Below are 113917 nucleotides of genomic sequence, written 5' to 3'. Positions count from 1 at the left end.
TCCGGTGACGGTGAACGACGACCAGGTCGGGACGCACGTGGTGGACCTGGCGGCGAAGGCGATGGGGCCGTCGTGGAGCGAGCCGATGCACGATCCGTTGATGGGTGCCGAGGACTTCTCCTACGTCTTGCAGAAGGTGCCGGGGGCGTTGGCGTTCCTCGGGGCTTGTCCGCGTGGGATTGATTTGGAGGAGGCCGCGCCCAACCACTCGAACCGGGTGCTGTTCGACGAGGCGGCGATGGAGCACGGGGTGGCGATGTACGCGGCGTTCGCGCTGGACGCCCTCCGCTGAATACCTCTCCTCATCCAGAAACCGATTCCCCTTGGAGGTCCTCCAAATTGGAGGGCCTCCAAGGAGAATCACCCGTTCGAGCGAATAAACGGCGCTGAACTGCGGAGATGGCCGCCCTTAACAGCAAATAATTGCACCGGAAGATCCTTCGCGGTAAAGATGTGCCATACACGCCGATGTGTTCGGCACAATCATCGAATGACGGAGTTGTGCAATGACGCAACCTTTCACGCTGGCGCATGCCTTGGTGGTGGCGATGACCTTCGGCTTCACGGGGTGGCTGATCGAGCGCGGCCAAGAACCGCCCTCAGCACTGCTCATCACCTTCGCTGCTCTCGCGGGCACGGTTGTGGTGACCAGAGTGAGCTGGCAAGGCGCACTGGTCGTTGTACGACGTCTGGCCGGTGGCGCCTGACCAGGCGCGTAGGTCCGCGCACGTGTCGCACGGAATGATGGGCGCGTGCGAGACGTGTGCGTGATCGGACTGGGACTGATCGGCGGCTCCGTGCTGCGGGGCGCCAAGGCTGCCGGCCGCACGGTGTGGGGTGCGACGGCGAGCAAAGAGGACGCGGACAAGGCGCGCGCTGAGGGCTTCGACATCACGACGGTGGACGAGGCCCTCGGCCGGAATCCGGAGGCGCTCGTCGTCCTTGCCGTGCCCATGCCCGCCCTCCCGGATCTGCTGCGCAAGGTGCCCGCGCACACCCGCCTCACGGACGTGACCAGCGTCAAAGGGCCTGTCCACGACGCTGTGCACCGGTACGCCGCCAACACGCGCTTCGTCGGCGGGCATCCGATGGCGGGCACCAGCAAGAGCGGGTGGGACGCGGGCAGCGCGAATCTCTTCGAAGGCGCTGCCTGGGTTGTCACGCCGGAGGAGGCGGACGACCACCTCAACGACGTGATGCGGCTGGCGCTCGACCTGAAGGCGCACGTCGTGCCGACTACGCCGGAGGAGCACGACGAGGCGGTGGCGCGGATCAGTCACCTGCCGCACATCATGGCGGCGATCCTGGCGGCGGTCGGGGCTGACGGCGGGCCGTTGGCGATGGCGCTCGCGGCGGGCAGTTTCGGGGACGGCACGCGGGTTGCGGGCAGCAGGCCGGAGCTCGTCCGCGCGATGTGCGAGGGGAACCGGGACGCGCTGCTGATGGCCGTTGACGACGCTCTTGGCAGGCTCGGGGCGGCGCGAGGATCGCTCGCGTCCACGGGTGGGCTCGCGAAGACGATCGAGGCCGGGCACGAGGGCAGGAACGCGCTGGTCAGCCAGCCGCAGCGGACGAAAATCACGATCGACCTGACCAAGCCAGGGGCGCTGGCGGCGCTGCGGAACCTTGGGTCGCGTGGCGGACGCGTGGTTGGGCTGAACGGAAGCACCGCCGAAGCGGAAACATCGTAGGGTCTCCGGGTGGATCGACGGACGCTCGCCGGTGGGCTCGGTGGACTCGCGCTCGTCATCGCCGCCGTGGTGGCGCTCCGGACAGGCGATGCACCTGACACGTTGAAGCGTGAGATCGACGACGGCGTCGAGGTCGTGCAGCAGCAGGATCCGATGAAGCCGGCCAACCCGCGGGCTCAGGCGTTGGACGTGGACGCGCTGCAGATCGCGTGGAACGGCTCCGCGTCGGCGTACGAGGTGCGGTGGAACGGCAACGAGCAGCTCGTGCCAGGGCCCGAGGTCGAGCTTGTCGGGCTCAACCCCGATCAGCGGACCGAGGTCGAGATCCGCGCGGTCAGCGCGACGGGCAAGCGGTCCGAGCCGCTCACCATCGCCGCGACGCCGAAGGACCTCTACGACGACAAGTGGGACGACCAGCTCGTCGGGCAGACCGACAGGTTCGACGGGCCGGAGTCGCTGGACCCGCGCAAGTGGCGGGTCGAGGCGGAACCGGAGTGCCTCGGGTTGCGGCCGTTCGGGCAGAGCAAGCGCATCGACGTCGACTGCTCGATGGCGGCGTTCCAGTCGAACACGCCGGTCAGGTTCGGGGTGCCGGCGAGTGACGGCGCGGTCGGGCGGGCGATCATCAGCGTGGCCGGTGCCGTCGAGTCGAGTCACGTGCGGCTGACGCTGCTGCCGGACCCGTGGCAGTACCTGAAGGAGACCGACGTCCAGCCGCGTGGCGCGGTCAGCCTCGACATCACGACCCAGGGCACGCGGATCATCGCGGACGCCGATCTGCCCCGCACCGACAAGCAGGTCACGCTCGGCGACTCGCAGATCACCGGGCTCGTGGCGGGTGTGCGGCACCGGTGGGAGATGCGGGTGCTGCCGGACGCGGTGGTCGCGCTGAGGGACGGTGTCGTGGTCGCCTACGAGGCCGTTGCGATCAAGACGCCGCTGGTGCACCCCCGAATCCGGATCGACGGCGGCGGGTTCCTGGACTCGTTCGGTGTCGGCGGCGTGCCGGAACGGGCCGTGCCCACCGAGGTGATCCCACTTCTGCCGGAAACCGAGGTGCCGCAGGACGCGGTCGCGGCGAAGGTCGTCACGGCCGAGCCGGGCAACCAGGTCAGGGTCGTCGACATCCCGGTCAGCGCCAAGAGGATCGCGGTCGCGCCCCCGGCTCAGCTCGTGGTCATCCGCAAGCCCGAAAGCCGCCCCGGCACCCTGCCGAAGCTCGCGGACAGGCCCGCCGGCATCAAGACCGGCGGGCCCAGGCTGCACGTCATGCACGACGACGGCACGAAGCCCCCACAACCGTTGCCGCGCAAGGGACGCATCCTCGTCACGGCCGAGATCAACGCCATCGGGCACCGCGGCATCGAGCTCGAACTGAACGGCAAACGGATCGTCGCGCTGCCCACCAACGAGCAGGGCTCCGCGGTCCCAGGCCGGCACGAGTTCTGGCTCGACGCGAAGGTCCTGGGGCCGGGGGCGAACGCTCGGCTCAAGCTCAGCGTCCTTCCGGCGGACCATGGCGAACCCGTTATCACCGAAACCGTGTTCGAGCTGGGCAAAACGCCTTAGCGTGACCGCTATGAAGCGGGTCGCCTTCGCTGTCGCAGGCATCGCGCTGGTGGTAGGCGTGATCGTGCTGCGCGACACCGGCGGTAGCTCCGACCTGCCCACCGCTCCCCCGCCGCCGACGAAGCTCAAGCCGTTCGTCGCGGAGCAGCTGCTGGTGCCGAGCCCGCAGGGCCGCCCGAGCACGCCGGCCAACGTCGTCGCGCGCGCCGGTCACCACAAGATCCAGCTCAACTGGACCGGCGACGCCCCCGCGTACGAGGTGCGCTGGGGCGAGCGGACCAAGCTCGTGACCAGGCCGGGCACCCAGCTCAACGGCCTGGAGAACGAGCGCGAGCAGCAGATCGACATCCGCGCGGTCGACTCGTTCGGCCAACGCTCCCAGCCCGCCCGCACCAAGGCGACACCGCGCGCCGACAACGCCCCCTACACGTTCGTCGACCGCTTCGACGGCTCGGACGAGCCCGACCTGCAACGGTGGCGGCTCACCAAACGCACCGACTGCGCCCGCGCGACCTCGGGCGACGAGGAAGACCACGACCGGCTCGTGATCAGCAGCAGCTGCGGCACGCGGGCCGTGACGTTGAGGTCCCGCACGCCGTTCGTCCGCGGCGACGACGACAGCAGGCTCGTGGTCGAGACCGACGCCCCCGGCACCGGCGGCAAGCTGCTGTTCGACCTCGTGCCGGGACCCGTCAGCGTCCAGGGCGAGCCGGTGCTGCCCGGCGCCGTCCGCGCCTCGGTCTCCACGGACGTCTCCGGCAACTCGATCGTCGAGCTCGTCCCGGACGGCACGATCACCAAGGCCATCCCGGCCGCGGTGCCAGGCGTGACCGTGCGCTGGGAAGTCGTGCTCACGAAGAACGGCACGCAGCTCGTGCGCGACGGCGATGTCGTCGCCACCTCGCCGTTCGTGCCGCAGTGGCGTGAGGCGACGGCACTGATCGGCGTCGCGGCGCTGGCCGGCGACCGGATCCGCGCGGGCATCGACCTCATCGGCTACCGGACCGCCAAGGCCGACGCACCGCCCGCCGCCCCGACACCGCAGGTCCGCGTGGACGGCCCCGCCAGCACCAGCACCCACCCGATCGCCGACGTCACCGCGGGTCAGCTGCGGATCGCGTTGATCCCGTCGCGAGAGAGCCCGCCCGTCACGGCCGTGAAGATCAACGGCGTCGAGGTGCCCCTGCGCCCGGCCGTCGAGGGCACGCCGTGGAAGCCCGGCGCGGAGTACCCGGCCATCGCCGACCTGCCCAAAGAGGCCTTCACCGACAACCTCAACGTCCAGCTCGTGACCACCGAGCGCATCCAGGTCACCCACACCGACGTCGAGCTGACCGGCCCCAAGAGCCCTCCGCAACGCCAGTCCGGCACGCCTCTGGTCGACGCACGGCCGTTGCTCGCCGACCCGGTCCCCGAAGTCCTGGACGCCGGCGGCCAGCCCATCGAGAACGGCGCCGCCTTCAACCGCGGCCGAGTGGTCCTGGAAGTCCGCATCAACGCCCTCGACGCGGCCGTGGCAGGCCTCGCCGGGTTCGAGGTCAGGCTCGACGGCACCCACGTCGCCACGGTCCCGACCACGGCCGACGGACCAGCAGCGGCAGGCCGGTGGCGGATTTCACTCAACACGGGCTCCCTGTCCGCCGGGGCGCACGCCATCGAGGTGAAGGCGTTCAGCACCGATTCAGAGGTGCACCCCGAAACGGGCTACGTTCCTTTTTTGCTGAAGCCGTAACTGGCGCAAGATGGGGGCATGGCTCGCGCACTGATCATCGACGCCGCCCGCACGCCGTTCGGCAGGTACCGGGGAGGTCTGTCCGGCATCAGGGTGGACGACCTCGCCTCGCTGCCCATCGTCGACCTGCTGCGCCGCTATCCCGGCCTCGACCTGGCCAGGATCGACGACGTGCTGCTGGGCGACGCGAACGGCGCCGGCGAGGACAACCGCAACGTCGCCCGCATGGCCGCGCTGCTGGCCGGTCTGCCGGTCTCCGTGCCGGGCGTGACCCTGAACCGGCTGTGCGCCTCCGGCGGTGAGTCGATCATCCAGGGCGCACGGGCGTTGGCCGCGGGCGATGCGGATCTGATCGTTGCCGGTGGTGTGGAAGGGATGTCGCGGGCGCCGTTCGTGACGGCCCGGCCGGACAAGGCCTTCCCCGACCGCATGGAGACCGTGTCGACGGCTTTGGGCTGGCGGCTGGTGAACCCGCGGATGCCGAAGCACTACACCGTGCCGTTGGGGCTGGCCGCCGAGAACGTGGCTCACGAACTGGGCATCACGCGCGACCAGATGGACACCTTCGCGCTGCGCTCACACCGCCGTGCCGCTGCCGCGTGGGATGCCGGTGTGCACGAGGGTTTCGCGTTTCCGGTGCAGTTGCCGGACGGGACGACGATCCGGCGCGACGAGAACGTCCGTGCGGACACCAGCGTTGAGAAGCTCTCGAAGTTGAAGCCGGCGTTCTCGGAGAACGGATCGGTGACGGCGGGCAACGCGTCGCCGCTGAACGACGGAGCTTTGGCCGCTTTGCTTGGCACGGAAGCGATCGCGGCCGAGTTGGGCGTGGCGCCGTTGGGTGAGGTGCTCGGCAGCGCGACCACGGGTGAGGAGCCGCACCGGTTCACGATCGCGCCGGTGTCCGCGATCCGGAAGTTGTTGAAGCGCCTGCATCTCGAAGCGGCGCAGGTCGACCTGTGGGAGATCAACGAGGCGTTCGCCGCCATGGCGCTGTCGGTGTTGCACCACCTCCCGGAGATCGACCGCGAGAAGGTCAACGTGCACGGCGGCGCGATCGCTTACGGACACCCGTTGGGCGCGTCGATGCCACGCGTGATCATCGATGTGGCGCGGCACCTGCGGGCACGTGGTGGTGGCGTTGGGATCGCGGCCGCGTGTGTGGGTGTCGGGCAGGGCGTGGCGGTCGCGGTTCGCGTCTAACCCTTGGGGTGCAGGATGTCGCGGGCCTGTTCGGCCGCGCGGACGATGCTCTCCGACACGAAGTCGAGGAACCGCGAGATGTTCTCCAGGCGGTCGGCCGCCGGGGTGCCGGAGCCGAGGACGCCGACGCCCTGCCGTGCGGCGTCGGCGAGCTTGGACGTGCCGGCGGCGCTGGCGATCATCGACTGGTACCAGATGTCGCCCTCGTCGACGACGTAGCGCTCACGGCGGCGTTCGTCGCGCTCACGGCCGATCAGGCCCTGGCTTTCGAGGTACGACATCGCCTTGGACACGGACGCCGGACTGACCTGCAGGTGGTTGACCAGTTCTGACGCGGTGAGGCTGCCGGAGTCGGTCGCGTAGAGGCTGGCGAGAGCCCTGGCCGTCATCTTGGGCAACCCCTGCGCGATGAAGATCTCGGAGAACGCCTCCTCGAACTCCCGCACCGCCTCGGGGTCGCGCCCGTCGGCCCGTTCAGGCGTCTGCCGGCCTCGGGGCGCGGCCTGCTTGCGCCGTTGCGCACGGCGTTCGGTGGCGAGGTGGGCGAGATCGGCCTTGTAGCCGGCCGGACCGCCGTTGCGCATCACCTCGCGCGTCACCGTCGAGGTGGGGCGGTCGAGCGCACGGGCGATCTCCGCGTAGGCGAGGCCGTCGGCCAGGCCGATGGCGATCTGCCGGCGCTCCTGCTGGGTCAATCGGCCTCCTGGCATGCCGGGAGCATAGCTTTCACCTTCATCCCATTGCAACAGTCGTTGCGTTAGATCTCATCTCCATTGCAACAGTTTGGATGCTTTGACGTGCAGTTACTCGACTTCAACGCAACAAGCTTGTTGTCGGAATCCGTGAACGCAACGTAGCTTTTCGCTCATCAGAAACAACGAGCCACAGGAGCCAGAGATGCAGACCTTCGCCACCACCGCCCCGATCGCCGCTCTCCTCGACATCCCCGCCGGGCGCGTTCAGTTCATCGCCGCCGACCGCGACGACACCGCCGTCGACATCCGCCCCACGAACCCCTCGAAGAGCCGCGACGTGAAGGCCGCCGAGGACACCGAGGTCGTGTTCACCGACGGCGTCCTGCGGATCAGGACGAGCGTGCGGAACCAGCTCCTCGGCGCCTCCGGTTCCGTGGAGATCACCGTCCAGCTGCCCGCCGGCTCGAACGTCGAGGCCAAGGCCGCCGCCGCCGAGTTCCGCGGCGTCGGACGGCTCGGCGACATCGCCTTCGAGGCCGCCCAGAGCGACATCAAGATCGACGAAGCCGCGAACGTCCAGCTGACCACGCAGGCCGGTGACATCGAGGTCGGCCGCCTCACCGGCTCCGCCGAGCTCAAGACCGAGAAGGGCGACATCACCGTCGGCGTCGCCGCCGGACTGTCCGCCTCGCTCGACGCCGGCACCTCCTACGGCCGCGTCCACAACGCCCTCAAGAACAGCGGTACGCCCGACCTGAACATCCGCGCCACCACCGCTTACGGCGACATCACCGCCCGCAGCCTCTGACCACACCAAGAAACTGGGGAGAAGAAACCACCATGAGCACCGCCGACAACTACCAAGCCGCAGAACAACTCCTCCGCCGCGCCGCCCGTCCAGGAGAGCTCGTCGTCGGAGACAAGGTCCGTCCACAGTGGATCGACGGCGGTGCCCGCTTCTGGTACCAGGTCCGGGACGGCGACGATCGCCAGTTCATCGTCGTCGACCCGGCCGCAGGCACCCGCACGCCGGGCTTCGACCCCATGCCGTTCATCGCACCGCCCGGCAACCCGCTGGAGGTCTCGTCCCCGGACGGCAAGGTGGCCGTTTCCCGCCGCGGCCACGACCTCTGGGCCCGCTCCGGCGAACGCGAGTGGGCGCTCACCACCGACGGCGAGCAGGACCACGGGTACGGCTACGGCCCGGACGCCATGAGCTACAGCACGTTGATGCGCAAGTTCGGCCTGCCGCACATGCCACCTGCCCTGGCCTGGTCCCCCGATTCGACCAAGGTCCTGGCCCACCGCACCGACCAGCGCGAAGTCCGCCAGACCCACCTGATCGAGTCACGCCCCGCCGACGGCAGCGCGCCCCGCGTGCACACCCAGCGCTACGCCTACCCCGGCGACCCGGCCATGCCGCTGGCCGAGCTGGTCGTCTTCAACATCCCCGACAACACCGCGGTTTTCGCGCAGACCGAACCGCTGCTCATGCCGGAGTTCTCCCCGATCATGGCCGGTTGGGCGTGGTGGGCCGCGGACAGCTCGGCTGTCTACTTCCTCAGCCGGCCACGCGACCAGCACACCCTGAACCTGAACCGGATGGACGCCCGCACCGGCGAGGTGCGGGTCGTCGTGAGCGAGACCGGCTCCAACCGCGTCGGCCCCAACCAGTTCATGTACGGCCCGCCGATCGTCCGCGTGCTGGACGACGAGGTGCTGTGGTTCTCGCAGCGCGACGGCTGGGGCCACCTCTACCGCTACGACCTGCACACCGGCGAACTCCTCGGCCAGGTCACCTCCGGCCAGTGGCTGGTGCGCGAGATCCTGCACGTCGACGACGGAATCGTGTACTTCACCGCGTCGGGCCTGGTTCCCGAAGACCCGTACCGCCGCACGGTCTGCCGAATTGCCTTGGACGGCACCGGGTTCGCCCGCCTCACGGACGACTCGCTCGACCACGTCGTCACGGTCTCGGAGAACAAGCAGTACTTCGTGGACTCCGCGTCCACTGTGGACACCCTGCCGGTGACCGTGGTCCGCGACTGGTCCGGCAACGTGCTGGTGTCGTTGGAGACCGCCGACATCACCCGGCTGCTCGCCACCGGCTGGACCGCCCCGGAACGCTTCTGCGTCAAGGCGGCGGACGGCCTCACCGACATCTACGGCGTGCTCTACAAGCCGCGCGGCTTCGACCCGTCGCAGAGCTACGCGATCGTGGACAGCGTCTACCCCGGCCCGCAGGTCACCAGGGTCGACCCGTGCTTCGACCCCGGCGGCATGGGCCTGGACGCGGAACCGTTGGCAGCACTCGGTTTCGTGGTGGTCGCGCTCGACGGACGCGGCACCCCCGGCCGCAGCAGGGCCTTCCTCGACGTCTCGTACGGCCGCCTGTCCGACGCGGGCAGCCTGGAAGACCACGTCGCAGCACTACAGCAGCTCGCGGCCTCACGGCCGTGGATGGACCTCGACCGCGTCGGCGTGATGGGCCACTCCGGCGGTGGGTTCGCCGCGGGACGGGCGATGCTCGCCTTCCCCGAGACGTTCCACGCCGGTGTGGCGCTGTCCGGCTCGCACGACGCCCGGTACATCGGGCTGGGCTGGGCGGAGTCGTGCGACGGCGCCGACAACCCATCGGCGTGGCTGCGCGCCTCGAACGTCGAGATCGCGGACCAGTTGCAGGGCAAGCTGTTGCTGGTCCACGGGGAGTTGGACGACACGGTCCACCCGGACCACGCACTGCGCCTGGCCGACGCGTTGATCGCGGCCGGCAAGGACTTCGAGATGCTGATCGTGCCGGGTGCCGAGCACCTGTTCATCGACCGGCTGGCCTACGTGCGGACGCGCTGCTGGGACTTCCTGGTGCGCTCGCTGATGGGCGTCGAGCCGCCGGCTTACCGGCCCGCGCCGATCATCATCGACCCGGAGGTGCTGGGCGAGATGATGTAAGTGAGGAACGCCGACCACGCCTTGTCCGAGAGGGGCAGGTGCGTGGTCGGCGTTTTTGCGGGATCGATACAGACTAGAGGACCCCCTGGGGGGATACGGGTCCCACTCCAATCATCTCAAGCAGGTCTGACAATTCTGGGCGCCTCATCAGGGCAGCAGCCTGGAGATCAAGACCCTGGACTCTTCGACATCTAGGGCGAGCTCGTCGATCCCCTTCAGCACCTCGTCGCAGTAGGTCAAGCTGCTCTTGTCCTCGAGGAACAGGGCAGTTCTCGCGTTCTCAAGGAAGATCACCGGTTCGAACTTCTCGAACGACAGCTTCGAGAACGATCCCTCCACACCGGCATGTGCGCCGGCAGCGAGAGGCAGGACGCGCACGGTGACGTACGGGCGCATCGACATCGTCAGGATGTGGAGCAACTGCTCCTTCATCAGGTTCGGCTCGACAACCGGTAGCCGAAGCGCGTTTTCGTGAATGTAGAAGACGAACTCACGACTGCGGTGGAAGACGGCTTGCCGCTGAAGCTTCACCCTCATCATCTCGTCGTGATGGTGCTGCGGCTTCCGCGGCATGGCACGGTCGGACACCGCGCGGACGTAGGCAGCGATCTGCAGTAGGCCGGGTACGAGGACCAACGACCACGAGACGATCTTGTTGGCGTGCCGCTCCTGCTCCATCAAGGTGCGCCCAGGCATCGAGATGCCATCCTCGACGAACTGGAGATAGCCCTTCTCACGGGACTCGTTGAACAACGTGAGAAGGCGCCGGACCTCAGCTGCCTCGACTCTGCAAAGGCCGAGCAGCTGAGCCACCTCGGCCTCGGTGACTCCGCCCTTGCCCTGGACCAGGTCCGAGACCTTGGCTTCTTCCCAGCCCAGCAACTCAGCGATCTGGCGTTGGGTCATTCCAGTGGACCGGATGGCGTCGCGGACGCCATCACCGAACGAGCGGCCGACCACGCTCGAAATTCGTTTCGGCATGGTCGGACGCTAGAAGGCCGAAGCCCTTCCTTCCATCGTTTGGACACGACTCGCCACGAAGGAAGTACTTCTTGGAAGGGTTCTAAATTCGCTTCGAGATCAACGGGTACTCGACGACAAGGCCGTTCGGGTCGACCTTGATGTTCTGCTCGAACCCGCCGCTCTTGAACCGCACGACCGAGACGTCGTCCCCCACCGACACCGTCTTGTAGGTCTGCGTCACGGCCTTCACCGTCAGGTCGGGCAGCGACACCCGCACGACGGGCAGCGCGTGCTCGCCCGGTTCGCGGTGCAGACCGAGCCTGCGGATCGGGATGGCGTTGAACAGGACGGCGAACTGGACGTCGACGTCCAACGCGTCGTTGAACGTCTCGCGTTTGCTGCCCTGGCCGTGGTCGACCAGCCAGGCGCCGTCCTCGGTCCTCGACAGCGAGCACTGGCGCTCTTCGAGGACTGTGGCCGTGCGCAGCAGGAGCCTGTTCACCTGGCCGCTTTCGCCGACGGAGACCTCGAACGAGGCGTTGAACTGCTCGTCGGGGCCGGCGGCGACCAGGCGGCCAGAGGCGCGCAGGCGCTGGTCGCTGGAAAGCAGCAACCGGACCTGCTCGAGCCGTGGCTCGTGAATGCCCTGCCAGGTGATCATCTCTGGCCTGCGGGCAGAAGGAGAGCGGGTCTCTCCGGTGGAGGTGACCCGCCCCGCGTCAGTGGCGTTGAAGGAGTTCACTCATCCACCTGGAAGGATGTCCTTGATCTTCTCGGCAACCGAGTCGACCTGCTCGTCGTGACCGAACTTGCCGCTGACGAAATCCGCTGCGGCGTCCACGCCCTTGTCGACCTGCTCGTGGTGCTCCTGAGCCAGGTCCATGGCCTTGTTCTTGATCTCGTCGAAGTTCATGTGGTGCTCCTCCGCTCCTGACGCAGGGTACCCGAGTGGGGCCCGCGTGGTGATAGCCAGCGATCACGCTAACTGCGCCTGGACAAGTCGGCTCGGTGACAACGAGGATGTCCCCTGCCGCCGCCTGGTCGGCCGCCGTCGCGGCCAGAACCAGGAGGACACGCCACATGACACGGCTCCTGCGTGGAGTTATGTCCGCTGTACTGCTGTTGCCGCTCGTCGCGGTCCCTTCGGCCCACGCCACGGCCGACGTTCAGGGGAAAGCGAAGTTCACGGTGACGACCACGGCCACGAGCGTCGCGGCCAGGAGTGACCGGCGCCCGGTCGCGGGTGGGGTCTACGACCGCAAGGTCGGCAAGACGTTCATCTCGTGGGCCGGCCAGTACGAGGACAGCTACGTCCAGACGTACGACCACCGCAAGTCCACCTGGTCCGCGCCCAACCGGGTCGCGGACGGGGACAAGGACGCGCACAACTACCCGACCATGGTGCAGGCCGAGGACGGGCACCTGCTGATCTTCCGCGGCATGCACAACGTCGAGTTGCGCATGTCCCGTTCGCCCCAGGCCAACTCGGCCGACGGCGTCTGGGAGGAGACCCTGATCTCCAAGAACGCGGCCACGTACCCGATGCCGTTCGTCACGCGGGACGGCACGATCTACGTGTTCTACCGCGAGACGACCCGCGACCTCGACCACGTGACGCCCACGGACACGCGTCCGATGCTTTACGTGGTGTCGAAGGACAACGGCAAGACGTGGAAGACCTCCACGGAACTGACCGGCGACCGGTTCGCGATCGGCTCGACGTCCCGCGCGGACAACATGAACGAGATCTACATCGGTCAGTTGCGCCAGGAGGACAACGGCCGCGTGCGGATCGTCTACACGCTCGCGGGTGGTGGCACCGAAGGACATCTGCACGACCGGTACCACCGCAACATCTACTACACCTGGTTCGACCCGAAGAACCGGCACTTCTACTCGGCGTCCGGCAAGGACCTGGGCACCCAGATCGACGACGCCGACCAGGAGACGCACCTGAAGGTCGCGGAGACCCCGCTGACCGTGCCGAACGGCGTCAAGTCGCCCGACTACATCCAGCAGGTGGGCGCGACGCTGGGCAAGCCGTTCCTGCTGTGGTTCATGGGCGACCCGGACAAGGGACCGCTGCGCAACTACCTGTCCACTTGGAACGGTCGCGGCTGGGAGACCAAGGAGGTCGCACGGGGACTGCGCACCCGTGAGATCGAGCCGGTCGACCTGTTCACCTGGCGCGTGTACGCGACCGAGGACGGCAAGCCGAACGTGAACACCTACCTGGTGCGGTTCGGTCGCTTCTGGTCGCCGGAGGCCGTCATCCCGACGGCCAAGCCGGTGCAGCGCGTCGAGGTCGTGGAGAACTTCCGCGACCCGGCACGGGCGATCTTCTCCGGCGCTTCCTCGAACCGGGACGTCTCGATCGCTGACGGCGACATCAGCGTGGCGGGACTCAGCCGCCGCTGATCGTTGCCAGGAAACGGCAAACGCCCCCAGGACCGGCGCGGACCCTGGGGGCGTTCGTCTAGGAGGTGCTGATTACTCAGGCACCGGCCTTCTTGCGGCGCACCACGAACAGCGCACCGACACCGGCGCCGACGAGCACCAGACCGCCGACCAGCGGCCACAGGATCGAGGCACCGGTCGAGGCGAGGTCGTCCTCACCGCCACCCGGCGCCGGGTTGGCCGGCGTCGTGGAGGTGGTGGTCGGCGTCGTCGACGACGGGGCCGTGGTCGTGGTGGTCGTCGTGGTGACAGGCGTGCTCGGCTCGGACGGCTTGACCTCGAGCTTCCAGTCGGCCTTGGCGTCCTTCTCGACCTTGGCCTTCTGCGGCTGCGCGACGACGAGCGACTGCGCCACGTCTTCCTTGTCCTTGTTGTGCGCGACGAACAGGCGGCCGATCGCGAGCTCGGCCTCGGCCGAGAGCTTGAACGCGGCGTTGCCGGTCGGCGCGTTCGCCGGGACGTTCACGAAGAACTCGGAGACCTTGTCACCAGCGGTCGCAACGGCGAGCTTGTCACCCTGCTTCTGCACCGCGAGCGGGTTGCCGGCGGCGTCGGTGATGGTGACGCCCTCGGGAAGGTCCGCGGTCAGCTTGATCTCGGAAGCCGTGGTCGTGACCTTGAACGGGCCGATCTTCTCGCCGGACTTGCCGGACTTCGAGGCGGGCTCGATGTCCAGCGTCGGCTTCGGCTGCTCCTTGATCTCGTTCTCCGTGGCGTCCTTGACCAGGCGCTCGTACAGCTTGATGACGTCGGGGTCGTTCTTGTCGCCGTCGAGCTCAGCCTCGTCGGAGAAGTGCCAGATCGCGGCCTGCGTGGCGGCGATCGTCTCCTTCTTGTTGAACTGCTTGCCGAACTTCTCCTGGACCTTGTCCATGGACTGTCCGGGGTACGAGTTCGTCAGGATCCAGAGGACCTTGCCCGCGTTGACCTTGAATTTGGTGTTGGGGTTCGGGTGCTTGTCCCACGGCACTTCCTTGAGGGCGTCCCTGTCCTCAAGCGGCGTCGGCAGCTCCACGCAGTAGGTGAGGACGTTCGAACGCTCCGCGTCGCCCTCGATGCGCAGCTTGATGACCGCGGTCCCCTGCTGGTGGTGGTGGTCACCGTTGACGAGGTGGACGTTGAGGCCGTCCTCCTGGCCACCACGGTCCGGCTTGATGATGACGTCGGCAGAGGCCGGAAGCGTCGAGATAGCCAGGAGTGCGGTGGCGCCGAGCAGCGCCGCGCCGATCCTCAACCGGGAAGCCATGGGTCTCCTTGCTCGCTGAAGTTAGCCCGAACGCGTAGAAAGTCAGTCGCCCGCCGGGACGGTCGGCACGTCGTCATCGACACTGAACCGACAGGAAGCGAGCGGGACACTATCCGAAGGGGTGACACCCGATGGTGTGAGGTATAACGGCCATCACATACCCTCAGTGACCAGCGGAAATCTACTCAGGGTGTCCACAGTGGATAGGCCCGCGATGCATTCATTTTGTCAGGTGACGTTAAATTCGTTGCCGAACAGTTATCTGTTGCGGCGTCCCGCTACGGATGATCACCGGTAGCGGTTCAAGGCCTAAGCCACCATTTCGGTAACTTCCACCGGCCGAATGTCACCGGGACGCAGTGAAGTGCCGCGCAGGCACATCTCCCTGGGCTCCGGGCGCCTGCCGGTGAGAATCCACCGGGTCAGTCCGGCCAACTGGTAGGCGATCAGCGGCGGAACGGCGTCACCGACGTGCCGGTAGGCGTTCCCGAGAATCGACACGTCGAACCGGAACTGCCGCGGAAACCCTTGCAGGAGTGCCATCTCGCGGACCGTGCACAGCCGGTGCTGCTCGGGGTGGGCATATCGGCCGTTTCCGACGTGGCCGCATTCCCGCTTGATCGTCCTGGCGGGTTCGTCCCACCACAGCCGGCCGTAGACATCGGGGTGCGAACCCCAGTTCTGCTGTTCGACGATCTTGCGTTGTGCCGGATTCAACAACTCCGCGGTCTCCGGTGACCTGAGCAGATCCGCCCACGAACCGCCGTTCGCGGGAATTGCACGCATTCGTTCCAGACTGCGGTCCTGGGAAAAGGTCGGCGACACGTGAATGAGGTCTTCCGGGTGCGCCTCTCCCGCCGCGACGACCGGCATCTTGCCGATCGCGCGCCGGACCGTGATGGCGGACGGGCGGATGACCCTGCCCGCCCAGAGGTCGTCCAGCGTGAGCAACGGCAGACCCGCGTCCACCGCGACCATCAACGTCCGCTCGCGCAGCTGCGGCAGGCCGAACTTGGACAGCATGTGCGTGCCGCCGGCGACCGAGTAGCCGAGGTTCGTCAGGTCCTCCGCCAGGCTGTCGAAGTGGTGGCGCTGCTTGCCTTTGACGAGCTCGCGGGCGTTCTCGACGAGCACGACCTTCGGGCGCAGCTCCTCCGCGTAGACCGCGATCCGGCCGACCAGCGAGTTGCGCGGGTCGTCACGGAGGTGGTTCTGGGCGGTGATGCGGCTGAAGCCCGAGCACGGCGGGCACGCGAGGAGCACGTCCAGCTGGCCGCGCTTGAGGCCCCAGACCTCGCGCAACGCCGACGGCGACACCCTCGCGAGGTCGACCTCCAACGGGTCGACGCCGATGTTCGCGCGGTACGTGTCGTTGCAGCGCAACGAACCCAAGCGCGACGAAGGCTTGCCGATCTGCGCGTCGGCGGCACCCACGACCCGGAAGTCGCGGTGGGCGTGGAAGCCGAAGCTCATGCCGCCCGCACCCGAGAAGATGTCGGCCACCGAGAAGGACACCACGAGATCGTACGGGCGAGGCTCCGAGGAGCCTTCCCTGACATCCCGTACCTTTCCGCCCTATGGAGCTGCCGCGCGCCTGGCAACGGCCTGACCCGTTGCGCGGACTCGACAGGATTTCCTGGGTCGAGGTGTACGACGGCCGGGGTGGCGCCGGTCGCGTGCCCCGCCTGCTGCGCTCGCTCGTCGACCCCAACGCCGACGTCCGCCTGGACGCGCTCGCCTCGCTGGCGGACCGGCTGCTGACCGACGACACCGTCTCCGAGGCCTCGTTCTGCGCCGTGCCGTACCTGGTGGAGCTGGGGGCCTCGTACAAGGTCGCCGCCGACGTGCGGGACCGGGTGATCTTCCTGCTGGCCGCCATGGCATTGGCGGGCAAGGGGTTCACTGAGGACGGTCGGCGCACGCACCGCCGGTGGAACGCCCTCGGGCGTGAGTTGCCACGAACCGCGCCGGACTGGCTCACGCAGACCCGGCACGCCGTCGCCCAGGGCGCGCCGAAGATCTTCGAGGCGCTGGCGTCCGAACGGGTCGCCTGCCTGGTGGCGCTGGCCTGCGCGGTGCCGGAGAACCTGCCGGCGTTCGTCGGCGGGCTGATGACCGACATGATCGACCTGCCGGGCGAGGAGATGCTCGCGGACGCGGCTGAGATCGCCGTGACGCTGCTGAAGCGGTCGCCCGAGTTAGTCGGTGTGGACCGGCCGAAGGTGCTCGGTGAAGGCCTCGTGCGGCCCGCGCACCAGCCACGTGAGGTCGCCGCGGCGTTGATGGGCTACCGGTTCGCCCTCATCTCCGCGTACGGCGACGAGGGCGCCTGGTAACTGTCCTTAGGCGATCACTGCCTCTTCGAAGGACTCCTCGACCGGCGTGGCGTCCTCGACCGCGATGGCGGGCTCCAGGGCACCGAGGCCCGTCCCCCACTCCTGGTCCGCCAGCGCGAACGCCGCCACGGTCAGCGCCGCCACGGGTGCCCCGACGGGCATGTTCTCGCGGTGCAGATCGAGATCGAGGCGTCCGCCGATCGGCGACGGGCTCAGCCGCAGCGTCGCGTGCGCGGGCTCCTCGGGGTGCGCCAGCCGGCAGGCCCAGCCGGTGAAGATCACGCGGCGTTCGTCCACCTGGGTCGGTTGCACGGCACGCACGTTGGCGCCCACGGCACCGGAACGGTGGTTGTCCGCGGCCTGCAGCACGCACTCCTCGAACTCCATCGAGGAGATGCCGAGGTCCCAACCGGCGACCAGGGCGACCTGCACGAGCGCGAGCGGCAGCGTCGGGACGGCGTCCTCGAAGCACACCATCGCGCCGCCGTAGCGGGTGTTGATCTCGGTCGGCAGGAAGCCGTCCTCGGTCGCGATGCCGTCCAGCGTGAACGTGCCGCGGTAGCCGACGGTCTCACGCAGGTGCTCGCCGACGCGGCGGGCCAGGTTGCGCATCTCGTCGCGGATCCACACGGGCGGGTCGTAGTAGGACGCGCAGCCCGCGTAGAGGAACTTGGCCTGGCCCTGGCGGCGCGGCACGACCATCTCGATCGGGCGCAGCACCGCGGTGCCGTCCGGGAACACGATGCCGTGCACGCTCACCGGAATGCCTTCCAGGAACGGCATCACGCGCACCTGGTCGCACTTGGGCGCGAGCACGTCGAAGGCCTCCTTGGCCTCCTCGTACGTGCGCACGCGGCGCACGAAGTTCGCACCGCCGTTGATCGCCGGGCCGTCACCGGACCAGACGACGCCCGCGCCGCGGTCCAGGATCTCCGAGGCGCCCCACAGCCGTTCGAAGTCGAGGTCGAACACCATCGCGGGCGCGCGGCGAGCGTTCAGCTCGTCCCAGAGCGCGTCGATCGTGGTCTTGTTCTCCAGCTCGACCCACTTGTGCTGCCGCGCGTTGAGCACCGGCCGGCCCTCGAACGTCGCGATCTCGTTGTAGGGCGTGCTGATCACCACGGCTTCGGCGTTCGCGTCGAACTCGTTGAGGATCGCGCGGACCTGGGCACCCGGCTTGGTCAGCAGCTTGCTGAGACGGCGCTGCTCGACCGCGACGAAGCCGCCCTTGATGCCCAGTGACACCCAACGGGCGATCACGGAATCATGCAGCGGCGCATGATCGTCGGTATCGAGCACGAGCGTATGGCGTGCACCGAGCGTATGGAGCTCGTGCGCGCGCTTGGCCAGACGCGTGCCACCGGCCAGAACGACAAGCCGGTCACCGAACAACCTGCTGAGGCGCTCGTTGAGCGCTGCGAGGACATGATTCATCGCCGAAAACTCGCTTAAGAGAAGCGGAGGACGTGACCGGCGATCGCCGGGTGACGCGTAGCGTAGAGCCACCCGGTATGTGTGTCGAAGCACGGTCCGGCAACGGCCGGATGAATGTTGCGACGGGCCTGTCGGCACAAGCCCGGCAACGAGTGGATCAGGTGATGATCTTGTCGCTCGCTAGGAGCGCGCCGCGTCCCGAAGGACCTGGTCAACGCGGTTGAGGAAACTGCGCCTGGGGTTGATCGCGGGCAGCGGCGTGGTGAGCTCTGCGGGACCGGGCGCGGGTGCGGCTCCCACGATCTCGGCCACGTTGCGCAGGAACTCCTGCCGCTTGAACTCGTGCACGGCTACGTCGTGCAGGAGTCCGGCGATGCTCGTGTGCACAGCGCGATGGGGGTAACTCACTCGTGTGTTATCGGCGCAACCCTCGTCGACCTTTAGGGTCAACTTGTGCGAGTTCTAGTGACCGGTGCCACTGGGTATGTCGGCCGCGCCGTGGTGCGTGAGCTGCGGGTTCATGGTCATGAACCTGTTTTGTCCCGCCAACGCATGTCAGAGCCGTTCGAGTCGCCCGATGTGGACGCCGTCATCCACCTGGCGGCCGTGGCCCGCGTGCGCGAGTCGTTCGAAGATCCACTTTCGTATTACGAGACGAACGTGGCCGGAACGCTCAACCTGCTGAAAGCCTTGAAGGGCCAACGATTCCTGCTCGCGTCGACTGGCACGGTGTACCGGCCGTCGGACTCTCCGCTGACCGAGGAATCCGTCAGGGAACCTTCTTCCCCGTACTCGGCGAGCAAGGCGGCGGCCGAGGACCTCGTGGCGTGGGCGGCGCGGTCAGGACAGATCGGGGCGACCACTCTCCGTCTCTTCAACGTCGCTGGAGGTGGTGACACGGACACCAGTCGGGTGATCACCCGTGCCGTGGCGTGCGCCGCCGGAACGGTGCCCGGGATGGAGGTCTACGGCGACGGTGGGGCCGTGCGCGACTTCGTGCACGTACGCGACGTTGCAGCTGCTTTCGTCGTGGCGCTGGAAGCTTGTTCCGTGGGCACGTCGTCGGTCTACAACGTCGCGGCGACGCCTGCGTCCGTGCAGGACGTGCTCGCGGCCGTCGCCGAGGTGACCGGGCGGACCGTGGACGTGACGTGGAAGCCCGCGCACCCCGGTGAGGCGCGATCGCTGCGGGCCGACGTTTCGAAACTGCGCGCGCTGGGCTGGGAGCCGCGGTCGTCGGCGCTGACCGAGATCGTCAGGGACCAGTGGCTCTCTTCGGCACCGGAACCCGGTCCAGGTCCTTCGCGATGACGATCTCGCCGTCGAACTCCTGCGCCGCCTCGGCGTGGAACTCGGCGGGGTCGTCGTAGCGCTGCGAGAAGTGCGTGAGGACGAGTTTGCGGACCTTGCAGTCCCGCGCGACGCGGGCGGCCTGCTGGGCGGTGAGGTGGCCGTGGTCGCCGGCGAGCTTCGTGTCGCGGGCGAGGTAGGTCGACTCGATCACCAGCAGGTCGGCCTGGTCGGCGAGCTCGAAGACGTTGTCGCAGAGCCTGGTGTCCATGACGAAGGCGAACTTCTGGCCTTTGCGGGGTTCGCTGACGTCCTGGAGCTTGACGCCGTCGAGCTCGCCCTGGGCCTGGAGGATCCGGATCTGCGGGCCCTGGATGCCGTGCTCCGCGAGCTTCTCGGGGAGCATGCGGTGGCCGTCCGGTTCGACCAGCCGGTAGCCGAAGCTGTCGATGCCGTGGTCCAGCCGATATGCCTCAAGCGTGCCGAACTTGCCTTCGGCGATCTGGCCGTCCTGGTCGACGGGCTCTTCCTTGATGTCCGCGGCGTCGTAGAAGGCGCTGGCGTAGCGGAGGCGTTCGAAGAAGTGCTCGCCTGACTTCGGGAAGTGCGCGTGCACGGTGTGCGGGACCCGGTCGAGGCTGAGTCGCTGGACGATGCCGGGGACGCCCAGGCAGTGGTCGCCGTGGAAGTGGGTGATGCAGATCCTGGTGATGTCGCTCGCAGCGGCGCCGGATCGCAGGAGCTGCCGCTGGCTGCCGTCGCCGGGGTCGAAGAGGAAGCCTTCGCCGTCCCACCTCAGCAGATAGCCGTTGTGGTTGCGCTGGCGCGTGGGAACCTGGCTGGCCGTTCCCAGGACGATCAGTTCCCGGACTGTCACCCCCTGACGTTAACGTCTGTCCCATGCGGAGCTTGGAAGCGGCAGCGTCGTGGCCTGTCGAGAACGTGGCGGTGGCCGTGGTGTCGGGCGGGGCCGTCGCGGGCTCGCTGGGTGATCAGCAGCGCGTGTTCCCGCTGGCGTCGGTGACGAAGCTGCTGACCTCGTACGCCGTGCTGGTGGCGGTCGAGGAGGGCGCGGTCGAGTGGGACCAGCCGGCCGGGCCTTCTGGCGCGACCGTGCGGCACCTGATCTCGCACACCGCCGGTTATGCGTTCGACAAGGCCGAGGTGCAGGCCGCGCCGGGGACGCGCCGGATCTACTCCAACGCGGGCTTCGACGTGCTGGCTTCCTTTGTCGGCACTGCTTGCGAAATGCCGTTCGCCACGTATTTGCACGAGGCTGTTTTCGCGCCGCTCGGGATGAAATCCTCGGCTTTGGTCGGTTCGGCCGGCGCCGGCGCCGAATCCTGCGCCGCCGACCTGGCGTTGTTCGCCGCCGAGCTGCTCGCACCCCAGCTGGTTTCCGCCGAGCTGGTGCGGGAGGCGACGTCGGTCGTGTTTCCCGGGCTCAACGGCGTGCTGCCCGGTTACGGCATGCAGAAGCCGAACGACTGGGGTCTCGGTTTCGAAATCCGGGACGGCAAATCACCGCACTGGACGGGGCTTTCCTTCTCCCCGCGCACGTTCGGGCACTTCGGTCAGTCCGGCACGTTCCTGTGGGTCGATCCGGAGATTTCCGCGGCCTGCGTCGCGTTGACGGACCTGCGTTTCGGCCCGTGGGCGGTCGAGGCGTGGACGCCGTTCTCCGACGGCGTCCGCACGGAACTCACTCAGCGAGCCTGATGGCGATCTGCCGCAGCACCTCTTGCACGTCGGCGTCCTCGTAGTCGTTCTCGTAAGCCTGAGCGACGCCGTGAAAAGCGTAGAGCAGTCCCGCGGTGAACCAGCCGAACTGCGACAACACCTGGTCCATCGCCTGCTTGAGTGCCTGCGCGCCGGCCTCGTTCAACTCGCCGTCGACCTTGACCTCGTAGCTGAACACGCCCTCCTGCAACGACTTGAGGGCCGTGCGCAGGTAGTCGCTCGACTCGGCGCCGTCGTAGCTGAGCGTCAGGACGCCGAGCGCCCGCTGCATGATCTCGCGCTGATCCACGCGGCCACTCTGCCTGGTGCAAGCCCGTGCGTCACGTTTTGACACCCCAACGCACCCACGCCGGGTCCTCCGGTTCGAGCCGCTCCTCGAAGGCCTCGGCGATCTTGTCGACGTCCCACTCCTGGCTCTCGACGACGGGGTGCTTCGGCGACGTCTGCCCCATGACGTGCAATCGGCCGTGCGCGAACCTGATCAGCTGCCCGGTGACCTTCGCCGCGCGGTCGCTCAGCAGGTACGTGACCAGCGGCGCGATCGTCTCCGGCGGCCCGCTCCGAACGCCTTTGGTGTCAGCCGCCGCCATCCGTGTCCAGGCAACGGGACACACGGCGTTGACCCGGATCCCTCTCTCGTGGAGCTCACTCGCCGCACCGGCCGTGATGCTCGCAACGGCACCTTTGGACGCGCTGTACGTGAGCGCCGTCGGCTGGCCGACCATCGCGACCGAGCCGAGGTTGACGATCGACCCCCTGCGCATGCTCTTGACCGCGGCGTTGGTGCAGTAGAGCGTGCCGAGGACGTTGATCTCGATGAGCTCACGCATGTCGTGCGGCTCGTCTTCGCCGATCGCGGCCTGGTACCGGATGCCGGCGTTGTTGACGAGCCCGTCGATCCGGCCGAACGCCGCCGTGCAGGTGTCGACCATGGCCTCGGCCTGCTCGGGATCAGCGACGCTGCCGGCACTGACCACCGCCTTGCCACCTTGGAGCGTGATGAGGTCGGCAACCTGCCTGGCGAGCGGCTCGTCGACGTCGTTGATCACCACAGCGGCCCCGTGCCCGGCGGCGTGGGTGGCGAACGCCCGCCCCAAACCCTGCCCGGCGCCGGTGACGACCACGGCCTTGCCCGCCAGAATCCCCATCCTCCGAGTGTGGCGATCACGGCCGTGCGAGCGGTTGGTCACGTCGGCGAATGGCCGCTGTCCGCGCCGAACGGCGTACGTGGGGCGACGACCGGTTGCCCGCACGGTCAAACCGCTTTCCGCAGATCAACCACTGTGGAATCGATTGCTTCCCGAGCTCGTCAGCAGTAGAAACAGGTGGCCCGACCCCTCAGACGGGCCACCTCGTTCCTAGTCCCGATCCGCCCATGACGAAGCTGATCCTGCGCGGCGAGCCGAGCCGGGAGTTCTGGTCGTCGGCCGTGCGGGTCTCGGTCAGTCCGATCTGTCTGCCGTTCTGGTAGGCCAGAACACGCCCTGCGTCCAGCCGGGGCCGAAGGTGCCGAGCGACTCGCAGCGGCCCGCGCAGTTCGAGAACGGTCCGATGGCGTTCGCTTGAGCCGTGGCGGGCAGGGCGACCACAACAGCGGCGGACGCCAACGTCCCAGCGGCGAGCTTCTTGATGTTCATGACCACACCTCAGCAGCGGACGGCGCGTCCGAGGCCCGGTTCTGGACGAAGCTGGACAACCCTGGACGTTCACAGTTCGGCGAGTGCCGCCCGCAGCCGTTCGGCATCCGGCACACCGATCGCCTCGTACCGCTCCAGGGCCTGCTGCCAATGCCGTTTCGCGCTGACCGCGGCACCGGTGGACCTGGCGATGGTGCCGAGTCCTTCGAGAGCCCGTGCCTCTTCCAGCCGGTAGCCGTGTTCGGTCGCGAGGGCCAGCGCCTCGTGATGGGCCGCGCGCGCCGACGACTGGTCGCCTACCAGGCCGTGGGCGAAGCCGAGGTGATTGAGCACCTCGGCCTGCAGCGAGGGGTCGCCTGCTTCGCGGCAGATCCGCAGCGCGTCCTCGAACTGGACGATCGCGAGGTCGTGCTCGCCTTTCTCCCTGTGCACGGAGCCGCGGAACTTGACCACGAACGCCTCGCCGATCCTGCTGCCCAGCGCGCGGTAGCCGGCCAGTGCCTCGTCGAACATCAGCAGCGCCTCGCCGTGGTCGCCGAGCTGGTTGAGCACGTTGCCCAGGTTGGTCAGAGCGTGTGCTTGGCCGAGTTGGTCGCCCAGCGTGCGGAACGTCTCCAGCGCCGCGCGTTGGTTGGCCAGCGCCCGGTTGAGCTCTCCTTGTTGTTCCAGGGTGACGCCGAGGTTCAGCAAGCCCATCGCGAGCTGCTGCGGCTGGTCGAGGTGCCGGAGCAGTTCGACGGACTTCTCGTGGGCGGCGATCGCCTCGTCGAACCGGCCGAGCGAGTCGAGGGTGATACCGATGCTGCTCAACGTGTTGGCGTGGCGCCGGTGGTTGCCCAGCCGCAGCCAGACCTCCGAGCTCTGCCGCAGCCAGTCGAGCGAGTCGAGCGGCCTGCCCATCACCTCCGCCGCCACGCCGAGGTTGCGCAGCGCCTCGCCTTCCCCGGCCGGATCGCCGTCGGCCCGCGCGGTGTCGAGCGCGATGTGGTGCATGCGCATCGCCTGCGGCCCGCGTGAGGTGGTTTCGAGGTGCCGCTTGGCCACGTGCGCCAGCTGCCGTGCCGCCGCGCCGAGCCCTGTGTCGGCGGCGAGCTTGACTACTTCGACCACGTTGTCCGCCTCAGCCGTGAGCCAGTCCCGCGCGACGTCGGCGTCGGTCAGCCACGGGATCTCCGGCCGTTCCGCGAGGTCGAAGTGGCGGGGATAGGCGAGCGCCAGTGCCGCCGTGTGCGCGTCGATGTAGTGGTCGATCAACCGCGTGGTGGCCGGACCGGTCACCGCCAGTTCCCGGCTGTAGGCGCGGAGCAGGTCGTGCATTTCGTAGCGGCCGTTGCCCTGCAAGAGGTTCGCGCCGATCAACTGCTCGACGCGCAACGCGGCATCGGCCAGGTCGGTGCCGACGAGCGCGGCGGCGAGTGGGACGTCGAAGTCGCGGCCGGGATGAAGACCCAGCAGGCGGAAGAGTTCGGCTGCCTCCGGCCTGAGCTGCCGGTACGACCACGAGAACACCGCACGCACCATGCTGCGCGGATCGCCGCTGCTGTCGAGCAGGTCGAGGCCTTCGGCCCGAAGATGGCGGACGACCTCCTTGAGCGGCTCGTGCCGCGCGAACTCGGCCGCGATCCGGACGGTGAGCGGCAGCCGGGCGCACAGCTCCACGAGCTCGACCGCCGCCTGCCGTTCGTAGTGGACGCGTTGGCCCAGCAAGCTTTCGAGCAGCTCCACGCCCTCCGCCGACGTCAGCACGTCGAGGTCGATCCGGTGCGCGCCGTCGACGACGGCCAGCCCGGTGAGCGCGTCCCGGCTGGTGACCACGGCGAAGCACGAAGCAGACGCCGGCAGCAGCGGCCGCACCTGTTGAGCGCTGCTCGCGTTGTCGAGCACGAGCAACACTCGCCGGCCGGCCAACGCCGACCGCAACAACCCGGTCCGCTCGTCCAAGCTCTGCGGCACCTCGCCGACCCCAAGCCCCCGCAACAGACTCAGCGCCGCATCGGCAGCGGACACGGGCGCGCCGACGTCGTAGCCGCGCAGGTTCAGGTAGAGCTGGCCGTCCGGGAACTTCGCGGCCACCCGCTGCCCCCAGTGCACGGCGAGCGCCGTCTTCCCCACGCCAGGAGTGCCCGTCAGCAACACCGTCCGGTTCGCCTGCACCAGCAACCCGTCGAGCTCCCCGATCTCGGCCGCCCGCCCGGTGAACGCCGCCACGTCCGCCGGCAACTGCCTGGGCCGCACCACCAGCGGCGCCGGCTTGCTCGAATGCTCATGAGCAGCCACGCGATCCCACGCGTCCGCCCACAACCGCTGGTCGTCGGCCGTACCACCCAACGCGATGACGATCCGGTCCAGCACCTCGGCAGGCAGCAACGTCTGCCCCGTCAGGTACGTGTGGACCGTCGACCGCGGCACCTCGATCCGCTTGGCGAGGTCAGCCAGCGACACCCGCGTGCGCCCACTCCCCCGCGCCGCGTTGCCCCTGAGAACCTCGAGCTCGCGAACCAACTCCGCCCGCGTAGCGACCTGCCCCGGATCCGCCCCCACAAGCCCTCCCTCGCGCTACTCCAAACGGTAGCCCCAGGGACTAACGCGACAGGGCGCGCCGCCGTTGCCTTGCGCGGGGATCTGCTGTCAGTCGAAGTCGTAGACGGTGGTGGCGACGTCTTGATCGGTCAGCGCCTCCACGATGAGCGGCTCGATCCGCTCCCACCGCCCGCCGGCCAGCCCACAACCGATGCGCGGCATGTGCACACTCGCTTCCAGCCGCTTGGCGTGCTCTGCCACGGCGCGCAGGCAACGTTCGATCGCCTCGTACCTGACGGGCGGCCCGTTGCTGCCGGTGCGAATGCCGCGCTGGCCCACCATGTTCGCGACCCAGATGTCCGGCTTCACCTGAACCAGTTGGACCGCGCCCAGCCCGAAGTCGTTGCCTGCCCGGTTGCGATGCCATTCGCGGAAGGCCTTTTCCGGTTCTGGCCAGCGCTTCGACACGGCCAGCACGAAGCCCTTGCCCCAGCCGCCGAGGTCGTTGCAGACGTGGGCGACGATCTTCGGCCCCTTGGCCTGGGGGCTCGTCGCGTCCCCTTTGATCACGCGCAACGTCTGCATGAGGCCGATGCTGCCCGTGCCGACGGCGGGCTGTCGACGCGTTTTCAGCGCTCGGCAGGAAGCGAAACCTTTTGCGGACATCCTCCGATAGACGGCGCGTGACCGCTGCCAACGACCGCTGGGCCAAGTACGGCAAGCTCGGCGCTGTCATCGCCTTCGTCGTCGCCGTCGTCGTGGGCGCTGCGAACCTCGACGGCTTCCTGTCCATGATCGAGCGCTTCACCGACTCGTCCGCCTCCAGCACGAAGAACGCTGGTGCGCCACCGACCATCAACTCGGCACCGGGCGCGACCGCAGCACCGAACACGTCAGAGACACCGATCGCACCCGACCGCCAAGACAGCACCCCGACTGTTCAAGCCGCGCCAAGGCAGACCGCAACGCCCCAACGCCCACCCACCACCGCCGCCGCACTCCCGAAGCGCGCCGGTGCCCTGGTGATCACCATCAAGATGGGAAGTGGCGGAAAGGTCGGCCCGTCGGAGTACCGAACGGGAGCCCAGCCTGGCGCGAACGTCGACGTCTACGACGACATCGGGCAGCTGAGCTCGGGCTGCTACCCGTCCTGGGTGCTCACCAGGGCCGGCGCTGAGGTCCAGAAAACACGCAACGGCAGGTGCACCTCGGGCGGCATCACCATGTTCAACTTCGGCGACTCGCTCGACACGCCCGGTACCTACCGGCTGAACGTGGACGTGGTCACAGATTCCGGCCAGACCGGCAGCAACGCCGTGGAATTCGTTGTGCGCTGACGAAACCAGAAAGCCCCTGTTCGCGGTTTCCGCGAACAGGGGCTTCCGATCTTGTGCGCTCGGCAGGATTCGAACCTGCAACCTTCTGATCCGTAGTCAGATGCTCTATCCGTTGAGCTACGAGCGCGTGTATTCAATTATAACCGATCCCCTAGAGGCTCGGCCTTGCGGAGGCTCCGGGATTTGAACCCGGGATGGGGGGTTACCCCAAACCGCATTAGCAGTGCGGCGCCATAGACCAGACTAGGCGAAGCCTCCCGGGACCATCCTCGGCCACGACGCATAGGTTACACAGGTCCCCAACCGAGTTGCAAAACGCCCCCCTCGTACCCCAGAACGTGCTGGTCAAGGCACGTGCGGAGGGGTCGAGAGGGGCGTGGAACGCCTGTTCGCGCAACCTGGAGTGACCTAGATCATCCTGAGGCGAGTTCCAGGAACGGTTGGAGGGACTCGGGATTGCGGAGTGCGCCTCGGCTGACGGCCTTGTCCGGGTCGGCTCCCGCGAGGATCTTCTTGACCGGGACCTCGCACTTCTTGCCGTTCAGGGTTCGCGGGATCTCGGCTACGGCCACGAAGCGGTTCGGGACGTGGCGCGGGGAGAGCGAGGTTCGCAATTCCTGGCGCAGCAACGGTTCCACGTCGGCCAGGGTTACGCCGTCCAGGACCACGAAGCAGAGCAGTTCGCCTTCGGAGACGCCGGAGGTGTCGATCACCAGCGAGTCGACGACGCCGGGGACGGACTCGACGACCCGGTAGAACTCCGAGGTGCCCATGCGGACGCCGCCGCGGTTCAGGGTCGAGTCGGAGCGGCCGTAGATCACGGCCGAGCCGCGTGGGGTGATGCGGATCCAGTCGCCGTGGCGCCAGATTCCCGGGTAGGTGTCGAAGTAGGCGTCGCGCAGCTTTGAACCGTCGGTGTCGCCCCAGAAGAAGACGGGCATGGACGGCATCGGCTTGGTGATCACGAGTTCGCCGACGGCGTCGTCGAGTGCTGCGCCGGCCTCGTCGAACGCGTGGACCGCGGCGCCCAGGGCTCGGCAGGAGAGTTCGCCCAGCCACACCGGGCGGTCCGGGGAGGCGGTCACGAAGGCCGTGCAGAGGTCGGTGCCGCCGGAGACCGAGGCGATCTGGACGTCCTTGCCCACGGCTGAGGCGATCCAGCGGAAGCCTTCCGGGGTGAGGGGTGCGCCGGTGGAGCCGACCACGCGCAGGCCCGTCAGGTCGTAGCGGGCGGACGGCTCGATGCCTTCCTTCAGGCACGACTGGACGTACGGGGCCGAGGTGCCGAAGTAGGTGACGCGGTGTTGTTCGGCCAAGTGCCACAACGTGTTCAGCGACGGATAGGCCGGGCTGCCGTCGTACAGGACGATCGTGGTGCCGACCATGAGGGCGCCGACCAGGTAGTTCCACATCATCCAGCCGGTGGTGGTGAACCAGAAGAAGCGGTCGCCAGGCCCCAGGTCGCTGTGCAGGCCCAGCATCTTCAGGTGTTCCAGCACGATGCCGCCGTGGCCCTGGACGATGCCCTTGGGCAGGCCAGTGGTGCCGGACGAGTAGAGCACCCACAGCGGGTGGTCGAACGGCACCGGGGTGAACTCCAGCGTTGCGCCCGCGTTCGTCTCCAGGAGCTCCGAGAACGAGAGCGTGTCCGGCAGCGACGAGCCGTTGTCCAGGTAGTTGATCAGGACGGTGGCGCGCAGCGAGGGGATCTGCGAGCGGATCTCCTCGACGACCGGGCGGCAGTCGAAGGACCGTCCGTTGTAGACATAACCGGAGACCGCGACGAAGACCGTCGGCGAGATCTGGGTGAAGCGGTCGGCCACGGCTCGGGCGCCGAAGTCCGGGGAGCAGGACGACCACGTGGCGCCCAGCGAGGCGGCCGCCAGGAAGGCGATGAGGGCTTCGGGGGCGTTCGGGACGAGTGCGACCACCCGGTCGCCGGACGAGACGCCCAGAGACGCCAACGCGGCCCGGAAAGCAGCCACTCGGGAGCGCAGGGCCGCGAAGGTCAGCGACGAGGTGACGCCGTCCTCGCGGTGGAAGATCACGGCGAGGTCGTCGTCGCCACCGCGGCGCAGGGCGTGCTCGGCGTAGTTCAGCGTCACGCCGGGGAACCACTGGGCGCCCGGCATCTCCGCCGAACCCAGCACCCGCTCAGGAGGCGTGTGGAACTGGACGTCGAAGTACGAAGCCACGGCGCCCCAGAACCCCTCGAGGTCGGAGACGGACCACTCCCACAGCGACTCGTAGTCGGGGAAGTTCTGATCGCGGCCGGCTAGCCACGACCGAAAGGCGGTCATCCCGTTGTCCCTCGTGGGGTCGGGGCGCCACAGCAGTTCGACGTCGGTGTCGGTCATGCCCCATGTCTAACTCAGGCACAACCGCACGTCCATGTGTGATTGGCGGACTTGCCGTAGCCCACCAGTGTGGAACTATCCCGCCGCGAGCAGCTCGTCGACAGCGCTGGTCAACCGCGACGCGTCGGCGGGGGCCAGCACGAGCCAGCCGTCCTGCTTGCGGAGGAGATAACGGCCTTCACGCGTGTCCAGCCACGACACCGAACGGCCGGTCGGGCGCGGCACGCCGTCGCGGTTGCGGGCGGTGAGGCCCAGTTCGCCGCCGCCGATGCGGGACGTCACGATGCGCATCAGGGCGTGCGCCTCGGGTTCGCGGATACCGGCGTCGCGCAGCACGTCCAGGAACGCCTGCTTGCCGTCCTGCTCACCCGCCTTGCCCGCGCGCACGTAGTCGTCCCAGCGCACGTTCACGGCACGGCCGGTGCCCGGTGAGAGGCCTGGCAACGATGACACCGTGGCCGAGGCCAGCGACGTCGGGCGGAACGCGTACAGGTGCACGTCGTTGTTCACGCGCGCGGCGAAGGCACCGCTCCAGCCCGCGCAGGCGATGCCGCGAGCCAGCTCGGTGCCCTTGAAGTACGCGATCTCCAGTGCGCGGTCGAACTCGCCGAGGCCGGCGATCAGCGCGCGCAGGTCCGGGTCCGGCCGGTGCACGGTGCCTAATCGACGAGCGTGGAGCGTTTGCGAACTGGCTTCGACGAGACGCTGCCGCGCCGCTCGGGTGGCCCCCACGTGGGGAGTCCCGAGCGGCACGACGCGGTCCTCGCCGTGCACGGCTTGCCAGAGCAGGAAGAACTCCTGCGAGCTCACCGTGAACTGGCGTTCGCTCACTGACCGATCACCGGCGGGGCCGCCTTGCGGTCCAGACCGAAGACGTTGTCGTCCTCTTCCAGATAGCTCGCGCTCTTGTGCTCACGCTCGTCGTTGTTGCCCTGACCCGCGGCGGGCGCACCGGCCATCGGCGCACCACCCATCGCAAGCGGGTTCTGGAACGCCTTGGTCTGGCCACCGGTCGCCGACGAGGCAGCGGCCGCGGCGGCACCCGCACCACCACGCGACACCTCGTTCACACCGGCCGCGCCACCCGCGGAACCGGCGCCACCTCCAGCGCCACCGCCTCCGCCCTGGTTGCCGGAGTTGGACGTGAAGGGGCGTGCCATGCCCATGCCGCCACCGAGACCGCCGCCACCACCACGGCCACCGCCGAAACCGCTGCCACCACGCGAAGACGCGTTGGTGGTGCCGCAGTTCTGGCCCGTCGCGCCGGTCCCGACCGGAGCTCCGGCACCGCCACCGGCGTTGGTGGTGTCAGGTGCGGTCGTCGGGGGACGGCTGCCGATGTCGGTGCCGATCGGCGTCGGGTTGACCGGGTTCACCGGCGGGGTGAACTGCGAGGGCACGGTCTGGTCGACCGCGGCCGAGTTGCGCTGGAACGCCGCCATCACGTCCGCCGCGCGGCGGTGCGAGGCGTCGTTGGCCGCGAGGGTCTCGACTGGGCTGGTGCCGATGGTCTCGAAGCCGCCGAACTCGTTCGGCGACGTCTGCACCAGGCGTGGCTCCTGCCTGATGCCGGCCAGGCCGAACGTTCCCGCGTCGTCGACCATCGACAGCCGGTCCTGCGGTCGCAGCACAGTCCTGGGCAGCGGCGTTTCCGCGGGCACCGGCGCATCGGGAGCCTGCGGAGGCGGCGGCATCGCGGTACGGGCGGCCTCGACGTTGTTGGTCTCGGTCGTGATGGCCGCCGAGACCTTGTGCGCGTAGCTCGCGGTGTCGTCGACCCAGTTGGTGACCTCGGTCAGACCGTTGCGCGCCAGCCTGGCCGACTCGCTGTCCCAGCCGACGGTCGAGTCCTCGACGGCCTTGAGCAGGTTCGACCGCACGCCGGCGATGTCGTCGCCGATCTTCTGCCAGTTCGTCGCCGCGGCCTGGGCGCCGTCGAGGTTCACGCCCGTGTGCACCATCTTGTAGAGCTCTTCGTGCGTGTACGTCATCCAGTCGTACGGCTCGTGCAGGTCGTTGCGGTCGTACTTGTTGTCGTCGTGGTGCGACGACTGGTTGCCCTTGTCGCCGTTTCCCTTGTTGTCGTGCGACCCGTGACTCACCAGGACCCCCCGGCGTTCTTCATGGACTTCTCTGCCTCTTCGTCGGCGTCGCGGATGCTGTCGCGGTTGCGGCTCAACGCGTTGCTGATGTCGTCGAGGACCTTGAAGAGGTCCAGCAGTGCCTTCGCGGCGCCGGAGTCCTCACCGACCGCGAGGTCGGCGAACCGAGCGCTGATCGCCTTGGCGACGGGGTTCTCGCCCAGCTGCAGCGGTGTCGCCAGCTGGTCGGTCGCCCGCTTCCACAGGTCCATCACCTGGTCCCGGGCGGCATCGACCGCCTTGATCAACGCGTCGGCGGCGTCGACGTCGAGCGTGAGTTTCCCGCTGTCCGCCGCCTGGTCGAGCTTGGCCGCGGCATGGCTCGCCTCCGCCTTGTCCACCAGCATCTGTTGCTGGAGAACGGGTTTCACCGCCGCTAGCTGCTCAGCCGTGATCGGCGTGGTGGTCGCCGATGTCACCGCCGGCGCCTCCGCGGGTGGTGTGTCCGTGCCAGTCGTCCCCGTGCCTTCAGCCATCCTTCACAACCCCCTGCACTGCTAACTCGTCACCGCAGTACTGAGTGTTACTCACAGCTACACCCAGTCAGCCGTCCGAAGCACCCCTTAGATGTACCTGGACGACGGTTCGGTTCCAATCCGCCGTAAAGACTCTTACCTCATGTGAGCGTCGAACCAGTTCAACGCACGAGACCATGCTTCGTCACTCGAAACGTCGAAACGGACCACATCCGACGCGGTTTCGGAGCTGATCACAGCATCACGAAGCTTGCTCACTTCCTCGGACTCGTCGTCCCGGTAGATGCCGAGCCAAGGGCAGGTCAGGTCGCCTGCGACGTCCACCAGCGCGGGCAACCCGTCCGAGAGCGGCTCGAGGATTCCGGGCCCCTGCACCGTGACCGCGGCCCCGATCGTCCTGCTCGCGGCTACCACCATCGCGACGGTGCCACCGGTGTCGAAGCCGACGACGCCCATTCGGTCAGCGCTGACGCCCTGCTGCCCCAGCCAGACGAACGCGACATCGGTGTCAGCCAGAAGACGGTCACCCGAAAGCTTGCTGACCTGATCCTGGATGTCGTCGCCGTGCACGCGGTCCTCGTCGTAGAGGTGCGGTGCGATGGCGAGCCAGCCCTCGTCGGCCAGGCTGCTGACGAGCGTCCGCGTGCCCGAGGTCATGCCACGAGCCTCGTGCAGCACCACGAGCCCGCCCCGGACGGCGGAGTCGGGTTCGGCGATCGTCACCCGCAGCTCACGGCCGTCGGTGAGGGAAAGCGTCTCGATGCGGGTACTGGTCATGTCTAACCCTCGCACGCCAGGGTGAACTCCAGTCAACGTGACCAATCGGACGGAGCAATGCGAGGATCGGGTGCATGACCGTGCGAACCCGTGCTGACCTGGCGTCACTGCCGTCCTACGTGCCCGGCAGGACCATCCCCGGCGCCATCAAGCTCGCGAGCAACGAGGTGTCGGCCGGCCCGCTGCCGAGCGTCGTCAAGGCGATCGCCGACGCGGCCACCGCCATCAACCGGTACCCGGACTCCGGCTGCACCGAGCTCACCGCGAGGCTCGCCGACAAACTCGGCGTCCCCGCTGACCACCTGGCCCTCGGCTGCGGCTCGGTGACCCTGTGCCAGCAGCTCGTCCAGGCGACCTGCACCGAGAACGACGAGGTGCTGTTCGCGTGGCGGTCGTTCGAGGCCTACCCGATCGTCGTGCACGTGGCGGGCGCCAAGCAGATCCGCGTGCCGCTGACCGCCGAGCACGTGCACGACCTGGACGCGATGGCCGCGGCGATCACGCCGAACACGCGGATGGTCTTCGTCTGCAACCCGAACAACCCGACCGGCACCGCGCTGCGCACCGAGGAGATCGAGGCGTTCATCGCGAAGGTGCCGCGCGACGTGCTCGTGGTGATCGACGAGGCCTACAAGGAGTTCGTCGACGACGCGCACATCCCGGACGGCGTCGAACTGGCGAAGCAGCAGTGGGCCGCCGGCCGCGACAACGTGGCGGTGCTGCGGACGTTCTCCAAGGCGTACGGCCTGGCCGGCCTGCGGATCGGCTACGCCGTCGCACAACCGCACGTCGCCGAGGCACTGCGGAAGGTCTACGTGCCGTTCAGCGTCAACGCGCTCGCACAGGTGGCCGCGATGGCCTCGCTGGACGCCGAGGACGAGCTGATGGTCCGCTGCCGCGCGATCGTGGCCGAGCGGATCCGGGTGCGCGGCGAACTGCTCTCGCTGGGCTTCGAGGTGCCGGAGACCCAGGCGAACTTCGTGTGGCTGCCGCTCGGTGAGCGCACCGCCGCGTTCAACGAGCACTGCCTGGCGCACAAGGTCGTCGTGCGCGCGTTCGTGGGCGAGGGTGCCCGTGTGACGATCGGTGAGCCGGAGGAGAACGACGCGTTCCTGGCCGCCGCACGGGCTTTCACCGCTTAGGACCTACTTCGTGAGCAGCTGAACGATCGCCGCGACTCCCACCACCACGATGACGCCGCGCAACACGGCGGGTGGGAGTTTGCGGCCGATCTTCGCCCCGATCTGGCCGCCGACCACGGACCCGGCGGCCAGCAGCAGCACGGCCAGCCACGCCACGTCGGCGATGAAGATGAACAGCACGCCCGCGACCAGGTTCACGAACGCGGTCAGCAGGTTCTTCAGCGCGTTCATCCGCTGCAGGTGGTCGTTGACGAGCACGCCCATGATCCCCATGACCAGCACGCCCTGCGCGGCCCCGAAGTAGCCGCCGTAGATGCCCGCGGCGAAGACCCCGAGCCACAGCAGCACGCCACCGTCGTTGTTGCTGCGCTTGTGTGAGAGCTTGCGGTTGAGCCATGGCTGGATGACGACGAGCACCAGCGCGATGACGATCAGCACCGGCACGATCGCCTTGAACGCCTTGTCCGGCAACGTCACCAGCAGGATCGCGCCGACGACGGCGCCGAGGATCGACGCGGGCAACAGCCGGGTGATGCGGTCCTTCTGCCCTTTGAGTTCCTCGCGGTAGCCCCACGCGCCGGAAAGCGAGCCGGGCACGAGGCCGAGGCTGTTGGACACGTTCGCGACCACGGGCGGATAACCGACGGCCAGCAACACGGGGAACGTCACGAGCGTGCCGCTGCCGACGACGGTGTTGATGCCGCCTGCGAACACACCCGCGATCACCACCGCGATTGCTTCCCAGACCGTCATGTCCACCCCCGTACCCACTGGTTAGCGACGCTAACACTCCACTCGGGACGGCGAAGTGTGTCGCTGACTACAACAGGGCCGGCACTCAGCGTGAGTGCCGGCCCTGCATGTAGATCTTCAGTTATGCGGTCTGACGACGCCGTCCGACCACGCTGGCACCGAGGCCGAAGGCCACGAGCAGCGCGCCGAGCACGCCCAGGCCCAGCACGCTGGCACCGGTCTTGGCCAGCGCGTCACCCGAACCGGAACCACCGGCCGAGCCCGCGACGGGCGGGACGTTGGTGCCAGGGGTCTGGTCCTCTGGCAGCGGGTAGCCGGGGTCCTCGACCTCGGGACCCGGCACCAGCCAGAGCGGCTGCAGCCAGGTCTCGCCGCCGACGCGCACGTGGAAGTACGGGTTCATCCGCCGGTACTCGACCTGCCACGGACCGGGGACGACCACGTCGTACCGGCCGACCGGCAGGTTGAACACCTTGAACTCGCCGTCCTCACCGGTGACGGTGCGGGTGACGACCTTCTTCGAGATGGTGTCGACCAGGACCAGCACCTGGCCGGCCACCGGAAGGTCCTCCTGACCACCGTTCGGGTCGTCCTTCACGAGCCTGCCAATGGCGTCGGCGTGCTGACCGGGGACCCGGAACACGTCGTGCGCCATCGCCGCACCAGGGTCGGAGGGGTCGGGCGCGATGCTGCAGGCGACCGTCGCGTAACCGATGCGCGCCGCTTCCTGCGGCTGTGCGCCGGAGACGTGGAAGACCTTCGTCTGGCCGTTCGGCACGGACACGCCCGCGCCGTCCCACGCCAGCGGGCCCCAGCTCGCTTCCGAGTTGTAGATCTCGCCGGCTTCACCGGGGCCGCTGCAGAACGCCTTCACCGCGGGCAGGTCCGCGCCCGTGTTGTTGGTGATGCTGATGGCGGCCTCGTAGCGCTCGCCCGGTGCGTACTCGCGCTTCGCGAACCGCAGCGTCGCGGGCAGCTTGTCGGACAGCGGCCGCACCGCGCCGACTTCCAGCACCGACTCGGCGCCGGCGCTGACGGTCAGCTCCGCGGTCTCGTGCCGGACCCAGCCGTCCTTGTAGTACGGCCACACCTTGAGCACGCCGATCGGCAGGTCGCGGAACTGGGCACGGCCAGACGCATCGGTCCTGCCGTCCTTCCAGATGTTCGGGTTGCTGCCGCCGGACACCGTCACCTGGGTGTCGGTGAGCTCCTCACCGGCGTCCCTCTGGCCGTTGGCGTTGCGGTCGCCGTACAGCACGATCACCGCGTCACCCTTGAGGAAGGTGACCGTGGCGACCGCGGCCGAAGTGTCGTTCGCCGCGTTCTGGTCCTGCCAGGACTGGGTCTTGAGCTTGAGCGTCACCTTGTTGTCGCGCAGGTAGAACGGCGCGCGGCCGACCAGGGTCAGCTCGCGGCTCTCGCCCGGCCACAGACGCACGGTCTTCGAGTCGGCGAACTCGCCCAGCTGCGACTTGTCGTACTCGAACTCGTTCATGTCGCTGGACCACTCGGTGGTGAGGCCGACCTCGGCGTCGTAGCCCGTGCCGACGTTCTTCACCGTGACGTGCATGCTCATCGGCTCGCCGATGTCGTACGAGTCCTTGTCGAACTTCGCGGTGACCGTGAAGTCCGGCTTGTGCGCCGCGGGTGCGGGCACGTCGACGTCGCTCGGCACGACCTGGAGCTCAGGGTTGACGTCGGTGTCGGCGACGATGTCGGCGGTGAACTCCTTGCCGTCCTTGGGCGCCCACTTGCCGGCCACCACGAAGACGACCTTGCCGACCGGCACGTCGTACACCGAGAGGCTGCCGTCTTCCCAGGTCCGCACGTCCTTCAGCGGCTTGCGGGTGACGGCGTCGAGCACGCTGACAGGCGTGTTGCGCACCGGCTCGTTGTTCGTGGCGTTCACGACCTTGCCGAACACACGGCCGAAGATGCCGTGCACCCGTGCGTATGCGGTGCCCGCGTAGGCGTAGCCGCGGTCGTTGGCACCGGCGTTGCCGAACGAGCAGGAGGCGTAGAACGTGGTGAAGTTCAGGCCCTTCGGCACGCTGTCGGTGACGCGGACCTTCGTCTCACCACCGGCGGGCACCGTGACACCGGCACCGTCCGGCGCCAGGGCGCCCCAGCCGGCGCTGGTGAGGTACTGGTTGCCGTAGCTCTGGCACACCGCGACCACACCGGTGATCGGCGCGGTGCCGCTGTTCTTCAGCGTGATGTTCAGCCCGACCTCGTCGGCCGGCGCGTAGGACTCCTTGTCGAACGCCGCGGTGGCGCTCAGCGTCGACTTCACCGGCGCCACGACCGGAACCATGATCTTGGTTTCCTTGCCGTGCTCCACCACGAAGTCGGCGAAGCCCGGCTGCACGACCTGCTGGCCCAGCCAGTCGACGGACCAGACCTTGTGCGCCCCAGCGGGCACGGTCCACATCTTGAACGCGCCGTTCGCGTCGGTGTAGGCCGTCCTCGACTCGGACGGCGTGCCACCTCGCGTGTCGATCCAGGTGTTCGCCAGGCCCTCGCCGGCGTCGAACGCGCCGTTGCCGTTCTTGTCCGAGTAGACGACGCCGCTCACGTCACCGCGCAGCTGACGCACGTTGAAGGACGTGTCCGTGCCGTTGTCGCCCGGCGTCGGGTCGGCGATGCCGTCCACGGTCGCGCGGAACTGGAACGGCACCGAGTAGTTGGACGGGGACGACGGCTTCAGCACCAGGCGGATGACCTTCGGCTGGCCCTTCACGATCGACGGCCGCGAGCTCAGCTCGTCGGCGCCCTTGATCAACCAGGCGCTCTGGATCACGTGGCCGAAGCGGACGTTCGCCGCGACGGTCTCGCTCTTGTTGGTCACCGTGACGGTGACGCCGATGTCCTCGCCCGGCAGGAACTCCGCCTTGTCCGCCTGCACCTGAACGGCGAGGTCGGGCACTGGCGCGTTCGCCGGGAGCTGCACGGCCTTCTCGTCCTGCTCCGGCTTGGCGTCCGGGGTGGACGGCGTCGTCGGCGTCGAGGGCGCGGTCGGCGTGGACGGTTCCGCCGGAGTCGACGGCTCCGTGCTCGGCGGGGTGGTCGGCTCCGTCGTGGACGGCGGGACCGGGTCGGTCGTCGACGGCGGCACGGGATCCGTTGTGGACGGAGGCGTGCTCGGTTCGTTGGTCTGCGTCGGCTCAACGGCCGACGTCGGCGTTTCCGGCTCCTGCGCGAGCGCACCGGTGGTGGCCGCGCCGAAAGCGAGCACGGCAGCGGTGGTCAAGGCCCCGACTCTGAGCAGGGCACGGCTGACCGATCTCTTGGACAATGGATCCCCCAAAGACCCTTCGTAGATGGGTCCGCCGACGTCAAGCCCCCGCACGCGTCCGCAGAACACCGGTCAAGCTACATCAGCAAAACCGCTTGTGGAAGGCACAATTCAACCTCACACGATCCACTGTGGAGGACCGTGTGAGGTTGAACTCAAGGTGTAACGCGCCAGAGGTCACCTGAGCGCCGAGCTTGACCGTCTCGGTCGACGTCGGCGTGGGCTCGGTGCTCGTCGGGTCGTCTTGGGCAAGCGCGCCGGCCGTGCCGCTGAACGCGATCAGGGCGGCGGTGGCCAGCGCGCTGAATCTGAGCAGGCCCCTTCTGGCAGGTCTCTCCGACATCGTGAATCCCCAGTGGTAGTGCGGATGGATCAAGAAGTTCTGCGGCGGCCGGCGATGCGAGCGCCGAAGCCGAACGCCACGAGCAGCACGGCGACCACCCCGAGTCCGAGCACGCTGGCGCCGGTCTTGGCGAGCGCGCCTCTCGTGCCACCGCCGTCGTGCTGGTCAGGTGACGGTGCGGCACGCGGATTCGGTACGACGAAGAAGTCACGGGACACCACACGATCCGCTGAGACGTCCACGTGGTTGTCCGACTCGCCGGTGAGCTTCCACGGCCCATCGATTTCCGCCCAGTAGGCACCTGGCGGAACCTGATCGAAGCGCACGTTCCCCGCGGAGTCCGAGACCGTGTCAGCGACGATGGCGCCGTACTCGCGGTCGGTCATCAGCAGGATCCGTGCCGCGGGGAGCGTCTCGCCGGGGTCGGCCTCGTGGTTGCCGTTCTTGTCGTGCGCGAGCCGGCCCTTCAGCGAACCGAACCCACCCGGAACGCTGGCCCAGTCCTCACCGGACACGAAGTCGACCTCGTCGGCGACGTTCGGCGCGAAGTCGCAGTACACCCTCACCCGGCTCGTCCAGCGTGCGCCCGCGGGCACCTTCTCGGTGGCGACGACCGTCTTCACCTCACCGGGGTTGAGCGTCACGCCCGAGGTCTCCCGGCGCAGATCGCCCCAGCCGGCGGACATGGGCTCGCCCAGCTGATCGGTGTCGGCGACCCGGTTGCAGGCCGCCTGGATCCCGCTGACCACGTAGTCGCTCTTGTTCCTGAGCTTGATGGTGATCTTGGCGTCGTCGCCGATCGCGTACACCGCCTGGTCGAGCGTCAGCGTCGCCTCGATCGCCTCGTAGTACGGCCGATCCGCACGCGCGGTGACCTGAGCAGGAGGCCCCGGCGCCACCTGGATCTGCCGAGGGGCGCCGTCGCTGTGCACCATCCACCCGTCGGCCAACGTGTAGTCGATCCAGTAGCGACCGGAAGGGACGTCCTTGAACGAATACCGGCCCTCTGCGTCCGTCGTGGTCTTGAGGTAGCTGTACGGCACACCGCCGTTGCCCTCCACCACGGCGTCCGCAGCGCCCTCGCCCGGATCCTGCTGCTTGTTGTGGTTCCTGTCGACGTAGATGACACCGGTGATGTCACCAGTGGTCTGCACGACCTCGACCTCACCGTTGTACTCGATCAGATCTGAGATCGGCCTGCCGATGTGGTCGATGGCCCCCTGAACGGTCAGCTTGCCGTCGGCGAACTCGTGGATCCTGCCTGAGAGGCTGAACGTACGAGACTCTCCGGCGGGAATCCGCACACCGGGACCCTCCATTCTGACGTCGCCCAACTGCTCGTCAGAGATCTCCAGCGAGTCGAACGAGCCGGTCAGCCTCACGCTCTCAGCAGTCTGACCACCGCTGTTCGTGATGATCAGGTCCAAGCGCACCGTCTCGTGCGACTCGTAGCGCGGCTTGTCGAACTTCACCGCGCCGTGAAGTTCCACGGGCTTCGCGTACTTGAGGAACCGGTATTCGGAGCCACCCTGCGGGGTGATGCGCACCTGCTGCTGGCCGGGGTCGGTGAACGCCCACGACCCGAGGACCACCGCCCGGTACTCACCCGCCTCAAGACCGTTGAACTCGATCTTGCCGTCCGCGCCGCTCGTACCGTTGGCGACCTTGCCTCCTATCTTCGGATCCAGCAGCACGACCTGCACGTCTTTGACGGCCTCGTCACCGTCGATGCGGGAGTCGGCGTTCCGGTCCTCGCCGAGCACCATCGCGTAGCCGCCGGTGGATCCGGTCACCGTCGCGTGCTCGCGCACGGTGGGCCCGTCGGTGTTCCAACTGGCGCTCGGCGCGAAGTCGCAGTCGAGCGTGACCACACCTTTGCCGTACGCGGCAGCCTGCGGGATCTCCTCGACGATCCTCATGGTGCGTTGCTCACCGGCCTCGAGCGTGACGCCGTTGGCCCTCAGCGCGTTCCAACCCGGACCCCGACCCAGCGCCTCCGGAGACTCCTTCCGGTCACAGCGCGCCTGAACTCCGTTGATCCTGCGATTCGTGGTGTTGGTGAGAGTCAGCGTGATCGTGGCGGACGCCGGGAGCCGGTAGCTGTCGTGGTCGAGCGTCGCCGTCACCTTCAGCTGCTCCGAGTAGGGCCGCTCAGCGCGTGCCGTCAGCGCGGTGGTCGCGTTCGCGGTGACCGTGATCAGATCACCGGTGGTCTTGGTGTGATGAACGATCCAGCCGTCGGGCAGGACGTAGGCCGGGTGGTAGACGCCCGGCGCGAGGCCGCGGAAGACGAACTTGCCGTCCGCATCGCTCGTCACGTAGTGCGAGGAGCTGTTCTCGCCACCGAAGAGGGTCACCTCCGCATCGAAGATCGCCTCGCCGGGGTCTTGCTGCCTGTTGGCGTTCTTGTCGGCGTACAAGATGCCGACCACGCTGTCCTGCTGCTGTGCCTGAGCCGGCAACGGCGCGGGAACGTTGGTCGGGGGCGGTGCGGATTCCGAGGTAGGCGGTTGCGATGTCGACGTCTCGGTCGGTGCCGACGGCGTGCTCGTCGGATCGTCCTGCGCGAAAGCCGCAGCGGACGTCGTGCCGAATGCCAGTACCGCGGCCATCGTCATAGCCCCGAACCTGAGCAGAGCGCGGCTGACCGATCTCCCGGACAATGGATCCCCCAAAAGCCCCGTGACAATGTGTCTACCGACGTCAACGCCCCCGCACGCGCCTGCAAGACGCCCGAAAAGTACCGCAGCGCACACGGTTCGCGGAAGCGTCAAGTGGCCACGAAAATGCGTTCAAGATTTTCTTCATTCAAGGGCAACCAACGGCATCGGAAAAGCGTGAGCACAGCGGGGACGGTTGTGTCTGTTGGTGGCATGCTGGTCGCCGTGACGCCGGAGGACCTAGCGCACCTGCGCCGGGCACGTGACCTGATGGACCGCGAGTACGCGAGCCCACTGGACGTGCCCGCGATGGCCCGCGCCGCCCTGATGTCGCCGTCGCACTTCTCGCGCCAGTTCCGCGCGGCCTACGGCGAGACCCCGTACGGCTACCTGATGACCAGGCGCATCGAGCGCGCCAAAGCGTTGCTGCGCCTGGGAAAGCTCTCGGTCACCGAAGTCTGCGTGGAGGTCGGCTGCACCTCGCTCGGCTCGTTCTCCGCCCGCTTCACCGAACTGGTGGGCGAAACGCCGTCCGCCTACCGCGCGCGAACTCACGACTCACTCGCGGTCGTGCCGGGGTGTCACTTGAAGGGCCTGACGCGACCGAGCAGGTTTCGAGAAGCGGCGCCGCGCCCGTCTTCCTAGGCTTCGCCGCATGAAGCTCTCGCACACGTTCCTCTTCGTCCACGACCAGGACGCCGCCATGAAGTTCTACCGCGACGTCGTGGGCCTCGAGGTCCGCACCGACGAGTCGGTGGAGGACTACCGCTGGCTCACCGTCGGCCCCGCGGACCAGCCGGACATCGAGATCGGCCTGTCCCTGGTCGGCCCACCCGTCCCGCCGACCGACCACGAGGCGCTGAACGCGTTGCTGGCCAAGGGATCCCTGCAGGGCATCATCTTCGAGCTGGACGACGTGGACGCGAAGTTCGAACAGGTCCGCGCAGCCGGCGCCGAGGTCCTCCAAGAGCCGATCGACCAGTTCTACGGCGTCCGCGACTGCGCGTTCCGCGACCCGTCCGGCAACATGATCCGCTTCTCCACCCCGCGTTCCACAACGCCGTAAATCCGCTTCTGGTTTGTGCGTTGGCGTGCTTTAGTGATGCCTTCTAGCGCACTTACGAGACAAGGTCGATGCCATGGGCAGCCCCGGACACACCGGGTGCCTCTGCTGTACCCGGTGATACCTCGCATCCTTTCGTTGCGATCACCAGGAGCTTCACCTTGACGTGGTACACCTCTTTCTTCACCGACCTGGCCAATTCCTTCTGGCGCGGCGCCGTCCAGCCCGCGCAGACCGTTGCCGAGGTCGACTTCATCACCGGCTTCACCTCCGCCGGCGCCCGCGTGCTCGACGCGCCGTGCGGCAGCGGCAGGCACAGCATCGAACTGGCCGGCCGCGGCTATCCAGTCGTCGGCCTCGACATCTCCGCAGAAGCCATCGCTTTCGCCCGCACGTTGAGTTCGGACGTCGACTGGCGCCTGGACGACGTTCGCAACCTCGCCGCACACGGCGTCTCGGCGGACATCGCCATCTGCATGGGCAACAGCTTCGGCTATCTCACCCACCTCGAAAGCCAGCAGTTCCTCGCCGACCTGGCCGCAGTGGCACCCGTCGCGGTGCTCGACTACGGGTGCGCGGCGGAGGTGTTGCTGCCTTCGCTGCCGGGCGAGATCCGGATGTCGGCGGGTGGCGTCGACATGACCGCCGCCAACACGTACGACGTGGCTTCCGGGCGGCTGCTGATCGACTTCACCTTCACCGACGGTGAGCGGGTGCAGCGGTCTGGCTGCGTTCAGCACGTCTACACGGCTGGGGAGCTCAGCCGGATGCTGATTGCCGCCGGGTTCTCGTCGGTTGAGCTGTTCGGTGATACCGACGGTGGTGCGTTCGGAATTGGCAGCCATCGGTTGCTGGCGGTGGCGCGGCGCTGAAATGCAGAAGGCCGGGGCATTGCCCCGGCCTTCGTCCGTTGCGGAAGCGGAGGGATTTGAACCCCCGGACGGTTGCCCGTCTCCCGCTTTCAAGGCGGGTGCATTCGGCCGCTCTGCCACGCTTCCCCGACACCAGGCGGTGTCAGCCGAGAAGCCTAGCTGTTCGACTCCCGCAGGTGTGTCATGACCCGGTCGAACACCTTGGCCAGGACTTCGCCTTCCTCCGGGGTGATCAGGTCGACGATGTGGGCTCGGACGCCTGCCAGGTGGGTCGGGGCGGCGTTGACCAGTTGGGCCATGCCCTTCTGGGTCAGTTCGGCCAGGACGCCCCTGCCGTCTTCTGTGCACTCGCGGCGCAGGACCAGGCCCGCCTTTTCCATTCGGGCCACCTGGTGGGAGACGCGGGACTTCGAGGAGGCCACGTCTTCGGCCAGTTGGGTCATGCGCATGCGCTGGTTGGGTTGCTCGGACAGGCGGACCAGGATTTCGTAGTCCGCCAGTGACACTCCGTGGGTGTCTTGAAGCTCTCGGTGCAGACGGTCCATGAGCATGGAGGAACCGTTCACGTAGGTGCGCCACGCACGCATCTCGCCGTCGTCGAGCCAGCGCGGCTCCTGCTCACTAGACGTCACGCGAACAAGGCTAAACCCGCGCATGACGATCGAGTCATTCCTCTGGAAAACGGGGCGTCGGGGAGGCAGACTCCTCCGCCGTACACGCGCGTTAACCACGCCTTGGAGAGGGCTTCTAACCCATGAGTTCGTTCAGACGGCTTTCCGTTCTGGCGATCACCGCCGCCGCGGCCACTGTCATCAGCGCTACGGGACCTGCGCAGGCAGATGTTCAGTCCCTGCGTGGGCGGGGCACGGTTGACGTGCGGCTGATCGGGATCAACGACCTGCACGGCAACATCGAGCCGCCTTCCGGGTCGTCCGGGCGCGTCATCCTCCCGGACGGTACGACCGTCGACGCTGGTGGCGCCGCGTTCAACGCCACGCACATCAAGAACCTCCAGAAGGAGGTCAAGAACTCCGTCGTCGTCGGGCAGGGTGACCTGATCGGCGCTTCGCCGATCGTGTCGGCGCTGTTCCACGACGAGCCGACGGTCGAGGTGCTCAACAAGGTCGGCATGGACGCGACCGCGGCGGGCAACCACGAGTTCGACGAGGGCTACCAGGAGCTCCTGCGCATGCAGCGCGGTGGCTGCCACCCGACGGACGGTTGCCAGTTCCGCGACAGCTACCCCGGCGCGAAGTTCCCGTTCCTCGGGGCGAACGTCACGCTCGCCAAGTCCGGGCTGCCCGCGCTGCCGCCGTTCTGGGTGGAGATCCGCGACGGGATGCCGATCGGTTTCATCGGCATGCCGCTCAAGGACGTGCCGATCCTGGTCGACCCGAACGGCATCAAGGAGCTCAAGTTCGGCGACGAGGTCAAGGCGGCCAACAAGTACGCCAACTTCCTCGACGCGATCGGCGTCAAGTCGATCGTCCTGCTCGTGCACCAGGGCGACCAGGTCACCTCCCCCGGCGGCGGGCCCAACGCGTGCAACGTGGCGGCCAACAACCCCGGCAGCGTCATCGCCACGCAGGTCAGCCCGAAGATCGACGCGGTCTTCTCCGGCCACAGCCACCAGCACTACAACTGCGTGGTCAAGGACCCGGCCGGCAACCCGCGGCCGTTCATCGAGGGCCTGGCGTTCGGGCGTGAGCTCAGCGTCGTCGACCTCAAGATCGACCGCCGGACGCGCGACGTCATCCGCGGCGAGACGAAGGCCGACAACAAGATCGTCACCCGCACGGTCACGCCGGACCCGGAGATCCAGGCCATCGTCGACGTCGCCAAGACGAAGGTGCGCCCGATCGCCAACCGGCCCGTCGGCACCATCGCCTCGGACATCCTGCGGGCGCAGAACGCCGCCGGCGAGTCGCCGCTGGGCAACCTGATCGCCGACTCCCAGCTCGCGGCCACCACGGGCAACGGCGCGGTGCTCGCGCTGATGAACCCCGGTGGCGTGCGCGCGGACCTCACCTACACCAGCTCGCCCGAGGGTGAAGGCAACGGTGTGGCCACCTACGGCGAGACGTTCACCGTGCAGCCGTTCGGCAACATCCTGCAGACGATCACGCTGACCGGCACGAACATCAAGGCGGCGCTGGAGCAGCAGTTCAGCGCGGCCAGGACGTTCGTGCTGCAGCCTTCCGCAGGCCTGAGCTACAGCTGGTCGGTGTCCGCGCCGTTCGGTTCGAAGGTTTCCAACGTCGTGCTCAACGGCGCTCCCCTCGACCCGAACGCGAGCTACCGCGTGACGATCAACAGCTTCCTGCAGGGCGGCGGTGACGGCTTCAGCGAGTTCACCAAGGGCACGAACATCACTGGTGGCGGCATCGACCTGGACGCGTTCTCCGCGTACCTCTCGGCGCATCCGAACCAGGCGCCTCCCGCGCTCGGCCGCATCACGCAGCTGCCGTAACCGCGGAAAGCAGCACCAAGGCCATCTCGGCGACGAAATGTCGCCGAGATGGCCTTTTCACTGTGTCCGGTTGCTCCATTTGATCTAGGGTGAGGGCCGATGTCCTGGTTGCGTCGGCTCCTGCTGCTCGCCGGTCTGCTGACCGGCGCCTGGCTGCTGGGCAGCGCAGGTGAGGCGAACGCCGACGTCAAGGTCGCGATCGACCAGCTCGAGGTCGAGGTCAGGCTGCCCGTCGTCGACATCGGGGTGAAGGTCGAGACCGGGCTCGTGCCGCATCAGCCGGACGCGCCCGTCCCGTCGAAGCCGGACCCGCGCGTCGAGACTCCCCCGCCACTTCCGGTGGCACCGCAGCCGCCTCAACCCGATGTCAAAGCACCCGTCCAGGCAGAGGTGCCGCAGCAACACCCGGCGCAGCCGGCGTTGACGACGCGGCCGACGAACCCCGTGCCCGTCCCGCAGCAGCCACAACCGCAGGCCGAGCAGCCGATCACCGGCACGCTTCCGCAGAGTGGCGCCGGGGCGAGCTCGAGCGGTGGCCAGATTCCGGTGGGCACGCTGCCGCACGTGATGCGGCCGCCCACCACCACGACGTCTCTCATCAGCACAGAGCAGCAAGACGTGCCGCGCATCGTGCGCGCGGAGGAGCCGACGTTCTCGCCTGACTGATCCCGTGCGTGCCTCCACAGCCACGCACAGGTCATTCACTCCAGGGAGAACAGTCATGCGCAAGAACCTCAACCGGACCATGTCCGCCGCACTGCTGACCGGCGGCCTGCTGGTCGCGACCGCCGGGTGGGCCCAGGCCATCCCGGTGCCGATCAACATCGACGACGAGGTCCGCGTCGGCAACCTGGTGAGCGTCCCGGTCAAGGTCTGCGGCAACGCGATCAACGTGCTGGGCAACAGCGACGCCACCTGCGAGGAGAAGCCCGCCGAGCGGCTGCAGGCCGACAAGGCCCTCGTCTCCGCGCCGGTCACGGTGTGCGGCAACTCGGTCGGCGTCGCCGGCGGTGGCGACGGCAGCTGCGGCACGACCAAGCCGGAAGAGCCCAACGGCACCGTCGAGGCCCCGGTGACGGTCTGCGGCACCAGCGCGGCCGTGCTCGGCACCGCGACCGGTGACTGCGGCAAGACCGACGTGCCCGAGGAGCCGCAGCCGGAAGACCCCAAGCCGGAGGACCCGAAGCCCGAGGACCCCAAGCCGGAGCAGCCGGGCGAGAACCCCGGCAACGGCAACCCCGGTGGTGGCAACAACGGCGACAACTCCGGCGGCGGCAACACCGGCGACGACTCGGGCGCGGGCACCCCGCAGACCGGCGACAAGGCGTCGCAGTCGCAGCAGCAGGCCTCGCCGATCCCGAACCTGTCGAGGACCGGTGCCGACCCGCTGGAGTTCCTGCTGGTGGGTCTGGGCCTGATGACCGCGGGCGTGATGGCCCGCCGCGGCGCTCGTCGCGTCACGAAAGCCTGACCACCAGGGCCTTTTCTTCGAGGCCTGATCGTTTCCTGATCGTTTTACGACAATCGCCCGGCGAGTGCCCACTCGCCGGGCGATTGCTGTCTGCACAGTCGATCTCCGCAGGTCACCCGTCTGACTTCACCAATTCAGGTTTCGGGTGAGGTGTTGAGAAATGTGACGATCAAGCGCATGCTCGATAACGAGCTGGCAACCGGTAGGTGAATGAACTAGACCATCCGGAGGCCACGCCCAGAAGGGGTAGGTGGTGCTGTGCAGGTATCTCCTCGCTGTGGCGAAACGCGGTCTGTTGCATCCCCGCGAGTGGATCGGACGTGAACGGTCCGGTCGCGACTGTGTAGCAACGGACACGAGGTTTCGGGTGCCCAGGCGCCATCGGCGTCGCTCGGCGCACTTCGACGCTGTTGAGCTCGGCATCGGTTTCGTCTCATGGCGTCACCGGTTGAGCGCCACGCCAACTCTCGTGGGCCGTAGTCGTCACTACCAAATGGGAAGTCCTCGGTGCGGTGCCCCGACGTCGGGCTCCGCACCGAGGCATGTTTCGTGCTTTATCGTTTGCGGCACCCATGGGGTCCTTGGCAGGAGGATTGCGGTGCAGTTCAACGAAGGCGCGGAACTCGATCTTTCCCAGGTCTCGGACCAGCGGGGCGTAGGCGGCCGGGTGGCGGGCGTCGGCGGCGGCCTCGGCGTGGTCGGCCTCATCATCTACTTCCTGGTGCAGCAGTTCACCGGCATCCAGCTGCCCGCGGGCGGCCTGGAGGGGCTGGGCCAGAACACCCAGGTCGAATCCAGTCAGCTGGCCGAGAAGTGCAAGACTGGCGCCGACGCGAACCGCGACAGCGACTGCCGGGTCGTGGCCACGATCAACTCGATCCAGGCGTTCTGGACCGACCAGTTCGCCCGCTCGGGCAACACCTACCAGGTCACCAAGACCAACTTCTTCCGCACCAGCGTGAACACCCGCTGCGGCAACGCCACCTCCGCGGTCGGCCCGTTCTACTGCCCGGCCGACTCCCAGGTGTACATCGACCTGGACTTCTTCAACGAGCTGCGCACCAAGTTCGGCGCGACCGGCGGCCCGTTCGTGGAGGCGTACGTGCTGGCCCACGAGTACGGCCACCACGTGCAGAACCTGCTCGGCACCTCCGACCGGGTCACCTCGCGCACCGGCCCGACCTCGGACTCGGTGCGGCTGGAACTGCAGGCGGACTGCTACGCGGGTGCCTGGGCCAAGGCGGCGACGACCGTGCCGAGCTCCAACGGCCAGCCCCTCATCTCCAACATCACCCAGGAGGACGTGAACGCGGCCCTCGACGCGGCGGCACGCATCGGTGACGACTTCATCCAGCGCGAGCTCGGTGGCGGGCGGGTCGACACGACCAAGTTCAGCCACGGCAGCTCGGCGCAGCGGCAGAAGTGGTTCAACACCGGGCTGTCGACGGGCGACCCGGCGCGCTGCAACACGTTCGACACGAACAACCTGGGCTGAGCACAGCGACGCGAAAGGCCGGGCCTCCTGAGGGAGACCCGGCCTTCGTCATTTCAGGAACCGACTAGGACGCGGCCGCGTGCGAGTGGTCGTGCGCGGCGGACTTCATGAGCGCCGCGGACTTGCGGGCGTCGGCCCGCTTCGAGCGCGGCGGCACGCCGTTGACGTCCTCGGTCGAGACGCCGTAGGCAGCGGTCACGAACGCGATGGCGCCTGCGTTGCGGCCGAGGGCCGTGCGGTCGATGTTGCCGAGGTTGTCGCACTTCGAGTGGTAGCAGGGGTCGTAGGCGACTCCCGCGGTGCCGCCCCACTTGGCTGCCTGGGCCGCGGTCTTGACGCCTTCGGCGCCGGTGAAGAGGCCGCCGGCCGGGATGCCCTGTGCGATGAACTCGCCGTAGTCCGAACGGCCCGAGAAGTCGGTGCCCTCGGTCGGGACGCCCTTGGCCACGAAGTAGTCGGCGAAGGCCTTCTCGATCTGCGCCGAGCCGTACGGGCCGGGGCCCGCGCCGACGTTGTCGGAGTTGTCGCCGTCGTAGATGAAGTACGCGGCGTTCGGGGAGCCGACCATGTCGAAGTTCAGGTACAGCGCGATGTCCAGCTGCTGTTCGAACGTCAGCGAGCGGACATAGTACTCGGAGCCGATCAGGCCGCGCTCTTCCGCACCCCACCAGGCGAACCGGATGGCGTTGTCGACCTTCGGGCGCGAGCCGAGCTGCAGGGCGGTCTCGAGCAGCGCCGCGGAGCCGGTGCCGTTGTCGTTGATGCCGGGGCCGACCTCGACGCTGTCGAGGTGTGAGCCGGCCATGACGACGTTGTTGGTGCGGCCGGTCTTGGTCTGCGCGATGACGTTGCGCTCGGTGCGGGACTCGGTGTGGGAACGCATGTCCACGGTGACCGTGGAACCGGCCTTGCCCGCCAGCGTGGTGCCGTCGGCCTGGGAGATGCCGCCGGTCGGGATCACGCCGGGGTTGGTCAGCGTCACGTTGGAGAGCGGGCCCGCGACGTTGTTCGAGACCAGCACGGCCACGGCGCCAGCGGCGGCCGCGTTGAGGTGCTTCTGCTCGAACGTGCACCCGCCGCGGCGGATCAGGGCCACCGAGCCGGTGAAGTTCTGGCCGGCGAAGTCGCTGGCCTCACAGCCCGTGGTGGTGTCTTCGGGGACGACGCGCAGCGGACCGGTCACGCCGCCGACGGGGGTCTGCGGTGACTGGACCAGGATCAGCGCCTGGTAGTTCACGCCGTCGACGCGGGCGGACTCGGCGTCGTTGACGTCGATGTCGTAGGTGAACGTCGGCGTCGAGACGATGAAGCCCTCGTCGCGGAGCTTGCCCGCCACGTAGTCGACGCTCGCGTCGTAGCCGGGGGTCAGCGCGGCACGGCTGCCGCCGTTGCGGTCCGCGATGCGCTGGAAGGCGATCAGGTGCCGGTTGACGCCCTCGACGGTCACCTTCTTCGCGAGCTTCTTGGCGAGTGCGGGGCCTTCTGGTTCAGCTGCGGCGGACGCGGTGGCGGTGGGGGCTGCGACTAATGCCGAGATGGCAAGCACGGTCGCCAGCTTGGATCTGCCGGACATATGAACGTTCCCCTTCGTTCGAGATGGCTGAACCCTCACAAAGGGGAGACCTGGACCACAATCCGTCGGTCGGTGGGTGTTCAGCTGGTGATCAGCCGAACACAGTCAGCTAACCCCTCGACGGTGACCTTCCACTCCGGGCGCACGAAGTTCGCCGCGTCCAGGCGCAATCGCACGTGCTCAAGACGTTCTCCGCGCGGTGCGGCAGCGATCGTGCCGTCGTGGACGTAGCCGAGCTTCTCGCTGACACGGTTGGACGCGATGTTGCCCATCCATGCAGCTGATCTCGCAATGTGGGCACCGAGGTGATCGAACGCGAACTGCAGCACGGCAATCCGCATCTCGGTGCCGAAACCGCGGCCGTGGTGCTTGAGGCCGAGCCACGACCCCGTGTTCACCTCACGCAGCACGCCGAAGTCACGCGCACCGATCTCCTGGACGCCGATGACCTCGCCCTCACACCGCACCAGGAAGGTGATCGCCCAGTCCTTCGCGGCGAACTTCGCTCGGTTGCTCCAGAAGAACTGGACCATGCCGAGCCCGTCGTCCTCGGCCAGGCTGTCGGTCCACGGCACGTTGAACGGCATCTCGGCCGGGTCGTGCACGCCGTTCTTCGCCACCTCGACGAGCTCGTACAGCCCCTCGTCGTCGTCCGGGCGCAGCTCCAGGCGCGGTGTGCGGAGAACGAGGTGTCGCAGCGGCCAGGCGTCCATGTTCCGATGGTGCCGGGCCTGTCGAGCGGTATTACGGTCGACCGCATGCGTGCCATCTCTGTTCGCGAACCCGGCGGCCCGGACGTGCTCGAGTGGACCGAGGTCCCCGACCCCGTGCCCGGCCCCGGCGAGGTGCTGATCGATGTCGCCGCGAGTGCGGTCAACCGGGCGGATCTGTTGCAGCGGCAGGGTTTCTACCCGCCACCCCCTGACGCCTCCGACATCATCGGGCTGGAGTGCTCCGGCACGATCGCCGCGCTCGGCGAGGGTGTGACCGGCTGGAACGTCGGCGACGAGGTGTGCGCGCTGCTCGCCGGCGGCGGCTACGCGGAGAAGGTCGCGGTCCCGGCGCCGCAGGTCCTCCCGCTGCCCAAGGGCGTCGACCTGGTCACCGCTGCCGCACTGCCCGAGGTCGCGTGCACGGTGTGGTCGAACGTCGTGATCGACGGCCGGTTGAAGCTCGGTGAGACGTTCCTCGTGCACGGCGGTGCGGGCGGCATCGGCACGCACGCGATCCAGGTCGGCAAGGCACTCGGCGCGACCGTCGCGGTCACGGCCGGCTCCGACGAACGGCTCGCGAAGTGCGCGGAACTCGGCGCGGACATCACCGTCAACTACAAGACCCAGGACTTCGTGGCCGAGGTCAAGCAGGCGGACGTCGTCCTCGACAACATGGGCGCCTCCTACCTCCCCCGCAACATCGACGTGCTGGCACCGGACGGCCGATTGATGATCATCGGCATGCAGGGCGGGGTGAAGGGCGAGCTGCCGATCGGGAAGCTCCTCAGCAAGCGGGCCTCGGTGATGGCGACCGGACTGCGTGGACGGTCGATCGACAGCAAGGGCGCGATCGTGGCGCAGGTCCGCGAGCACCTGTGGCCGTTGGTCGAGAGCGGTGCGGTGCAACCGATCGTCGGCCAGGTCGTGCCGATGTCGAACGCCGCGGAGGCGCACCGGTTGCTGGAGGCGAGCGACGTCTTCGGGAAGGTGCTGCTCAAGCGAGAGCGGTAGCAGCGGCCAGCGAGGTCCGGGGAGCCGTGCGGAACTCCAGCCCGAACTCCTCGGACCACCGCGTCAGCACCGCGGCCTCGTCCGGCCGGTCGACGTCGTCCGCCAGCACGGTCGCCCCCGGCGCCAGCACGGCGCGCAGCACGGGCAACGCCGGATAGCGCGAGTCGCCGAACCCCGGTCCGTCCACCAGGAGCAGGTCAACGAGGCCGAACCGCTCGACGTACCCCAGCACTTCGTCGTGCACCTGCTGCGGCGCGTACCACTGGCCGTGCCGCGACAACGCTGCCGGATGCCGTGACAACGGCGCGTGCACTACGCGTGCGACCGAGCCCAGACCTTCGCGCCTCAGCTGTGAGGCAACGAAAGCAGCCGTGCGTTCGTCGTGCTCGATCGCCAACAGGTGCCCGAATCCGCGCTGCTGCAACAAACGCGCCAGCAGCACAGACGAAGAGCCGCAGCCCAGTTCGACCAGGACGGTCCGGGCGCCGAGCACGATCTCGTCCATCACCGCGATGAGAGCGGCGGGGCGCAGGTCGCCGGCGAGCGACGGCAGGTACTCCGTGTTCAACGAGCCGATGCGCTGCAGGGCCGAGAGATCGGCGAGCTCGCGAGCAAGCGAGTCGTCCAAGAATGATCTCCCAAGCCTCAGCCCAGTTCGGCCACCGCCCGCACCAGGTCGTCCATCTCGACGGCGTTCGTGTAGTGCGCGAGCCCGATGCGGATGGCGCCACCGATCTCGCCGACGCCCAGCACCGAGAACACCCCGTGCTGGCCGCGGTCGGCGAACGCGCAGACGCCCCGCGAAGCGAGGTGTTCGACGCCGTCCTCCGCCTTGACCCCGGCGATCGAGAACGCCAGCGCGGGCACCCGCCGCATGGCGTCGCCGATCACCATCACGTGTCGCAGCGAACGCAGTTCGTTGATGAGATTAGCGAGCAGCCCGGCCTGGTAGGCCTTCACGGACCCCAAAGACGTGACCAGCCGCTCACGGCGCGTGCCCGACGCCGCGTCGTCGAGGTCCGCCAGGTAGTCCACGGACGCGACCAGACCGGCGAGCATCGGGTAGGCGTGCGGACCGAGTTCCAGCCGTTCGGGGCCGCGGGCGGCGGGGTCGAACGAGACCGACGGCAGCCGCTCCAGCACCGACGGGTCGCGGAACACCAGCGCGCCGACCGGCGGGCCACCCCACTGACCAGCGGAAAGAGCCACCACGTCGGCGCCCATGCCGATGATGTCCAACGGCACGAAAGGCGCGGCCGACGACGCGTCCACGACCATCAACGAGCCGTGCGCACGGGCCACCGCCGAGATCTTGCCCAGGTCCGGGCGGGTGCCGACGACACCGGACGCCGCGGTGATGGCGATCAGCTTGGTGCGGTCGGTGACCAGTTCGTCGTACTGCCAGCTCGGCAGCTCGCAGGTCTCGATGTCGATCTCTGCCCACTTGACCGCGCTGCCGGTGCGCTGGGTGGCGCGCAGCCACGGCGCGATGTTCGCCGGGTGGTCCAGCCGGGACACGAGGACCTCGTCGCCCATGAACCAGTCGTCGGTCATCGCCTCGGCGAGGCGTTGCAGCAACACGGCGGAGGACGGACCGAGCACGACACCGGCCGGATCGCCACCGACGAGGTCCGCCACGGCCCTGCGGGCGGCGTCGACGATGGCCTCGGCGCGTTGTGAGGCTGGGAAGATGCCGCCGGGCCCGGAGACGGGGGCGCGCAGTGCGGTGGAGACGGCGGTCGCGACCTGTTCGGGCACCTGCATGCCGGCGGGTGCGTCCAGGTGGACCCAGCCGTCGCCGAGCGCGGGGAAGAGCCCCCGTACCCGTGCGACGTCGAACGCCATGCCTCACACCGTACGTATGAACGCAAACACAGTGTCGGCCAGCCCCCACCCGGCTAACCGGTGAAACACGAAAGAGACGAGGATGGAGACATGAACCAGGAGCAGCCCGTTGTGATCGTCGGCGGCCAGGACGGCGACATCACCGACATGGTCGAGCAGCCCGCGAAGGTCATGCGGATCGGCACGATGATCAAGCAGCTGCTCGAGGAGGTGCGGGCGGCACCTCTGGACGAGGCGAGCCGCAACCGCCTCAAGGAGATTCACAAGCGCTCCATCGAGGAGCTCGAGGACGGCCTGGCGCCGGAGCTGCGCGAGGAGCTGGAGCGGCTCTCGCTGCCGTTCACCGAGGAGGGCACTCCGTCGGACGCCGAACTGCGGATCGCCCAGGCGCAGCTCGTGGGCTGGCTGGAAGGCCTGTTCCACGGGATCCAGACGGCGTTGTTCGCCCAGCAGATGGCCGCGCGGTCGCAGCTGGAGCACATGCGCGGCCGCGCGCTGCCCGCCGGCAGCAGCGGCGAAGGTCACGACGGTGGCACCACTGGGAAAGGCACCGGCCAGTACCTCTAGCCGGGACACCGGGTGGTGGCCCTACGATGCGCGCTGAACTTCCCTGAGAGGAGCCATCGTGCTCGAGCAGGTGCGCCGCGGTCTGTCCGCAAAGCAGTTGCGCCACAAGTTGCGCGTCAAGGCGATCGAAATCGTCACGGACGCCGTGGCCCCGATCCGCGCCCAGATCGACGACCTGCAGAAACAGGTGGACGAGCTGCGCGTCGAGATCCGCCACCAGGGCGACCGCGCCGTGGACCAGACGCGTCAACTCGAGGTGCGCACGCGCCGCGACCTCGTGTTCGCGGGCGAGCAGGAGGCCGCGCTGCAGAGTGCGAACTTCGTGCGCGACGAGATGCCTCACACGCCGCAGTTCGGTCACCCGCACGAGACACTCGAGTACGCGCTGTCGCTGGCCCCCGAGGGCGGCCTCGCGCTGGAGTTCGGCGTCTACACGGGCACCACGCTCAAGATCATCGCGACCGCCCGGGAAGGCGCCGACGTCTACGGCTTCGACTCCTTCGAGGGTCTGCCGGAGAACTGGCGCAACAGCTTCCCCGCGGGCACGTTCAACGTCGACGGCCTGCCGGAGGTGCCGGGTGCCGAGCTCGTCGTGGGCTGGTTCGACGACACCCTGCCGGGCTTCCTGGAGGCCCACCAGGGTCCCGTGACGTTCCTGCACGTCGACTGCGACCTGTACTCCTCCACGAAGACCGTGCTGGAGCTCGTCGGGCCCCGCCTGGTCGAGGGCAGCGTCATCCTGTTCGACGAGTACTTCAACTTCCCCGGCTGGCGCGACCACGAGCACAAGGCGTGGACCGAGTACCTCGAGCAGACCGGCATCGAGTTCACCTATGAGGCGTTCACCTACGACAACGAGCAGGTGGCCATGAAGGTGATCAAGATCCCGACCCGGTGACCACTCCGTGACGTACCGGCGTCCAGGTCGTTCTCAGGACGCCGGTACGCTCAGTCCTCGTGCAAGCCACCAGTACCCTCGACCAGCCCGAGGCGCCGCCTGCCGTCAAGTCGCGCAGCTTCAAGCGCGCGTTCGCAGACGTCCGCGAGGCATGGGACCACCGCGAACTGTGGGGTCACCTCGGCTGGCAGGACATCAAGCAGCGCTACCGCCGATCGGTCATCGGTCCGTTGTGGATCACGATCTCGATGGGCACGACAGCCCTCGCGCTCGGCTTGCTGTACTCGGTGCTGTTCAAAACGGAAGTCGCGACGTTCCTGCCGTACGTGACGGTCGGCTTCATCGTCTGGAACTTCATCGTCGGCTGCGTCACCGAGGGCACCGACGTCTTCATCGCCAACGAGGGGCTCATCAAGCACCTGCCCGCGCCGATCACGGTCCACGTGATGCGCATGGTGTGGCGCCAGGTGCTGTTCCTCGTGCACAACCTCGTGGTCTACGTGGTCGTGCTCGCCATCTTCTTCACCTCGCTCAACCACGAGTACCGGATCGCCGCGGACAGCCCGCTGCAGCCCGGCCTGAGCTGGACCATGGTGCTCGCGATCCCCGGCTTCGTGCTGCTCGCGGTGAACGCGGTGTGGATCGCGCTGCTGTTCGGCGTCATCAGCACCCGCTTCCGGGACATCCCGCCGGTGGTCAACAGCTTCATCAACCTGGTGTTCTTCATGACGCCGATCGTCTGGGACGCCGGCGTGCTGAACCGGGTCACCGGTGGCGGCGACGGCGACTGGCGCATGCTGATCGCCGAGCTCAACCCCGTGTACCACTTCGTCGAGATCGTCCGCGCCCCGCTGCTCGGCCACACGGTCGACTGGCACCACTGGGCGATCGCCGGCGGCTTCACCCTGTTCGGCTGGTTCGCCGCGCTGGTGATCCTGCGCAACTACCGCGCCCGCGTTTCCTACTGGGTCTAGAGGAGGTCGACACCCATGGTCAGCATCGACGTTTGGAACGCATCGGTCGACTTCCCGATCTTCGACGCGAAGTCGAGGTCGCTGAAGAAGCTCGCGCTCGGCAAGGTCGGCGGCAAGATCGGCTCTGAGGGCCGTGTCCCGATCATCGAGGCGCTGCACGACATCACGCTGTCGCTCAACGACGGTGACCGGGTCGGCCTGGTCGGCCACAACGGTGCCGGCAAGTCCACGCTGCTGCGCCTGCTGGCGGGCATCTACGAGCCGACCCGCGGCCAGTCGCGCATCGTCGGCAAGGTGGCTCCGGTCTTCGACCTCGGCGTCGGCATGGACCCGGAGATCTCCGGCCACGAGAACATCATGATCCGGGGCCTGTTCCTGGGCATGACCCGCAAGCAGATGGAAAAGCGCGTCGACGACATCGCGGAGTTCACCGAGCTCGGTGACTACCTGCAGATGCCGCTGCGCACGTACTCGACCGGCATGCGCGTCCGGCTGGCGCTGGGCGTGGTCACGTCGATCAACCCCGAGATCCTCCTGCTCGACGAGGGCATCGGCGCGGTCGACGCGGCGTTCATGGCGAAGGCCCGTGACCGGCTCAAGGACCTGGTGGCCCGCTCCGGTCTGCTGGTGTTCGCGAACCACTCCGACGAGTTCCTGGCGGAGTTCTGCGACACCGCGATCTGGATGGACGAGGGCCACGTGAAGATGCACGGCGGTCTGCGCGAGGTGCTGACCGCGTACAAGGGCTTCGACCCGTTCGAGCGGATGCACGAGCACGACCCGACCCCCGTGCTCAGCGGAAATGGTGGCGACTAAGTGAACCTCGAGGCGCTGCCCAAGGGCTCCGTCGTGGCGGTGGTGGTCACCCGCCACCGCAGGGAGCTGCTGTCCGAGTCGCTCAAGGCACTGGCGACGCAGACCCGCGTCCCCGACCACCTCGTCGTGGTCGACAACGGCCCTGACCAGCCGGTGAACGACCTGGTCGAGCAGTCCCCGCTGCCCACGACGTACCTCGCGTCGCACCGCAACCTCGGTGGCGCCGGCGGGTTCGCCCTGGGCATCCTGCACGCGCTGTCACTGGGCGCGGACTGGGTGTGGCTGGCCGACGACGACGGCCGTCCCGCCGACGAGAACGTGCTGGCCGTCCTCCTGGAGGAGGCCGAGCGCCGCAACCTGGCCGAGATCTCCCCGGTCGTCACGAACATCGAGAACCCGGACAAGCTCGCGTTCCCGCTGCGCAGGGGCCTGACCTGGAAGCGGTCGGCCGCCGAGCTGGGCACCGACTTCCTGCCGGGGATCGCGTCGCTGTTCAACGGAGCGCTGTTCCGCGCCTCGACGCTCGACGTCGTCGGCGTGCCGGACTACCGGCTGTTCTTCCGCGGTGACGAGGTCGAGGTCCACCGCCGCATGGTCCGCAGCGGACTGCCGTTCGGCACCTCGCTGAAGGTCGCCTACGTGCACCCGGACGGCTCGGACGAGTTCAAGCCGATGCTCGGCGGCCGGTTCCACGCGCAGGACCCGGAGAACCCGGTCAAGCGCTACTACACCTACCGCAACCGCGGTTACCTGCTGTCCCAGCCGGGCATGCGCAAGCTGGGGCTGTTGGAGGTATTCCGGTTCGGCCTGTACTTTCTCGGGGTCCGCAGGGACCCGAAGGCTTTCGTCGAGTGGTTGCGCCTGGTCCGGCTGGGGCGGCGTGAGCAATTCTTCCGCAAGTGAGCGCTTCGATACCGATTGCTTGAGATGACTGCAACTCTGAGCCCGGCAGTGGCGTCGGGCAGACCCGGATTCCGGGAACGCGTCACACCACCGCTCACCATGGTGGTCCTGGTACTGCTCGGTGCGGTCATCCCGCTGTACCGCAATCACATCTTCTACTACTGGGACGACACGGCGGCAGCCGCCGTTCCGGTGTGGCAGCGGATGGGCGAGGCCTTCAGCGAAGGCCGGATCCCGCTGCTCGAACTCGACATGTGGCGCGGCGGCAACTTCGCTGCCGAGGCGGCCACCGGCATGTGGAACCCGATCGAGGTCCTCCTCGCGGTGGCCACCGGCTGGATCGACAACGTCGCGCTCGGCATCACGATCGTCAAGCTCGCGTTCCTCGTGGCCTTCGCCGTCGGCACGTACCTGCTGGCCCGCGAGTACGGCAGCAAGCCGTGGATCGCGGCGGCCGTCGGTACCGCGCTGCCGCTGTCCGGCTACATCCTGTTCATGGACGGCACGTCCTGGATCAACGCGCTCACCGTCTACGGGTTCCTCCCGTACGTGTGGTGGACGGCCAGGCGCACGGCCAGGCTGGGCAAGTCGACCGTGTGGGTCGTGGTCGCCGGCTTCCTCGCCGCCACGACCGGCAACCCGTACGTGCTGGTGTCGATCTTCCTGATCGTGCTCGCCGTCGCCGTCGAGGCGTGGCTCGCGTTCGACCGGCGCAAGATCTTCAACCTGTTCGCGGCCGGGTTCGCGGTGCTGCTGCTGAACATCGTCGTGTACCTGCCGTTCTCGCTGACCTCGTCGGTCAGCTACCGCAAGGACAGCAGGACGTTCAACGACGGGTTCCTGTCGCCGCAGCTGCAGGACTTCTTCGGGATGAGCAACCCGGCGGCGCAGCCGTTGATGAACATCTGGAGCGGTCTCAACCCGACGTTCCCGGCGCTCTACCTGGCGTGGTTCTTCCTGCCGCTGCTCCCGTGGTTCCGCTGGGGCGTGCTGTGGGAGAAGCGCAAGGAGTACCTCGGCCTCTACCTGTACACGCTGGCCTACCTGTTCCTGGTGCTCGGCCCGTCGAACCTGAACATGTTTCGCTGGCCGGCGCGACTGGTGCCGTTCTTCTTCATCCCGCTGGTCGTCATCTGGGCGGTCGTCGCCAGCCAGGGCATGCAGAAGACCAACACGAAGGCGCGCACGCTCGGTTCGCTGGGAATCGTGCTGGTCGGGGCCTACTTCGGCTGGGCGGCACTGCCGCAGACCAACGTGCGCCAGGCGTACACGATGGTCCTCGTGATGATCGCGGTCTTCGTGCTGCTGAAGGTCGGCATCGGCCGCTTCAAGGGCTACGCGGTGATGGCGGTCGGCACGATCGGCTTCCTCGCGCTGCAGTCCGCGTGGTTCCCCGGCAACTACAGCGTCGCCGACTACAAGTTCCCGACCAGCGAGCACCTGCTGGAGCAGCGGTTCGACCAGCGCTACGAGGGCGTGACGGTCCAGCTCAGCGACCTCGGCAGGATCGCGGGGAACGACAAGTACCCCGGCGGGGCGTACCAGGACTTCACCTTCGGCACGAACTACAGCATCGCCGGCGTCGAGGCGCTGACCGCGTACAGCGGCGTCGGCTTCAACGCCATGGACGCTGAGCTCTGCACCACCTACAACGGTGCGGTCTACTGCCCCGAGGCGTGGAAGAGGCTCTGGACGGCACCGAAGGGTGCGGACAAGCCGCTCGCCGACCTGCTCCGCGCGGAAACGGTCGTCGTGCAGAACAACCTCATCGACACCCGGAACGTCCCTGCACCGGAGGGCTGGCGCAAGGCCGAGTCCACCGATCGCGTGGTCGTCTGGAAGCGCATCGCCAAGCCGGCGTTCCCCGACGGCAGGCTGTCCTCGGTCCCGAACGGTGTCAAGATCGACTCCGACCGGATGACCGGCAGGGTCAGCGAAGAGGTGAAGTTCAGCGGCGGAGGAGGCGGCAAGCTGGTCTTCTCCCGCCTCGCGTGGCCGGGCTACGTGGCCACCGTCAACGGCCAAGAGGTGCCCGCGAAGCTCGGACCTGCAGGTCTGCTGGAGGTCGAGTTGCCGAAGGACGTCCGTGAGGGAACGCTTCAGATCGACTGGGTCATGCCCGGCATGACCATCGGCCTCATCGCCGGCGCGGTGGGCATCGCGCTGACTCTGGGGCTGGCCTTCATCGACCGCTCGCAGCGGCGCAGGCGCCGTGACGAGCCGCAACCCAACGCTGACCCGGAGAACGTGGACGACGACGTCCTGGTGACCGTCGGAACAGGAGAACGAAAGTGACCGACCAGACGCGTCGACCTTTGGTGTCGATCGTGGTGCCGGCTTACGACGAGGCCCCCAACGTGGCGGGAACGGTCGAGCTCTTCCGCCAGATCAAGCAGTCCCAGCCGGACGTCGACTTCGAGCTCGTGCTCATCGACGACGGCTCGTCGGACGGCACGGCGGACCTGTTCGTCGCGGCGCTGGGTGAGAACGACGTCGCCCGTGTCGCGTCGTTCTCCCGCAACTTCGGCTCGCACGCGGGCGTCAGCGCCGGCTTCGCGATCTGCCGCGGCGACTGCGCCATCACGCTCAGCGCCGACCTGCAGGAGCCGGTCGAGGTCATCGACCGCTTCCTGAACGAGTGGCGCGCGGGCAGCGACATCGTCTGGGCCATCCGGTCCGTTCGCTCGGTCCCGAAGGGCCTCGCCAACAAGCTGGCGATGAAGTTCAACGACTTCTTCGCCAAGCACGCCGACCTGCCTGACAGCTACCCGAAGGCCGGCCCGTCGCAGATGCTGGTGAGCCGTCCCGTGCTGGACGTCATCAACCAGATGCCGGAGCTCAACCGCAACCTGCTCGGCCTCGTCGCGTGGACCGGCTTCAAGCAGACCACGGTGGCGTTCGAGCAGAAGCCGCGTGCCGCGAACGACAGCAAGTGGACGACCAGCAAGAAGATCAAGCTGGTCTTCGACTCGTTCATCGCGTTCTCGATCATGCCGATCTTCCTGATGCTGTTCGCGGGCGTCATCTTCACCGGCATCGGCCTGTTGACCGTCTTCGGTTTCCTGCTCGGCGCCCTGATCACGCTGTCCGCGCCGAACGCGATCGGGATCATCGTCGGCGTCGTGCTCTTCTGCACCGGCGCGAACCTGGGCTGCACCGGCATGCTCGGCCAGTACCTGTACCGGGCCGGTGACGACGCGCGCCGTCGTCCGCTCTACATCATCCGGCAGCTGCGTGACATCAACAGCCTCGCGGGCCAGTCGCCGCAGGGCGTCGTCAACGTCAACCCGCTCGACGTTCCTGGCCTCTCCGGCGTCAACGGGCTGGGCCGCCGCTGACCCGCTCCGCTTCACCGGCAGCCACCCTCGGTCTCCGAGGGTGGCTGCTTTTTTGTTCAGCTGCCGGGACACTCGGGTAATCACTCGCACACGCCGCGTGATCGGAGTAAGACGGGATGAGTGATTTCCCGACGCAGACTTCTCACGGCAGCCGGTGCGACAGCCCTGCTCACCGCGTGTGGTTCGAACACCGGGCGCGGCGGCGACGGTCAAGCTCTCCGGCAGTGGTACCACGCGTACGGCGAACCCGGCGTGCAGCAAGCGGTGGAGCGGTACGCCAAGTCGTACGGCAAGGTCCCCGTCGACGTGCAGTGGAACCCCGGCGACTACGACTCGAAGCTCGCGACGAGCCTGCTGTCCGGCAGCGGGCCGGACGTCTTCGAGTCCACGACCCAGGTCAGCGCCGTACGGGCCGGCCAGATGGTGCCGCTGGACGACGTGATCGCGTCCGCCAAGGACGACTTCACCGCGTCGATCCTCGCCGGGCACACGGTCGACGGGCAGATCTACGGCATCCCGCAGGCCGTGGACATGCAGATGTTGTTCTACCGCAAGAGCATGTTCGCCTCGGCGGGAGTGACTCCTCCGTCCACTGTGGATGAGCTGGTCAGCGCGGCGCGCCGGTTGACCACGGGCGGCGTGAAGGGGTTGTTCGCGGGCAACGACGGTGGCGTGGCGGTGCTCGGAGGACCGGCGCTGTGGTCCGCGGGGCTCGACTACGTGACGCCGCAGCACCAGGTCGGGTTCGACGATCCCCTTGCCGCGCAAGCGATCGGCAAGCTCCGGGAGCTGAACACGAGCGGGGCGCTGCTGCTGGGAGCGGTGAAGGACTGGGCGGAGCCGGACGCGTTCACCCAGGGGCTCGTGGCGATGCAGTGGACGGGACTCTGGACTGTTCCCGCCGTGCAGAAGGCGTTGGGTGACGACTTCGGGGTGCTGCCGTGGCCCCGGCTGAACGACTCCGGCCGCCCTTCCGTGCCGGTCGGCGCGTTCGGCGCGATGGTGAACGCGAAGTCGGCGAAAGTGGCCGAGGCCAAGGAGTTCGTGCGCTGGCTGTGGGTCGAGCGGACCGACTACCAGGCGGACTTCAACCAGTCGTACGGCTTCCACATCCCGCCGCGCCAGTCGCTCGCGGCATCGGCGGAGAAGCTGAAGACCGGTGCCGCCGCGGACGCCGTGAAGTTCGTGCGGGACAACGCGAAGGCGTCGAACCCACCCGACTGGACGTCGGCGATGAGGACCGCGTTCGGCGACGCCGTGTCCCAGGTGGTCCGCGACGGTGCCGATGCCTCGACGGAACTACGGGGTGCGGTGGCGAAGGTGCGTGACGAACTGAAGCGCCTCTACGGATGACGCGCTCGTTCTGGCTGTTCGTGGGGCCGTTCTTCCTCGGGCTGCTGGTGTTCGTGTACGTGCCGATCGGGTGGAGCGTGCTGCTCTCGTTCTTCGACGCGCGCAACACCGTGACGCCGACGACGTTCGTGGGCTTCGACAACTACGCGGACATGCTGACGGACGGGCCGTTCCTGCAGTCGCTCGGCACCTTCAGTCTCTTCGCGTTGTTCGTGGTGCCGCTGACGTTCGTGCTCGCGTTGGCGTTGGCCTTGCTGGTCAACGGAATCCAGTTCATGCAGACGTTCTTCCGGTCGGTGTTCTTCCTGCCGTTCGCCTGCTCGTACGTCGTCGCGTCGCTGGTGTGGAAGCTGTCGATCTTCAACGGTGTGCGGTTCGGGCTGGCGAACACCCTGCTCGGGTGGTTCGGCGAGGAGCCGATCCCGTGGACCGTCACGCCTCCCTGGTACTGGCTCGTGCTCGTGACGCTGCGGCTCTGGTTGCAGCTCGGGTTCTACATGATCCTGTTCATCGCCGGGTTGCAGCGGATTCCCCAGCACCTCTACGAAGCCGCGTGGATCGACGGCGCTTCCCGTGGCTGGCAGACGTTGCGGTACATCACGATGCCGCAGCTGCGCACCACGTCGGTGGCCGTGCTGCTGTTGCTGCTCGTCGCGGCGTACCAAGCGTTTGACGAGTTCTACAACGTGCTGGGCACCGATCGCGGGTACCCGCCGTTCGCGCGGCCGCCGTTGATCTACCTCTACTACACGGCGCTGGGGTCCGGCGGACAGGACTTCGGCCACGGCAGCGCGGGCGCGGTGATCCTGACGTTGCTGATCGCGGGCGTGACGTTGTTGCAGGGCAAGGTGATCACGCGATGAAGGTGGTCCGGTACCTGGCGCTGTCGGTCGCCGCGGTGTTGTTCCTGATCCCGTTCTACCTGGTGCTGCGCAACGGCCTGGCGAGCGAGCAGGAGATCACCTCGCCGAACTGGACGTTCTGGCCGAGCGAGATCCGCTGGGAGAACTTCGCCGAGCTGTTCGCCAACCCCGCGGTGCCGTTGGTGCGCAGCCTGATCAACTCGGTGCTCGTGGCCGTGCTGCAAACGGCGGGACAGCTGCTGTTGTGCGGGCTGGCGGGCTACGGGCTCGCGCGCATTCCCTACCGGTACGCGAACGTGGTGCTGTACCTGGTGATCGCGACGCTGATGATCCCGGCGGCCGTCACGTTCGTGCCGACCTTCGTGGTCGTCTCCACCCTCGGCTGGATCTCCGACCTGCGCGGACTGGTGATCCCCGGCCTGTTCAGCGGGTTCACCACGTTCCTGTTCCGGCAGTACTTCCTCAACTTCCCCAGGGAGATCGAGGAGGCCGCGCGGATGGACGGGCTCGGCCACTGGGGCACGTACTGGCGGGTCGTGGTGCCGAACTCCAAGGGGTTCTTCGCCGCGCTCGGTGTGATCGCCTTCGTGACCAGCTGGAACCAGTTCCTCTGGCCGTTGGTGATCGCGCAGGACCAGGACTCGTGGACGGTGCAGGTGGCACTGTCCACGTTCCTCACCGCTCAGTCGATCGAGGTCGAGCAGCTGTTCCTGGCCGCCGCCGTGTCCATCACGCCGCTGGTGATCGTGTTCGTCGCGCTGCAGCGGTTCCTGGTGCGTGGCGTGACGGAGACGGGGATCAAGGGCTAGTCGTCCTGCTCACCAGCAGGAAGATGCTCGGACCGAACCGGCAGCGGGCGAGTGCGGGTTGTGCCGCCCGCTCCACGCGCAGCAGCACGCGGTGCGGCACGACCCGCTTCAGCGCGCCCGACCGCAGGTTCGACACCGACAGACTGCGCACGACGTGCAGTCCGGCGTCGGAGAGTTGCCTGGTCACGGTGTCGAGGTTGTGGTTGACGAACGGGATCTCGTCGTCGTGGCGGTTCTCCGGCGACCGGATGTCCACCGGCTCGGCCGGAACACCCCGGCCCAGCCTGCGCAAACGGTTGCGGGCGTGGCCGAGGTTGGCGACCTCGACGACGGCGAGGCCGGCCGGGTCCAAGATCCTGGCGATCTCGGCCAGTTCGGCGGTCGGATCGGGCAGGTGGTGCATGACGCGGATCATCGTCACCAGGTCGATCGAACCCGTCGCGAACGGCAGTGCGGCCGCCTGCGCCTGGACCCGTTCGATGCCCTCGCCGAGGAACTTCGCCGCCATGTCGAGCTGGCGGCTGCTCGGTTCGGCCAGCGTCACGTGGTCGGCGTACTTCGGCAGCAGCGCGGTGATCCGGCCGTAGCCGCCTCCCACGTCCACCGCGTGCTCGAAGTGCTGACCGCTGAGCAGACGGTCGATCGCGATGCGCTCGGCGTCGTGCTCGTACTCGCGGCCCTTCCAGTAGCCCAGGTAGTCGTGGGCGGGTCCGTCGTAGAAATCTGCTCGCCTGATGTCCCCCATGCAGCCAGGACGCACCGGCACGGGGTGCGGTTGCCACGAAAAGGCCCCCAGATCGCTTGGGGGCCTTTCACGTTGATCAGGAGACTCAGCTGTTGGCCTCGAAGACCTTCCGCCACGACTCGACCGAGGTCAGCTCGGGCAGCGCGTCGCGGTACACCTTCTGCATCCGCGGCCACTCCGAGGACAGCCTGCGGTAGTTGCGGACCGCCCGCTTCATCAGCTGGCGGAACTCCTTCGGGTCGCGCTTGCGGAACGCGACACCGCTGCCGTCCGCGTTGGACACCGTCGCGCTGTCCAGGTTGCCCAGCAGGAACCAGCGGGCGTTGGACGCCGGCACGTTGATCTGCGGGCGCTGGGTCGTCGCCGCCTGCGGCTCACGCAGGTTGTGCATGAGCGCCTTGGCGGCCTCGGACGCGATGGTCACCGGGTTGGTCGGCGGGGTCAGCATCTGCTCCGCGCGCACCATGTCGAAGGTGGGCGGCGGGAACTCGCGCGCCGACGGGAGCACCTGGGCGTCCGCGTAGTGCTTGCGCAGCTCGCGGATCTCCGGCAGCGCCGTGCGCAGCGAGTCGAACAGCTTCGACGGGCCGGCCAGGAAGTCCTCGATCGCCTTCTGCTGCACGACGACCGTCGAGTACTCCATCGACAGCAGGTGCCGCAGCGACAGCTTCAGACCCTGCTTGAGCAGCGTCGAGCGCACGTCGTACGGGCTGTGCAGCGCGGCGAGGATCAGCCGGTTGCGGGTGTGGAAGTACGCCTGCCAGTCGGTGGCGTCGTTCTTGTCCGTCCACGGCATGTGCCACACGGCCGAACCCGGCAGCGAGACCGTCGGGTAGCCCTTCTCCAGCGCGCGCAGCGAGTATTCCGCGTCGTCCCACTTGATGAACAGCGGCAGCGGGTAGCCGGTGCGCTGCACGACCTCACGCGGGAACAGGCACATCCACCAGCCGTTGTAGGTGGCGTCGATGCGGGCGTGCAGTTCCTCGGTCTCGCGCAGCGACTCGGTGCCGAAGTCGTGATCGGTGAGAGCGCCCGGCGCGGCACGCCAGTAGCAGGTGCCCAGGTCGACGACCTCGCCCATGCTGTGCAGGCGGGCACGTGCCTGGAGGTTCAGCATGTGCGAACCGACGATGACCGGCTGGGCAGCGGCGCGCGCGAACGCGTTCGAACGGAGGACGGCGTCCGGCTCGAGGCGGATGTCGTCGTCCATCAGCATGATCTGGTCGGCGTCGGTGTGCTCGATCGCCTCGTACAGACCGCGGGTGAAGCCGCCGGAGCCACCCAGGTTGTCCTGCTCGATGATCTCCAGCTTGTCGCCGAGGGCCTTGACGGCCTCCTCGTAGCCAGGGGTGTTGCGGACCTTGACCGAACCCTGGTCGGCGACGAAGACCTTCTTCAGCACGGAGAAGACCGCCGGGTCCTCACCGAGGGCGCGCAGTGCGATGACCGCGTCGACCGGGCGCATGGTGGTCATGCCGATGGCGACCGTCTGCGCGGGCAGGGTCTGGTCCGTGGTCCAGGCCGCCTCGTCGATCTCCATGGTCGTGTCGTCGGTGAAGACGTCGAACCAGATCCAGCCACCGTCCTCGAACGGCGTGAGCGAGACCGGCACCGCGACCTCGGTCCACGCCTTCGGGCTGCGGATGACCTGGCCGTCGAGGTGGACCGTGTCGCCGTTCGCCTTGGAGCGGTAGACGTCGATGCGACCGGCACCGCGCACGGTCATGCGCAGGACGACGTCCTCGACGATCGTCCAGCGCTTCCAGTAGCTCGCGGGGAAGGCGTTGAAGTAGGACGCGAAGGACACCTTGGCCGAGGTCGGAACCGTCACCGCGCGCCGGGAGGAGACGTGGCTGTGCACGTTCTCCGGCTCGTCGAGGTAGAGAGGCCGCACGTCCAGCGGGTCCTCGTCGCGCGGCATGATCACCCGCTGCAGGATCTGGGTCGGGTCGATCTTGGTGGCGCTTGGCTTGGCCTGCTCGGTCACGTGCTTCCTCCGGCGAACCGAACTCACTCGGTTCGGGTCAGCTTCATGGATGTGGCTACCGCCACAGAAGATGTCGTGGCGCGGCGCGTCAGGCGCCCATTCTACTCACTGTCCAAAGACGATCGCCCGGCCGTACAGGTTGTACGGCCGGGCGAAATACGTTTCAGAACGTCATCAGTCGAGGTCGCCGTTGATCGGCGTGCCCTCGGTCAGATGCGGCGCGATCTTGTTGTCGAACGCGCTCAGCGCGGCACCGATCGCCATGTGCATGTCGAGGTACTTGTAGGTGCCCAGACGGCCGCCGAACAGGACGTTCTTGTCCGCGGCCTCCTTCTTCGCCAGCTCGCGGTACCGCTCCAGCTTCTCGCGGTCCTCCGCGGTGTTGATCGGGTAGTACGGCTCGTCGTCCTTCTCCGCGGCACGGGAGAACTCGCGGACGATGACCGTCTTGTCCTTCGGGTAGTCCCGCTCCGGGTGGAAGTGGCGGAACTCGTGGATGCGGGTGAAGGGGAACTCCGCGTCGTTGTAGTTCATGACCGGGGTGCCCTGGAAGTCACCGGTGGCCACGACCTCCTGCTCGAAGTCGAGCGTGCGCCAGCCCAGCCAGCCCTCGGAGTAGTCGAAGTAGCGGTCGACCGGCCCCGTGTAGACGATCGGCGTACCCGCCGGGATCTCGTCCTTCACGTCGAAGAAGTCCGTGTCGAGGCGAACCTCGATGTTCTCGTGCTCCGCCATCTTCTCGAGCCACGCGGTGTAGCCGTTGACCGGCAGACCCTCGTAGGTGTCGTTGAAGTAGCGGTTGTCGAAGTTGTAGCGGACCGGGAGGCGGCTGATGACCGCGGCCGGCAGCTCCTTCGGGTCGGTCTGCCACTGCTTGGCGGTGTAGTCGCGGATGAACGCCTCGTAGAGGGGGCGGCCGACCAGCGAGATCGCCTTCTCCTCGAGGTTGGACGCGTCCTTGGTGTCGATCTCCGAGGCGTGCTCGGCGACCCATGCGCGGGCCTCGTCCGGGCTCAGGTACTTGCCGACGAACTGGGTGATGAGGCCCAGGCCCATCGGGAACTGGTACGCCGTGCCCTTGTGCATCGCGAACACGCGGTGCTGGTAGCCGGTGAACTCGGTGAACTGGTTGCAGTAGTCCCAGACCCTCTTGTTCGAGGTGTGGAAGAGGTGCGCACCGTAGCGGTGCACCTCGATTCCTGTCTCGGGCTCTGCCTCCGAGTACGCGTTGCCACCGATGTGCGAACGACGTTCCAGCACCAGCACCCGCTTGTTCAGCTGGGAGGCGGCGCGCTCGGCAACTGTCAGCCCGAAGAACCCGGAACCGACGACGATGAGGTCAAAACCAGCGAAGCTCACGCTGCGCGAGACTACCTGAGCCATTAGGGCACGCCGAAGCCGCCCCTGTCTTGCTCCACCCATGGTGATCAGCGGAAACGCCGATCAACGTCGTTAACCCATCCGAGCCAGCACGCCTCGGTCCAACTGGTAGACCCGCACCTTGCCGCTGCGGAACCGCTCGGTCATCCCGGGCAGACCGTCCAGGTTCGCAAGCCCTGGAGCGACGGAGAACAGTCCGCCACCGGCCCAGTTCTCCGGCGATCCGGCGGCACCGATGAGCGGCGCGTCCCCGTCCACCAGCACCCAGGTGATGTCGAGGTCCAGGATCTCCCTGCGGATCTCCGCATCGGTCTCATAACGGTTGAAACCCTGCAAAAGCCGGTACGTGTACGGCACCTGGTGGAAGCCCATCGCGATGGTGTTGACCACCGGGATGCCCTTTTCCACGTACAGGTACGTCGAGCCGTCGTTCGCCGAGTTCATGACCCGCTCGCCGGGCCCGACCTTCCCCTCCAGGAAGTCGAACGCGGCCAGGTCGTCCGGCCCGACCCGGTCCAGAGTGGAGTCGCTGTACCTGCTCGCGAGGTAGTGGGCGTTGATGTTCATGTAGCCGCGCGCCGGCACCAGTGCGTACGAGGCGGCGAACACCACGACGAGTGCGGCGGCGACGCCGGCCGGGGACATCCGCAACGACGTCCGCCTGCGCAGGAACGCGGCGGCGCACGTGGCGAACACGACCGCGCCGACCGCGATGATCACCGGGACGAACAGGTAGATGTGCGAGCGGACGCGCAGCATCGAGTTGTAGAAGAACCCGGTGACGGCCGCCTCGAAGCCGGCGCCGGGGCTCACCCACATGGCCACGGTGATCGCGATCCAGAGCAGGGACGCCAGCAGCAGCCCGTAGGCGCGGCGGGTCACCAGCAGCACGCCACCCGCGAGCACGGCCAGCACGAACGCGGCGGCCTGCACGTACGGGCCGTATTCGGGCAGGTAGCCGGTGAAGCCGAGCCCGGCGGCCCGTTCCAGCGCGGTCAGGAACGGCACGGCGGCGACGTCCGGCGGGAACGCCGAGGTCTTCCCCGCCTGCCCCACGAGCTTGATCAGCATCGGCGAGGCGACGACGATCCCGGCAACCCCGGCCAGGACCAGCGGCAGGAACTGACCGCGCAGCCTGGTCCACCCGCCGCGGGTCAGCAGGTCGCCGATCCACCACGCCACCGTCGACACGCCCACGGTCATCACGGCGCTGGGATGCAACGCGACCAGCCCTGCCACGCCCACGGCGATCACCGGTACGGCCGACCACTGCCGCGGCCGCACGCTCAGCACCACGGCGAGAAAACCGGGGGCGAGCGCCAGCGCCGCCGCGTTGGGCAGCACACCGCCCTGCGCGGCCATCGTGATGGTCGGCGCGTTCATGCCCACCGCCACCAGCGCACCGACCCCGCCCGCCACGACGGCGAGCGGTCCGCCGATCCGCGCCCGGCGGGCCGTCACGTGGGCGAGCGCGGCCGTCGACAACACGAGTCCGATCACGAGCAGCGCGATCGTGACGCCGTTCAGACCCCGGATCGGGTCGCCCACGAGCTGACCGGTCGCCGCGGCGAGCAGGTGCATGCCCGCCGGGTAGAAGCTCACCGGCTGACCGGACACGAAGTCGACCGGAAGCAGCTGCCACGTCGCCCCGTGGCCGGTGCGCATGACGTACGAGACGAGCTCGCTGTGCACGATGGTGTCGTGCTCCTGGGGCACCGTGGCCAGGGTTCCCCCCAGGCCGGACAGCCAGGTCCGCAGGCCGATCGCGGTACCGCCGAGCAGCACGAGCACCCCGGCGACCGTGGTGATCACGCCCCACCGCGGACGACGGCGTGGCTCCTCCTTGCGCGCGCGCCACCACCGGAACGTACCGACCAGCAGCAACAGCGCCGTGACGGCACCGAGCGAGACCGCGTTGTAGGCGACGCCGAGCAGCGCGCACGCCACGCCGACGAGAGTGGCGACACCTGCGGAGGCGACAGCGGCGAAGCCCGCGAACCACACGGGTCTGCGAACACCGAACGCGGCGAGCAGTCCTGCACCGGGCAGCAGGACCACGGCCAGCGCAGCGGCCAGTGAGACTCCTTCAACCAACATGAACGCTCTCGATCACGGTGTCGGAGAGAGACTGCGGGCCGGAAATTTTTGCAGACGGGCCACCATCAGGCGGAGGCGAGGTCGGGAAGCACTTCCGCCGCGACCTGCTCCAGGACGACTTCGCGGCCCCCGTACACCCCGTGGCTGCGCGGCCAGTGCACGACGACGTCGGTGAACCCGAGCTCGCGCGCCCGGAACGCGGCGTCGCGGAACCGCTCGACGCTGCTCAGCGAGTAGACGGGGTTCGAGTCCAGGTTGAGGTAGTGGTCGACGCTCTGCGGCCGGCGTCCGCGCTGGTCCAGCACCTTGTGGAACGTCTCGACGTTCTCGGCCACGCCCGCCCACCACGCCCCGTCGTCCTCGGTCGCGGGTCCGGTGGTGACCCAGCCGGAGCCGAAGCGGGCGGCGACGTCCATCGCCTTGGGACCGTTCGCGGCGACCAGGAACGGCAGCCGCGGCCGCTGGACGCAGCCCGGTGCGGAGCGCGCCTCGTCGGCCGCGAAGTAGTCGCCACGCCAGGTGGTGCGCTCCTGGATCAGCAACCGGTCGAGCAGCTCGACGAACTCGCCGAACCGCGCGGTCCGCGCGCCGGGGGTCAGCGGGGGCGAGCCGAGCACCGTGGTGTCGTAGCCCGCACCGCCCGCGCCCAGCCCGAGCAGGAAGCGGCCGTCGGAGACGTCGTCGAGGGTGAGCAGCTCGCGGGCGAACGGCACCGGATGCCGGAAGTTCGGGCTCGCGACGAACGTGCCGAGCCGGATCTTCGAGGTGACCATCGCGGCGGCGGTCAGCACCGGTACCGCGGAGAACCACGGCCCGTCGACCAGGTCGCGCCAGCCGAGGTGGTCGTACGTCCACGCGTGCGCGAAGCCGTACTCCTCGGCGGCACGCCACTTCGGTTCGGCGGCCCACCAACGGTCTTCGGGAAGGATGACGATGCCAACACGCACACCGCAGAGTAACCAGGCCCACGTCACAAGTTCACATCGGACCGAATCTGAACCAGGCAGTATTGGCTGGTGGAGACACCTCGGCTGGTCGCATCGGACGTGGACGGAACCCTGCTCGGCGTGGACGAACGGGTGAGTGAGCGCACGGCGGCCGCCGTCGCGCGGGTGCTGGCATCCGAGACACCGTTCGTGCTGGTCACCGGCAGGCCGCCGCGCTGGGTGCCGATGATCGCGCGGGACGCGGGCGTCGACGGTTACGCCATCTGTGCGAACGGCGCCGTCCTCTACGACATCGGCAAGGACGAGGTGTTGTGGCAGCGCGGGCTCGAATCAGTGCTCATGAACGACATCGCCGACGCCCTGGACGCGGCCGTGCCCGGTGTGGCGTACGCCACTGAACGTGTCGGCTCGCGCGCCAATGACCCGGACGTGCCGCCGTTCGTGGCCGAGCACGAGTTCACCAACGTGTGGCCGGAGTCGGCAGGCCGGGTGCCGCGGGCAGAGATGTTCGGCCATCGCGCGGTGAAGATGCTGGTCAGGCACACGGGCATGACGAGCGCCGAGATGGCGATGGCGGCCCGTGAGGTGCTCGGCGACGACGTCACCGTGACCTACTCGTCGAACTCGGGCCTCATCGAGATCGCCGCGGCGGGCGTCACCAAGGCGACCGGCCTCGAGGACGTGACCGAGCGGTACGGCATCCCCCGCGCCGCCGTGGTGGCGTTCGGGGACATGCCCAACGACGTGCCGATGCTGAGCTGGGCAGGCCACGGCGTCGCGATGGGCAACGCGCACCCCGAGGCCGTGGAGGTGGCGGACGAGATCACCGCGTCCCACGCCGAGGACGGCGTCGCGGTGATCCTGGAACGCTGGTTCTAGAGGCATGACCCGCTAGGACGCTCAAAAACAGATCGCCGCGCCCCACGTCTCGAAGACGGGGTCGCGGCGATCCGGCGGAGCTGGTTCTAGATCTCGTCGACGACCGGGCGGCGCTTCGACGTGAAGTGCACGGCGCCGGCCGCGGCACCCGCGGTCACCAGGTCCGCGACGATGAACATGACCCGCGAGGCGGCCGCGAACGCGCCTGCCTGGATCGGGTCGAGGCCGCCTGCCACCAGCACGGCGACCAGGACGATCTCGCGTGCGCCCGCGCCCGCCGGCAGGATGAAGAAGAACATGCCGATGGTCATCGCCAGCGCCATCGCGCCGATGCTCTGGCCGAGGCCGGACCAGCCGGGCGAGCCGATCGAGTTCGAGAGCAGCCACAGGTGCAGGCCCTGGAAGCTGAACGCCAGCACCGAGTAGCCGAGCGACTTGCCGACCGTGGACCACTTGATCCGCTCGGCCAGCGGCGGGCGGCGCAGCGTCTTGAGCACCAGCGAGGTGCCCCAGGTGAGGATCCGCGGGTGCAGCGCGATCAGGCCGATCGGCAGCAGCGCGAACAGCCAGGCCGCCTCGGGGGTCTCGTCCAGGATCACCGGCAGGGCGAGTGCGCCCAGCAGCAGTGACGCCACGATCGAGATGCCGATCTGCACCAGCGCGGAGGTGAAGACGCGGGCACGGGCCAGACCCGCCTTGCGCCCGAGCTCCATCTGCAGCACGTACGCCCACACCGAACCCGGCACGTACTTGCCCAGCATGCCGACGAGGTTGATCTGCGCGCCGAGGACCACGCCGATCGGCTTGCCCAGGCTGTCGACCACCGTCTGCCAGGCCATCACACCGAAGAACATCGACACGATGACCGAGACCATGCTCAGCACCGCCGACTCCCAGGCGATGCCGGACAGCGTCCGCCACACCTCGGACCAGTTGGTGACGAGCTGGTAGATCGCGAAAGCCAGCACGGCCACGACGAGCAGGCGCCGGCCCCAGGTGATGGCCTGTGCCTTGAGGCTCTTCGGCTGCGGCTCTGGCGCCTGCGCGTGTTCCGCGTCGGCTTCCACTGTCGTCATTGGTTCTCCGCTACGAGCACTGGGCGAGTTGGTGGACATCGGCTCAGACCGTGACGGTGGTCAGCCTGCTGAACTCAGCCAGCAGGTCGTAGCCGTCCCACACCGCGGCGAAGCTGAGTGCGGAGCCGAACGGCACAACGCGGTCGATCCCGCGTCCGGCGAGCGCGTGCACGAACTCGACCACCTCGGGGCGGTCGAACCCGAAGACGCTCAGCGTCTGGTCCTTCCGTTGCACGACGTCCACGAGCGCGGTGAGGTTGCTCACGGTCGTCTGCGGAAAGGTACCGACCCCCAGCCACTCGCGTGGCACCGCGGTCGGTTCGGCCAGCTCCAGGGTGGCCACGGCGTTGCCGGAGAAGCGGATCTCGGTCACGTGGCCCTCGGCCGCGACACCGTACGCGGAGACCCTCTTCTGCACGGCCATCGCCGGTTCGACCACGAACTGCTTGCTCGCGACGACCTCGGAGAGCAGCGTGAGGAACTCCTCGCGCCCCCGCTTCGCGCCCTCGTCCGCGCCGACCCAGAACAGGGTGCGCGGCGAGGAGCAGGCGGCCTGGTCGAACCAGTACGAGTCGTTGTAGAACCCGATCGCGGCGTCACGGCGCTGCTCGGGCGTCGCGGCCTCCCAGCCGGCGACCGAGATCGCGGCGAAGGACGCGCGGTCGGGGAACGTCAGATCGCGTGCCTGCGGACCGATCGGGCTCTTGCGCACCTCGGTGACCGAGCGGTCGCCGCCCCAGATCACGCGCAGCTCGCAGGCGGCGGAGAACGCGGACGTCACCACCTCGTCGCGGCCGTACGTGACCATCCGCTGGGTCTGCGCGACGGCGGGGTGCGCGTCGGCGAGCGCCTCGTTCAGTGCTTCGAGGACGGCCTCCGCGGCACCGGCGGAACGCTGGGAGATCCGCACGACGTTCGGGTTGCCCGCCAGCGCCGACAACGCCCACGAGTACACGAAGATCGTGTCCACGTTGGCGGGCGGCACGTGGAAGACGAGGCCGCGCGGAAAGCGCATCGCGTCGCCGGACGTCTCCAGACCGGCGATCGCCTTGGCGATCTCGCCCTTGCGCAGGAAGAAGCCCAGCGAGGCGAGCTCGGGGTAGCGCCGGGCGACGGCGGGCGCGAGCAGCTTGCGGGCGAACTTCACCAGGAACTGCACGATCCGCTCGTCGCCGACCTTCAGCCGGCCGCCTTCCGGCTCCTGCGCCAGGTCCGCGAGCAGCGCGCCGACCTCGACGTCCGGGCCCGCGGGGAAACGTTGCTGGATGCTCACGCCGGGCTCCCGCTGAAGGTGTCGGAACAACCACGGGCCTCGGCGCGCGGCAGCCTGCCGAGCACGGAGAACCGCTTGCCCGGCCAGTCGCCGTCGTCGATGCCGTGCACGACGCCGAGGTCCTCGGTCAGCAGCACGTGCCCGGGGTACGACCTCGGCACCGTGCTGACGACCTCGATGACGCCGGGCTTGCCGACCGGCTGCTCGGCCCAGGTCTCCGGGTCGCGGATCACGACGTCGGCGAAGTCGGGGCAGTAGAGCGCGTCGCCCGACGGTCCCTCCAGGAACACGGTGCCGAGCTGCTCGACCATGCCGTAGTAGTTGTGGATCCGGGTGAGACCGGTGTCCTCGGCGAACCGGCGGCGGAACTCGGCGTTGTCGACCGCGCGGTCGATCAGCTTCTTCCAGCCGCCGGAGTGGATCAGGATGCCGTTGGACAGGTCGAGCCGGTGCTCGCGGGCGACCTCGTAGAGGTACTGCCACACCATGAAGGTGAAGCCGAAGATGAGGAACGGCTGGTCGCCGTGGTTCGCGAGGAAGCCCTTGATCGCCTCGACGTCCGGGCGGTCGTTCTCGTCCAGCGCGTAGACGTGCTTGCGGCCGAAGTTCGCCATGCCGAGCACACCCGCACCGCGCGCCGAGAAGGACCGGCGGTTCTTGATGATGCCGATGGTGTCGACCATCAGCATCGGCAGGCGCTGGTCGCCGAGCACCGTGCGCAGCGTGTTGCCGAGGTAGCGCGGCTGGTCGGCCGCGGCCTCCTTGTCCAGGTAGATCCGGGAGACCTCGGCGCCGGTGGTGCCGGACGAGGTGAGCACCTTGAAGACCTGGTCGTCCGGCACGCTCTTGAGCACGTGGTGCTTGAACATCCGCACCGGCAGCCAGGGCAGCTGCTCGACGGTGTCGTACACCGTGCCGCGCGGGGTGCCGAGCGCGCCGAGAATCCGGTCGTAGGGCTCGCAGTTGGCCCGGTGGTGCTCGGTGAGCTCGCTGAGCTTCGGCAGCAGTGCCGCCTCGCGCTCAGCCTGGCTCAGCCCGAACACGCCTTCCGCTGTGACAGTCACGCCCGTCCCTCCAGGGAGCGGTAGTCGATCTTGCCGCTGGGCAGCAGCGGCAGGGCGTCGATGTCCCGCACGTCGAATCCGGTCACGTGCAGGTGCAGCTTCTCGGCGAGGGCCTTCGCTGCTGCCTTGCGCGTGTCGGCGGCGCAGTTCTCCAGCCAGATGACGACCTTGTCACCGGCGGGCATGGCGGCCGCCGCACCGATGTCCAACCCCGCGCCCCGCAGCATTTGTTCCAGGTCGTCGAGGTTGACGCGGTTGCCGAAGATCTTGCCGATCCGCTTGAGCCTGCCGGTGATGTGCAGGTACCCGTCCGCGTCGAGCCGGCCGAGGTCGCCCGTCGCCAGCACGCCGCCGGTCACGTCGCCTTCCGCGAGCTCTGCCTCGGTCTCCGCGTAGCCCATCATCACGTTCGGGCCGCGGTAGAGCACCTCGCCGACCACCTCGGGTTCGCTCGTCTCCGAGCCGTCCTCCAGGCGGATCGAGAACGTGCCGCCGGGCAGCGAGGGACCGGCCGAGCCGATCTTCTCGGCGAGCTTTTCCGCAGGCACGGTGGCCATCCGCGGTGCGGCCTCGGTCTGTCCGTACATGACGAACATCCGGCCGCCGACCGCGGTCATCTTGTCGTTGAACGCGGTGACGAGGTCCTCGCGCAGCTTGCCGCCCGCCTGCGTGATCGTGCGCAGGGTCGGGTACTTGGCCGGGTCGAACTTGAGCCGCTTGAGCATCTCGTAGTGGTAAGGGACGCCGGCCAGCGAGGTGATCTTGTGCTCCTCGACCGCCTGCCAGAACGTCCGGCCCATCACGCCGCCGGGCTCGACGACCACCGTGGCGCCGCGCACCATGTGGCTGTTCAGCACCGACATGCCGTAGCTGTAGTGCAGCGGCAGGCTGGTCGGGGCGACCTCGGCGGAGTCGATGCCGAGCACCTCTGCGATGGCGTCGGCGTTGGCCAGCACGGCGGCACGGGACAACCGCACGAACTTCGGGTTGCCGGTGGAACCGCTGGTCGGCAGCAGCACCGCGAGATCAGGGTGCGGCTCGACGCCGTCGGCGCTCTCCCGCACCCAGGCGGGCCCGCCCGCGTCCGCGCCGCGGTAGCCCTCCGGCGCCTCGCCGTCGGCACCGAGCACGGCGGCCGGGCGGAACCGGGCGACCAGCTCCAGCAGGACGTCGCGCTCCTGGCCCGCGTCGAGCAGTGCGACGGCACGGCCGGCCTCGAAGGCACCCAGGTAGCGCAGCACGCTCGGCACGTCGATGGAGGTGCGGGCGAACAGCACACCCGCGGGCAGTCCGGCGAGCACGCCTGCGACAGCGGCGACCTCGGTGCGCAGACCTTCGCCCTGCCACGACTCACCGCTGGTCGCGTCGACCAGCCTGGCGTCGCCGCGAATCAGCGCGGTCACAGCACGAGTCCGCCGTCGACGCCGAGCACCTGACCCGTGACGAACGAGGCCTCGTCGCTCACCAGGAAGCGGATGGCCTTCGCCACCTCCTCGGGCTTGCCGAGACGGCGGAGCGACGTGTCCTCGACGCGCCCGGCGATGACGTCCTCGCCCAGGTGCGCGGTCATGGCGGTCTCGATCACACCGGGGGCGACGCCGTTGACCCGGATGCCGGACCGGCCGAGCTCCTTGGAGGCGGACCTGGCGATGTTGCCGACCGCGGCCTTGGAGGCGGCGTAGGCGGTCTGGCCCGCGCTGCCGTTCTCACCGACGATCGACGCGAGCACGACGATGGCACCGGTCTTGTGGCGCTGCATCACGCGCGCGGCGGCCTGGACCGTGTAGATCGTGCCGGCCACGTTCGTCGTGAGCATCCGCTCGACGAGGTCGTCGCGGATCATGCCGATCAGCGCGTCCTCCAGCACACCGGCGTTCGCGACGACGATGTCGAGCCTGCCGCGCTCCTTGCCGATGCCGCGGATGACCGAGGTGACCGCCTTGGAGTCGGCGACGTCGAGCGCCACCCCCGTCACGTCGGCGTCGAACTCGGCAGCGACCTCGGCGGCACGCTCCTTGGCCGACGCCTCGTCCCGGCCGGTGAGCACGACGGCTGCCCCGGCCTCGGCGAGCGCGCGGACCGTCTGGAACCCGATGCCACGGGTACCGCCGGTCACCACTGCAACCTTGCTGGTCAGGTCAATCACTACGACATCAGTCCCGTACGAAGTCGATTCCGCGAGTCCGGACGAGCGTACCCGGCGGGCATCCTTGATCATCTCGCGCGCCCGGGCGGGCAGGCGATTGGCAACGAATGCATCAAGCATTTCGGCAGAGCGAAACAGTTCGACGCCCCCACCGACTACCGGTACACCGGAAAGTGCTGGTCGAAGGGGGTATTTATGCCGATCGACCTGGAACAGTCGCAACTGCGGATGGTCGCTGGAGGCGACGGTCACATCTTCAGCGTGCAGGCGGACGGCCGCCTGCTGCACTACCGCCACCTCGGCTGGCAGACGGGCACGGTCAGCTGGGCGAACGGGGGCGTCGGCCGGCTGATCAACTCGGGCTGGCACGTCTTCACCACGGTGCTCGGCGCCGCGGACGGCCAGCTGTTCGGTTTCGCGGGTGACGGAACCGTCCGCTGGTACAAGTACCTCGCCGCGACGGACACGTGGGCACCCGACGGCGCCACGGTCATCGGCACCGGATTCGACCAGTACGTGCAGGTCTTCGGCGGCTGGAACGGCGAGATCTACGCGGTGGACGGCGACGGCAAGCTCTTCTGGTTCCGCTACGTCGCGGGCAACGGCACGACCGGGCCGGGCGCGTGGGCCAACGGCGGCGTGGGCCTGCTGGTCAAGACGGGTCTCAAGTACTACCAGCAGTACGTCGCCGACCAGGGCGGTGTGATCTACGCGGTCAAACAGGGTGAGGAACTCCACTGGTTCAAGCACACCGGTGGCGGCACCTGGGCCAACAGCGGTGAGCCCGTCGCGATCGGCACCGGCTGGACGGCCGAGTACCAGCGCGAGTTCATCGCCATGGGCGGCTCGCTCTACACGGTGTTCATCAACCGCTCGTCCCCGCCGGCCCGCGACCACGAGCTCAACTGGTTCCGCCTGAACAACTGGCAGGGCATCCCCCTCAACGGCGCCCCGTCGTGGGCGAACAACGTCGGCACGCTGGTCGGCACCGGCTGGACCACCTGCCGCACCGCCAACCTGCAGGGTTATGCCGCTTCGTGGTCGGCCTCGACGGGCTCGTCGCTCGGCGTGAAGGTGTCGTCGACGGTCGGCTCGTTCAGCGCGAGCGTGCAGCGGCTGACCGGTCCGCTGCCGTCGGGCGGCACCACGGTGTGGGGTCCGGTCACCGTCCCCGGAGCGCTCCAGCTCGTGCAGAGCGGCTACCGGCGCAGCGGCTGCGGATGGGCCGACACCTTCACCGTGCCCGTCGGCGCGAACTGGCCGAGCGGGCTGTACGCGGCGACGCTGTCAGGTCCGCTCGGCATGAAGCGGCACCTGCCGTTCGTGGTGAAGCCCACGGCACCCGTCAACCAGCTCGCGGTGCTGCTGCCCACCTTCACGCACAACGCCTACAACGCGTGGGGCGGCCACAGCCAGTACACCTGGGACATCGTGCCGACGAACCGGTACGTCACCATGCGGCGCCCCGCCGAGAACGCGGTCCTGAGCGCACCGGGGCGGTTGGACGCACGCTGGTACAGCGACCTGCTGCTGCTCCGCTGGCTGACCGCCAACGGGTTCGCCTACGACTGCTACCAGGACCTCGACCTGCACCAGTCCGCGAGCTGGATCGGCCAGTACAAGGCGGTGGTGCTGGGCACGCACCCCGAGTACTGGACGGTCACGATGCGCACCCGGCTCCTCGCCTACCTCAACGCGGGCGGCAAGGTGATCGCGCCGAGCGGCAACGCGATCTACGAACCGCTCGACCTCGCCGACGGCGACACGACGGCGGTGCACCGGGATCCGAACGGCAACCGGATCCCGTACGAGAACCACGGCATGCCGCCCTCCGACGTGCTCGGGGTGTCCTACACCGGCGCGTACCTCACGTTCGAGCCGTACGAGGTGATCGTCGACCACCCGTTCCTCGCCGGCACGGGCCTGACGGTGGGCAGCCAGTTCGGCCTGACCGGCTACAACGGAGCCGCGAGCGGGTGGGAGATGGACGCCACCCCGCTGGGCGGCCTGTCCGGCGTGCAGATCATCGCCGAGGGCGGGCAGTCCGGCGGGGCGAACATCGTCCAGGCCGCGAAGGCCAACGGCGGCTGGGCCTTCAGCACGGGCTCGCTCACGTTCAACGGCGCGCTCGACCACGATCCGGCCATGTCGAAGCTGTTCAAGAACGCCGTGACGGCCGCGCTCGCCTGACTGAGGAACGCGCAAAGGGCCGGCCTCCCCAGGAGACCGGCCCTCGCCAGAACCGATGAGATCAGTCCTCGACGCCGAGGCCCTTCAGCATGTCGACGGCGACCTTGAAGCTGCTCATGTCGATGACCTGCTCGGTGTCGAGCTCGACGTCGAACTCGTCCTCGATCGCGGCCACCAGCGCCATGTGGCCCACGGAGTCCCACTGCTCGATGTCGCGGTACTTCAGGTTCTCCACGTCGACGTCCTCGTCGAGGCCGAGGGACTCCACGAAGACGGTGCGAAGCCGGTCGTTCAGCGCCATTTGGTTCTCGATCTTTCTGTGCTCGGGTCTCGGGACTCGGGTCTGGATGTCAGTGCGCGGGCGCGCGGTCGGCCCATGCCTTCAGCAGGGAGGCGATCTCCTCCGGAAGTCCTGAGGAGGGCAGTTCGCCCTTGCCCTTCAGGAACGGCTCCAGAGCGGTGATCGTCTCCTCGTCGCAGCCGCGGCGGCTCAGGCCGACGACGTTGATGCCGGTCACCCTGGCCGGGTTGCCGACGCTGATCGTGAACGGGTCGGCCGTCTTGCGGACGGCGGAACCCATGCCGACCATCGCGCCGGGACCGATCTCGCAGCTCTGGTGCACGACGGTGCTCATGCCGACGTTGGCGTGCGACCAGACGACCGTGTGACCGCCGAGCTGCACGGTGCAGGCGAGGGTGATGGCGTCGTGCAGCACCACGTCGTGGCCGACGTGGCTGCGCACGAGCAGGTAGTTGCCGTCGCCGATGGTCGTCTCGCGGTGCGTGCCCTGGTGGACCGTCACGTATTCGCGGATGCGGTTGTTGTCGCCGATGTTGACGCCGTGACCGTCCAGCTCGCCCTCCCAGGCGACAGGATGCGGACCGTTGCGGTCCTCGGCCGGCGTGCCGATCGTGACGTGCGGGCCGATCCAGTTGCCGTTGCCGATCCGGCAGGGACCGACGACGACCGAGTAAGGCCCGATGACGTTGTCGTCACCCAGCTCGACACCGTCGCCGATGATGGCGGTGGGATGAATACGGTTAGTCACAAGACCCGTTCCTGCGTAAGCCCGGAGTTACCTGCGTTACCTCACGCAGGCCCACGGCAACATGGCCGCGATCGGGAGGTAACGTGTCTTCCCGCGTCAAGGGGCGGGACGAACAGTCACTGTACCGGACGCGGCCCACCGTCTCCGGAGCGAAAGACTGCTGCATGATCCCCATCACTGTCGTGGACGTTCAGGACGCCGAGCCGCTCGTTCTCGAGGTGCTCAGGTCCGGCGTCATCGCCCAGGGCCCCATGGTGAAGCGGTTCGAAGACGCCTTCGCCTCGGTCGCCGGTGTGCCACACGCGATCGCCGTCAACAACGGCACGACCGCACTCGTGGCGTCGATCCAAGCGCTCGACCTGAAGCCGGGTGACGAGGTCATCACGACCCCGTTCACCTTCGTGGCGACGCTCAACGCCATTCTGGAGGCAGGTGCGACCGCGCGGTTCGCGGACATCAGCACCGACGACTTCAACATCGACCCGGAGAAGGTCGCGGCGCAGATCACCGACCGCACCAAGGTCCTCATGCCGGTGCACCTCTACGGCCAGATGGCGGACATGGGCCGTCTCGTCCCGCTGGCCCAGGAGCACGGCCTGACCATCGTCGAGGACTCGGCGCAGGCGGTCGGCGCGACGTACGAGGGCAAGCCGGCCGGCAGCTTCGGCATCGGCTGCTTCTCGCTCTACGCGACGAAGAACATCACCACGGCGGAGGGCGGCGTCATCACGACGTCCGACGACGCGCTGGCGGACAAGCTGCGGGTCATGCGCAACCAGGGCATGCGCGCTCGCTACCAGTACGAGATGGCGGGCCACAACTACCGCCTCACGGACCTGCACGCCGCCGTCGGCATCCCTCAGCTGGAGAAGCTGCCGCAGCTCACCAAGGCTCGCCAGCGCAACGCGGAGGCGCTGTCGAAGGGCCTCGCGGACGTGCCCGGTCTCACGGTTCCCGCCGTGCTGTCCGGCCGTGAGCACGTGTGGCACCAGTACACGGTCCTGGTCGGCGACGACGCCCCGGTGACCCGCGACGAGCTCGCCGCGAAGCTGTCCGAGAAGGGCATCGGCAACGGGATCTACTACCCGAAGCTGGTGTTCGACTACGACTGCTACCGCGACCGCGCGGACGTCATCACCTCCGACGTCCCGGTGGCGAAGAAGGTCGCCGAGCAGGCGCTGTCGCTGCCGGTCCACCCGAAGCTCACCGACGCCGAGCTGGACACGATCGTCACGTCCGTGCGGGAGGTGTTCGGCGCATGAGCAAGCCGCACCGCATCGCCCTCATCGGCACCGGTTCGATGGGCTCGCTGCACGCCCGTGTGACGTCGCAGAACGAGCGCGCCAAGCTGGTTCGCGTCGTCGACCCCCGCGAGGAGGCCGGCAAGGCCGTCGCGGACCGCTTCGACGCCGCGTGGTCCCCCGAGATCGGTTCGCTGGAGGACGTCGACGCCGTCATCCTGGCCGCCGCCACCGAGGTGCACCACAAGCTGGCGCTCGAGGTTCTCAACCAGGGCAAGCCGCTGCTGGTGGAGAAGCCGGTGTGCGACGACCTGCACAAGTCGGAGGAGGTCGTCGGGCTGTCCGAGAAGCTCGGCGTCCCGATGATGTGCGGTCTGCTGGAGCGCTACAACCCGGCCGTGCTGACCGCGCTGCACCTCATCAACGAGCCGGTGCACGTGATGGCGCGCAGGCACAGCCCGTACGCGCCGCGGATCAAGACCGGCGTCTCGTGGGACCTCCTGGTCCACGACGTCGACCTCGCGATCCAGTGCTTCGGCGGTGTCGAGCCCGCACGCGTCACCGCGGGCGTGGGCAACTTCCACCCGGACTCGCTGCCGGGCGCGGAGGACAACGTCGAGACCGTGCTGACGTTCCCGACCGGTCTCGCGACCGTGTCGGCCAGCCGCATCGGCCAGCGCAAGGTTCGTTCGCTGGTCGTGTCCGAACTGGACCGTCTCATCGAGATCGACCTGCTGCGCCGCGACGTCACGATCTACCGGCACGTCTCGCACGACGCGGCCACCGCGGACGGTCTCGGTTACCGCCAGCAGGCCGTGATCGAGATTCCGGAGCTGCTGTCGGCGCGCGAGCCGCTCGCCACCCAGCTCGACCGCTTCCTCGACCTGATCGAGGGCAAGGTCGACGCGGACGACGAGCGCCGGTCGATCCTGCCCGCGCACCGCGTGGTGGCCAGCGTGCTGGAGAGCTCACGCACGGCGGTCTGATCACGAAAACCCTTGCGACACAGGAAGGGCCGGCCCGATCGGGCCGGCCCTTCCTGTTGTGTCAGGCGCGATCTACTAGCTGATCACGTTGTTGGTGTTCCAGCCCCAGCCCAGGGACTCGGGGGCCAGGAACGTGTTGAACGCGGTGTACTCACCGGTCGGCGAGAACGTGCCGGTGTGGCGGTAGGCCTGCAGGACGCCGCCCTGCGTACGGCCGAGGATGTCGGTGCTGCCGTCGAAGTTCACGTCGGCGAGGCTGACCGCGTTCATGGTCTCCCAGCCGTACGACAGCCACCAGACGTGACCACCGTTGGTCGGGGAGAACGCGCCGAGCCAGCCGTCGTTCGCCAGGAACAGCAGGTCCGGCACACCGTCCTTGGTGACGTCGGCCATGTTCAGCTCGACGTCGTCCTTCACGCCCGTCACCAGCACCTGCGGGGCACCGAAGGTGCTGGTCCCGTTGATGACGCCGGTGTGCGGGTAGATGTAGAGCGTGTCGGTGCCGGTGCGGCGGGCCATGATGTCGCCGAAGCCGTCGCCGGTCACGTCGTGGATGAACACCAGGTCGTTGATGTACCAACCGGTGCCGACCGTGGTGACGGTGCCGAGCGTGCTCGTGCCGTTGAACGAGCCCGAGTGCTCGTAGACGCGCATGACACCGCCGTGGTCGATGGCCACCACGTCGGACAGGGCGTCCGCGTTGATGCGGCCGGAGCCGATCCAACGCATGCCGTTCCAGCCGTAGTTGATGTCCACAGCGGGCTCGTACGTGCCGGTGCCAGCGTACGTGCCGTGGTGCTGGTAGACCTTCAGCGCACCGTTGTCCGCCTGGCGGGCAAGGATGTCGTGCTTGGTGTCACCGTTCCAGTCGCCGGCGTTCCCACCGCTGGACGCCGACGCGGTGCCGAACTCACCGGTCTTCTTGGCCGGCATCATGTGCATCTTGATCTCGGCGTGCTTCGGCGGCTTCGGAGCCGCCGCCGCGGACGCGCCACCCGGAACGAGCGACACCGCGACGAGCGCCGCCGCGAAAGCCGCGAGAACACGTGCGACGTTGCGGGAACCCCCACCACGCAACTTCTGCTGCATATGTATTTCTCTCCTGCTTCTCCGTGGAGAAGGGTGTGCCGAAGAAGCCCCCCACTTGCGCGGACGACGGCACAGTCAGCAGGCCCCCAGGCCCCCAAAGCGACGCGAGACGATCTCGCCCCCCTGTCCCTTTATCGGAGAGAAGATCGGATCGTTTCACCCAGAAGAGTGACATAGGTCACTCCTGTCCGACTATGCGCGAACCGGGTCAGCCGCGTTGGGAGGCTAGGCCCGCCAATACCTCAAGATGCTTGCGCAGCACGACTTCCATCGTGAAGTACGTGTCCACGAGCGCGACGCCGGCCTCGGAGATGTGCTTCGACTCCGCCGGGTCCTTGATCGCCTCGATCAGCCGGTCGGCGAGTTTCGCGGTGTCGCCGAGCGGGACCAGGTGCACGTTCTCCCGGTCGACCAGCCGGACGTCGAAGAAGTTGTCCTCGCGCACGGCCGCGACGACGGGCACACCGGCCGCCATGGACTCGATGCTCGCGATGCCGAAGCCGTAGCCCTGCATCTCGTGGCACTCCACCTGCGCGGAGGCGAGGTAGTGCGGGATGTCCGACTTGGGCACGCCACCGGTGGTGATGATGGACTTCTCCACGCCCAGTTCGGTGGCACGCTTGAGGAACGGGTCGAAGTAGATACCTCCGACCACCACCAGCTTGGCGTCCGGCACCTCGCGGAGCACCGCTGGCATCGCCTCGACGAGCGCGAGCCGGTCGCGCAGCGGGATGACGTGGCCGGTGGACAGGATGATCGGGTCGTCACCGAGGTCGTGCCGCGCGCGGATGATCGTGCCGTCGCCGCCGCGGACCCACTCCGGCTCGACGCCGACCGGGATCGGCACCATGCCGCCGATGCTGCCCTTGTACTTCCGCCTGATGTACTCGTCCATCTGGACGTCCATGACGACGTAGGTCGGCCGGTAGTGCCGCATGAACGGCGCCACGACGAACCTGTCCAGCTGGTTGAAGACGAACTGGTAGAACCACGTCGGGCTCTCCAGCCGGGTGTGCACCGACAACAGCGTGGGCACGTTGTTCCTGCGCGCCCACACACCGCTGAACCACGTCAGGTCGAAGAACTGACCGTGCTGGTGGATGACGTCCGGGCCGAACTCGTCCAGCACCTTGTTCAGCCGCCGCGGCAGCGACGGCCGCACGGTGAAGGCGATGTCGAAGTTGATCGCGAGCCGGGTCTCCGGCAGCCGGAACGCGGGAAACCGCAGGACGCGGACACCGTTGTGCACCGTGTCCATCGGCTGCTCGGCGTGCTCCGCCGTGATCACGAGGACCTCGTGCCCAGCGCGGACGTAACCCTCCGCCAACGCCTCCGCGAGGTGGGCGCTACCGCCCACCCGCGGAGGGTAGAAGTTGTTGACGACGGCGATCTTCACGGGCGTCAGCCGGAAACGGGTCCGATTTTTACTTCCGACCCGCTGAGCTCGACCGTGCCGATCGGGCGCGCCGGCACACCGCCGACGACGGTGCGCGCGGGCACGTCCTTGGTGACCACGGCTCCCGCCCCGACCACCGCCTCGTCCCCGATCGTCACACCCATGTTGACCACGGCGTTCGCGCCGAGGAAGACACGGTCCCCGATGGTGACCGGTGCACGGTCGACCACCGGGTACTCACGCCCCGACACGCAGCGCTTCATCGAGCTGTGGGTGTAGATCTGCACGCCACTGCTGATGTCGCAGCCCGCGCCGATCTTCAGCCCGCCAGACCCGTCGAGCACGGTGAACGCCCCGATCCAGGTGCCGGGGCCGATCTCCGGGTCGCCGGTGATCCACGAGTGCCGGTTGTACGGGTTCGGCGGCAGGCCGTGGAGCTCGTCGAAGTTCTGCTGCTCGGTCACTGCTGCCCTACTCGGCCGGAGCCGAGGCGCGCACCAGCTCGGACATGCCCTGCTCGACCGTGATGGTCGGCTCCCAGCCGAGGATCTCCTTGGCACGGGTGATGTCCGCGGCACGACGGGACACGAGCACGTCGCGCGGGTTGAACTGCGGCTCCACGTCGACGCCGACGGCCTGGATCAGGATCTTGGCCAGCTGCGCGATGGAGGTGTCCACGCCGGTGCCGATGTTGATCGGCAGGTTGCCCTGCTCGCTCTCCATCGCCATCACCACGGAACGCGCGAGGTCGTGGACGTGGATGAAGTCCATCGACTGCTCACCCTTGCCGTCGATGACCGGCGGCTGGCCGGCACGGAGGCGCTGGATGAAGTGGTTGATGACCGAGGTGTAGTACGCCTCGATCTTCTGGCCGGGGCCGTACACGTTGAAGAAGCGCAGGGCGTTCCAGGAGAGGCCCTTCTGGCGCTGGTAGAAGCCCAGCAGGTCCTCACCGGCGCGCTTGGTGATGCAGTACGGCGTGAGCGGGCGAAGCTCGTCGTCCTCGTGCATCGGCAGGCGCTTCGGGTCGCCGTAGACCGAGGCGGTCGAGGCGAAGACCAGGCGCTTGACGCCCTCGTCCGCGGCGGCGGCGAACACGTTGTGGTTGCCGGTCATGTTGATGTCGACCGACTCGTGCGGGTCCGCGATGCTCTTGTTGATCGAGACCGTCGCGAAGTGGATCGCGTGGGTGCAGCCGCGCATGGCCTCCCGCACCGCACCGCCGTAGCGGACGTCCTTCTCGATCAGCTCGACGTTGCCGCCCGCGACCAGCTCGTTGACCTTGGCGCGGTCACCGCGGGACATGTTGTCGAACAGGCGCACCTTGTAACCGCGCTCCAGCAGGAGCGGGATGACGTGCATACCGATGAACCCGGCGCCACCGGTGAAGAACACGGTGCGGTCGGACATGACGGTCAACTCCTTGTATTCGGGGTGCGACCTGGCGGTCAGGAAAGCTCGGCGACGACCTCGCGAACCGCTTCCGCGGCGCGCTCGACCTCTTCGTCGGTGAGATTCGCGTGCATCGGGATCGCCAGGTGCCGGCGGAACAGGTCCGCGGACACCGGGCACGGCTCGGTGGCGCCGTAGATCGGCTGGACGTGCGAGGCGTACGTGCCGAAGTTGCACTGCACGCCGCGCTCACGCAGCTTCAGCGCGACCTGGTCGCGGCTGATCGACGGGTCGATCGTGATGATGTAGGCCTGCCACGGGTGCGTGCGGTCCGGCGCCGTGACGGGCAGCTCGATGCCCTCGACACCCTTGAGCAGCTCGCCGTAGCGCTCCGCGACGTGGGTGCGGGCGGCCAGCAGGCTCGGCAGCCGGTCGAGCTGCACGTTCATGATCGCGGCCTGGACGTCCGAGAGGCGGTAGTTCCAGCCCAGCTCGTGGAACGTCGGGATGGGCAGCGTGTCACTGCTCGCGCGGCCGAGCGCGGGCTCGATGCCGTAGGTGTGCAGCTTGCGCACCCTGGCGTCCCACTCGGCGTTGTTCGTGGTGAGCGCGCCACCTTCACCGGAGGTGATGCCCTTGCGGCCGTGGAAGCTGAACGCGGCGATGTCCGCGAGGCTGCCGGCCGGGCGGCCCTTGTAGGTCGCGCCCGCGGCACAGGCGGCGTCCTCGATGAGGAACAGGCCGTGCTTGTCCGCGATCGCGCGGAGCTCGTCGTAGTCGGCGGGCTGGCCGGCGAGGTCGACGGCCACGATGCCGGTGGTGCGCGGCGTGATGGCGGCCTCGACGGCGGCCGGGTCCACGGTCCAGATGTCCGGGCGGATGTCGGCGAACACGGGCTTCGCGCCGGTGTACATCACGGCGTGGCCGGTCGCGGGGAAGGTGTAGTCGGCGACGACGACCTCGTCACCGGCCTTGGCACCGAGGACGTGCAGCGCCAGGTGCAGTGCGGCGCCGCAGTTGCTCGTGGTCAGCGCGTGCGAGGTGCCCGCCGTGACGGCGAAGCGCTCCTCGAACTTGCGGCAGGTCGGTCCGGCACCGGCGAGCCACCCCGACTTGAAGACCTCGGCGATCGCGGCGAGCTCTTCGTCACCGACGGTGGGCTGGCCGAGAATGATGGGCTCAGACATACCTCTCCCCTGCGTGGATGGCGCCGAGTGTATAGGTGCGAGAGACGATCACCGGCGGGTGGGCCGTACTGTCCTCAGTGCCGCGACCGGCGGCCTTGGCCCCGTATTCGGTGTCCAGACGGGTGCATCGCGGTGCCGGCCCCACGTCGGCATCCTGGTTGGCTGTGGGCGTGGGGCCGGTGCCGTGAGGCGCCCTGCTGGGCGCCGAAGACGCGGCCGCTGGTCGCGGCACTGGCAACACGAACGGACCCGGAAGACGAGGATTTGACGTGCGACACATCGCGGTGATCGGCGGTGGCATCGTCGGTTTGGCGGTCGCCAACGAGCTGGCGGGACGCGGTCACCAGGTGACCGTGCTGGAGAAGGAATCCCACTGGGCGGCGCACCAGACGGGCCACAACAGCAACGTCGTGCACGCCGGTCTGTACTACAAGCCGGGTTCGTTCAAGGCGCGGATGTCCGTGGCGGGCAACGCTTCCATTGTGGACTTCGCCAAGGAGCACGGCGTTCCCTTCGAGGTCTGCGGCAAGCTCGTCGTGGCCACTTCGGAGGACGAGATCCCGCGGCTGAACGCGCTCGCCGAGCGCGCGGAGGCGAACGGCGTGCCGGCCCGCATGATCTCCGCCGCCGAGGCGCGCGAGTACGAGCCGGAGGTCGCCACCGTCGCCGCGCTGCGCGTCGAGTCGACCGGCATCATCGACTTCCCGGCCGTGTGCTCCGCGCTGGTTCGGTTGCTCCACGCCCACGGCGCTGACCTGCGGCTGAACAGCCCGGTGCTCGGCATCCGCCAGTCGCAGACCGGTTCCGGTGTGGAATTGGCCACTCCGCAGGGGATCGTCCGCGCCGACGCGCTGGTGAACTGTGCCGGACTCCACAGCGACCGCATCGCACGGATGGCGGGCCTGGACCCGTCCGCGACGATCGTGCCGTTCCGCGGCGAGTACTTCGAGCTGACGCCGGAGCGCCGCGGTCTGGTGCGCGGCCTCATCTACCCGGTGCCGGACCCCACGCTGCCGTTCCTCGGCGTCCACCTGACCCGGATGCTCGACGGCAGTGTCCACGCAGGACCGAACGCGGTGCTCGCCCTGCGCCGTGAGGGCTACAAGTGGTCGCAGTTCTCGGCCACCGACCTGTTCGAGGTCGCGAAGTTCCCCGGCACCTGGCGACTTGCCAAGAAGTTCGCGCGCACCGGTCTCGAGGAAGTGCTGCGTTCGTTCTCCCGCAAGCGTTTCGCCGCTTCGCTCGCCCGCCTCGTGCCGGCCGTGCAGGAGCAGGACCTGGTGCGCGCGGAGGCCGGCGTGCGAGCGCAGGCGATGCTGCCCGACGGTTCCCTGGTCGACGACTTCCTGTTCGAGACCGCCGCACGTCAGGTGCACGTGCTGAACACGCCGTCGCCCGCGGCCACGTCGTCGCTGGAGATCGCGAAGCACGTGGCCGATCAGGCCGAGGCGTCGCTCGCCTGAGCCGCCCGTTCCAGGTCCCGGTCGAGCTGCTGGAGTTCGACCGGGACCTTCGGCTCGATCAGGTACTTCACCCGCGGTCGCAGGAACGGCTCGTGAGGAGCTGCACGCCTGGTGATCGAGGTGGGCCTGGTAGGACTTCGTCAGGTTGGTACTAGCGGGGCTTGAGCACGTCCGTGCCCATGTACGGCCGCATGGCCTCGGGGACCGTGATCGAGCCGTCGGCGTTCTGGTGGTTCTCCAGGATCGCGACGATCCACCGGGTCGTGGCGAGCGTGCCGTTGAGCGTGGCCGCGATCTGCGACTTGCCGTTCTCGTCCCGATAGCGCACGTTCAGCCGGCGCGCCTGGAACGTGGTGCAGTTCGACGTCGAGGTCAGCTCGCGGTACTTCTGCTGGGTCGGCACCCACGCCTCGCAGTCGAACTTGCGGTGCGCCGACATGCCGAGGTCGCCGGTCGCCGTGTCGATGACGCGGTAGGGCACCTCGATCTTGGCGAGCATCTCCTCTTCCCACCCGAGCAGCCGGGCGTGCTCCGCCTCGGCGTCCTCGGGCTTCACGTAGGAGAACATCTCGACCTTGTTGAACTGGTGCACGCGGATGATGCCGCGGGTGTCCTTGCCGTACGAGCCGGCCTCCCGGCGGTAGCACGACGACCAGCCCGCGTACCGCTTCTCGCCGTCGAGGATCTCGTCGGCGTGGTAACCCGCGAGCGGCACCTCCGACGTGCCGACGAGGTACAGGTCGTCGTCGGGCAGGTGGTAGATCTCGCTCGAGTGCGCGCCCAGGAACCCGGTGCCCGCCATGATCTCCGGCCGCACCAGCGTGGGCGTGATCATGAGGTCGAAGCCGTTGGCCGTGGCCTGCGCCGCCGCCATGTTGAGCAGCGCGAGCTCCAGCTGCGCGCCGACACCCTTGAGGAAGTAGAACCGGCTGCCGCCGACCTTGGCGCCGCGCTCCATGTCGATCGCGCCGAGGCGAGTGCCCAGGTCGAGGTGGTCGAGCGGCTCGAAGTCGAACTCGCGCGGCTCACCGACCGTCTTGACGACCACGAAGTCGTCCTCGCCACCGATCGGCGCGTCCGGGTGCACCAGGTTCGGGATCTTGCCCAGGAGCTCGTTGACCAGTTCGCTGGTGGAGTTCTGCTCGGCCTCGGCGGCCTTGACCTCGGCGGCCAGGTCCTTCGCCTTCACCAGCAACGCCGTGCGCTCGTCACCCTTGGCCTTGCCGACCTCCTTGCCGAGCACCTTCTGCTCGGCGCGCAGGGTGTCCGCGCGGGAGATGGCGGAACGCCGGCGCTCGTCCGCGGACAGCAGGGCGTCGACGACGCCTTCGTCCTCGCCACGGGCGCGCTGCGACGCACGCACAGTCTCCGGGAACTCGCGCAACACCTTGAGGTCAATCACCCTGAAAAGGGTAGACCCCACCTGTTCCGCGACTCACGCGGATATCCAGGTGGGGCCGGACGAGCTGGGGCGAGCGCGGACTAGATGATCGCGACGCCCACCACGAGGCCGAGCGCGACGTGCGCCGCGGCCACGACGACCGAAGCGGGTGCGAAGCGGTCGGACTCGATCAGCGCGCCGATGTCCAGCCGGGTCACCCACTCCAGCAGCCGGACGGCCGCCACCTGCACGATGATGCCGACGATGCCGTAGATCAGCGCCGACAGCAGGCCTTCGCTGAGCTTGCCCTGCGCGCTCCAGATCGCCACCACGATGATCAGGGCCATCGAGACCAGGCCCGACGCGGTGACGATGACCGCGTTCGGCGCACCGTTGCGGACCAGGGCGGACAGCTTGCCCGGCGTCGTCCAGTCGATCGCGTAGAAGCCGAAGACCATCAGAATCAGGCCGACGACTGCGTACAGCGCGATCGCACCGATGTTCCCGACGATGACTCCACCGAAGCCGGGGTCCAACGCGAGCTGCTGCTGGGTCATTGTGCTGTTCCCTTTCGGAGTCTTACTCAACAATTCGATGCGGCACGAACGCCGCGCCATCGTCGGTCACGAGACCGACCGTTTCCCGGATGCCGAGGCCGGCCGACGTGTCGCCGACGACCCAGGCGCCCAACGCGGGGCGGTAGCCGTCGAAGTCCGGAAGCGGATCGAACAGCTGGTACACGAAACCTTCTTTGCCGTACACGCCACCGGTCTGCGTTTCGTAGCCCGGAGCGACGATCTGGATGTTCGACCCCTCACGGCCGAGCAGCGGCTTGCGCACGTACTCGGTCAGCATGCCGGGGTCGTTCAGGTAGGCCGGGAGCAGGTTGGGGTGGCCCGGGTACATCTCCCACAGGATCGCGAGCAGCGCCTTGTTGGAGAGCAGCATCTTCCACAGCGGCTCGACCCACAGGGTGCCGGGCAGCGACTCGACGGCGTGGCGGCCGAACTGCTCCTCGACCACCCACTCCCACGGGTAGAGCTTGATCACCGTGTTCATCGGCGACTCTTCGAGGTCGACGAACCGGTTGAGCAGCGTGTCCCAGCCGATGTCCTCGATCGCGAGACCCACGGTGTTCAGGCCCGCCTCGGCGGCCGTCTCCTGCAGGTAGGCGACCGTCAGGTGGTCCTCGCCGGACGGGTCGGCGCCGGACCAGCTGAAGTGCACCTCGCTGGACGGCAGCTTGGCGCCGACCTCGGTCCACCGGGCGACCAGCTGCTCGTGCAGCGAGTTCCACTGGTCGTCGTCCGGGAACACGTCGGTCTTCCAGTGCCACTGGATGATCGCGGCTTCCAGCAGTGACGTCGGCGTGTCGGCGTTGTACTCGAGCATCTTCGCCGGGCCGGAACCGTCGTAGCGCAGGTCGAAGCGCCCGTAGACGTGCGGGTCGCGGCGCCGCCAGGACTCGGCGATGTGCGGCCACACCCACTCGGCGATGCCGAAGTCGCGGTACCGCTCGGTGAGCACCACGTTGTCCACCGCGTCGAGGCACATGGAGTGGAGCAGCTCGACGTCGGCTTCGAGCGACAGGATGTCGCTCATCTCGAACACGTAGTGCACCGACTCGTCCCAGTAAGGGCGGTCGGCGCCGTTCGCGTACTTCGCGGGCAGCCCGAAGACCATCCCCTGGTCCGCGACCGTGCGTTGCCAGTTCGGCCGCGGCTGCGAGGTTTCACGACGCAACTGGGTCAGCCTCCGCTGCTGGACGAGCCGCTGCTGACGCCGAACCCGCCGCGCTGGACGGACGTGCCCGACTTCGTCGTGACGTTCGCGCCCTTCGGGATCGTGTAGCTGCCGCCGACCGCCTTCTGGCCCACGTTGCCGGAGCTGCCGTAGTTGTACCGGTACGAGCTGCCGCCGATGTAGATGAAGCCGCCGCTCGAGTACCCGCCGTGGCTGCGGTAGTACGACTCGTCGCAGTAGTCGTCGTCGACGATCACGTTGTTCGCGTCGGTGCACTGCGCCGTGACGTTCTTCGGGCTGGCCGCCGCGTACCAGATCGCCACCAGCGCGACCACGCCCACGGTGACACCGCCACCGATGAGCCAGCGCTTGCGCGTCTTGCGGCGCTTCTCGAAGGCGGCCGACTCGGCGGCGAACCGCTCCTGCTGCGCCTTCAACGCGGCGGCACGAGCGCGTTGCTCGGCGACCGTCGCCTGGCGCGGCTTCGTCAGGCCGGCCTGTTGCTCTCGCATGCTGCCCTTGCCCTTGGTGGGCGCGTCCGGCTGCGGAGCCGGCTGGTACGCCGGCGGCTGTTGCGGTTGGCCGGGCGGCCCCGACTGCTGCCCTGGCTGGGGCGTCGGCTGGCCGGGTCCTGGCAAGTTGTTGTCAGTCATCACCACTCCCGCGGGCAAGGTACCTAGCGACTCGGCTGAAACGCGGCTGATTGGGTGACGAGTGTCCTAATAGCAACACTCCACCCAACCCGGCGCACAGCCGTCTCACACGGCACGGGCATCATGGATGAGATGTCTCCGAGCGCCGGTTGGTTGAGTCGATCTGGTCACATCCGCGACACGCGGCTTGTGATGGTCGGCGCTTTCGTGGGCGCGTTCGGCTTGTTGATGTTGTCCGCGTTCACCTCCGTGCTGGCCGGCGGACCGCTCTCGGTCAAGCGCGAACAGGTCAACGCGGCCTACCAGGCGGCCTCCGGCGAGTGCCTGAACTGGGAAAAGGCCGATCTGTCCGACGCGCAGAAGGTCGACTGCTCGGCGGCCCACAAGTTCGAGGTCACCGGCACGGCGGACATCGCGGGCGCCTATCCGAAGGAAGCGCCGTTCCCGACACCGGAGGCCTGGGAAAAAATTTCTCAGGAGAACTGCGCCCAGGCCGTCACCACCTACATGTCCGGCAAGCTCGACCCGGAGGGCAAGTACGGCGTCAGCACGCTGAACCCCGACGAGAAGCGCTGGTCCGACGGCTACCGCCAGATCCGCTGCGGCCTGCAGGTCACCGCGCCGTCCGGAGCCCCCCTGCCGTCGTTCGGCAGCGCCAAGACCCAGGACCAGTCGAACGTGTACGACCCCGGCGTGTGCGTCGCGCTCGGTGAGAAGAACACGGTGGGTGACCCGATCGAGTGCGCCAAGCCGCACGCGTTCGAGATCGTCGGCGTCGTGCAGCACCCCGAGGGCGAGTTCCTCCCGATCGAGAAGCAGGACGCCGTGATGCTGGAGAAGTGCGCGGCGGTCGCGGCCGAGTACACCGGCGGCGCGGACCTGAGGGCCAAGGGCCTGCTCATCACCTGGGACACCCGCTCGGACAAGAGCTGGGCCGTCGGCTCCCGCAAGGCCAACTGCAAGGTCGGCGCCGTCCCCCAGGGCGAGAACCTGGTGGCGTGGGAAGGCACCGTCCGCAACCCCAACGGCGCCCCGCTGACCACCTCGAACCCGCCGCAGACCACCTCGGTCAAGCCCCAGGCGGAGCCGACCGGCGCCCCGCTGCACTCCGAGTCCGGCCAGCCGCCCTCGGAGTCCGGCAAGCCCTCGAACTCCGGCAAGCCCGACAAGCCCTCGTCCAGCGCGCCCACCACCACGACGGAGAACAGATGACCGTCGAGATGACCAGGGCCCGCTTCGACGAACTGGTCGAGGAGGCGCTGGACATGGTCCCGCCCGACTTCATGCACGCGATGAACAACGTGGTGGTGCTGGTCGAGGACCGCAACCCCGACGAGCCGTCCCTGCTGGGCCTGTACCAGGGCATCGCGCTGACCGAGCGCAACACCGACTACGGCGGCACGCTGCCCGACCACATCTTCATCTACCGCGAGGCGATCCTCGACATGTGCGACACCGAGGACGACGTCGTGGAGGAAGTGATCATCACCGTGGTGCACGAGATCGCGCACCACTTCGGGGTGGACGACGCCAAGCTGCACGAACTGGGCTGGGGCTAGGCCGTGTGGGACTAGACGTCGACGCCCGCCCACGACCGGCACACCCAGCCGTCGCCCTCGGTCTCCAGCACCACGACCCCGGTGTTCGGCAGCAGGTTCTCCGCCAGCTCCACCGGCACGTTCGACGCCAGCGCCAACGCGCCCATCCGGCCGGCGCCGCCGTGGGTCACGACCATGACCGTGCCGTCCTGGTGGATCGACCTGATGGCGCCGAGGAACCGGTCCAGCACCTGCTGCCCGGACTCACCGCCACCGGGAAACGCCACGTCCAGCTCGCCCTCGGCCCACTTGATCACGGTTTCCAGGTAGGTCTTGTAGGCCTCGGTGTCGTTGCGGCCTTCGAGCGAGCCGACCTGGATCTCGTGGACGCCGTCCAGGATCCGCACTGGCAGGCCGAAGCGTTCGGCGGTGGGGGCGGCGGTCTGCTGGGCGCGCAGGCCGATGCTGGCGTAGACGGCGGTGACGTCTTCCGCGGCCAGCGTGTCAGCCAGCTCGCGGGCCTGCTTGTGGCCCAGCTCGGTGAGCGGGGGACCCGGCATGGCCGTGTCCAGCTTGCGTTCGATGTTCGACGCCGTCTCACCGTGCCTGACCAGCAGCAACCTCACCCGCGCTCGCCCTTTCTGACAGCATCGACCCAAGCGGCTGCTGCGGCGAACTCGTCGTTGTGAGCCTCAACGGGCTCCCGGTCGGCCTTCGGGAAGGACCCGAGGAACCTGACTTCGCGCGAGTGTCGGTGCAGCGCGGCCAGCGCGTCACCGATCCTCGGCTCTGCGATGTGCCCCTCGACGTCGATGTAGAAGCGGTACGTCCCCAGTTTGCCCTTCTGGGGTCGTGATTCGAGGCCGGTGAGATTGATGCCACGCAACGCCAGCTCGGTGAGCAGCTCGGACAGCACTCCCACGCGGTCAGGGGTGGTCACGACGACGCTGGTGCGGTCTGCTCCGGTCGGCGCAGGCAGCTGACCCGGCCGGCGCAGCAGCAGGAACCGGGTGCGCGCGTCGGCCACGTCCAGCACGTCGGTCGCGAACTCTTCCAACTTGTAGTGGTTGATCGCGACCGGAGCGGTCACGGCGGCGTCGAACTCGCCTCGTTCCACCGCGGCCGCGGCAGCCGCGGTGGAGGAGGTCGCGATCGAGGTGACGCCGGGCAGCTCGGCCGCGATCCACTCGCGGACCTGCGCCAGGGCGTGCGGATGCGAGGCGATGCTGCGGATCTCGGTGGTGCCCGGCCGGACCAGGACGCTGAACCGGACGTCCAGCACGGTCTCGGCCACCGCGACGACCGGCTCGTCGCGCACGAGGGCGTCCAGGGTCGCGGGGACGGCGCCCTCGACGGAGTTCTCGATCGGCACGCACGCGAACTCGGTCTCACCTTTGCGCAGCGCGGCGATCGCGAGCGGGATGGTCTCGGCCGGGACGAGTTCACCCTCGAAGCGCGAAGCTGCCTGCTCGGTGAAGGTGCCCTGTGGTCCGAAGTACGCAATGCGCGGCATCAGGTCAGCGTAGTGCGGCGATCAGAGGCGGAAATCACGCCTGTGTCCACCGCCAAACCTGGGTTCCGCCAGGGCCGTTCGAACTGGAATGCTTGGGGTGTGCCCGTTCTAGCGCCTGAACTCGTGTTGTGCGCGGTCGACGAACCGATGGCGAACGCCTGGCTCGCCGTCGCGGACGGACGCACCGGGGTGAGGGTGCATCGCGGGTCCGTGCTGGACATCCACGCGCAGGCCATCGTCAGCCCGGCCAACTCGCAGGGCTGGATGCGCGGTGGCATCGACGCCGTCTACGCCACGGCGTTCCCCCTGGTCGAGAACAACGTCCGCAGTGCGGTCCTCGCGCTGCACGGCGGTGAGCTGCCCGTGGGCGAGGCGCAGATCGTGGCGACCGGCGAGACCGAGCCGGCGTGGCTCATCAGCGCGCCGACCATGCGCAGGCCCGGCGAACGACTGCCCGGCGACACCGTCCACCCGTACCTGGCGGCGCGAGCGGTCCTCCGGCTCTGGCTCGAAGGACGTCTGGAGGACGGCACGCCGGTGCGCGACGCCGTCCGCACCATCGCGATGCCGGGACTCGGCACCGGGGTGGGAGGCGTCGCGCCGTCCACCTGCGCCCATCAGGTCGCCGCCGCGTGGGACGAGGCGTTCAACCCGCTCCACGTGTGACAGTTGTGCACAGAACTTGTGCACAACCCTGTGGACAGAGCTGTGGATGCTTGTGGACTACTGCCGTGGCGCGACCCATCGTTCGAGGTCGAGCTCATCTGTGATGGGGATGCCGAAGTCACCGACCGCGGGGATCTCCGGCTTGAGCTTGCGGGCTTCCCGCACGGCGTCCGGTCTCAACGCCGACAGCTTGAACCCGCGCCGCTGGTAGAAGCGGATCGCGTCGAGGTTGTCGTTGGTCGTCGTCAGACGCACCCGGTTGCAGCCGAGTGTGCGCGCCTGGCGAACCGCGGCGTCGACCAGCGCGGTGCCGACGCCGCGGCCCCGCCGAAGTGCGTCGATGGTGACGATCTCCAGCTGGTGGTTCGCCACCGCGTAGGTCAGCAGACCCAGCACCTGGCCCTGCTTCTCCACGAGGAAGCCCGGCAGACTCGCCGGGAAGAACACTTCGCCGTGCGCGACGGCGGTGTGCGCTCCCCATAGCTCGAGAACCAGTCGGGCGACAACTATGCGATCTGCTTCCTCGACCGGTCGTACCGAGCCTTCTGCCATGACAAGAACTGTGCCAATTTGAGTCACCCTCAGGAACAGCCATTCGACGTACGGTGGATTCGTGCCAGTGCGCGTTTTGTTGGTTGACGATCACGAAGTAGTGCGCAGAGGACTGCGCGAGATGCTCGACGACGAGACGGACATCTCGGTCATAGCCGAGGCCGGATCCGTCGACGAGGCGGTGACACGGGCCCAAAAGACATCGCTCGACGTGGCGGTTGTGGACGTTCAGCTTCCGGACGGCAGCGGCGTCGACCTGTGCCGGTCGTTGCGGGACCTTGGCATCCGTTGCCTCGTTTTGACCGCATTCGACGATGAAGAAGCTCTGGTGGGGGCCATCATGGCCGGTGCGTCGGGCTATCTGCTCAAGCAGGTTCGCGGCCAGGACGTCGTCACGGCCGTGCGGGAGGTCGCGGCTGGACGGTCCCTTCTGGACCCCGCGACCACAAGCCGAGTACTCGAACGGATGCGCAATCCTGCCCCGGTCGGCCTCACCGACCAGGAACAGCGCGTGCTGGAACTGATCGGCGAGGGCCTGACGAACCGCCAAATCGGTGAACGGCTCTTCCTCGCGGAGAAGACCGTGAAGAACTACGTGACGTCCGTGCTCTCGAAACTCGGCATGGAACGGCGGACGCAAGCCGCCGCATGGGTGGCTAAACGGGGACGGACCAGGTGAGCGTCGTCCCGTTCGGCGAACTCACGACCCGGAAATCGCCACTGGCGGCCTTCGCCCGTTCGGCGAGATGCCGCAATCCGCGCTGAGTCACGCCGGACGGGATGCCGCACCCGTTGTCCGCGACGCGCAGCAGCAGATGCTTCTCGTCGCGCCGTACGTCGATCTGGACGTGTGTCGCTCCTGAGTGCCGCACGACGTTCGACAACGCCTCACGCAACGCCGCCCGCGCGTCGTCGGCGTGGTTGCGCGGCACGTTCGCCAGGTCACCGGACACGTGCAGGCGCGGCGGGAAGCCGAGCAGCTCACCGGCCGTGCGGACCTCGGCCTTGATCGAGTCGTGCAGGTCGGCGGAGTCCGCGGGATCGGTTTTGCGCAGCTTGCGGACGGTCGCGCGGACCTCGGCGATCGTCTCGTCGACGAGGTCCACGGCCTCGTTGATCCGGGCGCGCTGACCAGCGTCGAGCTTCTTGCCCAGCCGCCGTTCCAGCAGGCTGAGCTGCACGCCGGCGCCGTAGAGCCGCTGGATGATCACGTCGTGCAGGTCGCGCGCGATCCGTTCGCGCTCCTCGTAGACCGCGACGCGCTGCCGTGCCGTGAAGCCCTCGGCCAGCACGACGGCGAGGCCTGCCTGGGCCGCGAACGCCGTCAGCACGTCCACCGTCTCCTGCGTGAACGGCGGTTTGTCGCGCCTGCGGTACACGGCCAATGCACCGATCTTGCGGTCCGACGTGCCGAACGGCGCCACCGCGAACGGCCCGTAACCGCGCAACGCCTGTGGCACGTACGGGGCCGTGCGCGGGTCGTTCGTGACGTCGTCGGCCATCACCGGGACCCCGGTACGTGCGGCCTTCGCGGCGGCACTGCGCGGGCTGAGCGTGGCGACGACCGGTTCGCCGCTGGACGCCTCGACGGTGAGCGTGCCGTCGTCGTCACCCGTGGCGAGCATGGCCAGCCCGAGGTCGGCGTCCGCGATCTCCGCGGCCGCCTCCACCACGAGCCGCAACACGTTCTCCGGGTCTTCCAGCGCCGCCGACGTGATCTCGGTCGACGCGACGAGCACGCGCCGCGCCAGGGAGGGGTCCATGGTCCTCAACGGTATGCGGGCGTGCCGAGGTCCAGCACCAGGTCCGCCCTCGCCGCCTCGTCCGGGCGGTGCGTGATGTGCAAGATCGTCCTGCCGTCGCGCCTGAGCTGGTCCAGCAGCGTGCGGGCGGTCGGCTCGTCCAGGTGCGCGGTGGGTTCGTCGAGCAGCACCACGTCGGCGTCGTGCAGCAACGCCCTGGCGAGCGCGAGCCGTTGCGCCTCACCTCCCGACACCTGATCAGGCCGGATCACCGTGTCGAGCCGGTCCACCCACTCCGGCAGACAAGCGTTTCGCAACGCCTCCCGCAGCTGTTCGTCGTCGTGCGCACCCGACATCCGCAGGTTCTCCCTCACGGTCGTGCTGACCAGCATCGGCTCCTGCGGGCACCAGGTGGCCCGCGGCAGTTCGACGATCCCCCGCTCCGGCTGGAGAAAGCCCAGGAGCAGCGCGAACAGCGTCGACTTGCCGCTGCCGGACGGTCCGACGATCGCCACATGCGTGCCGGGCTCGATGTTGAGGTGGAGGTCTCGCAGCGTCGGCTCGGTCGCGCCGGGCCAGCGCACGTCCACGTTCTCCAGCCGGATCCGCTTGCCGCGCGGCTGCTCCGGGCGTTCCGGAGCGTCGAACTGGAGCCGCGCGCTGGCCTCCCGGAGTGCCCTGCGCTGCTGAGCCGCGAGCGGCAACGCGGCCAGCGGTTCGGCCAGCGCGAGCGGGACCAGGCCGAGCACCGGATTGCCGGTCGTGGCGCAGACGAGGGCCGCCACACCGGTCGCGAGCAGGACGATCGCCGTGGCCGCGCCCGTGCCAAACGCTTGCTTGCGGGTCTCCCCGGCAAGTTCGACGTCTTCGGCGTGCAGCTGGGCCAGCAGGCGGTGGTGGGCGTCGTGCGCGAGAAGATCCGGTGCCGCGACGAGTGCGTTGATCGTGTCGCCGGCGACCTTGCGACGGCCCCTGGCGAGCTTCGTGCTGGCCCGGCGCTCGGTCCAGACCGCGACGGCCGGTGCGGCGAGGCCCGCCGCTAGGAGCAGGCCGCCGAGCGTGAGAGCGGCGGCAGGGTCGATGAACGCGAACAGGATCGTGGTCGCGATGCCCGCCCCGATCGCCACGACCGGCGGCACCAGCACGCGCGGCACCAGATCGCGAACAGTGTCGGTGTCCTCGACGAGCCGTTGGAGTCCGTCACGGCGTTGGGTCCGCACAAGCCGCAACCACAGCTCGACGCGGAGGTTGGTCGCGAGCTTGAACGCCTCGTGATGCGTCACCAGCCGTTCGACGTACCGCAGCACGCCCTTGCTCAGCGCGAACGTCCGCACGCCCACGACCAGCACCGACAGCGTCAGGATCGGCGGCATCTCGGCGGCGCGGGCGATCAGGTGGGCGGCCAGCGCGGTGAGCGCGATGCCCGCCACGGCCGCCAGCACGCCCAGCCCCGCACCCTTCCACGGGATCGGCAGACGCTTCGGACGTTCCTGCTGCGTCTCGTCGGTGACGACCCTGGCGAAGGTCTCCTCCTCCGTCGCCTCCTTCTCGCGGTGCGAGGCGAGGACGACAGCAGCCGTAGCGCTAGCTCTCTTGATCGCTTTGTCGACTTTGCGACTTGTCACCGGGTCGAGGTGCGCGGTCGGTTCGTCGAGCAACAGCACCGTCGCGCCGTGGCGAACCCTCAGCAGGGCGCGCGCGACTGCGACGCGTTGGCGTTCGCCGGTCGAGAGGTCGGTGATCTGGCGATCGAGGAGGTGCGAGGCCACGACCTCGTGCGCGACCTGCTCGATGTCGTCCGCGCCCGGCACCGTGAGCTCCAGTTCGGCACGCGGGGTGGCGGCGGCGAACGCGGGCTTCTGCGGCACGTAGGCGATGTCGCCCTCAACCTCGACCGTTCCGTCCGTCGCCTCCAGGAACCCGAGCAACACCTGGAAGGTCGTCGACTTCCCCGCCCCGCTGGCCCCCTCCAGCCGGTAGATCTCGCCGGGCCTCACCTCAAAGCTGACCCCGTCCGGCGCAAACCCACCCCGCCGCAACACCCTCAAATCCGCAACACGAACCCGCCCGCTGAGTGCACGCGGGGAGCTTTCGTGCGATTGGAGCGCACGCGGGGGCCCCGCGTGCGACCCGGCAACGACGTCGGCTACTCGGCGGACGGACTCCAGGCCGTCCTCGCTGGCGTGGTGAGCGGCTCCGGCGGCGCGCAGCGGCAGGTAGCACTCGGGCGCCAGGATCAGCACGACCAGCGCGGTCATCAACGTCATGTCGCCGTGCACGAGCCGGACACCGACGCCGACCGCGATCAACGCGACCGACAGCGACGCCGCGATCTCCAGCACCAGCGCCGACAGGAATGCGATCTTGAGCGTGCCCATCGTGGCCTTGCGGTGCTGCTCACCGATCTGTTTCACCGCCGTGGCCTGCTGCTTGGCGCGTCCGAAGACGGTCAGCACCGGAAGCGCCCGGAGGAGTTCGAGGAGCTGGGCCGACAGGAGTTCGGTGACGTCGGCGGCCTTCTGCACGCGCTTCTCGGTGTACCAGCCGATCAACGCCGCGAAGACCGGGATCAGCGGCACCGTGATCGCGATCAGGACCGCCGACGGCCAGTCCGTGAAGAGGATCCACGCACCGGCCAGCGGCGGCACGATCACCGCGGTGACCAGCGCGGGCAGGTAGCGGGTGAAGTAGGCGTCGAGCGCGTCGAGGCCCTTGGTCGCGAGCACCGACAGCTCGGCGGTGCCGCGGTCGGCGATCCAGCCGGGACCGCGTTCGAACGACTTGGCCAGCAGCTGGGTGCGCAGCTCCTCCTTGGCACCGGCGGCGGCACGGGCGGCAGCGCTTTCCGTCGCCCACGAGAGACCTGCGCGCGCCAGGATCGCCACGGCGAGCAGCGGAAGGCCTTCGCGGGTCGTGATCACCGACGCCAGTGCGACGGCCTGGGCGACGAGCGCCAGTGCGTTGAGGAACGCCAGCGCGCCCACCCCGACGAGGGCGCGCCTGGCGTTCTTCGAGAGCTGGGGCAGTGCTCCCAGCGGACCTCTCATGTCAGTGCACCGGGATGTGCCGCACGCCGATGCGCTTGCGGAACACCCAGTAGGTCCAGCCTTGATAGACGAGCACCGCGGGCGTGCCGAACCCGGCGACCCAGGTGATCACCTGCAGCGTGTACGGGCTCGACGCGGTGTTGGCGACCGTGAGCGACCACGCGTCGTTCAGCGTCGACGGCAGGACGTTCGGGTAGAGCGAGCCGAACAGGATCGCGACGCTGGCCGCGATCGCGAGGCCCATCAGCGCGAACGACTGACCGTCGCGGTTCGCGAGCAGCCGCCACATCGCGGCGGCGAGCACCAGCACGACGACGCCCGCCCAGAGCCCGGCGACGATCGCGAGCAACGCGACCAGCGGCAGAAGTGCCACCGGCGCCAGCATGAGCGCGACGCGACGGGCCCGTTCGCGGATCTCGCCCTCGGTCTTCAACGCGGTGAACACCGCGCCGTGCACCAGCGCGTAGCCCGCGAAGGCAAGCGCGCCGACGATCGTGTCGAGCCGGATCGCCGCGAAGGCCGAGCCCACGCGGTCACCGTTCGCGTCGATCGGCAGCCCCAGCACCGTCGTCGAGATCAGCAGGCCGACGCAGAGCGTGGCGATCCACGAGCCGGCGACGATCGTGAAGTCCCACGCCCTGCGCCAGCGCGGGTTGTCGACCTTGCCGCGGTAGTCGAACGCGACCCCGCGCCCGATCAAGGCGATGAGGAACAGAGTCAGCGGCAGGTACGCGGCGCTCAACAGCGCCGCATACCAGCCGGGGAAGGCCGCGAACGTGGCACCGATCGCGACGATGAGCCACACCTCGTTGCCGTCCCAGACCGGCCCGATGGTGTTGATCATGACCCGGCGTTCGGCGTTGTCGCGGCCCAGAACGGGCAGCAGCATGCCGACGCCGAAGTCGAAACCTTCGAGGAACAGGTAGCCGAGCCACAGCACGGCGATCAGTACGAACCAGAGCGTTTCCACGTCGCCTCTCCCCTAGTACGCGAACGCCAGGGCGCCGTCGTCGGTCTTCTGGGGCAGTACGCCGGGTATCCCGCCTCTGACGTACTTGCGGATCAGGTAGAACTCCACGACCGCCAGCACGCTGTAGACCGCGGTGAGCGCGATGAGCGAGGTCAGGATCTCGCCTGGAGTGCTGTTCGAGACCGCCTGCGCGGTGAACATCCAGACACCGTCCACACCGGACGGGTTCGGCACGACCACGAACGGCTGCCGCCCCATCTCGGTGAAGATCCAGCCGAAGCTGTTGGCCAGGAAGGGAGTCGCGATGCCGGCGAGGCCGAGAACCGGGAACCACCATCCGGTGGGCGTCCGGTTCCTGCGGGTCAGCCAGAGCATGAAGACACCGAGGCCGGCCGAGATGCCACCGAACCCGATCATCAACCGGAAGCCCCAGTAGGTCACGGGAAGCGCGGGCACGTAGTCGATCGGCTTGCCGCTGAGCTCGCCGAGCCGTTCGTCGACCGGGTAGAACTCCCCGTACTTCTCCTGGTACATCGGGACCAGGTCCTGGATGCCCTTGACCTCGCTGCTGAAGTCGTTGTGCGCCAAGAAGCTCAGCAGCGCGGGCACCGTGATGCTCTTGACGTTCTCGCAGTCGGGCCTGGTGACGTCGCCGACCGCGAAGATGCTGAAGCTCGCGGGCTGTTCGGTGTGGCACAAGGCTTCCGCGGCGGCCATCTTCATCGGCTGCTGCTCGAACATCAGCTTGCCCTGCCAGTCACCGGTGATCGCCAGCGCGCTGAACGCGACCACACCGACCCAGGTGCCGAGCTTGAGCGAGCTGCGCCAGACGCGTTCCTCCTCCGACTTGCGGTAGAGGTGCCAGGCGGCGATGCCCACGAGGAACGCACCGGCCACCGCGAACGCACCGGCGATGGTGTGCGGGAAGGCGGCGAGCACCGTGTTGTTGCTCAGCACGGCCCAGATCGAGGTGAGGCGCGGACGGCCCTCGTGCAACTCGATGCCAACCGGGTGCTGCATCCACGAGTTGGCGGCGAGGATGAAGTACGCGCTGGCCATCGTCGCGAGGCTGAACGCCCAGGCGCAGGCGAGGTGGACCTTCTTCGGCAGCTTGTCCCAGCCGAAGATCCACAGTCCGAGGAACGTCGACTCGACGAAGAACGCGACGATCCCCTCCATCGCGAGCGGCGCGCCGAACACGTCACCGACGAACCGCGAGTAGGCGCTCCAGGCCATGCCGAACTGGAACTCCTGCACGATGCCCGTCACGACACCCATGGCGAAGTTGATCAGGAGGAGCTTCCCCCAGAACTTCGTCATCTTGTAGTAGCGCTCGTTGCCGGTGCGCACCCACGCGGTCTGCATCGCCGCGACGAGCAGCGAAAGGCCGATCGTCAGCGGCACCATCAGGAAGTGATAGACGGTGGTGATGCCGAACTGCCACCGCGCGAGTTCGAGTACGTCCACGTCTCCGAGACTAGGTCTGGATCATGGCGCCCATCAGGTACGACGGTCCCGTCCCTGGCCGGGACCAAGGTCCCGTGCGCGAAGTCACGCCTTTCGGGTGACATGCGTCGGTTACGATGGATTCGCCAGAGGGGAGTAGTTCCCACCGGAGTTGTCAGCCGGTGGCGTGGAGATCGACATACTGATCCGCCTTCGAGTGGATCCGGTCCCACACCCGATGAGTCTGTCGGGCGAACGAGACCTCCGGCCGGGTTGCAGCACGCCCGGTCGGGGTCTGTTGCGCCTCCGTCCGGGTTCGTATTCGGACGTGGAGGACCTCGTGGCCACTTCAATGCTCGCGTTCATCACCGCCTTCGCGGTGGTGTTCCTCGTCGAGCTCCCCGACAAGACCATGGTCGCGACCCTGGTGCTGACCACGCGCTACCGCGCCTGGCCGGTGTTCACGGGCGTCGTGCTGGCCTTTGCCGTGCAGAGCGTGGTGGCTGCCGCGTTCGGGTCGGCCATCACCCTGCTCCCGGACCGTGTGGTGGCAGGCGTCGTCGCACTGCTTTTCGGCGTGGGTGCGTTCATGCTCTTGAAGGAGGGGTTCTCGCGGGACGAGGACTCCGCCGACGAGGGCGGGACACGCGCTGCCGTGCCGTTCTGGCGGGCGGCTTTGACGTCGTTCGGCGTGCTGTTCGCGGCCGAGTGGGGTGACGCCTCGCAGCTCGCGACCGCCGGGATCACCGCTCGGTACGGGGCGCCGATCGCGGTCGGGCTCGGGGCCTGGCTCGCGTTGGTCGTGGTGGCCGGGCTGGCGGTGCTGGTGGGGCGGAAGCTCGCCGGGCGGTTGCCGACGCACTGGATTCAGCGGGTGGCCGGGGTGATCTTCGCCGGACTCGCGCTGGTGGCGTTGTGGCAGGTGTTCTAGCGGCTACCAGACCGGGCGCAGACCCGGCTGGTCCTCGCCGTGGACGTGCTGCAGGTACGCGGCGAGGCCGGTCTTGATGGTGGCGAGCGTGTCCTCCCCGATCGCCTCGGCCATCTCCTGTTCCAGGTCCGACCACAGGTTGTCCGCGAACTTCAGGTAGTCGCGGCCCTTCGTGGTCAGCGTGACGTACTGCGCCCGCTTGTCCGTCGGGTGCGGTTCGCGCAACACGTAGCCCCACTCGTCGAGCTCGTTGACGATCTTCGCCGCCGCCTGCTTGGTGACGCCCAGGTGCTGTCCGATGTCGACGGTCGTGGCGCGCCTGGCCTTGAGGAACCGGAAGACGTAGCCGTGGGCCGGCCGCAGCGGTTCCAGGCCGATCTGCCTGAGGCGGTCGTGGAACTGGTCGCCCATGGCGCGGTACGTCATCGCCAGCAGCATCGGCACCGGTTCCATTGCACAACTCCTAGTAGACAACCTGGTTGACCTTATTCTATGGTTGGACAACTTGGTTGACTACCTTGGAGGTTGTTTTGCTGGTCACGGGGGATTCCGCGGAACTGTTCGAGTTCGGTGGGTTCGAGTTCCGGCCGCTGGCCGTGCCGTCGCGCGGCAGCACCGAGGTCCTGCTGTGGACCGTCGACGTGCCGGAAGGAGGCGATGGGACGCCGCACTCCGCTTCGAAGGAGGAGGTGTTCTACGTGCTGTCAGGGTCGGTGACGATCCAGGGGCAGACGGCCGGGGTGGGTGACGCGATCGTGGTGCCGCCGAACACCGAGCTGTCGCTGACGGGCGGGCCCGCGCGGGTCCTCGTCGCTACGTCGGTGGGGATCAAGGGCACGCTGGCAGACGGGCAGACGATCACGCCGCCCTGGTCGGTCTAGTGGTGTGGCGGGTCGCACCACTAGTTCGACGGCGAGCCCTCTTCCGGAGGTTCCGGCGCGGTGTCCGGAACCTCTTCGCGCAGGTCGTGGGCGAACTTCTTGGCCTCGTCGATGAGTTCCTGGGACTCGTCGAGGCGGCTTTCGTCGGGCGCGGTGAGGTGTGTTTCGTCCGGTGCGGTCACGGCTCTGGGATTGGCGGATTCGATGATCGCCAAACTCAGGCCAGCAGGCTCCGGACGTGGGCGGCGAGACGTTCCGCGATCTCCAGGTCCCACTCGTCGTCGGAGGTAGGTTGAGGGGTCTCGCCCGCGACGACGCGTTCGCCGAGCAGGCGCCGCTCGGCGGGCGTGAAGTCGGTGATGGCGCGGCGGAGCAGGGGCAGGGCGTCGTCGAACGCGGCGCCGCGCAGACCCGACAGCCACTCGTCGATGAGGCCGAACAGCCTCGGGTCGGCGGCCAGGAGGGTGGCAGAGCCTCTGAGGAAGCCGGCCACGAACGCCGTGGCGACGGAGCGGTGCAGCCGGGCGGCCACGTCGTCGCTGGTCAGCTCCCCCGCTTCCCAGAGCAGGCGGGTGGCTCTGCCGGTGGGGAGGCCGTGGGCTTCCGCTTTGACGAGCGCGTGCAGGGCTCGCCACCAGGTCTTCTGGTGGTCCTCGTCGGCGGCCAGGCGAGTGGCCTCGTGGGCACCGTCGACCACGCTCATCGCGTGTTCGGCGGTCTCGTCGTCGACGTTGCGGCAGGCGAGCGGGAGGCCGACGGCGCCTCGGGTGAGGAGGCCGTGCAGGGCCACGCGCAGCAGTTCCGGGTCGGTGCCGCGGACCGAGCCGTAGCGGACCGTTCTGGCCAGGTCCGGCAGGGCGGCCAGCAGTTCGAGGGCGTCGGTGGCCATCGCCGCGCACCGGTCGAGTGCGTTGCGGGCCTCGTTCACGGCCGCCGGGAGTTCGCAGCCGACGGACTTGCTCAGGGTGGCCGCGGCGTCGGCGACTCGGGTGGCGTCCTGGGCGGCTTGCGTGAGGACGTTCTCGGCGGCCGTGTGGACGGTGGTGCCGTGGCGGGCCGCGACCGCCACGGACACCGCGAAGATCGGGTCCCAGCGCAGTTGCCAGACCTCGGCGAAGGTGCCGAGGGAGTTGGAACGGTCCGGCTTGCCCCACGGGACGCCGAGAACTTCCAGTCGTTGCAGGAGTTTCGAGCGTTCGCGGTCGGTGTCCTTGCGGAGGTCCAGCTTCAGCTGCTTGGGCTGGACGTCCGCGGCGAGACGGAGTTTTCGTTGCAGGCGTTGGAGATCCGCGGCCAGCGGGGAGCGCGGCACGGCTTCGCCGACCTCGCCGAGGCGTTCGCCCACGACGAGTTTGCGGTGCACGAGCTGGAGCGGCACCTCGTCGCCGCCGCAGAGAACGGCCAGCGCTGCTTCGCTGACCTCGCTCAGGCCTGCTGACGGGCGTTCCCTCAGTGCGGCAAGGGTTTCCGCGAGCCGGACGGCTTCCACCGCGCTGGCCGTCGAGGCGGGGAGGTCTTCCGCGCGCAGGACGGCGGCGGCTTTCGCGAACCAGCGCGGGACCACGTCGTCCTGGTGCTGCCAGAGGTGCGCGTACCAGCCAGGGGAATCGACACCGGCGCCGTAGCCCGATTCGGCGGCGAGCTGGCCGTGGCTCCACGGCACCCACGTGCCGGAGATCCTGCGGCGGCGCATGCCTTTCAGCAGTGCGGTGTCCGAAGTGACCGTTGGTTTGGTGAGCAGTGCCGGGACGTGCCACGCACCGCAGACGACGACGATCGGGCCGTCGGTTTCCTTGCGCGCCTTGCGGATCGTCTGACGCATGAACGCTTCTCGCCTGAGCGTGCGTTCGCCTACTTCGTCCTCGAACTCCTTGCGGACGGCGACCATGGCCTCGGCGATGGCGTTCGCGAGGTCGATCGGATCGCTCGCGCTGTGTTCGACGACGTCTTCCCACCAGCGTTCGGGATCGTCGAAGCCCGCGGCCTCGGCGAGCAGGCCGATGGGGTCGACGTTGCCGCTCGGGCCGTCGTCGCCGATCGACGCGGCCGCCGGCAGGTCGAAGAAACGCGCCTGGACGCCGTTCTCGTCGGCGTAGCGAAGTGCTTGCCACTCCGGGGAGAACTCCGCGAACGGCCAGAACGCGGCGTTCTCAGGATCTGCTTCGTCGTGCAGCAGGATCGCGACCGGCGGCGTGAGGGCGTGGACGTGTTCGAGGAGCGCATCGGCTTCCGGTGGTCCCTCGATCAGGATGAGCGCCGGCCGGGTTTGCTCGAGCGCCCGCTTGACCATCCGGGCCGAGCCGGGGCCGTGGTGCCGGATGCCGAGGAGGACCGGCCCGGCGTCGGGCTCAGTCACCGCTGACGTCCAGGCAGGCGCGGTAGAGGTCGCGCCACTCGGCACGCTCCTTCAGCACCGTCTCCACGTACTCCTGCCACACGGTCGCGTCCGACACCCGGTCCTTGATGACGGACCCGATGAGCCCGCTCGCCAGCTCGTCCGCACCGAGCGTGCCGTCGCCGAAGTGGCCAGCCAGTGCCATGCCGTTCGCGATGACCGAGATCGCCTCGGCCGTGGACAGGCTGCCGCTCGGCTTCTTCAGCTGCGTGCGACCGTCCACGGTGGAACCGTTGCGCAGCTCCCGGAAGATCCGCACGACCCGGCGCACCTCGTCCAGCGCGGGCGGTTCGGCGGGCAGCTGGAGCGCCTTGCCGAGCTGCTGGGCTCGGGTGATGACGATCTCGACCTCGGCGTCCTCGGTCGCGGGCGGCGGCAGCACCACGGTGTTGAAGCGCCGCGCGAGTGCCGACGACATCTGGTTCACGCCGCGGTCGCGGTCGTTGGCCGTGGCGATGACCGTGAAGCCCGGCACGGCCTGGACCTGCGTGTTCAGCTCCGGGATCGGCAGCGACTTCTCGCTCAGGATCGTGATGAACGAGTCCTGCACCTCGGACGGCATGCGGGTCAGCTCCTCGACCCGGACGACGGCGCCGCTCTGCATGCCCTTCATGACCGGGCTGGGCACGACCGCGTTCTCGCTCGGACCCTCGGCGATGAGCCTGGCGTAGTTCCAGCCGTACCGGACCTGGTCCTCGCTCGTGCCCGCGGTGCCCTGGACCACGAGCGTCGAATCGCCGCTGATCGCCGCCGCGAGGTGCTCGGACAGCCACGACTTGGCGGTACCCGGCACACCCACGAGCAACAACGCCCGGTCGGTGACCAGCGTGCCGACCGCGACCTCGACCAGACGCCGCGCGCCCACGTACTTCGGGCTGATCACGGTGCCGTCCGGAAGAGTCCCGCCCAGCACGTAGGTGACCACGGCCCGCGGAGACAGCCGCCAGTTGGGCGGCCGCTGCCGGTCGTCCTGGGCCGCGACGGCCTCCAGCTCGGCGGCGTACTGCTGTTCGGCCGTCGGCCTGAGCACGGCGGTCACAGTGGGCCTCCTGGGTTCGGGTACCTCGAAGTGTGGTGGGTCACTGAGAGTCGTCGGCCGGTGGGGAGTCGTCGGCCGGCGGGGAGTCGTCGGCCGGTGGGGAGTCGTCGGCCGGTGGGGCGAAGGACTCGCGCAGGCGGATGCGGAGCCGCAGGACTTCGAGTTCGAGGGAGTTCTCCGGCCACCGCCGGGTCAGCCCCTCCCAGTTGGCCCCGAGCAGATCCGCGTCACCACGCGCCAGCAACACCGCCGGCGGACGCCCCGCACGCCAGCGCGGGTCGGGCAGGGCGGCGTAGCGGTGCAGCAAGGCGCGGGTGGTCTCCGGCGACCACGGTGCCGGGAGCTGCGCGCACGCGTGGTCGAGGAGGTCGTAGTGCCAGTTGACCGAGACGGCGACGACCGCCTGCTCCGCCACGCTCGCCGGCAACGCCGCCAGCATCTCGAGCTGCTCCATGCCGGTCAGCGTCTCGGCGGCGGCCGCGGCCCAGGGACGTGGATCGGTGGCGGCGGCCAGCTGGTCGGCGATGCCCCTCAGAAGCGCCCCGGCCCACGGCCCTCGCCGCAGGACGTCGGCGGCCTTGGCGTCGGTGGTCTCCAGACGAGCGATCCAGTACCCCGGCGACACGCTGGCGGCCGCGGCCCGGATGCGACCGGCCACGCCCTTCTCGGACCCGTCACGCATGAGGTCGCGCTGCTCGGCGAGGTCGGGCTGCGCGGTCCACAGCTCGTCGGTCTGGACGTCGAACCCGTCGTCCGTCAGCCACAACCCCTGACCGAGGCGGTCGGCCGCCCTCGTCGCCAGGGCTGAGGCCGGCAGCTTGCGGAGGAGGCGAAGGGCCTCGTCGTGAACGGCGGCGGCGCGGTCGTCGAGGGCTTCTTCCAGCAGCTCTTCGTCTGCCGGGCCCAGGCCGGTCTCGAGCGCGCTGATCAGGACCTGGCGGTCGGCGGACCGGCGGGAGGCCTCGAACTCCGCCTTGATGAAGGCGCCGACGGCTTCGGGGTCGGCCTTGCGCTTGCGGCGGAGTGCGCGGACCCGTTGGGCGCTGGGGAGGTCGAGGATCTCGTCGAGGGGAACTTCCTCGGTGAGCGGACTGGCACCGCTCGCCCACGCCCAGCCGGGGCGCGTGCCGGCGAGCCAGCGGCCTCTCGTGCCGAGGACCTCGACGACGGCTGCCCGGAGACCTGGCCGGGCGGTACCCATGGCCAGCAGGGCCGGAAGCATGCGGTGCTCGGCCACGACGCCGTTGGCCTTGGCCAGGGCACACCACTCGGTGAGCAGGACCTCGTCGTCGACGCTCATGATCGCTTCGAGGACGGCTCTGGCCGCGGGGCGGGGCAGGTGTGCGGGTTCCGGCGGGGCCGGGGGCAGCGGGTCGGCGGCGACCTCCTGCGGGAGCGTGGCGCCGAACGCGGCCACGCCCAGGGCGGCGCAGTCGGAGAGCAGCTCGGTCGGGGAGCCACCGCCTCGGGTGGTGCCGATGAGGAGGTCTTGGACGGTCTTGGACCACTCGGCCTTCACGCCACCACCTCCAGGGTGCCGTCCAGCGCGATGGCGCCGACGCGGAGTGCGTGCCCGTCCCACAGCCCCCAGGCGTCGAAGGGTTCGCCGCCGCTCAGCGCCAGAGCCATGTCCAGGCCGCTGTCGTCGCGGACGGGCAGGCCGTGCCCGGACGCGTCCACCAGGGAGGTGCCGCACAGGCGGACCGAGGCGCAGCCCAGTGGGAACAGGCGTTGCCACGGGTCGGCCATCAGCATCGGTTCCAGCGACGCCAGCGACGTGCGCCAGGACGACGGGGCCGGGACCGGGTCCGGTGCGCGGGAGCCGGCCAGGTCGCCCAGGGCCACGCGGTCCGAGCCCGGATAGGGGTGGACCTCGGCCGAGGACTCCAGACCGTGGGGCAGCAGCGGTACGGGGGCGCCTACGGCCGAGTGGCGGATGGCCACGACCCAGCGGCTGGTTTGGCGGCCCCAGCACCACTGGCGGACGGTGCGGACCCGGCCGTCGTCGGTTTCCAGGCGCAGCAGGGCCACCCAGCGGTCGGAGACGCCCGGGGTGGCGCGGACGGTCTCTTCCGGGACCGTCACGCCCAGGCGGGAGCGTGGTTGCACGAAGCACAGCAGGTGCAGGCCGCCCAGGCGGTCGGCCACGTCGGAGGTCCAGCGCGGGCCGGAGCGGGCGACGATCTCCTGGATCTCGGCCACCGCGGCGGCCACACCGGGGACCTGGGCGTCGATCATGCGGGCGATGAAGGCCTGCCACCAGGAGGCGGGACGGCCCGGCAGGGACGCCACGCCTGCCGACGCCACGTCGAGCAGCCAGTCGCGCAGGCCCTCGATGCCGGAGGACATGGCGGCGGCGCGGTTGGCGGCCGTTTTCTCGCGCGCTCGGACGCGGCGGGCCACGGCTTCTGGTGAGGAGTCCAGCTCACGAGCCGCGCGGCGCTGAGTCCACTCCTCGACCCAGTCGGGCGGGAGGGCGTCCGGGATGTCGAGTTCCTGCAGGCTCACGGCGTGCTTGCAGGGGAACTTGCGGGACGGGCACGTGCACTTGGCGGAGCCTGCGGCCAGGTCGACGCACACGCGGTACGGCATGCTGCCCGAACCCGTGTAGAGGCCCCACAGCACCGGCAGGGCCTTGCCCAGGCCCTGCCAGCGCATCGGAACGGCTCGTGTCCTCACGGAACCAAACTAGCGAGGACCCCCGACAGAAAATCAGGCCGGACCGCGACGGGCCCACGTCCACGCGTATGCCGGGTCTTCACAGGCCTCCGCCGCCTCGCCCATCTCCAGCGGGCGGAAGGTGTCGACCATGACCGCGGTCTCGTCGAAGTAGTCCACGCCCAGCGAAGCCTCGACGGCACCGGGCTGCGGGCCGTGCGTGCAGCCGGAGGGGTGCAGCGACATCGAGCCGATGCCGATGCCGGAGCCCTTGCGCGCCTCGTAGTTGCCGCCCACGTAGAACATCAGCTCGTCCGAGTCGACGTTCGCGTGGTTGTACGGCACCGGCACGGCCAGCGGGTGGTAGTCCACCTTGCGCGGGCAGAACGAGCACACGACGAAGTTCGGGCCCTCGAACGTCTGGTGCACGGGCGGCGGCTGGTGCACTCGGCCGGTGATCGGCTCGAAGTCGCGGATGTTGAACGCCCACGGGTACAGGTGCCCGTCCCAGCCGACGACGTCGAACGGGTGGTTCGCGTAGGTGAACCGGGTCAGCCCCGCACGGTGCCGGACCAGAACGTCGACATCGGTCCCGTCGACGAGCAACGGCTCCTCGGGACCCCGGATGTCGCGCTCGCAGTACGGCGAGTGCTCCAGGAACTGGCCGGCCTTCGACAGGTACCGCTTGGGCGGCCCGATGTGCCCCGTCGCCTCCAGCACCAGCAACGACATCGGGGACGACGGCACGACCCGGTAGGTGCACGAGGTCGGAATCACGACGTAGTCGCCATCGCCGACCGTCAACGCTCCGTAGATCGTCTCGATCACACCGGAGCCGTGCTGCACGTACAGCAGCTCGTCGCCGAAAGCGTTGCGGTACAACGGCGACGGCACCGAGGCGACGACAAAACCGATGGTCACGTCCGGATTCCCGAACAGCTTGCGGCGTCCGGTGACCGCGTCGACCTCGTCAGAAGCCCAGGTCAGGTCCTGCGTCTTGAAGTGCCGCGGCTTCAACGGGAGGTTCGGCGCGACCGTCCCGCGCTCGTCCTTCACCGTCTCCGCGTTCACGATCGCCGTCGGCAGGTGGCGGTGGTAGAGCAGGGCCGAATCGGCCGAGAACCCCTCGACTCCCATCAGCTCTTCCGCGTAGAGGCCACCGTCCGGTTTGCGGAACTGGGTGTGGCGCTTTCGGGGGATCTCCCCCACCTGGCGGTAGTAGGCCATGACGTCTCCGAGGCGTTCGACTATCGGACATCTTTGTTCAGTTGCCGGTACACGGCTAGCGTGTCAGCCGTGTCAAGCGCTGTCGAACTCCGTGCGCCCGGTCCGCGCGGTACTCCGCCCCTGCTCGCGAGGCTTGTGGACGATGCCGCGCTGTTCCCTCCGGGGAACGCG

At 68.5% G+C, this 113917-nt stretch carries 107 protein-coding genes and 3 tRNA genes (2 of these 110 only partly in view); 45 read left to right on the top strand and 65 right to left on the bottom strand.

Features of this window, described 5'->3' with window-relative positions; translation table 11 throughout:
• From SK803_RS19030 to SK803_RS19005, 6 genes are all read left to right on the top strand, one after another.
• On the top strand, window positions 1–292 hold the 3' portion of the coding sequence (locus SK803_RS19030; RefSeq protein WP_319967355.1) for a M20 metallopeptidase family protein. The gene continues 914 nt to the left of window position 1, outside the view; only the last 292 of its 1206 coding nucleotides appear in the window; its start codon lies off the left edge, out of view; its stop codon occupies window positions 290–292.
• A 214-nt stretch (window positions 293–506) separates the two neighbouring features.
• A complete protein-coding gene (locus tag SK803_RS19025) occupies window positions 507–707 on the top strand; it encodes a hypothetical protein (RefSeq protein ID WP_319967354.1) in 201 nt (66 codons plus the stop codon).
• Between the two features lie 45 nt (window positions 708–752).
• On the top strand, window positions 753–1691 hold the full coding sequence (locus SK803_RS19020) for a prephenate dehydrogenase (protein ID WP_319967353.1): 939 nt from the start codon (window positions 753–755) through the stop codon (window positions 1689–1691).
• Window positions 1692–1700: 9 nt separating this feature from the next.
• Window positions 1701–3260 (top strand): fibronectin type III domain-containing protein, encoded by a 1560-nt coding sequence (locus SK803_RS19015; protein WP_319967352.1) that lies wholly within the window; start codon window positions 1701–1703, stop codon window positions 3258–3260.
• Window positions 3261–3270: 10 nt separating this feature from the next.
• Complete coding sequence (locus tag SK803_RS19010) at window positions 3271–4992, top strand: hypothetical protein (protein ID WP_319967351.1); 1722 nt, start codon at window positions 3271–3273, stop codon at window positions 4990–4992.
• 18 nt (window positions 4993–5010) lie between these two features.
• Window positions 5011–6195, top strand: a complete 1185-nt coding sequence (locus SK803_RS19005) for a thiolase family protein (RefSeq protein WP_319967350.1) — start codon at window positions 5011–5013, stop codon at window positions 6193–6195.
• Here the strand turns inward: SK803_RS19005 and SK803_RS19000 are convergent.
• Window positions 6192–6905, bottom strand: a complete 714-nt coding sequence (locus SK803_RS19000; RefSeq protein ID WP_319967349.1) for a GbsR/MarR family transcriptional regulator — start codon at window positions 6903–6905, stop codon at window positions 6192–6194. The genes SK803_RS19005 and SK803_RS19000 overlap by 4 nt on opposite strands.
• Window positions 6906–7092: 187 nt before the next feature.
• Here SK803_RS19000 and SK803_RS18995 point away from each other — a divergent pair, with 187 nt between their 5' ends.
• Window positions 7093–7698 carry a DUF4097 family beta strand repeat-containing protein gene (locus SK803_RS18995; protein ID WP_319967348.1) on the top strand — a complete coding sequence of 202 codons (606 nt, stop codon included), beginning with the start codon at window positions 7093–7095 and terminating at the stop codon, window positions 7696–7698.
• Between the two features lie 32 nt (window positions 7699–7730).
• Entirely contained in the window at window positions 7731–9839 is a 2109-nt protein-coding gene (locus SK803_RS18990) for a S9 family peptidase (protein WP_319967347.1), read from the top strand.
• 147 nt (window positions 9840–9986) lie between these two features.
• On the opposite strand, the gene SK803_RS18985 is transcribed toward SK803_RS18990, so the two are convergent.
• From SK803_RS18985 to SK803_RS18975, 3 genes are all read right to left on the bottom strand, one after another.
• The gene (locus SK803_RS18985; protein ID WP_319967346.1) at window positions 9987–10820 is read right to left on the bottom strand and encodes a helix-turn-helix domain-containing protein; all 834 of its coding nucleotides are present in this window, start codon (window positions 10818–10820) and stop codon (window positions 9987–9989) included.
• Between the two features lie 82 nt (window positions 10821–10902).
• Window positions 10903–11544, bottom strand: coding sequence for a putative glycolipid-binding domain-containing protein (locus tag SK803_RS18980; RefSeq protein ID WP_319967345.1), 642 nt, complete (start codon window positions 11542–11544; stop codon window positions 10903–10905).
• Complete coding sequence (locus SK803_RS18975) at window positions 11545–11715, bottom strand: antitoxin (RefSeq protein WP_319967344.1); 171 nt, start codon at window positions 11713–11715, stop codon at window positions 11545–11547. It lies immediately after the preceding gene.
• Window positions 11716–11906: 191 nt separating this feature from the next.
• Here SK803_RS18975 and SK803_RS18970 point away from each other — a divergent pair, with 191 nt between their 5' ends.
• Window positions 11907–13220 carry a BNR-4 repeat-containing protein gene (locus SK803_RS18970; protein ID WP_319967343.1) on the top strand — a complete coding sequence of 438 codons (1314 nt, stop codon included), beginning with the start codon at window positions 11907–11909 and terminating at the stop codon, window positions 13218–13220.
• Window positions 13221–13296: 76 nt separating this feature from the next.
• Here the strand turns inward: SK803_RS18970 and SK803_RS18965 are convergent, their stop codons facing one another.
• Window positions 13297–14505, bottom strand: a complete 1209-nt coding sequence (locus SK803_RS18965) for a thioester domain-containing protein (protein ID WP_319967342.1) — start codon at window positions 14503–14505, stop codon at window positions 13297–13299.
• A gap of 309 nt (window positions 14506–14814) precedes the next feature.
• Window positions 14815–16020, bottom strand: coding sequence for a DNA cytosine methyltransferase (locus SK803_RS18960; RefSeq protein WP_319967341.1), 1206 nt, complete (start codon window positions 16018–16020; stop codon window positions 14815–14817).
• 62 nt (window positions 16021–16082) lie between these two features.
• On the opposite strand from SK803_RS18960, the gene SK803_RS18955 reads away from it, so the two are divergent.
• A complete protein-coding gene (locus SK803_RS18955; RefSeq protein ID WP_319967340.1) occupies window positions 16083–16841 on the top strand; it encodes a hypothetical protein in 759 nt (252 codons plus the stop codon).
• A gap of 6 nt (window positions 16842–16847) precedes the next feature.
• Here SK803_RS18955 and SK803_RS18950 read toward each other — a convergent pair whose 3' ends face one another.
• Window positions 16848–18101 (bottom strand): hypothetical protein, encoded by a 1254-nt coding sequence (locus tag SK803_RS18950; protein ID WP_319967339.1) that lies wholly within the window; start codon window positions 18099–18101, stop codon window positions 16848–16850.
• 18 nt (window positions 18102–18119) lie between these two features.
• Between SK803_RS18950 and SK803_RS18945 the strand changes: the two genes are divergently transcribed.
• On the top strand, window positions 18120–18293 hold the full coding sequence (locus SK803_RS18945; RefSeq protein WP_319967338.1) for a hypothetical protein: 174 nt from the start codon (window positions 18120–18122) through the stop codon (window positions 18291–18293).
• 162 nt (window positions 18294–18455) lie between these two features.
• On the opposite strand, the gene SK803_RS18940 is transcribed toward SK803_RS18945, so the two are convergent.
• A complete protein-coding gene (locus SK803_RS18940) occupies window positions 18456–18662 on the bottom strand; it encodes a hypothetical protein (RefSeq protein ID WP_319967337.1) in 207 nt (68 codons plus the stop codon).
• Between the two features lie 66 nt (window positions 18663–18728).
• Here SK803_RS18940 and SK803_RS18935 point away from each other — a divergent pair, with 66 nt between their 5' ends.
• Window positions 18729–19586, top strand: coding sequence for an NAD-dependent epimerase/dehydratase family protein (locus tag SK803_RS18935; protein ID WP_319967336.1), 858 nt, complete (start codon window positions 18729–18731; stop codon window positions 19584–19586).
• On the opposite strand, the gene SK803_RS18930 is transcribed toward SK803_RS18935, so the two are convergent.
• Window positions 19531–20442 carry a ribonuclease Z gene (locus tag SK803_RS18930; RefSeq protein ID WP_319967335.1) on the bottom strand — a complete coding sequence of 304 codons (912 nt, stop codon included), beginning with the start codon at window positions 20440–20442 and terminating at the stop codon, window positions 19531–19533. The genes SK803_RS18935 and SK803_RS18930 overlap by 56 nt on opposite strands.
• A gap of 23 nt (window positions 20443–20465) precedes the next feature.
• On the opposite strand from SK803_RS18930, the gene SK803_RS18925 reads away from it, so the two are divergent.
• A complete protein-coding gene (locus tag SK803_RS18925; RefSeq protein WP_319967334.1) occupies window positions 20466–21284 on the top strand; it encodes a serine hydrolase domain-containing protein in 819 nt (272 codons plus the stop codon).
• On the opposite strand, the gene SK803_RS18920 is transcribed toward SK803_RS18925, so the two are convergent.
• From SK803_RS18920 to SK803_RS18900, 5 genes are all read right to left on the bottom strand, one after another.
• Window positions 21268–21594 carry a hypothetical protein gene (locus SK803_RS18920; RefSeq protein WP_319967333.1) on the bottom strand — a complete coding sequence of 109 codons (327 nt, stop codon included), beginning with the start codon at window positions 21592–21594 and terminating at the stop codon, window positions 21268–21270. The genes SK803_RS18925 and SK803_RS18920 overlap by 17 nt on opposite strands.
• Before the next feature lie 31 nt (window positions 21595–21625).
• Window positions 21626–22453, bottom strand: a complete 828-nt coding sequence (locus tag SK803_RS18915; RefSeq protein WP_319967332.1) for an SDR family NAD(P)-dependent oxidoreductase — start codon at window positions 22451–22453, stop codon at window positions 21626–21628.
• Window positions 22454–22747: 294 nt separating this feature from the next.
• Window positions 22748–22942 (bottom strand): hypothetical protein, encoded by a 195-nt coding sequence (locus tag SK803_RS18910; RefSeq protein ID WP_319967331.1) that lies wholly within the window; start codon window positions 22940–22942, stop codon window positions 22748–22750.
• Window positions 22943–23011: 69 nt separating this feature from the next.
• Complete coding sequence (locus tag SK803_RS18905) at window positions 23012–25483, bottom strand: ATP-binding protein (protein ID WP_319967330.1); 2472 nt, start codon at window positions 25481–25483, stop codon at window positions 23012–23014.
• An 87-nt stretch (window positions 25484–25570) separates the two neighbouring features.
• Complete coding sequence (locus SK803_RS18900) at window positions 25571–26047, bottom strand: macro domain-containing protein (RefSeq protein ID WP_319967329.1); 477 nt, start codon at window positions 26045–26047, stop codon at window positions 25571–25573.
• Between the two features lie 98 nt (window positions 26048–26145).
• Between SK803_RS18900 and SK803_RS18895 the strand changes: the two genes are divergently transcribed.
• Entirely contained in the window at window positions 26146–26799 is a 654-nt protein-coding gene (locus SK803_RS18895) for a hypothetical protein (protein ID WP_319967328.1), read from the top strand.
• Between the two features lie 54 nt (window positions 26800–26853).
• Here SK803_RS18895 and SK803_RS18890 read toward each other — a convergent pair.
• The 7 genes from SK803_RS18890 to SK803_RS18860 form a co-directional block, all read right to left on the bottom strand.
• A tRNA-Arg gene (locus tag SK803_RS18890) sits at window positions 26854–26926 on the bottom strand.
• A 41-nt stretch (window positions 26927–26967) separates the two neighbouring features.
• A tRNA-Ser gene (locus SK803_RS18885) sits at window positions 26968–27057 on the bottom strand.
• A gap of 155 nt (window positions 27058–27212) precedes the next feature.
• Window positions 27213–29156, bottom strand: coding sequence for an acetoacetate--CoA ligase (locus SK803_RS18880; protein WP_319967327.1), 1944 nt, complete (start codon window positions 29154–29156; stop codon window positions 27213–27215).
• Between the two features lie 75 nt (window positions 29157–29231).
• Window positions 29232–29987 (bottom strand): ESX secretion-associated protein EspG, encoded by a 756-nt coding sequence (locus tag SK803_RS18875; RefSeq protein WP_319967326.1) that lies wholly within the window; start codon window positions 29985–29987, stop codon window positions 29232–29234.
• The gene (locus SK803_RS18870; RefSeq protein ID WP_319967325.1) at window positions 29984–31258 is read right to left on the bottom strand and encodes a PPE domain-containing protein; all 1275 of its coding nucleotides are present in this window, start codon (window positions 31256–31258) and stop codon (window positions 29984–29986) included. The genes SK803_RS18875 and SK803_RS18870 overlap by 4 nt, the downstream gene beginning before the upstream one ends.
• The gene (locus SK803_RS18865; RefSeq protein WP_319967324.1) at window positions 31255–31773 is read right to left on the bottom strand and encodes a hypothetical protein; all 519 of its coding nucleotides are present in this window, start codon (window positions 31771–31773) and stop codon (window positions 31255–31257) included. Before SK803_RS18865 ends, SK803_RS18870 begins: the two co-directional genes overlap by 4 nt.
• Before the next feature lie 135 nt (window positions 31774–31908).
• Complete coding sequence (locus SK803_RS18860) at window positions 31909–32550, bottom strand: dienelactone hydrolase family protein (RefSeq protein ID WP_319967323.1); 642 nt, start codon at window positions 32548–32550, stop codon at window positions 31909–31911.
• 74 nt (window positions 32551–32624) lie between these two features.
• Between SK803_RS18860 and hisC the strand changes: the two genes are divergently transcribed.
• The gene (gene hisC / locus SK803_RS18855; RefSeq protein ID WP_319967322.1) at window positions 32625–33692 is read left to right on the top strand and encodes a histidinol-phosphate transaminase; all 1068 of its coding nucleotides are present in this window, start codon (window positions 32625–32627) and stop codon (window positions 33690–33692) included.
• A 3-nt stretch (window positions 33693–33695) separates the two neighbouring features.
• Here the strand turns inward: hisC and SK803_RS18850 are convergent, their stop codons facing one another.
• The 3 genes from SK803_RS18850 to SK803_RS18840 all read right to left on the bottom strand — a co-directional run bounded on the left by SK803_RS18850 (window position 33696) and on the right by SK803_RS18840 (window position 40701).
• The gene (locus SK803_RS18850; protein WP_319967321.1) at window positions 33696–34445 is read right to left on the bottom strand and encodes a sulfite exporter TauE/SafE family protein; all 750 of its coding nucleotides are present in this window, start codon (window positions 34443–34445) and stop codon (window positions 33696–33698) included.
• Window positions 34446–34566: 121 nt separating this feature from the next.
• Window positions 34567–37695, bottom strand: a complete 3129-nt coding sequence (locus SK803_RS18845) for a carboxypeptidase-like regulatory domain-containing protein (protein ID WP_319967320.1) — start codon at window positions 37693–37695, stop codon at window positions 34567–34569.
• A gap of 417 nt (window positions 37696–38112) precedes the next feature.
• Window positions 38113–40701, bottom strand: a complete 2589-nt coding sequence (locus SK803_RS18840; protein ID WP_319967319.1) for an SdrD B-like domain-containing protein — start codon at window positions 40699–40701, stop codon at window positions 38113–38115.
• Window positions 40702–40956: 255 nt separating this feature from the next.
• Between SK803_RS18840 and SK803_RS18835 the strand changes: the two genes are divergently transcribed.
• The 3 genes from SK803_RS18835 to SK803_RS18825 all read left to right on the top strand — a co-directional run bounded on the left by SK803_RS18835 (window position 40957) and on the right by SK803_RS18825 (window position 42678).
• The gene (locus SK803_RS18835; RefSeq protein ID WP_319967318.1) at window positions 40957–41388 is read left to right on the top strand and encodes a helix-turn-helix transcriptional regulator; all 432 of its coding nucleotides are present in this window, start codon (window positions 40957–40959) and stop codon (window positions 41386–41388) included.
• 10 nt (window positions 41389–41398) lie between these two features.
• Window positions 41399–41809 carry a VOC family protein gene (locus SK803_RS18830; protein WP_319967317.1) on the top strand — a complete coding sequence of 137 codons (411 nt, stop codon included), beginning with the start codon at window positions 41399–41401 and terminating at the stop codon, window positions 41807–41809.
• Between the two features lie 158 nt (window positions 41810–41967).
• Window positions 41968–42678, top strand: coding sequence for a class I SAM-dependent methyltransferase (locus SK803_RS18825; protein WP_319967316.1), 711 nt, complete (start codon window positions 41968–41970; stop codon window positions 42676–42678).
• A gap of 41 nt (window positions 42679–42719) precedes the next feature.
• Here SK803_RS18825 and SK803_RS18820 read toward each other — a convergent pair.
• Both SK803_RS18820 and SK803_RS18815 read right to left on the bottom strand, forming a co-directional pair.
• Window positions 42720–42804, bottom strand: a tRNA-Ser gene (locus SK803_RS18820).
• A gap of 29 nt (window positions 42805–42833) precedes the next feature.
• Complete coding sequence (locus SK803_RS18815; RefSeq protein ID WP_319967380.1) at window positions 42834–43265, bottom strand: MarR family winged helix-turn-helix transcriptional regulator; 432 nt, start codon at window positions 43263–43265, stop codon at window positions 42834–42836.
• A gap of 167 nt (window positions 43266–43432) precedes the next feature.
• On the opposite strand from SK803_RS18815, the gene SK803_RS18810 reads away from it, so the two are divergent.
• The 4 genes from SK803_RS18810 to ypfJ all read left to right on the top strand — a co-directional run bounded on the left by SK803_RS18810 (window position 43433) and on the right by ypfJ (window position 48114).
• Window positions 43433–45148, top strand: coding sequence for a bifunctional metallophosphatase/5'-nucleotidase (locus tag SK803_RS18810; RefSeq protein WP_319967315.1), 1716 nt, complete (start codon window positions 43433–43435; stop codon window positions 45146–45148).
• A 99-nt stretch (window positions 45149–45247) separates the two neighbouring features.
• Window positions 45248–45814, top strand: coding sequence for a hypothetical protein (locus tag SK803_RS18805; protein ID WP_319967314.1), 567 nt, complete (start codon window positions 45248–45250; stop codon window positions 45812–45814).
• 55 nt (window positions 45815–45869) lie between these two features.
• A complete protein-coding gene (locus SK803_RS18800) occupies window positions 45870–46619 on the top strand; it encodes a hypothetical protein (RefSeq protein WP_319967313.1) in 750 nt (249 codons plus the stop codon).
• 598 nt (window positions 46620–47217) lie between these two features.
• A complete protein-coding gene (ypfJ, locus tag SK803_RS18795; RefSeq protein ID WP_319967312.1) occupies window positions 47218–48114 on the top strand; it encodes a KPN_02809 family neutral zinc metallopeptidase in 897 nt (298 codons plus the stop codon).
• 64 nt (window positions 48115–48178) lie between these two features.
• On the opposite strand, the gene SK803_RS18790 is transcribed toward ypfJ, so the two are convergent.
• Window positions 48179–49687: a M28 family metallopeptidase gene (locus SK803_RS18790; RefSeq protein WP_319967311.1), complete on the bottom strand. Its 1509-nt coding sequence runs from the start codon at window positions 49685–49687 to the stop codon at window positions 48179–48181.
• Window positions 49688–49767: 80 nt separating this feature from the next.
• Window positions 49768–50400, bottom strand: coding sequence for a GNAT family N-acetyltransferase (locus SK803_RS18785; protein WP_319967310.1), 633 nt, complete (start codon window positions 50398–50400; stop codon window positions 49768–49770).
• Between the two features lie 45 nt (window positions 50401–50445).
• On the opposite strand from SK803_RS18785, the gene SK803_RS18780 reads away from it, so the two are divergent.
• Window positions 50446–51411 (top strand): NAD(P)H-quinone oxidoreductase, encoded by a 966-nt coding sequence (locus SK803_RS18780; protein WP_319967309.1) that lies wholly within the window; start codon window positions 50446–50448, stop codon window positions 51409–51411.
• Here the strand turns inward: SK803_RS18780 and SK803_RS18775 are convergent.
• On the bottom strand, window positions 51395–52039 hold the full coding sequence (locus tag SK803_RS18775; RefSeq protein WP_319967308.1) for a class I SAM-dependent methyltransferase: 645 nt from the start codon (window positions 52037–52039) through the stop codon (window positions 51395–51397). The two genes, SK803_RS18780 and SK803_RS18775, sit on opposite strands and share 17 nt — an antisense overlap.
• A 17-nt stretch (window positions 52040–52056) precedes the next feature.
• On the bottom strand, window positions 52057–53256 hold the full coding sequence (locus SK803_RS18770; protein ID WP_319967307.1) for a cysteine desulfurase-like protein: 1200 nt from the start codon (window positions 53254–53256) through the stop codon (window positions 52057–52059).
• Window positions 53257–53346: 90 nt separating this feature from the next.
• Here SK803_RS18770 and SK803_RS18765 point away from each other — a divergent pair, with 90 nt between their 5' ends.
• From SK803_RS18765 to SK803_RS18720, 10 genes are all read left to right on the top strand, one after another.
• On the top strand, window positions 53347–53823 hold the full coding sequence (locus tag SK803_RS18765) for a bacterial proteasome activator family protein (protein ID WP_406601550.1): 477 nt from the start codon (window positions 53347–53349) through the stop codon (window positions 53821–53823).
• Between the two features lie 58 nt (window positions 53824–53881).
• Window positions 53882–54721, top strand: a complete 840-nt coding sequence (locus SK803_RS18760; protein ID WP_319967306.1) for a class I SAM-dependent methyltransferase — start codon at window positions 53882–53884, stop codon at window positions 54719–54721.
• A 59-nt stretch (window positions 54722–54780) separates the two neighbouring features.
• Entirely contained in the window at window positions 54781–55695 is a 915-nt protein-coding gene (gene wzm / locus SK803_RS18755; protein WP_319967305.1) for a galactan export ABC transporter permease subunit Wzm/RfbD, read from the top strand.
• Between the two features lie 15 nt (window positions 55696–55710).
• Entirely contained in the window at window positions 55711–56511 is an 801-nt protein-coding gene (gene wzt / locus SK803_RS18750; RefSeq protein ID WP_319967304.1) for a galactan export ABC transporter ATP-binding subunit Wzt/RfbE, read from the top strand.
• Window positions 56512–57414, top strand: a complete 903-nt coding sequence (glfT1, locus tag SK803_RS18745) for a galactofuranosyltransferase GlfT1 (protein ID WP_319967303.1) — start codon at window positions 56512–56514, stop codon at window positions 57412–57414.
• A gap of 24 nt (window positions 57415–57438) precedes the next feature.
• Window positions 57439–59709, top strand: a complete 2271-nt coding sequence (locus tag SK803_RS18740) for a hypothetical protein (RefSeq protein ID WP_319967302.1) — start codon at window positions 57439–57441, stop codon at window positions 59707–59709.
• The gene (locus SK803_RS18735; RefSeq protein ID WP_319967301.1) at window positions 59706–60752 is read left to right on the top strand and encodes a glycosyltransferase family 2 protein; all 1047 of its coding nucleotides are present in this window, start codon (window positions 59706–59708) and stop codon (window positions 60750–60752) included. The genes SK803_RS18740 and SK803_RS18735 overlap by 4 nt, the downstream gene beginning before the upstream one ends.
• Window positions 60753–60872: 120 nt before the next feature.
• A complete protein-coding gene (locus tag SK803_RS18730; protein ID WP_319967300.1) occupies window positions 60873–62105 on the top strand; it encodes an ABC transporter substrate-binding protein in 1233 nt (410 codons plus the stop codon).
• Window positions 62102–62968 (top strand): carbohydrate ABC transporter permease, encoded by an 867-nt coding sequence (locus tag SK803_RS18725; protein ID WP_319967299.1) that lies wholly within the window; start codon window positions 62102–62104, stop codon window positions 62966–62968. The genes SK803_RS18730 and SK803_RS18725 overlap by 4 nt, the downstream gene beginning before the upstream one ends.
• Window positions 62965–63777, top strand: a complete 813-nt coding sequence (locus tag SK803_RS18720; protein ID WP_319967298.1) for a carbohydrate ABC transporter permease — start codon at window positions 62965–62967, stop codon at window positions 63775–63777. Before SK803_RS18725 ends, SK803_RS18720 begins: the two co-directional genes overlap by 4 nt.
• Here the strand turns inward: SK803_RS18720 and SK803_RS18715 are convergent.
• The 5 genes from SK803_RS18715 to SK803_RS18695 form a co-directional block, all read right to left on the bottom strand.
• Window positions 63767–64522, bottom strand: a complete 756-nt coding sequence (locus SK803_RS18715; RefSeq protein ID WP_319967297.1) for a class I SAM-dependent methyltransferase — start codon at window positions 64520–64522, stop codon at window positions 63767–63769. The two genes, SK803_RS18720 and SK803_RS18715, sit on opposite strands and share 11 nt — an antisense overlap.
• 85 nt (window positions 64523–64607) lie before the next feature.
• Window positions 64608–66509 (bottom strand): glycosyltransferase, encoded by a 1902-nt coding sequence (locus SK803_RS18710; protein WP_319967296.1) that lies wholly within the window; start codon window positions 66507–66509, stop codon window positions 64608–64610.
• A 174-nt stretch (window positions 66510–66683) separates the two neighbouring features.
• On the bottom strand, window positions 66684–67892 hold the full coding sequence (gene glf / locus SK803_RS18705) for a UDP-galactopyranose mutase (RefSeq protein ID WP_319967295.1): 1209 nt from the start codon (window positions 67890–67892) through the stop codon (window positions 66684–66686).
• 69 nt (window positions 67893–67961) lie between these two features.
• Window positions 67962–69986 (bottom strand): DUF6541 family protein, encoded by a 2025-nt coding sequence (locus tag SK803_RS18700; protein WP_319967294.1) that lies wholly within the window; start codon window positions 69984–69986, stop codon window positions 67962–67964.
• Window positions 69987–70051: 65 nt separating this feature from the next.
• Window positions 70052–70933, bottom strand: coding sequence for an LLM class flavin-dependent oxidoreductase (locus SK803_RS18695; RefSeq protein ID WP_319967293.1), 882 nt, complete (start codon window positions 70931–70933; stop codon window positions 70052–70054).
• A gap of 69 nt (window positions 70934–71002) precedes the next feature.
• On the opposite strand from SK803_RS18695, the gene SK803_RS18690 reads away from it, so the two are divergent.
• Window positions 71003–71812 (top strand): HAD family hydrolase, encoded by an 810-nt coding sequence (locus tag SK803_RS18690; RefSeq protein ID WP_319967292.1) that lies wholly within the window; start codon window positions 71003–71005, stop codon window positions 71810–71812.
• 86 nt (window positions 71813–71898) lie between these two features.
• On the opposite strand, the gene SK803_RS18685 is transcribed toward SK803_RS18690, so the two are convergent.
• From SK803_RS18685 to SK803_RS18665, 5 genes are read right to left on the bottom strand one after another with little or no spacing between them, the layout of a single operon-like run.
• Complete coding sequence (locus SK803_RS18685; RefSeq protein ID WP_319967291.1) at window positions 71899–72888, bottom strand: lysylphosphatidylglycerol synthase transmembrane domain-containing protein; 990 nt, start codon at window positions 72886–72888, stop codon at window positions 71899–71901.
• A gap of 43 nt (window positions 72889–72931) precedes the next feature.
• Complete coding sequence (locus SK803_RS18680; protein ID WP_319967290.1) at window positions 72932–74161, bottom strand: acyl-CoA reductase; 1230 nt, start codon at window positions 74159–74161, stop codon at window positions 72932–72934.
• Window positions 74158–75225, bottom strand: coding sequence for a LuxE/PaaK family acyltransferase (locus SK803_RS18675; RefSeq protein ID WP_319967289.1), 1068 nt, complete (start codon window positions 75223–75225; stop codon window positions 74158–74160). The genes SK803_RS18680 and SK803_RS18675 overlap by 4 nt, the downstream gene beginning before the upstream one ends.
• Window positions 75222–76628, bottom strand: coding sequence for an AMP-binding protein (locus SK803_RS18670; protein WP_406601549.1), 1407 nt, complete (start codon window positions 76626–76628; stop codon window positions 75222–75224). Before SK803_RS18670 ends, SK803_RS18675 begins: the two co-directional genes overlap by 4 nt.
• Complete coding sequence (locus SK803_RS18665) at window positions 76625–77371, bottom strand: SDR family NAD(P)-dependent oxidoreductase (RefSeq protein WP_406601548.1); 747 nt, start codon at window positions 77369–77371, stop codon at window positions 76625–76627. The genes SK803_RS18670 and SK803_RS18665 overlap by 4 nt, the downstream gene beginning before the upstream one ends.
• 195 nt (window positions 77372–77566) lie before the next feature.
• Here SK803_RS18665 and SK803_RS18660 point away from each other — a divergent pair, with 195 nt between their 5' ends.
• Window positions 77567–79561: a N,N-dimethylformamidase beta subunit family domain-containing protein gene (locus SK803_RS18660; RefSeq protein WP_319967288.1), complete on the top strand. Its 1995-nt coding sequence runs from the start codon at window positions 77567–77569 to the stop codon at window positions 79559–79561.
• A gap of 61 nt (window positions 79562–79622) precedes the next feature.
• Here SK803_RS18660 and SK803_RS18655 read toward each other — a convergent pair whose 3' ends face one another.
• Both SK803_RS18655 and SK803_RS18650 read right to left on the bottom strand, forming a co-directional pair.
• Entirely contained in the window at window positions 79623–79862 is a 240-nt protein-coding gene (locus SK803_RS18655) for an acyl carrier protein (protein WP_319967287.1), read from the bottom strand.
• A 49-nt stretch (window positions 79863–79911) separates the two neighbouring features.
• On the bottom strand, window positions 79912–80610 hold the full coding sequence (locus SK803_RS18650) for an acyl-ACP--UDP-N-acetylglucosamine O-acyltransferase family protein (protein WP_319967286.1): 699 nt from the start codon (window positions 80608–80610) through the stop codon (window positions 79912–79914).
• A 164-nt stretch (window positions 80611–80774) separates the two neighbouring features.
• Between SK803_RS18650 and SK803_RS18645 the strand changes: the two genes are divergently transcribed.
• Window positions 80775–81872 carry a DegT/DnrJ/EryC1/StrS family aminotransferase gene (locus SK803_RS18645; RefSeq protein ID WP_319967285.1) on the top strand — a complete coding sequence of 366 codons (1098 nt, stop codon included), beginning with the start codon at window positions 80775–80777 and terminating at the stop codon, window positions 81870–81872.
• Window positions 81869–82837, top strand: coding sequence for a Gfo/Idh/MocA family protein (locus SK803_RS18640; protein WP_319967284.1), 969 nt, complete (start codon window positions 81869–81871; stop codon window positions 82835–82837). The genes SK803_RS18645 and SK803_RS18640 overlap by 4 nt, the downstream gene beginning before the upstream one ends.
• A gap of 75 nt (window positions 82838–82912) precedes the next feature.
• Here SK803_RS18640 and SK803_RS18635 read toward each other — a convergent pair whose 3' ends face one another.
• From SK803_RS18635 to SK803_RS18615, 5 genes are all read right to left on the bottom strand, one after another.
• A complete protein-coding gene (locus tag SK803_RS18635) occupies window positions 82913–83926 on the bottom strand; it encodes an FG-GAP repeat domain-containing protein (protein ID WP_319967283.1) in 1014 nt (337 codons plus the stop codon).
• Between the two features lie 208 nt (window positions 83927–84134).
• Entirely contained in the window at window positions 84135–85322 is a 1188-nt protein-coding gene (locus SK803_RS18630; protein WP_319967282.1) for a glycosyltransferase family 4 protein, read from the bottom strand.
• 5 nt (window positions 85323–85327) lie between these two features.
• Window positions 85328–85786, bottom strand: a complete 459-nt coding sequence (locus tag SK803_RS18625; RefSeq protein WP_319967281.1) for an acyltransferase — start codon at window positions 85784–85786, stop codon at window positions 85328–85330.
• A 7-nt stretch (window positions 85787–85793) separates the two neighbouring features.
• Window positions 85794–86732, bottom strand: a complete 939-nt coding sequence (locus SK803_RS18620) for an NAD-dependent epimerase/dehydratase family protein (RefSeq protein WP_319967280.1) — start codon at window positions 86730–86732, stop codon at window positions 85794–85796.
• A gap of 38 nt (window positions 86733–86770) precedes the next feature.
• Window positions 86771–87901: a DegT/DnrJ/EryC1/StrS family aminotransferase gene (locus tag SK803_RS18615; protein WP_319967279.1), complete on the bottom strand. Its 1131-nt coding sequence runs from the start codon at window positions 87899–87901 to the stop codon at window positions 86771–86773.
• Window positions 87902–88170: 269 nt separating this feature from the next.
• Between SK803_RS18615 and lhgO the strand changes: the two genes are divergently transcribed.
• A complete protein-coding gene (lhgO, locus tag SK803_RS18610; protein ID WP_319967278.1) occupies window positions 88171–89364 on the top strand; it encodes an L-2-hydroxyglutarate oxidase in 1194 nt (397 codons plus the stop codon).
• Window positions 89365–89515: 151 nt separating this feature from the next.
• Here lhgO and serS read toward each other — a convergent pair whose 3' ends face one another.
• From serS to SK803_RS18590, 4 genes are all read right to left on the bottom strand, one after another.
• Window positions 89516–90766: a serine--tRNA ligase gene (gene serS, locus SK803_RS18605; RefSeq protein ID WP_319967277.1), complete on the bottom strand. Its 1251-nt coding sequence runs from the start codon at window positions 90764–90766 to the stop codon at window positions 89516–89518.
• An 80-nt stretch (window positions 90767–90846) separates the two neighbouring features.
• Entirely contained in the window at window positions 90847–91302 is a 456-nt protein-coding gene (locus SK803_RS18600; protein ID WP_319967276.1) for a DUF350 domain-containing protein, read from the bottom strand.
• Window positions 91303–91324: 22 nt separating this feature from the next.
• Window positions 91325–92488, bottom strand: a complete 1164-nt coding sequence (locus SK803_RS18595) for a glutathionylspermidine synthase family protein (protein ID WP_319967275.1) — start codon at window positions 92486–92488, stop codon at window positions 91325–91327.
• A gap of 5 nt (window positions 92489–92493) precedes the next feature.
• Window positions 92494–93141, bottom strand: a complete 648-nt coding sequence (locus SK803_RS18590; protein ID WP_319967274.1) for a hypothetical protein — start codon at window positions 93139–93141, stop codon at window positions 92494–92496.
• Between the two features lie 192 nt (window positions 93142–93333).
• On the opposite strand from SK803_RS18590, the gene SK803_RS18585 reads away from it, so the two are divergent.
• Window positions 93334–94353: a septum formation family protein gene (locus SK803_RS18585; RefSeq protein ID WP_319967273.1), complete on the top strand. Its 1020-nt coding sequence runs from the start codon at window positions 93334–93336 to the stop codon at window positions 94351–94353.
• Window positions 94350–94700 (top strand): metallopeptidase family protein, encoded by a 351-nt coding sequence (locus tag SK803_RS18580; protein ID WP_319967272.1) that lies wholly within the window; start codon window positions 94350–94352, stop codon window positions 94698–94700. Before SK803_RS18585 ends, SK803_RS18580 begins: the two co-directional genes overlap by 4 nt.
• 11 nt (window positions 94701–94711) lie before the next feature.
• Here SK803_RS18580 and SK803_RS18575 read toward each other — a convergent pair whose 3' ends face one another.
• A complete protein-coding gene (locus tag SK803_RS18575) occupies window positions 94712–95305 on the bottom strand; it encodes a histidine phosphatase family protein (protein ID WP_319967271.1) in 594 nt (197 codons plus the stop codon).
• The gene (pheA, locus tag SK803_RS18570; protein WP_319967270.1) at window positions 95302–96192 is read right to left on the bottom strand and encodes a prephenate dehydratase; all 891 of its coding nucleotides are present in this window, start codon (window positions 96190–96192) and stop codon (window positions 95302–95304) included. Before pheA ends, SK803_RS18575 begins: the two co-directional genes overlap by 4 nt.
• Before the next feature lie 147 nt (window positions 96193–96339).
• On the opposite strand from pheA, the gene SK803_RS18565 reads away from it, so the two are divergent.
• Window positions 96340–96858, top strand: coding sequence for a macro domain-containing protein (locus SK803_RS18565; protein ID WP_319967377.1), 519 nt, complete (start codon window positions 96340–96342; stop codon window positions 96856–96858).
• Window positions 96859–96915: 57 nt separating this feature from the next.
• Here the strand turns inward: SK803_RS18565 and SK803_RS18560 are convergent, their stop codons facing one another.
• Window positions 96916–97410: a GNAT family N-acetyltransferase gene (locus tag SK803_RS18560; RefSeq protein WP_319967269.1), complete on the bottom strand. Its 495-nt coding sequence runs from the start codon at window positions 97408–97410 to the stop codon at window positions 96916–96918.
• Window positions 97411–97471: 61 nt separating this feature from the next.
• On the opposite strand from SK803_RS18560, the gene SK803_RS18555 reads away from it, so the two are divergent.
• The gene (locus SK803_RS18555; RefSeq protein ID WP_319967268.1) at window positions 97472–98089 is read left to right on the top strand and encodes a response regulator transcription factor; all 618 of its coding nucleotides are present in this window, start codon (window positions 97472–97474) and stop codon (window positions 98087–98089) included.
• Here SK803_RS18555 and SK803_RS18550 read toward each other — a convergent pair.
• The 4 genes from SK803_RS18550 to SK803_RS18535 are packed head-to-tail and all read right to left on the bottom strand — an operon-like array spanning window position 98067 to window position 104636.
• Complete coding sequence (locus SK803_RS18550) at window positions 98067–99173, bottom strand: GAF domain-containing sensor histidine kinase (RefSeq protein ID WP_319967267.1); 1107 nt, start codon at window positions 99171–99173, stop codon at window positions 98067–98069. The genes SK803_RS18555 and SK803_RS18550 overlap by 23 nt on opposite strands.
• A gap of 5 nt (window positions 99174–99178) precedes the next feature.
• Window positions 99179–102199: a thiol reductant ABC exporter subunit CydD gene (gene cydD, locus SK803_RS18545; protein WP_319967266.1), complete on the bottom strand. Its 3021-nt coding sequence runs from the start codon at window positions 102197–102199 to the stop codon at window positions 99179–99181.
• Between the two features lies 1 nt (window position 102200).
• Window positions 102201–103169 (bottom strand): cytochrome d ubiquinol oxidase subunit II, encoded by a 969-nt coding sequence (gene cydB / locus SK803_RS18540; RefSeq protein ID WP_319967265.1) that lies wholly within the window; start codon window positions 103167–103169, stop codon window positions 102201–102203.
• A 12-nt stretch (window positions 103170–103181) separates the two neighbouring features.
• Window positions 103182–104636, bottom strand: coding sequence for a cytochrome ubiquinol oxidase subunit I (locus tag SK803_RS18535; protein ID WP_319967264.1), 1455 nt, complete (start codon window positions 104634–104636; stop codon window positions 103182–103184).
• Between the two features lie 331 nt (window positions 104637–104967).
• Here SK803_RS18535 and SK803_RS18530 point away from each other — a divergent pair, with 331 nt between their 5' ends.
• On the top strand, window positions 104968–105546 hold the full coding sequence (locus tag SK803_RS18530; protein WP_319967376.1) for a TMEM165/GDT1 family protein: 579 nt from the start codon (window positions 104968–104970) through the stop codon (window positions 105544–105546).
• A 3-nt stretch (window positions 105547–105549) separates the two neighbouring features.
• Here SK803_RS18530 and SK803_RS18525 read toward each other — a convergent pair whose 3' ends face one another.
• Complete coding sequence (locus SK803_RS18525; protein WP_319967263.1) at window positions 105550–105999, bottom strand: MarR family winged helix-turn-helix transcriptional regulator; 450 nt, start codon at window positions 105997–105999, stop codon at window positions 105550–105552.
• A gap of 56 nt (window positions 106000–106055) precedes the next feature.
• Here SK803_RS18525 and SK803_RS18520 point away from each other — a divergent pair, with 56 nt between their 5' ends.
• A complete protein-coding gene (locus tag SK803_RS18520) occupies window positions 106056–106427 on the top strand; it encodes a cupin domain-containing protein (protein ID WP_319967262.1) in 372 nt (123 codons plus the stop codon).
• Window positions 106428–106447: 20 nt separating this feature from the next.
• Here SK803_RS18520 and SK803_RS18515 read toward each other — a convergent pair whose 3' ends face one another.
• Genes SK803_RS18515 through SK803_RS18490 form a run of 6 tightly spaced genes read right to left on the bottom strand, consistent with a single transcriptional unit; the run spans window position 106448 to window position 113746 of the window.
• Window positions 106448–106609, bottom strand: coding sequence for a hypothetical protein (locus SK803_RS18515; RefSeq protein ID WP_319967261.1), 162 nt, complete (start codon window positions 106607–106609; stop codon window positions 106448–106450).
• Window positions 106610–106644: 35 nt separating this feature from the next.
• Window positions 106645–108783, bottom strand: a complete 2139-nt coding sequence (locus SK803_RS18510; protein ID WP_319967260.1) for a DUF5682 family protein — start codon at window positions 108781–108783, stop codon at window positions 106645–106647.
• A complete protein-coding gene (locus SK803_RS18505) occupies window positions 108776–109861 on the bottom strand; it encodes an ATP-binding protein (protein WP_319967259.1) in 1086 nt (361 codons plus the stop codon). Before SK803_RS18505 ends, SK803_RS18510 begins: the two co-directional genes overlap by 8 nt.
• Window positions 109862–109901: 40 nt before the next feature.
• Window positions 109902–111380 carry a DUF5691 domain-containing protein gene (locus SK803_RS18500; protein WP_319967258.1) on the bottom strand — a complete coding sequence of 493 codons (1479 nt, stop codon included), beginning with the start codon at window positions 111378–111380 and terminating at the stop codon, window positions 109902–109904.
• The gene (locus SK803_RS18495) at window positions 111377–112540 is read right to left on the bottom strand and encodes an SWIM zinc finger family protein (RefSeq protein ID WP_319967257.1); all 1164 of its coding nucleotides are present in this window, start codon (window positions 112538–112540) and stop codon (window positions 111377–111379) included. Before SK803_RS18495 ends, SK803_RS18500 begins: the two co-directional genes overlap by 4 nt.
• A 33-nt stretch (window positions 112541–112573) precedes the next feature.
• A complete protein-coding gene (locus SK803_RS18490; RefSeq protein WP_319967256.1) occupies window positions 112574–113746 on the bottom strand; it encodes a homogentisate 1,2-dioxygenase in 1173 nt (390 codons plus the stop codon).
• A 69-nt stretch (window positions 113747–113815) separates the two neighbouring features.
• On the opposite strand from SK803_RS18490, the gene SK803_RS18485 reads away from it, so the two are divergent.
• Window positions 113816–113917 carry the 5' end (the start) of a hypothetical protein gene (locus SK803_RS18485; RefSeq protein WP_319967255.1) on the top strand. It continues 762 nt past the right edge of the window, so the window shows 102 of its 864 coding nt (coding positions 1–102); its start codon is at window positions 113816–113818; its stop codon lies beyond the right edge, outside the window.

Source organism: Lentzea miocenica (assembly GCF_033949945.1).
Lineage (GTDB): Bacteria > Actinomycetota > Actinomycetes > Mycobacteriales > Pseudonocardiaceae > Lentzea > Lentzea miocenica.
This window is presented reverse-complemented; position numbering and strand designations above follow the sequence as displayed.

Excerpts from the sequence above, each read along its gene's own strand:
- SK803_RS18945 (WP_319967338.1), top strand. The coding sequence starts at position 18,120 with ATGATCGTCGGTATCGAGCACGAGCGTATGGCGTGCACCGAGCGTATG.
- SK803_RS18635 (WP_319967283.1), bottom strand. The coding sequence starts at position 83,926 with ATGCAGCAGAAGTTGCGTGGTGGGGGTTCCCGCAACGTCGCACGTGTT.
- SK803_RS18985 (WP_319967346.1), bottom strand. The coding sequence starts at position 10,820 with ATGCCGAAACGAATTTCGAGCGTGGTCGGCCGCTCGTTCGGTGATGGC.
- glf (WP_319967295.1), bottom strand. The coding sequence starts at position 67,892 with ATGGCTCAGGTAGTCTCGCGCAGCGTGAGCTTCGCTGGTTTTGACCTC.
- cydD (WP_319967266.1), bottom strand. The coding sequence starts at position 102,199 with ATGAGAGGTCCGCTGGGAGCACTGCCCCAGCTCTCGAAGAACGCCAGG.
- SK803_RS18865 (WP_319967324.1), bottom strand. The coding sequence starts at position 31,773 with ATGGCTGAAGGCACGGGGACGACTGGCACGGACACACCACCCGCGGAG.
- SK803_RS18915 (WP_319967332.1), bottom strand. The coding sequence starts at position 22,453 with ATGGGGATTCTGGCGGGCAAGGCCGTGGTCGTCACCGGCGCCGGGCAG.
- SK803_RS18805 (WP_319967314.1), top strand. The coding sequence starts at position 45,248 with ATGTCCTGGTTGCGTCGGCTCCTGCTGCTCGCCGGTCTGCTGACCGGC.
- SK803_RS18620 (WP_319967280.1), bottom strand. The coding sequence starts at position 86,732 with ATGTCCGACCGCACCGTGTTCTTCACCGGTGGCGCCGGGTTCATCGGT.
- SK803_RS18810 (WP_319967315.1), top strand. The coding sequence starts at position 43,433 with ATGAGTTCGTTCAGACGGCTTTCCGTTCTGGCGATCACCGCCGCCGCG.
- SK803_RS18550 (WP_319967267.1), bottom strand. The coding sequence starts at position 99,173 with ATGGACCCCTCCCTGGCGCGGCGCGTGCTCGTCGCGTCGACCGAGATC.
- wzt (WP_319967304.1), top strand. The coding sequence starts at position 55,711 with ATGGTCAGCATCGACGTTTGGAACGCATCGGTCGACTTCCCGATCTTC.
- SK803_RS18530 (WP_319967376.1), top strand. The coding sequence starts at position 104,968 with ATGCTCGCGTTCATCACCGCCTTCGCGGTGGTGTTCCTCGTCGAGCTC.
- SK803_RS18800 (WP_319967313.1), top strand. The coding sequence starts at position 45,870 with ATGCGCAAGAACCTCAACCGGACCATGTCCGCCGCACTGCTGACCGGC.
- SK803_RS18560 (WP_319967269.1), bottom strand. The coding sequence starts at position 97,410 with ATGGCAGAAGGCTCGGTACGACCGGTCGAGGAAGCAGATCGCATAGTT.
- SK803_RS18995 (WP_319967348.1), top strand. The coding sequence starts at position 7,093 with ATGCAGACCTTCGCCACCACCGCCCCGATCGCCGCTCTCCTCGACATC.
- SK803_RS18585 (WP_319967273.1), top strand. The coding sequence starts at position 93,334 with ATGGTCGGCGCTTTCGTGGGCGCGTTCGGCTTGTTGATGTTGTCCGCG.
- SK803_RS18655 (WP_319967287.1), bottom strand. The coding sequence starts at position 79,862 with ATGGCGCTGAACGACCGGCTTCGCACCGTCTTCGTGGAGTCCCTCGGC.
- pheA (WP_319967270.1), bottom strand. The coding sequence starts at position 96,192 with ATGCCGCGCATTGCGTACTTCGGACCACAGGGCACCTTCACCGAGCAG.
- SK803_RS18565 (WP_319967377.1), top strand. The coding sequence starts at position 96,340 with ATGGCGAACGCCTGGCTCGCCGTCGCGGACGGACGCACCGGGGTGAGG.
- SK803_RS18580 (WP_319967272.1), top strand. The coding sequence starts at position 94,350 with ATGACCGTCGAGATGACCAGGGCCCGCTTCGACGAACTGGTCGAGGAG.
- SK803_RS18700 (WP_319967294.1), bottom strand. The coding sequence starts at position 69,986 with ATGTTGGTTGAAGGAGTCTCACTGGCCGCTGCGCTGGCCGTGGTCCTG.
- hisC (WP_319967322.1), top strand. The coding sequence starts at position 32,625 with ATGACCGTGCGAACCCGTGCTGACCTGGCGTCACTGCCGTCCTACGTG.
- SK803_RS18860 (WP_319967323.1), bottom strand. The coding sequence starts at position 32,550 with ATGACCAGTACCCGCATCGAGACGCTTTCCCTCACCGACGGCCGTGAG.
- SK803_RS19000 (WP_319967349.1), bottom strand. The coding sequence starts at position 6,905 with ATGCCAGGAGGCCGATTGACCCAGCAGGAGCGCCGGCAGATCGCCATC.
- SK803_RS18725 (WP_319967299.1), top strand. The coding sequence starts at position 62,102 with ATGACGCGCTCGTTCTGGCTGTTCGTGGGGCCGTTCTTCCTCGGGCTG.
- SK803_RS18965 (WP_319967342.1), bottom strand. The coding sequence starts at position 14,505 with ATGGCTTCCCGGTTGAGGATCGGCGCGGCGCTGCTCGGCGCCACCGCA.
- SK803_RS18715 (WP_319967297.1), bottom strand. The coding sequence starts at position 64,522 with ATGGGGGACATCAGGCGAGCAGATTTCTACGACGGACCCGCCCACGAC.
- SK803_RS18640 (WP_319967284.1), top strand. The coding sequence starts at position 81,869 with ATGAGCAAGCCGCACCGCATCGCCCTCATCGGCACCGGTTCGATGGGC.
- SK803_RS18600 (WP_319967276.1), bottom strand. The coding sequence starts at position 91,302 with ATGACCCAGCAGCAGCTCGCGTTGGACCCCGGCTTCGGTGGAGTCATC.
- SK803_RS18815 (WP_319967380.1), bottom strand. The coding sequence starts at position 43,265 with ATGCGTGCGTGGCGCACCTACGTGAACGGTTCCTCCATGCTCATGGAC.
- SK803_RS18785 (WP_319967310.1), bottom strand. The coding sequence starts at position 50,400 with ATGGACGCCTGGCCGCTGCGACACCTCGTTCTCCGCACACCGCGCCTG.
- SK803_RS18830 (WP_319967317.1), top strand. The coding sequence starts at position 41,399 with ATGAAGCTCTCGCACACGTTCCTCTTCGTCCACGACCAGGACGCCGCC.
- SK803_RS18970 (WP_319967343.1), top strand. The coding sequence starts at position 11,907 with ATGTCCGCTGTACTGCTGTTGCCGCTCGTCGCGGTCCCTTCGGCCCAC.
- SK803_RS18880 (WP_319967327.1), bottom strand. The coding sequence starts at position 29,156 with ATGACCGACACCGACGTCGAACTGCTGTGGCGCCCCGACCCCACGAGG.
- SK803_RS18955 (WP_319967340.1), top strand. The coding sequence starts at position 16,083 with ATGGAGCTGCCGCGCGCCTGGCAACGGCCTGACCCGTTGCGCGGACTC.
- SK803_RS18720 (WP_319967298.1), top strand. The coding sequence starts at position 62,965 with ATGAAGGTGGTCCGGTACCTGGCGCTGTCGGTCGCCGCGGTGTTGTTC.
- SK803_RS18685 (WP_319967291.1), bottom strand. The coding sequence starts at position 72,888 with ATGACGACAGTGGAAGCCGACGCGGAACACGCGCAGGCGCCAGAGCCG.
- SK803_RS19010 (WP_319967351.1), top strand. The coding sequence starts at position 3,271 with ATGAAGCGGGTCGCCTTCGCTGTCGCAGGCATCGCGCTGGTGGTAGGC.
- SK803_RS18770 (WP_319967307.1), bottom strand. The coding sequence starts at position 53,256 with ATGGCGTTCGACGTCGCACGGGTACGGGGGCTCTTCCCCGCGCTCGGC.
- SK803_RS18850 (WP_319967321.1), bottom strand. The coding sequence starts at position 34,445 with ATGACGGTCTGGGAAGCAATCGCGGTGGTGATCGCGGGTGTGTTCGCA.
- SK803_RS18590 (WP_319967274.1), bottom strand. The coding sequence starts at position 93,141 with ATGACTGACAACAACTTGCCAGGACCCGGCCAGCCGACGCCCCAGCCA.
- SK803_RS18490 (WP_319967256.1), bottom strand. The coding sequence starts at position 113,746 with ATGGCCTACTACCGCCAGGTGGGGGAGATCCCCCGAAAGCGCCACACC.
- SK803_RS19005 (WP_319967350.1), top strand. The coding sequence starts at position 5,011 with ATGGCTCGCGCACTGATCATCGACGCCGCCCGCACGCCGTTCGGCAGG.
- SK803_RS18525 (WP_319967263.1), bottom strand. The coding sequence starts at position 105,999 with ATGGAACCGGTGCCGATGCTGCTGGCGATGACGTACCGCGCCATGGGC.
- SK803_RS18840 (WP_319967319.1), bottom strand. The coding sequence starts at position 40,701 with ATGACGATGGCCGCGGTACTGGCATTCGGCACGACGTCCGCTGCGGCT.
- SK803_RS18975 (WP_319967344.1), bottom strand. The coding sequence starts at position 11,715 with ATGAACTTCGACGAGATCAAGAACAAGGCCATGGACCTGGCTCAGGAG.
- SK803_RS18990 (WP_319967347.1), top strand. The coding sequence starts at position 7,731 with ATGAGCACCGCCGACAACTACCAAGCCGCAGAACAACTCCTCCGCCGC.
- SK803_RS18660 (WP_319967288.1), top strand. The coding sequence starts at position 77,567 with ATGCCGATCGACCTGGAACAGTCGCAACTGCGGATGGTCGCTGGAGGC.
- SK803_RS18835 (WP_319967318.1), top strand. The coding sequence starts at position 40,957 with ATGCTGGTCGCCGTGACGCCGGAGGACCTAGCGCACCTGCGCCGGGCA.
- SK803_RS18615 (WP_319967279.1), bottom strand. The coding sequence starts at position 87,901 with ATGTCTGAGCCCATCATTCTCGGCCAGCCCACCGTCGGTGACGAAGAG.
- SK803_RS18900 (WP_319967329.1), bottom strand. The coding sequence starts at position 26,047 with ATGCAGACGTTGCGCGTGATCAAAGGGGACGCGACGAGCCCCCAGGCC.
- SK803_RS18925 (WP_319967334.1), top strand. The coding sequence starts at position 20,466 with ATGCGGAGCTTGGAAGCGGCAGCGTCGTGGCCTGTCGAGAACGTGGCG.
- SK803_RS18910 (WP_319967331.1), bottom strand. The coding sequence starts at position 22,942 with ATGAACATCAAGAAGCTCGCCGCTGGGACGTTGGCGTCCGCCGCTGTT.
- SK803_RS18765 (WP_406601550.1), top strand. The coding sequence starts at position 53,347 with ATGAACCAGGAGCAGCCCGTTGTGATCGTCGGCGGCCAGGACGGCGAC.
- SK803_RS18780 (WP_319967309.1), top strand. The coding sequence starts at position 50,446 with ATGCGTGCCATCTCTGTTCGCGAACCCGGCGGCCCGGACGTGCTCGAG.
- SK803_RS18740 (WP_319967302.1), top strand. The coding sequence starts at position 57,439 with ATGACTGCAACTCTGAGCCCGGCAGTGGCGTCGGGCAGACCCGGATTC.
- SK803_RS19025 (WP_319967354.1), top strand. The coding sequence starts at position 507 with ATGACGCAACCTTTCACGCTGGCGCATGCCTTGGTGGTGGCGATGACC.
- SK803_RS18790 (WP_319967311.1), bottom strand. The coding sequence starts at position 49,687 with ATGTCCGGCAGATCCAAGCTGGCGACCGTGCTTGCCATCTCGGCATTA.
- SK803_RS18645 (WP_319967285.1), top strand. The coding sequence starts at position 80,775 with ATGATCCCCATCACTGTCGTGGACGTTCAGGACGCCGAGCCGCTCGTT.